The following is a 111937-nucleotide window of genomic DNA, read 5'->3' on the forward strand; positions in this document are numbered from 1 at the left end:
GGCCAAGGCGGTCATCATCGCGGCCGGCGCCGGCGCCTTCGGCCCCAACCGTCCGCCGCTCGAGGGGCTGGCCGGCTACGAATCCAGCGGCGCGGTCCGGTATATGGTCACCCGGCGCGAGGAATTCCGCGGCAAGCGCGTGGTGATCGCCGGCGGCGGCGACAGCGCGGTGGACTGGGCGCTGAGCCTCAAGGACGTGGCCGAGAAGGTCGTCTTCGTCCATCGCCGCCCCAAGTTCCGCGCCGCCCCGGAGACCGTCGCCCAGCTCGAGGCCGCCGCGGCGCGCGGCGAGATCGAGATGGCCATCCCCTATCAGCTGCACGGGCTGGAGGGCGACGGCGCGAAGCTCGACGCCGTGGTGCTCGCCACGCTCAAGGGCGAGGAGAAGCGGGTCGAGGCCGACCACCTGCTGGCCTTCTTCGGCCTTTCGATGGAGCTCGGCCCCATCGCCGACTGGGGGCTGGGGCTGGACCACAGCCACGTCCAGGTGGATCCCTCCACCTGCGCGACCAATATCCCCGGCGTGCATGCGATCGGCGACATGGCGACCTACAAGGGCAAGCTGAAGCTCATCCTGCAGGGCTTCTCGGAGGCCGCGATGGCGGCGCATGCCATCCACCCCCGCGTCTTCCCGGGCGAGGCGCTGCATTTCGAGTATTCGACCAGCAAGGGCGTGCCGGTCTCATGACCCCCGGGGAGCGGAAGGCGCAGTTCGGCGCGACGGGGGCGGATGCGCGACGCCATGCGCCCGCCACCGCCCGCAACCGCGACCCGCTCCTGGATGTGCTGCGCGGCGTGCTGCCGTCCGAGGGCCTGGTCCTCGAGGTGGCCTCCGGCTCCGGCGAGCATGCGATCCACTTCGCCGCCGCGCTGCCCGGCCTGACCTGGCAGCCCACCGATCCCGACGAGGGCGCGAGGGCCAGCATCGACGCCTGGGCGAAGGCATCCGGGATTGGGAACATCCGCCCGGCGCTCCCGCTCGATGCCAGCGCCTGGCCCTGGACGGTCCCGGCCGCCGACGCCCTCCTCTGCGTGAACATGATCCATATCGCGCCCTGGTCGGCCACGACCGGCCTTCTGCGCGGCGCCTGCGAGCTGCTGTCGCCCGGCGCGCCCCTGATCCTCTACGGACCCTTCCTGCGCGCCAGCGTCCAGACCGCGCAGGGCAATCTGGTCTTCGACGCCGACCTCCGCGCCCGCAACCCCCAATGGGGCCTGCGCGCCCTGGAGGAGGTCACGCAGGCGGCCGTGGGGTTCTCGCTGGAGCGGATCGTGGAGATGCCGGCGAACAATCTGACCGTCATCTTCCGGCGGGTGTAGGCCGCGCCGAACCACCCGGTCACCCCGGCATGGCGATGCGCTCCGCCCGCCCGGCGAGCAGCCGCGCGAACGGGCTCTCCGGCTTGGCCGCAAGCCGCTCGGCCGAGAGCGCCCGGGCCAGGGCCGGATGCCCGCCACGCAGCGCCGCCTCGATCAGCGTGAGATCGATGACGTCGCGCTGGGCATGGCTGCCGCCGAAGACGGCCGCGCCGCCGCGCACCGGACGGACAGCGCGAATCGCGGCCTCGTAGCGGCCCTCGTGGAAGGCCGCGAAGCCGCGCATGAGCGGCAGCGAGACCTGCCGCGCGGCGCGCGCCTGGTCGCCAGCCCTCTCAGCGGCCTCGGCCACCGCCTCGATCGCCGCTTGCGCCTTCTCCTCGCGGCCGGCGCCGAGATAGGCCATCAGCGCATGGAGGTCGTTGAAGGCGTAGAAGCCCGGCTCCCAGATCCGGTCGAAGCGGTCGGCCAGGGCCTGCCAGCGGGAGCCCAGCTCGACGCCGCGCAGTTGCAGCCGCCAGAGCATCGCCGCCATGTCCAGGAGTTCCAGCATGACCGGCGTGTCGGCGCCCATGACCGGCCCGTCCACCAGCTCCAGCACGGTGGCCGTGTCGCCCATCTCCAGATGGTAGAGCGCGAGATGCCACCAGTTGTGCACGGCCAGGAAGCTGCCCTCCGACCAGCTCGCGACGTCGCCGCGCAGCCAGCCGATGCCCTCCTCCGTCCGACCCTGCATCTCCAGCACATGCGCGACGGCATGGCGCGCCCAGCCGTCGCGGCGCTCGGCTTCGATGGCGAGGCGGCCGGCGCGCTCGGCGCCCGCATAGTCGCCGGTCTCCTCGAGGCCGAAGGCGAGCATGCCCTGCACCGCATGCCAGCCGGGCATCGACGGGTGCCAGGCCGGTGCCGCGCGCTGGACGCGGTCGCGCAGCATGCGGGAATGGCCGGTGAAGAAGTCGATCTGATGCCCGCCCATGAGCGCGAGCAGGTCGCGCGGATGGTCGATGGCCACGTCCTCCATCACGCGCGAGGCCGCCCACCAGCGGCCCTCCGCGAGATGGTCGAGCGCGGCGAGATGGCCGTCCTCGCGCGCATCGCGCGGCAGGGCGCGGGCCTCGTCCAGCGCGGAGCGGGCGGCGGGCAGCGCCTGGCTCTCCGTGGAGAGCAGCAGCATCCACGCCTTCAGCAGATGCGGCATGACGAAGCGCGGCGCGGCCTGGATCAGGGCGTCGGCGCCGCCGAGCGGATCGCCGGCATAGAGCAGGGTCTCGCCCAGCAGGGCGTCCCAGCCGGCGGCGGTCAGGGAATCGGCGCCGGAGAGCGCCTGGCCCCGGATGTCGGTGACGGTCATGGCTGTTTCTCCTCAACGATGCAGCTGCAGGATGATGTCGACGCGAGAGAGGAGCGGATGCTCCTTCGGGCCCAGGCCGATGTCGCGGAGTATATGCGCTTCGAGATGCTCGAGCGCCTCGCGCGTTGCGTTCAGGTCGCCGCGAAGCCGCGCGCGCGCCAGGGCCCGGAGCCAGAGCTCGCGGAGCTGTGTGAAGAGATCGGGCGCCCGCGGCGCCCCGGTGAGTTGGTCGGTGGTCATGGCACATCCTCGATGAAGAGGCGCGTCCATGCCCCCGATGCGGGGTTCCCAGCTGTTCCTGGGGGAACAGCCCGTCGGGTTACGGGCCCAGCACCTTCGCCAGGAAGGCCGCGTCGAGATCCTTCATGACCGGATGCGGCGAGAAGACCTCTCCCGTCGTCCCTTCCAGGAGCTGCAGCGCGGCGGCGATCATGGGGACGGGGCGCCCCGTCGCCCGCCCCAGCGCCTCCAGGAAGGCGAGGCCCGCGCCGAGCTCGGGCAGGGGCGGCAGCGATTCGGGCAGCCCGCCCTGTTCCATCACCATCTCCGCCATACCCGGCAACGCAGCGCGGCCGCAGGCTACGGCCAGCGCGTCGCGCTCGGCGGAGAGGCCGAGCAGCAGCCGCGCCACGCCATGCGGAATGCCGGCCGGCGCCAGCATGCGGGCGGCGCCGATCAGCGCCGTCGGCTCGGCGAGCCCGGCCGCCAGCACGTCGGCGAGCGGCTCCACCGGCAGGCCGAAGAGGTCCACCAGCGTGTCCGTGAGAAGCCGCCGCGCCGCCGCCGGCAGCCCGCCGGCCCAGATCCGCGGCCGGATCGCCGTGATGTCGATAGCGCCGTCGCCGTCGCGCCGCGCGGCGACCGGCGGCACCGGCAGCGCGCCGACCGGCAGCGACAGGCCGCGCGACTGGGCCAGCCCGTGCAGCAGCAGCGGCGCCAGTGCGCCCGGCGGGGCGAGGAGGACCGCGGGCTCGCCCACCAGGGTGGCGGCCATGCGGTGCAGCAGCTGGGGCAGCACATGGCCGGGCAGGGCCACCAGCACGACCTCGGCCTGGTCGAGCGCACGGCCGAGATCGGCGGCGATGCGCAGCGGCCAGCTGCCCGCGAGCAGGCCCCGTGTCTTGAGCCGGTCCCCGAGATGCCGCGTGCCGCCCCCGCGCGGCGACCAGAGCGTGACCTCGTGCTCGCGGCTGGCAGCCAGCCCCGCCATGGCACTGCCGGCGGCGCCCGCCCCCAGAACGGCGACTCTCAAATGGCGACCTTCATGCCGCGAAAACCCCTTGAATCCATGCCAGACTGCCGACCGGCGCCCCTCCCGTCCATCTCTGTCACAGAGGATTCGCCATGTCGTCATTGCCCTGTTGCCGAAGCGGCGATAGCGAGGCCCCATGAGCACAGACGCCGCCGCCACCCCCGCGATCGCGACCGGCAGGCCAGCGAAGCGCCGCCCGCAGCGCGCCAAGCTGGTCCGCCCCAAGCCGGGCCGCGCGAAGCCGCGGCTGCCCGGGCGTCTCTGGAACGACGTCCTGGGCGATCGCCCGCTGGGCGGCCGCTTCCGCGCCGCGCGCCGGATCCTCTGCGTGGTGGTCTTCACCCTGCTCTGCATCCCGGTCCAGGGGGTGTTGCTGCAGTTCTCCGGCCCGGCCAAGAACCACTTCGCGCGGTTCTACTTCCACACGCTGTGCTGGCTGATCGGGCTGAAGCTGCGCGTGATCGGCAGGCCGCCCGCCGGGCCGCGGACGCTCTACGTCTCCAACCACACCTCCTGGCTCGACATCCTGGTGCTGGGCGCCACGGTGGATGCGCGCTTCGTCTCCAAGTCCGAGGTGGCGGACTGGCCGCTGATCGGCTGGGTCGCGAAGCTCGGCCGCTCGGTCTTCGTCAGCCGGAGCCGCGGCCGCACGGGCACCGAGGCTCAGGAGCTGCGCGCACGGCTCGACGAGGGCGAGAGCCTGATCCTCTTCCCCGAGGGCACCACCAGCGACGGCGCCCGGGTCCTGCCCTTCCGCTCCTCCTTCTTCTCCGTGGCCGGCGCCGCGTCCCGCATCCAGCCCGTAACGGTGGTCTACGACCGGCTGGGCGGCCTGCCGGTCGGCCGGCGGGACCGGCCGCTCTTCGCCTGGTACGGCGACATGGAGACGGGCAGCCACGCCTGGCGGCTGCTGCGCCGGACCGGCACGCGGGTCAGCGTCGTGCTGAATGAGGGCTTCGCTCCGGACGCCGTCCCCGACCGGAAGGCCATGGCGGCCCGGGTGGGGCGCTCTGTGACGGAAACGGCCGCGGCCCTGCGGCAGAACCGCGAGGTGATGCCGCGCGCGGCCTGAGCTCCACGCCGTTATTCCTTGACCGACGCGGCTCCGCTCTGGGACGGTCGGACGATGAGACGCCAACCCGTCACGCAGGAACGGGGCCGCTCTTCTTGACCACGCGGCCAAGTGTCCGCATCTCCTCGCCCTGGACCGTCCTCGCGGCGGGCAGCGAGGGAACTTCATGACGAATTCGACCCCCCTGGCCGAGGTGGCGCCGCCCGCCGGCCCCAGGAAGCGCCTGTTCCTGCGCAGCTGGGGCTGCCAGATGAACGTCTACGACACCGGCCGCATGGCCGACGTCCTGGCGCCGCTGGGTTACGCGCCGGTGGATGCGCCCGAGGGCGCGGACATGATCATCCTCAACACCTGCCACATCCGCGAGAAGGCCACCGACAAGCTCTTCTCCGAGCTCGGCCGCCTGCGCCTGCTGAAGGAGGAGAAGGAGGCGAAGGGCGGCGGGATGGTGCTGGCGGTGGCGGGCTGCGTCGCCCAGGCCGAGGGCGCCGAGATCGTTGCCCGCGCTCCTTATGTGGACATCGTCCTGGGGCCGCAGAGCTACCACAGGCTGCCGGAGATGGTGGCCCGCGCGGGCCGGGCGGCCGGGGCGGTCGTCGAGACCGAGTTTCCCGTGGAGGAGAAGTTCGACCACCTGCCGGATGCCGCGGCGCCGCAGGGCGTGACGGCCTTTCTCACCATCCAGGAGGGCTGCGACAAGTTCTGCTCCTTCTGCGTCGTCCCCTATACGCGGGGCGCCGAGTACAGCCGGCCGGCCGCCGCCGTGCTGGCCGAGGCGCGCCGGATGGTGGCGCAGGGCACGCGGGAGCTCTCGCTGCTCGGGCAGAACGTGAATGCCTATCACGGAGAGGGTCCCGACGGCGCCGAATGGGGCCTCGCACGGCTGCTTTACGCCCTCGCGGAGATCCCCGGCATCGAGCGGCTGCGCTACACCACCTCGCATCCGCGCGACATGGACGATGCCCTGATCGCCGCCCATCGCGACATCCCTGCCGTCATGCCGTTCCTGCACCTGCCCGTGCAGTCCGGCTCGGACCGGGTGCTGGAGGCGATGAACCGCGGCCACACCGCCGAGGACTACCTTCGCCTCGTCGACCGGCTGCGCGAGGCCCGGCCGGACCTTGCCCTCTCCACCGACATCATCGCCGGCCACCCCGGCGAGAAGGAGGAGGACCACGAGGCGACGCTGGCGCTGATCCGTCGCGTCGGCTTCGCCTCGGCCTTTTCCTTCAAGTATTCGGCGCGTCCTGGCACGCCGGCGGCCGGCGCCCCATATCGTGTCGACGAAGCCGCCAAGGACCGCCGGCTGCAGGAGATCCAGGCGCTGCTGATCGAGCAGCAGGCCGCCTTCAACGCCTCGCTGACGGGCCGGACCGTGCCCGCGCTCTTCACCGGTCCGGGCCGCCGTCCCGGTCAGCTCTCGGGCCGCACGCCCTGGCTGCAACCCGTCCATGCCGCGGGGGATTTGTCCCTCGTCGGCCGCGTCGCGCCGGTGCGCATCCTTGCCGGCCAACCCTACTCCCTTCACGGGGAGCTGCTTCACGCCTTGCAACAGGAGAAGAACGCCGCTTGAGCAACGCCCTCGCCCTCCGCACCCGCTCCGGGCCTCCGGGCCCGCCCCCGTCCGAGCAGCGCAGCGTCACGCTGCAATTCGAGGACAATGCCCTTCTGCCCCTGCTCTACGGCGAGCATGACCGGCACCTGGCGCGGATCGAGCAGCGATGCGGCGTGCGATTGGCGAGCCGGGGCAACCGTCTCACCATCAGCGGCACGGGCGAGCGGACGGAGATGGCGGAACAGGTGCTGCGCGGGCTCTGGCGCGGGCTGGAGCGCGGGCAGTCGCTCTCCGCCTCCGAGGTCGAGGCCGCCATCCGCATGGCCGAGGGCGAGGCCGAGCAGGATCCGCGCCTGCCCCTGCAGGACATCCCGCAGATCCGCACGCGGCGCGGCGCCATTGCGCCCCGGACGCCGGCGCAGTCCGCCTACATGGACACGCTGGCCCGCGACGAGATGGTCTTCGGCATCGGCCCGGCCGGCACCGGCAAGACCTACCTCGCCGTGGCCCAGGGCGTTGCGCTGCTCCAGGCCGGACGGGTGGACCGCATCGTGCTCTCGCGACCCGCCGTGGAGGCGGGCGAGCGGCTGGGCTTCCTGCCCGGCGACATGAAGGAGAAGGTCGACCCCTATCTCCGCCCGCTCTACGATGCGCTGCACGACATGCTACCGGCCGAGCAGGTGGCGCGCCGGCTGGCCGCGGGCGAGATCGAGATCGCGCCGCTCGCCTTCATGCGTGGCCGCACCCTGGCCCATTGCTTCGCCATCCTAGACGAGGCGCAGAACACCACTCCCGCCCAGATGAAGATGTTCCTGACCCGCATGGGCGAGGGCACCCGGATGGCCATCACGGGCGATCCGAGCCAGGTGGATCTGCCGCCGGGCCAGAAGTCGGGGCTGGTAGAAGCGATTTCCATCTTGCGCGACGTGCCCGGAATTGGTTTCACGCATTTCGACGAGCGCGATGTGGTAAGGCATCCGCTCGTGGGCCGGATCGTGACGGCCTATGGACGTGCGGAGAGCGGTCGCCCTTCCAGGCCCCAAACGGGGCCAGGGCGCGCCGCTGGGAAGGAGTTGGATGTCGCCGGGAAGTAGTCTGCCCGGCAGTGGTTTTGCCGCTGCCGGGCTTTCGGATGTCGAGATCGTCTTCGCGGCGCCCGGCTGGAGGGGGGCCGTGCCCCGCGCAGAGGCCCTGGCGCGCCGCGCCGTCGAAGCCGCCCTGGCGGACCAGCGCACTTCCGGCCACCTCACCCTCCTCCTCACCGACGACGCCGAGATCCGCCGGCTCAACGGCGGATTCCGCGGCAAGGAGAAGGCGACCAACGTCCTCTCCTTCCCTGCCCCCTATGGCAGCCTGACGCTGGGCGACCTGGCGCTCTCGCTCGGCGTGGTGAAGCGCGAGGCCGCCGCCGAGGGGCGCCGAATCGCCGCGCATTACGCCCATCTCATCGTGCATGGCGTGCTGCACCTGCTGGGCCATGACCACCTCGCCGCCGGCGAGGCCGTGACGATGGAGCGGGCGGAGGCGCGCATCCTGCACCGGCTCGGCCTGCCCAATCCCTGGCGCCCGGGCTGGACCCGGGCCGGGTGGGCCGCCTGATGCCCTCCGACCATCCCCCAAGGAACGACGTGATCCGCCGCCTTCGCACCCTTTTCGGCCGGCGCGAGGAAAGCCTGCGCGACCGCGTCGAAGAGCTCATCGACGCGCCGGACGAGCTGGAGACCGACGCCCGCGCCGATTCACGCACCCTGGGCCCGCACGAGCGCGCGCTGCTCGGCAACGTGCTGAAGCTGCGCGGCGCGACGGCCTACGACGTGATGGTGCCGCGGGCCGACATCATCGCCCTGCCCTCCGAGCTCACGCTGGAGCAGGCGCTGCAGGCCGTGCAGCGCGAGGGCCACAGCCGCTATCCGGTCTATCAGGGCCAGCTCGACGACGTGCTGGGCATGGTCCATATCAAGGACGTCTTCGCGGCGGTCGGACGGCAGGCGCCGTTCAGCCTGCGCGCGATCCTGCGCAAGCCGCTGCTGGTGGTGCCGAGCGTCTCGGTGCTCGACCTGCTGCTGCGCATGCGCGAGGCGCGCATCCATATGGCGCTGGTGGTGGACGAGTATGGCGGCATCGATGGGCTGGTGACCATCGAGGACCTCGTCGAGACCATCGTGGGCGACATCGCCGACGAGCATGACGAGATCATGGGTCCGCAGATCGTCGAGCGCGCCGAGGGCGTGTTCGAGGTGGACGCCCGGACCGAGATCGACGCCTTCGAGGACAAGATGGGCCCGATCCTCACTGAGGAGGAGCGCGGCGCGGACATCGACACGGTGGGGGGGCTGGTGCTGAAGCTCGCCGGCCGCGTGCCGGCCCGGGGCGAGATCTTCACCCACAGCTCGGGGCTGGAGTTCCGGGTGCTCGACGCCGACGCCCGCCGCATCCGGCGGCTGCGCGTGCGGCGGCCGGCGGCGGACGGGGCCCAGGCGGCGGAGTAGTGTCGGGGGTGGTGCGCGGCGGAACGGGCCGGATCGGCGGTTCCGCCGCCTCCCCTGCCCCCATGCCGGCTTCCGGCGATCCGGGCTATAGCCGCGGCATGGCATCGCTCCTCGCCCGACTGTTCGCCCCCCTGGCTACCCGGCCCCCGCTCACCGCCTTTCTGCTGGGCCTGGCCTCCGTGCTGGCGCTGCCGCCGGTCTATGCGGTGCCGGTCCTGCTCTTCACCATTCCCGCATTCCTCACCCTTATCGGCCGGGCGACGAGCTGGCGGCAGGCGGCCTGGCTGGGGCTCCTCTACGGCTTCGGCTATAATCTCGCCGGCTTCTACTGGGTGACCCACGCCATCCTGACGGATGTGGCGAAGTTCTTCTGGCTCGTGCCCATCGCGGCGCCCGGCCTTGCCCTGCCCATGGCCGTCTACACCATCCTTCCCGCCGTCTTCGCCTGGCGGGTCGGGCCGGGCTGGCCGCGCGTGATCGGCTTCGCTGGCGCATGGGTCGTGGCCGAGTTCCTGCGCGGCTGGCTCTTCACCGGCTTTCCCTGGAACCTGATCGGCACGGTCTGGGCCTTCCGGCCGGAGCCCATCCAGCTCGCCAGCGTCATCGGCGTGCACGGCCTGTCCTTGCTGACGATCCTCCTCGCGGGATTGCCCATCCTGCGCAGCCGCAGGGCCAACCTCGGCGGCCTCGTCGTGCTCGCGCTCTGGGTGGGCTTCGGGATCTGGCGTCTGCAGGCGATCCCGCCCGCCGAGATGCCCGTGCGGATCGTGCTGGTCCAGGGCAACGTCGCGCAGGACGTGAAGTGGGACACCTCGCAGCGCCTGCCCATCTTTCAGCGCTACATCTCGCTGACCGGCGAGGCCGCCCGCGCCTCCGGGGCCTCGCATCCCGGCCAGCCCGTGCTGGCCATCTGGCCCGAGACGGCGAGTCCCTTCCTGCTCGCCCAGGATCCCGACGCGATGCGCCTCGCCGCGCAGGCCCTGCCGCCGGGCGGCCTGCTGTTGGCCGGCACCGTGCGTGCGGAGTGGAACGCCGAGGGGCGGCTCTCGCGCCTCTACAACAGCCTCGTGACGCTGAATCCCGAGGGTCAGGTCCTGGGCGTCTTCGACAAGGCGCATCTCGTGCCCTTCGGCGAGTTCATGCCCTTCGGCGGGCTGCTGCCGATCCGCCTCGTGACCGGCGGCGTCGACTTCTCCGCCGGTCCGGGACCGGGCGCGCTGCCGCTGCCGGACGGCCTTCCCTCACCCGGCCCGCTCATCTGCTACGAGGTGATCTTCTCCGGCCAGGTCGTCGGCGCCGAGCGTCCGGCCTGGCTGCTCAACATCACCAACGACGCCTGGTTCGGCCTCTCGGCGGGCCCCTTCCAGCATCTGGCGACGGCGCGGCTGCGCGCGGTCGAGGAGGGGTTGCCCATGGTGCGCGCCGCGCAGACGGGCATTTCCGCCGTCTTCGACGCCACCGGTCGGCAGGTGGCCCGGCTCGGCCTGGGCGCGACGGGCACCCTCGAATCGGCGCTGCCGGCCGCCCTCGCACCCACGTTCTTTGCCGAGGGCGGGCTCTGGATCCCGCTCGGCCTTTCCGCGTTCTCGCTGATAACCTCCGTTCTTTTCGGGAGGTTCCGGCGCTCCACCCCACCTCGCATTCCATGACCAGATAATTTATATATTGAGATTGGGAAAAATATTGACGCTGCGGCGACTTGAGGCTATGGCCGCGATACAGGTCAGGGCCACGATGCAGCCTGCAGGTGTGTTCCAGGCCGTTCACGCATAAAAAATGCAACCCCTATACAGCTCCTGAGCTTAGGGATTTTCAGGTCGGGCCTGAGCCGAGGGGATTCAGGTGGATGGTTTCAGTGAGAGAAGCGATGTCGAGCGGCGGAAGCACCGAACGGGCAGAGAAGGAACATCGTCCGAGCCCGATCGACGTGCATGTCGGGTCGCGCGTCCGCCTTCGCCGCACGCTTCTGGGCATGAGCCAGGAGCGCCTGGGCGAGGCGCTCGGCCTCACCTTCCAGCAGGTGCAGAAATACGAGCGCGGTGTGAACCGGATCGGCGCCTCGCGCCTCTTCGACCTCTCGCGCGTTCTCGACGTGCCGATCAGCTTCTTCTTCGACGACATGCCGGGCACCGTCGGCGGGAGCCAGAGCTTCGCCCGCCGCGTTTCCGGCTTCGCCGAGGCGCAGGATGGCTTCGAGGACGACACGCTGCATCGCCGCGAGACGCTGGAGCTGGTGCGGGCCTATTACCGCATCTCCGATCCCGCCGTGCGCAAGCGGGTCTTCGACCTCATCAAGGCGATGACGCCGGCTGAATAAACCCGCTTCGCGGATTATTCAGGGTCTTTCATGCCCTCATATGCCGGGCGCGCGCTCAGGGCGCCTGGCTTGCCCTCGGTGCGCCCGGCCGGCAGTCGGATTCGTCGGACGCATTGATCCTTCTGCGACACCGGTTCGGGGCCTAGGCCCCCAGCCGGTACCCGCCTTCATCCGTCAGCAGCAGCTTCGCCGCCTGCGGCTCCGGCTCGATCTTCCGCCGCAGCCGGTAGATATGCGTCTCCAGCGTGTGCGTCGTGACCGCGCTGGAATAGCCCCAGACCTCGCCCAGCAGCTCCGCCCGCGGCACCGCCCGCCCGCCCGCGCGATGCAGGTAGAGCAGGATCGCCGCCTCCTTCTCCGTCAGGCGGATCCGCTTCCCGCCGGGGCCGAGCATCAGCTTTCCCGCCGGATGGAAGGCGTAGCCGCCGAGCGGGATCGCCGCGTCCGGCGAGGCCTCGAAGGCCGCCAGCAGGGCATGCAGCCGGGCCACCAGGTCGGGCAGCCGCACCGGCCGCGGCACGCGCTCGCTGATCCCGGGCGGCAGCACGTGCGGAGCCTCCTCCGTCGCGGCCTGGCCGAGCAGCAGCACGGGCCGGCCGCCGCCCGCCTCGCGCAGCAGCGGCCCCCAATGCGAGGGCCCCGGCATCACGGCGGCGTCGAGCAACGTGGCGTCGATGCGCCCGGCCGCCTCGGCCAGCCGCAGCTGCCCGGCCTCCGGCGCCGCGGCCTCCGCGGAGAAGTCGGTGCCCTGGGCAAGCTGAGGGGGCAGCAGCGCGGCGAGCGCGGCGTCCGTGGTCACGAGCAGGAGTTTTCGGCCAGGCATGCGGGCCCATCGGTTACCAGCGTGCCTCGGGCATAGCACCCGCTCTGCCGCCGGGGAAAGGTTCGCCGAAACCGGGCCCGCTTTGACAGGTTGAGAAACTTTGCTGACCACCCCCTGCGAGACTGCATCCGATCGCCACATTTGATTCGTATGTGGAAAGCGCCTCAGGATCACGGCTTCATGAAAAGAAACGCCATTCAACCCTCGGCAAACCAGGCCCCGAAGCCCGCCTCCGCCGAGACCCTGGCGCTGCGCGCGGTCCACCGCGCCGTCTCAGAGCTCCGTCGCGGCACGCCCGTCGTGCTGCGCGGCCTGGCCGGCCAGGCCCTCGCCGTCGCCGCCGCCGAGACGGTGAGCGCCCCCGGCCTCGCGGAGATCTCCTCGCTGTCGGGCACCCCGCCCGTCCTGCTGCTCGCCCCGGTCCGCGCCGCCGCGGTGCTCCAGCGCCCCGTGCCGCTGACGGCACCGGAGGAGGGGGTCGTGGCGCTGCGCCTACCCCCTGCCCTGACCGCGCCCGACCGCCTTCGCAGCTTCGCCGATCCGACGGGCGAGCTGCTGCTCGGCCCCGAGGGACAGGCCATGGAGCTCGCGCCGCAGCCGCCGCTGGCCGTCGCAGCCCTCGCCCTGGGCAAGCTGGGCCGGCTGCTGCCGGCCCTCGTCGCCGCGCCTGTACCCGACCGCGAGGTGCCCGGCCTGCTGAGCGTCACCGCCGCCGAGATCCTCGCCTATCCGGCCACCGCGGCGACCACGCTGCGCGCCGTCGGCGAGGCCCGCGTGCCGCTCGAGGACGCGCCCGAAACCCGCATCACCGCCTTTCGCGCGGCCGATGGCGGGATCGAGCATCTGGCGATGACCGTCGGCGACCCCGCCGCCGTCCTGGCCGCCGGCGGCGCGCCGCTGGTCCGCCTGCATTCCGAATGCTTCACCGGCGACCTGCTGGGCTCGTTGCGCTGCGACTGCGGCCCGCAGCTGCGCGGCGCGCTGCGCCGCATGGCGGAGGATGGCGCGGGCGTGCTGCTCTATCTGGCGCAGGAGGGGCGCGGCATCGGCCTCGTGAACAAGTTGCGCGCCTATGCGCTGCAGGACCAGGGCCTCGACACCCTCGATGCCAACCGCGCCCTCGGCTACGGCGCCGACGAGCGCAATTTCCTGGTGGCCGCGACGATGCTGCGGCTGCTCGAGATCCCGCGCGTGCGGCTGTTGACCAATAATCCCGACAAGATCTCCGCCCTGTCCGCCTGCGGCATCGAGATCGTCAGCCGGGAGCAGCACGCCTTCGCCGGCAACGGCGTGAACGACCGCTATCTCGCAACCAAGGCCGAGCGCTTCGGGCATATGTTTTAGCCCCCGGCCGGCTGGGGCTCAGTCGCCGTCCAGCGCCAGCGTCGCGAAGCTCGCCAGCCAGTGCTCGCCCATGTAGTCGCTCGCGATGGCCGGCAGGCCGGCGGCCAGATGGCGCCCGGCGGTCTCCAGGAGGAGGGGCCGCCGCGGATCCTCCGGCGGCAGGGCGGCCGCCAGCGAGCGCCAGCACCAGGCCCGGCTGAGGTTCAGCCCATCGAGATGCGCGATCTTGCCGTCCGTGCGGTCGCTGACCGTCGCCGTCCGGAACAGGGTGGCGGGCTCGGCCGAGGCGATCCGCGGCAGGAAGCGGTCGAACCAGGGCCCGAACTCCGCGGCCGGCAGGAGGCGCCGCATGCACTCGGCCTCGATGAGGGCGGAGGACAGGAAGTCGTCGCCGCCCGGCTCGCCCCAGGCCGGGCAGTCCGCATCCGCGCCGTACCAGCGCCGCGCCGTCGCCCGCAGCAGCCCCGCCAGCGCCTCGTCCCGCGTCGCGTCGGCATAGTCGGCCGCCATGCGCAGGCCGAAGGCGGTGTTGAAATGCGTGCCGACGCGCACCGCATAGGTCGCCCGCGGCAGGAAATCGCGGAAGCGCTGGGCGAAGACCTCCGCCAGCGGCGCCAAGCTCGCGGCCCAGCGCGGATCCTCGAGCCGAGTCAGTTCCTCGGCCAGCTTCAGCAGCCAGGCCCAGCCATAGGGCCGCTTGAAGCCAGCGGCCGAGGGCGCGGCCAGATAGGCGCATTCGCCCGCGACCTTCTCCGGCGTGAACTGCGAGTCGAACAGCGCGCGGATCGCGGCCGCGGAGGGCAGCCCGGGAAAGTGCCGCAGCAGGCGCGCCAGCATCCAGTGGCCATGGACGCAGGAATGCCAGTCGTAGCTGCCGTGGAAGATGGGATGCAGCGCCCTGGGAGCCCGCAGGTCGGCAGGACCGTCGAGCACATGGTCCGGCTTGTGGGGATACTCGCGCCGGACATGCCCGAGGGCGATGGCGGCGAAGGTCTCCGCGGTGGCGGCGGTGAGGCTCGAAGTCACCGGCATCCCCTTCGCGCATTGGCGCACAGCCACTCGGTCCGGCAGGAGCGCCGGCCGGCAAGGCGGAAGCGCGCCGTCAGGTCACCCGGTCGAGCTCGGCATCGGACATCGTCCCCGGCACCACCGTCATCGGCACCGTCATCTTCGCGGCCAGCCGCCCGGTCAAGGCCTGGATCAGCGGCCCCGGTCCCTTGCTGTCCGCGGCAGAGGCCAGCACCAGGATGGAGATGCGCGGATCCTCGGCCAGCAGCGCCAGGAGCTCGTCCGCCGTCCTGCCCTCGCGCGTGATGAGGATGGGCAGGCCGCCCGTGATCTCCTTCACCTGGGCGGCGAGGCCGGCCAGCATGGTCTCGGCCTCCTCGAGCCGCTCCTGCGCCATCAGCGCGCCGATGCCGGCCCATTCGGCCTGCTCCACCGGCTCCACCACGCGCAGCAGCGCCACCCGTCCGCCGGACTTCGCGGCGCGCAGCGCGGCGTAGCGCAACGCGACCGCGCGCTCCGGGCTGTCGTCCACCACGACCAGAAAGACGCGATCGCGCCTCGCTCGCTCCGCCGCCTCAGGCATCATCCCCTCCGGAAGACCACGCTCCCCGCCCAGCCGGCGAAGCCCGCCGCCAGGATGCAGAGGAGAGCGTAGAGCACCGGCTGCCCATGCGCGACCTTCTCGATCTCGGCCGCCGATCCGGTCCTTTCCACGATGAAGCCGAGCTGCTCCGTCGCCACGATCCGCCGGGCGCGGACCAGCATCACCTCCACGCGGTAGCTGCCCGGCTGCACCGTGGAGGGCAGGAAGAGGCGGAAATTGAACAGCCGCGAGCCGGCGATCTCGATCGGCGAGGGATCCTCCTGCCAGAGGCGGGAGCTGCGCTTGAGCTCCACCAGCGCGCGGCGGAAGCCGGGCGCCCGGGCGCCGGTGAATTCGAGCGGGATGGAGTCGATGCCGATCCCGCGCTCCCGCCGGACCTGCTCGGGCAGGAGCTGCCAGGCCGGGCGCGTGCCGGCGACGGCGTAGAAGACCGGCACGTCCCCGAAGCGCGCCGAAGGCCCGTTGAGCCAGAGCCCGAGCACGTTGACCTTCCGCCGCACGACGAAAGGCCCCTGCGGCCCGCGCGCCATGACGATCACCTCGTCGCCGCCCGGGCCCAGCGGCTGCTCGGTGCTGCCGAAGACCAGGATGCTCTCTCCGATGAAGGCGGTGGTGATGGCGACCCGCTCGGTCGAGAGGCGGGCGACCAGCTCGGCGGGCTGGGCCGAAGCGGGCGCCAGCCAGGAGCCACCAGCCAGGAGCAGCAGCATCGCTCCGAGAATCCGGCCGCACCGCGGACGGCGCGCCAAGACCGGCCTGCCGGCTGGCGCACCCGGGAAGGCGCGAAGCCAAGCACGCGGAGCGCGCGCCCGGCGTTTGAGGGCACAAAAAAAACTCCCGCGCGCACTCACAGCGCGGGACCCACGCTGAAGAGGCTCGCGGGCACGCGCAGCAGATCCCAGAGCAGCGAGGCCGCCACCGCCAGCACCAGCGCACCCAGCAGCGCCCGCGTCTCCTCGCCCCGCAGCCGCGTGCCCATGGAGGCGCCGAACTGCGCGCCCGCCACGCCGCCCAGCAGCAGCAGCAGCGTCAGCACGATGTCCACGCCACCCACCTGGATCGCCTGCAGGAAGGTCACCGAGGCAGTCACGCAGACCACCTGGAACAGCGAGGTGCCGATCACGACCGCCGTCGGCATGCCGAGGATGTAGATCATCGCCGGCACCAGCATGAAGCCGCCGCCCACACCCATCACGGCCGAGAGCACGCCGATCACGAAGCCCACGCCCAACGGCGGGATCACGGAGATGTAGAGGCGGCTCTTGCGGAAGCGGATCTTGAAGGGCAGCCCGTGCGCCCAGCTGTGATTGTGCAGGCGATGCGCGTCGCCATGGCGGCGCCGGCGGAAGATGGCGCGCACGCTCTCCATCACCATCAGCATGCCAACCGAGCCGAGCACCACGACGTAAAAGATGGCGACCGCGGCATCCACCTGGCCGAGCCGCCTCAGCATGGCGAAGAGCTGCACGCCGGCGACGCTGCCGACCAGGCCGCCGGCCACCAGCACGCCGCCCATCTGCCAGTCGACATTGCCGCGCCGCGCCTGCGCCATCAGCCCCGAGACCGAGGCCCCCAGCGTCTGATTGGCGCCCGAGGCGACGGCGACGGTGGAAGGAATCCCGAGAAGGATCAGCACCGGCGTCAGCAGGAATCCGCCGCCCACGCCGAACAATCCCGACAGCCAGCCCACGGCGAAGCCGACGCCCACCAGGAGGAAGGCGTCCACGCTCATCTCGGCAATGGGCAGATAGACCTGCAATGAAACAAACCAAGCGAGGGACGCGGCCACCCTTCACCTGTAAAAATGGCATGGCAAGGGCAGGCCGGATGCGTTGCCGGATCACCTTGCGTAACCGCATCTTTCACGTCCGGCCTGTGGCCAGACAGGCGCAGGAGGCGCAGAACAGGCCCGCCATGATCAGCCGCCGATCGCTCCCCGCGCTGCTCGCCGCCCCCGTCTTGTACGCGCCGGCGTTGCGCGCCTACGCCCAGCCCGCCACCCAGGTCTCGCTGGTCCATCTCAACGACTTCCATTCGCGCCACGAGCCGATCGCCCCGACCTCCGCCGCCTGCCGCGCAGGCGAGGCCTGCTTCGGCGGCTCGGCGCGGATCGCGACCGCCATCGCCGAGGCGCGCGAGGCCGCGCGGGCGGAGGGCCGCGCCTCGCTGCTGCTCGATGCCGGCGACACCTTCCTCGGCAGCCTCTTCTTCACCCAGCACGAGGGCATGGCCGAGGCGGCGGTGCAGAAGGAATGGGGCGTGCAAGCCTTCACCCTGGGCAACCACGAGTTCGATCTCGGGCCCGAGAAGCTTGCCAGATACCTAGCCGCCGTGCCCTTCCCGGTGCTCTGCGCCAATATCGACGTAACGCAGGAGCCGGCGCTGGCCGGAAAGCTGGCGCCCACCATCGCCTTCCGGCGCGAGAACCTGCGCGTGGTCGTCGTGGGCCTGACCACGCCCGAGACGCCGATCCTCTCGGCCCCCGGGCCGAACGTGCGCTTCACCGACCCGCTGGAGGCCGCGAACCGCGCCGTCTGGGAGGCCCGGCGCGAGGGGCCGGCCACCGTCGTGGCGCTGTCCCATCTGGGCGTCGGCGCCGACCGGCGGCTGGCCGCCGAGGTCGCCGGCGTGGACGTGATCCTGGGCGGGCATTCGCACACGCTGGTGGCGCCGCCCATCGTCGTCGAGGGCAAGGACCGGCCGGTGCTGATCGCCCAGGCCCAGGCCTTCGGGAAGTATCTGGACCGCTTCGACCTGGACCTGGCCGCCGATGGCCGCATCGCCGCCTCGCAGCAGCACATGCGCGAGCTGACGGCGGACATCCACGAGGATCCCGGCGTGGCCGCGATCGTCGCGCGCTTCGCCGAGCCGCTGGAGGCGCTGCGCCGGCGCGTCGTGGGCCGGCTGCCCGCGCCGCTGGACAACCGCACCTGCTACCTCGCCCCCTGCGCGCTCGGCGAAACCGTGGCGGAGGCGATGCGCAAGGCCGTCGACGCCGAGATCGGATGGCAGAACGGCGGCGGGCTGCGGGCGGGACTGTCCGCGGGCGAGATCTCGGTGGGCGACCTGCTGACCGTGCTGCCCTTCGGCAACACGGTCTCGCGCGTTCGGCTGCGCGGCACGACGATCAGGGCGGCGCTGGAGAACGGGCTGTCGCGGCTGCCGCAGGCCTCGGGGCGCTTCCCGCAGCTTGCCGGGCTGCGCTTCACCGCGGATGCCGCCCGCCCGTCCGGGGAACGCGTGGCGAGTGCCGAGGCGCGCGAGCCGGACGGAAGCTGGAAGCCGCTCGACCCGGCGCGCGCCTATCTGGTCGCGACCAACGACTTCCTCCGCCGCGGCGGCGACGGCTACGCCATGTTCACCGAGGCGGCGCTGGAAGCGCGGGACGATGGGCCACTGGTCAGCGACGCGGTGGAGCGGGCGCTGGGCGGCTGAGCGGGCGATCCGCCCCCCGGGCCGGTCAGTGGCCGGTGCTCTTCGAGAAGAGGTTCATGACCAGGACCCCGGCGACGATCAGCGCCATGCCGACCATCGCCGGCACGTCCAGCTTCTGCCCCTGCCAGAGCCAGGCGGCGGCCGCGATCAGCACGATGCCCACGCCGGACCAGATGGCATAGGCGATGCCCGTGGGGATCGTTCGCAGCGTCAGGGACAGGCAGAAGAAGGCCAGCAGATAGGCCGCCGCGCAGACCAGGCTCGGCCCCAGCTTCGTGAAGCCGTCGGCCCTCTTCAGAAAGGTCGTGCCGACGACCTCGGCCAGGATGGCGACCGCCAGGTAGAGGTAGTTCACGGACGGGCTCCCGAAAGCCGTTGGGGGACGCGCCAGGCGGGCGAAGGCGTCACGCCCGCGGCAGGAAGCCCACGATCCGCTTCGCCTCGGTGACGATCGGCTGCGCGATCGCCTCGGCCTTCTCCGCCCCCTTCCGCAGCTCGGCGTCGAGCGTCGGCAGGTCCTCCAGATAGCGCAGCATCTCCGCGCGGATCGGCCCGAGATGGGCGATCAGCGCATCCGCCAGGATCTCCTTGAAGGGGCCGAAGCCCTTGCCGCCATGCTCCCGCAGTACGGTCTCGGGGGTGCTCCCGGTGATCGCCGCCAGCATGCCGACGAGGTTGCGCGCCTCCGCCCGCCCCTCGAAGCCCAGCACGTTCTCCGGCAGCGGCTCCGGATCGGTCTTCGCGCGCTTGATCTTGTTGCGGATCGTGTCGGCATCGTCGTTGAGGTTGATGCGCGACTGGTCGGAAGCGTCCGACTTGCTCATCTTCTTCGTGCCGTCGCGCAGCGACATCACCCGCGCGGCTACGCCCAGGATATGCGGCTCGATGCGGGGGAAGAACTCCACGCCGTAATCGTGGTTGAACTTCTGGGCGATGTCGTTGGCGAGCTCGAGATGCTGCTTCTGGTCGTCGCCGACCGGAACCGAGGTCGCCTTGTAGGTCAGGATGTCGGCCGCCATGAGGTTCGGATAGACGTAGAGGCCCGAGGACATTGCCTCCGAGTTCTTGCCGGCCTTGTCCTTGAACTGCGTCATGCGGTTCAGCCAGCCGAGCCGCGCCACGCAGTTGAAGATCCAGGCGAGCTCGGCATGCGCGGGCACATGGCTCTGGACGAAGAGCGTGCACTTGCCGAGGTCAAGGCCGCAGGCCAGCAGCGTCGCCGCCATCTCGCGCGTCTGGGCGAGGAGCTGGGCGGGCTCCTGGAAGACGGTGATGGCGTGCATGTCCACCACGCAAAAGAGGCACTCATGCTCGTCCTGCATGGGCACCCAGTTCCGGATCGCGCCCAGGTAGTTGCCCAGGGTGGGCACGCCGGAGGGTTGGATGCCGGAAAACACGCGCTGCATAGCCGATGACCTGTTCGATGTCGCGGGCCAGTGGTTCGCGCTCCCCGGCGCCCAGGTCAAGCCCGGCGGACCCCCGTGAAGTTCGAGAGGCCGTCGGGGATGTCCACCAGGCTCCGGTGGTGTGCGATGACCCGGTAGTATTCCCCGAGCGGCATATAGGGCACGTCCTGGAAGAACTGGGTCTGCAGCTGCCGCGCGACCGCCTGTTGCGCGGGCTGGTCGGGGGCGGCCATCCACTCCTGCCGCAGGCGCTCCAACGGCTCGCTGGTCGGCCAGCCGAACCAGGCGCGGCTGCCGGTGGCCCGCAGGCCGAGATTGGCCACGGGGTTGATCAGCCCGGCGGCGCTGAAGCCCGTGATGAACACGCTCCAGCCGCCGCGCTCCACCGGCTCGCGCGAGCCGCGGCGCTGGATGACGCTGCCCCAGTCGGCCGAATAGGCCTCGGCGTTCATGCCGGCGCGCTGGAACATGTCCACCGCGACATCGGCCATGGCCTTCAGATAGGCCATGTCCATGGGCTGCAGCACCACGACCTTCTCGCCGCTATAGCCGGCGGCGGCGAGGTCGCGCTTGACCTTGTCCATGTCGCGTGGGCCGCGCAGCACGTCCAGGCCGGCGTCGTTCGCCATGGGCGTGTTGGGCAGGAAAAGGCCCACATCGTTGCGCCAGAGGCTTTTGTCCTCGCTGAAGCCGGCGGTCATATAGGCCGACTGGTCGAGGGCTCCGAGCATCGCGCGGCGGATCGCCGGATTGTCGAAGGGCGCATGCAGGTGGTTGAAGCGCAGCACGCTGATGCTGCTGTCGTCCGTCACCTTCACGACGTTGTTGCGCGAGCGGCGCAGGAGCGGCAGCAGGTCGTTCGGCGCATATTCCAGCCAGTCCACCTCGCCCTGCTGCAAAGCGGCGGCGGCCGTGGCGGGGTCGGGCAGGACGTGCCACTCGACGCGATCCATATGCGCGACCTTGGGCCCGGCCGAGCGGCTGGCGACGCCATCGGGGCGGGGCACATAGCCCTCGAACCGGCGATAGACGACGCGGCTGCCGGAGACGCGCTCCTCGGGAACGAAGCGATAGGGGCCGCTGCCCACCATCTCCGCCACGGCGCGCGAGGGGTCGGTCAGGGCCAGGCGCTCGGGCATGATGGCCGGCATCGCGGCCGTCACCTTGCCCAACGCCTCTGCCAGCAGGGGGAAGGGCCGCTTGAAGCGGAAGCGGATGGTGCGGTCGCTCGGCGCGGTCAGTTCGTCGAGATTGGCGAGCATCTCCTGGCCGAACATGTCGCGCGCGGCCCAGCGGCGGATGCTGGCCACGCAGTCGCGGCCGCGCACCGGCTCGCCGTCGTGGAAGCGCAGGCCCTCGCGCAGGGTGATGACCCAGCTGCGGCCGTCGTCCTCGACGACGTGGCCGGCGGCCATCTGCGGCCGCACGTTGTAGTGGGCATCCAGGCCGTAGAGCGTGTCGAAGACCATGAAGCCGTGGACCAGCGTCACCGTGGCGGTGTTGAACACGGGGTCGAGCACCGTCAGGTCGGCCTGCGGCACGAAGCGGATTATGCGCGAGGCGGCGCCCTGCGCCCCGACGACGCGCGGCGCGGCAATGAGCGCGCCGGAGGCGCCGAGCAGCTGGCGGCGGGTGGTCATGGATCGGTCTCCTGGGAAGTCGGTCCGCAGGATGCCGCAGCGGCGAGGATCCGGGGAGGGGTTCCGTCGCGCTTTCCGGCGACGCATCATCCGGAATTCCTTATCGAGACGGATTTCCATGGCCCTGCGCTGCGACCTCATCATCCGCGATGCCACCCTGATCGACGGCACGGGCGCCCCGCGCCGTCGCGGCGACATCGGCGTGAAGGGCGATCGCATCGCGGCGGTGGGCGACCTCTCGGGCATGAGCGCCGACCGCGAGGTGATGGCCCAGGGCCGCGTCGTCGCGCCCGGCTTCATCGACGCGCATACCCATGACGACCAGGCCGTGCTCTGCGGCCCCGCCTGCATGCTCTGCAAGACCAGCCAGGGCGTCACCACCGTCGTCGTGGGCAATTGCGGCATCAGCCTCGCGCCCTTGACCATGAGCGAGCGCCCGCCCGCCCCGCTCGATTCGGTGGGCGAGCTGGAATGGTGGCGCTTCGGCAGCTTCGCCGAATATGCCGAGCGCCTGCGCGTCGAGCCCTCCTCGGTCAACACGCTCGCGCTCATCGGCCACATGTCCCTGCGCGTCGGCGCCATGGGCCGCGACCTCGACCGTCCCGCGACGGACAAGGAAGCCGAGCGCATGCGCCAGCAGCTCGCCGAGGCGCTGGGCGAGGGCGCGGCGGGCCTGTCCACCGGCCTCTTCTACCCGCCCAGCAAGCATGCGCCGACGGACGAGGTCATCGCGGTGGCCGAGGCGCTGCGCGAGACGGGCGGGCTCTACGTCACCCATATGCGCGACGAGGCTGATCATGTGCTGGAAAGCATCGAGGAGACGCTGAAGATCGGCGCCGCCGTGGGCGCGCCCGTGGTGATCAGCCACCACAAATGCGCCCAGCCGGAAAATCACGGCCGCTCGGTGCAGACCCTGCCGCTGATCGAGCAGCATGCGGAAAGATATCCGGTGGCCTTCGACGTGTATCCTTACGCGGCGGCCTCCACCTCGCTCGCCGCGCGTAAGCCGCGCCCGGACGTGCCCATCACGGTCGCCAATTCCGTGCCGCATCCGGAGATGGCCGGCCGCGCGTTGAAGGACATCGCGGAGGAATGGGGCGTGGGCCTGGAGGAGGCGGCGAACCGCCTGCTGCCGGCCGGCGGCGTCTTCCACAACATGTCCGAGGACGACGTGCGCCGCATCATGGCGCATCGCCTGTCCATGATCGGCAGCGATGGCGGGCCGCTCGCCAAGCACCCGCATCCGCGCCTCTGGGGCACCTTCCCCCGCGTGCTCGGCCATTACAGCCGCGAGCTCGGCCTCTTCGACCTCGAGACCGCCGTGCACAAGATGACAGGCCGCACCGCGAAGGTCTTCGGCATCGTCGATCGCGGGACGCTGACCGAGGGCGCCTATGCCGACCTCGTGATGTTCGACGCAGCGACCGTGAAGGACCGCGCCACCTTCGCCGAGCCACGCCAGGTGGCCGACGGCATCGTCGAGACCTGGGTGAACGGCCAGTCCGTCTACACCCACGCCGAGGGCGCGAGCGACACCCCGGCCGGACGCCTGCTGCAACGCGCGGCGTGACGCTGCGGCCGGGCGCATCGTCGCCCGCCCCGGCCGCTTCAGCGCCTGAGGCTGCGCTTCAGCTCGCGCAGGTTCAGCCCGCCCGAGAGCTGCGCCACGAGGAAGTAGCAGGCGCCGCCCATGGCGCAGACCAAGCCCAGCAGCGCGATGCCGATCAGCCCCGGGCCCGGCGCCAGCGCCCAGCTCAGCCCGGCCAGCACGACGCCCATGACGGCAGCCGCGGCAAGGAGCCGCGGCGCCGCGCGGCGCAGGCGGTGGTCCCAATGCAGCTGGCCCCGGCGCGACAGCAGCCAGGCCAGCAGCCCCGCATTCACCCAGGCCGAGACGACCGTCGAAAGCGCCACGCCCACATGCTGGAGTGGCCCCATCAGCAGCAGGTTCAGCCCGAGGTTCAGCGCCACGCAGCAGATGCCGATCTTCACCGGCGTCGCCGTGTCGCCGCGCGCGAAGAATCCCGGCACGAAGACCTTCACCAGCACGAAGGCCGGCAGGCCGAGGGAATAGGCGACGAGCGCATGCGAGGTGAGCCGCGCCTCCTCCGCGCCGAAGGCGCCGCGCTGGAACAGCGCCGCCAGGATGGGCAGGGCCAGCACCGCCAGCGCGACCGCCGCCGGCACCGCCAGCGCGATGGAGATCTCGATGGCACGGTTGATGCTGCGATGGGCCGAGAGCGGCTGGCCCGCATGGATCTGCTTCGCGAGCAGCGGCAGCAGCGCCGTCGCCACCGCCGCCCCGATCACGCCCAGCGGCAGCTGCGCCACGCGGTCGGCATAGTAGAGGTAGGAGACCGAGCCCGAGGGCAGAAAGGAGGCGATGATCACGTCCACCGCGAGGTTGACCTGGGTCACGCCCGCGCCGATCAGCCCCGGCCCCATTCGCCGCAGCACCATCCTCACCTCGGGCGGCAGGGTGGGCGCGTGGAACAGGTTCAGCGCCATGCCCGCCCGCGCGCAGGCCCACATCACGAGGCCCAGCTGCACCCCGCCGGAGAGGGTGACGCCCCAGGCGAGCGCATGCGCGGGCGTCGCCACGAAGGGCGCCAGCGCGAAGAGCGCGATCATGGAGAGCAGGTTGAAGAAGATCGGCGCTGCCGCCGCCGCCGCGAATTTGCCGAGCCCGTTCAGCACGCCGCTCACCAGCGCCGTCAGGCAGATCAGCAGCAGATAGGGGAAGGTGATGCGCGTCAGCTCGACCGCCAGCTCGAACTTGCCGGGGTCGTCCCGGAAGCCGGGCGCCAGCACCTGCATGACCTGCGGCATGAAGAGGAGCCCCAGCCCGGTCAGGATCGCGAGCCACAGCGTCAGCAGCATCGCCATCCGCTCCGCCAGCGCCTTGGCCGCCGCCGGGCCGCGCTGCGTCAGCGCCTGGGCGAAGGCGGGCACGAAGGCGGCGTTGAAGGCGCCCTCGCCGAAGAGCCGGCGGAACAGGTTGGGAAGCTTGAGCGCGACGAAGAAGGCATCGGCCATGGGGCCCGCGCCCAGCTTCGAGGCGATCAGCATGTCCCGGAGGAAGCCGAGCACGCGGCTCGCCATGGTCCAGGCGCCGACGGTGGCGATGGAGCGGAGCATGCGCCGCCGGCGGCGTCAGGCGGCTTCGCGGTAGGGCGTCGGCCCGCCGCCGCCGGGGGCCGGGGGCGGCGTCAGCGCCTCCAGCAGCGCCGAGCGCAACGGCGCCAGCTTGCGCTCGTTCTCCACCTTCAGGCCGAAGACGTCCTTCACGTAGAACACGTCGACCGCCCGCACCCCGTAGGTGGTGATATGCGCCGAGGCGATCTGCAGCCCCTGCTCGCTGATCGCGGCCGTCACGTCGTGCAGCAGGCCCGGCCGGTCGCGGCCGTTCACCTCGATGACGGTGTGGGTATTGGAGGCGAAGTTGTCGACGACCACGCGCGGGGGCACCGTGACGGCGGCGAGCCGCGCGGGCTCGCGCCGCACCTTGCGGATCTCCGCGGCGAGCTTGAGCCGGCCGGACAGCGCCTGCTCGATCAGGACGGACAGCCGCGCCAGCCGGTGCGGCGCCTCGAAGGCGCCGCCCGCACTGTCCTGCACCCAGAAGGTGTCGAGCGCCATCCCGTTGGTGAGCGTGTGGATGCGCGCATCCACGATGGAGGCGCCCGCCACGGCCAGCGCGCCCGAGATGCGGCTGAACAGGCCCGGATGGTCGCTGCAATAGACGGTCACCTCGGTCACCGCGCGGTCCGGCAGCACGCGGGTGCGCACGGTGAGCGGCGCGCGGTCGGCCTCGGCCTCGCGAATGATGGCGGCATGGCGGGCATGCGTCTCGGAATCGAAGGACAGCCAGTAGCCGGGATAGCCGAGCGACATGAAGAGGTCGGCCTCGGCCTTGCTGAAGCCGGGCAGCATGGCGGCCGCTGCCTCCTTGGCGCGGGCCACGCGCACATCGCGCTCGGGCACGGTCATGCCGCCGGCGAGCACCTCGGAGACGCGCCAATAGACCTCGCGCAGCAGCGTCGCCTTCCAGGCGTTCCAGACACGCGGGCCGACGGCGCGCATGTCGGCCACCGTCAGCACCAGCAGCAGGCGGAGCCGCTCGGGCGACTGCACCTGGTCGGCGATGTCGAGGATGGTCTTGGGGTCCTCGATGTCGCGCTTGAAGGCCGTCTGCGAGACGAGGAGGTGGTGCAGGATCAGCCAGGAGACGGTTTCCGTCTCCTCCGCGCTCATGCCTAGCCGCGGGCAGATCTCCTGGGCGAAGCGGGCGCCGAGCTCGCTGTGGTCGCCGCCGCGGCCCTTGGCGATGTCGTGCAGCAGGGTCGCGACATAGAGCGCGCGGCGCGACTGCAGCTGGGTCATCAGCTCGGTGGCGACGGGCGCCACCTCGTTCAGCTCGCCGCGGTCGATCTGCTGCAGCACGTCGATGGCCTCGATCGTGTGCTCGTCCACGGTGAAGACGTGATAGGTGTCGAACTGCATCAGCCCGACGATGCGCGCCCATTCCGGGATGAAGCGCCCGAGGAAGCCGGCCTCGTTCAGCAGCCGCAGCCACTTCGCCGCATCCTTGCCGGTCAGCAGGTCGAGGAAGAGGGTGCTGGCCTCCGGATCGCCGCGCAGGCGATCGGCCTGCCGCGAATGGCGGATCAGCGCGCGGATGGCCAGCGGATGGATCTCGAGGTTGCGGTCGCGCGCGGCCTTCACCATGCGCAGCATGAGCACCGGCTCGCGCGAGAAGTCGCGATCGGGCGGGGCCGCGACCAGCTTGCCGTCGGCGAAGGCCAGGCCGAGGGCCGCCAGCCCGTCGTCGCCGCCCTTGCGCGTGGCGGGCGGGCCGAGGGCCGCGCGCTCGATCGCCGGCTCCAGCACGCGGGAGAGGCGCACCACCTCGCGCGAGGTGAGGAAGAGATGCTTCATCAGCCGCTCGGCCCCGTCCTGCGGACCGTGGCGGGTGTAGCCCATGCGCGCGGCGACGACCGGCTGGAGGTCGAAGGTCAGGCGTTCCTCCGCGCGGCCGGTGACGTAGTGCAGGTGGAAGCGGAGCGTCCAGAGGAAGTCCCAGGCGCGGGCGATGGCCCGGACCTCGCCCTCGGTGAGCAGCCCGCCGCCGGGGCTGTCGGGGCCGACCAGCTCCTGCATGCGCCGGATTCCGAAGGCGTAGCGGGCCAGCCAGTACAAGGTCTGCAGGTCGCGCAGGCCGCCCCGCCCTTCCTTCACATGCGGCTCGACGAGAAAGGGGCTCTCGCCGTAGCGGGCGTGGCGCGTGGCGCGCTCGGCGCGCTTGGCGGCGAGAAAGGGCGCCAGGCCCTGCGACCGAAGCGCGTTGAAATCGGCCAGGAAGGCGGTGAACAGCGCCTCCTCGCCGGAGAGGAAGCGCGCATCCACCAGGGCGGTGAGGATCGTCGCGTCCTTCAACCCTTCGGTGATGCATTCCTTCACGCTGCGCGTGGCATGGCCGACCTTCAGGCCGAGATCCCACAGCAGGTAGAGCATGAACTCGACCATGCGGCGCGTGCGCGGCCCGGGCTCGCGCTCGGTCAGGAAAAGCAGGTCGATGTCGGAATGCGGGGCGAGGACGCCGCGGCCATAGCCGCCCGTGGCGACGAGCGCGAAGTCCACCCCGCGCGCCCCGGCCGCCGGCGGCACCATCGCGGCGGCGTAGTTCTGGATGTTGTAGAGCATCCCGTCCATGTGCTGGCTGAGCTGCCTTGCGGCGCCGAGCCCATGAATCGCCTGGCTCTCGAAGGATTTCTGAACCTGGGCCTGGAAGCGCCCGAGTTCGCGGCGCAGCAGCCCAAGCGCGACATCGCGCGCGATCGGCACGCCGCCGGGGAGCAACGTGTCCTGCAAGCTCAACTCGGCCCGTGCGGCCGTCGCCATCCTCATGTCAAACAGCCTACAGAGCTTCCGTTCCGGCCGCGAGGGCCTTGAGGTGGTAAAGCGCGTCCTGCGCCTCGCGGGGAGAGAGCTGGTCCGGTTCCAGCTTCGCGAGGGCGTCGAGCACCGGGTTGCCCGGGACGACCGGGGCGCGCGCGAAGAGCGGCATCTCGGCGGTGAGCGGGTCGGCCGCCTCGCGCGAGCGCTCCTCCAGGGAGGCGAGCACGGCGGCCGCGCGCTTCAGCACGGGCGCCGGAACGCCGGCCAGCTTGGCGACATGCACACCCCAGCTCTTCTCGGCGGCGCCGGCGGCGACGCTGTGCTGGAAGATCACCTCGCCGCGCCATTCGCGCACCTGCATGGCGGCCAGCCGCATCTCCGGCAGCCGGTCGGCCATGACGGTGAGCTCGTGGAAATGCGTGGCGAAAAGGGTGCGGCAGCGGATGCGGTCGTGCAGCGCCTCCAGCACGGCGGTGGCGATGGCGAGGCCGTCCCAGGTCGCGGTGCCGCGGCCCACCTCGTCCAGCACGACGAGGCTGCGCGGGCCGGCGAGGTTGAGGATCGCCGCCGTCTCCGTCATCTCGACCATGAAGGTGGAGCGCCCGCCGGCGAGGTCGTCGGCGGCGCCGACGCGGCTGAAGAGCCGGTCGACCAGGCCGATGCGCGCGGCCGTCGCCGGCAGGAAGAGCCCGGCCTGGGCCAGGATCACCATCAGCGCGTTCTGCCGCAGCCAGGTGGACTTGCCGGCCATGTTCGGGCCGGTCAGCAGACAGAGGCGATGGCCGGGCGAGAGGTCGCAGTCGTTGGGCACGAAGCCCGGGCCCTTGGCCTTGCGCAGCGCGGCCTCCACCACGGGATGGCGCCCGGCCTCGATCGCGAAGTCCGGCCGCTCGGTAAGCTCGGGGCGGCACCAGACGCCTTCGGTGGCGAGCTCGGCCGAGGCGGCAAGGACGTCGATGGCGGCCATCTCGCGCGCGGCGGCGGCGATGGGCTCGGCCTCGGTCAGTATGATCTTGCGGAGGTGCGCGACGACGAGGCGCTCGCGCCGGCCGGCCTGATCGCCGGCCTCGGACAGGCGCCGGTCGAGATTCGCCAGCGCCGCGCAGGTGAAGCGATGCGCGCTCGCCATGCTCTGGCGGTGGATGGGGGCGAGGTCGCCCACGGCCTTGGGGGGCGCGCCGCGCAGCAGCTTCTCGCCGGCCGCGGAGGGCACCTCCGCGAGATAGCCGAGCTGCTGGTGGTGGCGGATCTTCAGCGCGGCCACGCCCCAGGCCTGGGCGAGGTCCACCTGCATGGCCGCGATGGCGCCGCGCGCATCGTCGCGCAGCCGGCGCAGGGCATCGAGCTCGCCGTCGTAGCCGGCCGCGATGACGGCGCCGTCGTCGAGCCGCGCGGGCAGCTCGGCGGCCAGCGCGCGCGCGAGCTCCGTCGCCGTGGCCGAGGACGCCGAAAGGGGCGCGATCGCCTGCGCCAACAGGGCGGGCCCGGCCCCTTCCAAGGCGGCGGCGAGCTTGGCCGCGCGCTGCAGCCCGTCGCGGATGGCGCCGAGATCCCGGGGGAAGAAGCGCTCCAGGCTGATGCGGGCCAGCGCGCGCGCCATATCGGGCGCGCCCTTCAGCGCGGCCCGCACGGCGGCACGGCGCGGCTTGTCCTCGCGCAGCGCCGCCACGGCCTCGTGCCGCGCGCGGATGGCGGGCAGGTCGTCCAGCGGGCAGGCCAGCCGCGCGGCCAGCTCGCGCGCGCCGGCGCCGGTCAGGGTGCGGTCCACGGCGCCGAGCAGCGAGGCGCCGCGCGGGCCTTCCAGGATATCGAGGCTGCGACGGGTCGCGGCATCCAGCAGCAGCACGCCCCTGGCCCCCTCGGCGACCGGGGGCGAGAGGCGCGGCAGCGCGCCGTTGTTCACCGAGCGCACATATTCGACGGCCATGGCCGCCGCCGCGACCTCTGCCTCGCCGAAGCTGCCGAAGCCGTCCAGCGCGGCCACGCCCAGCGCGCCCGCCAGACGCGCGGGCGCGTCGCGCGGCGGGATCGCGGAGACCGCGCCCTCGATGCGCAGCGCCTCCTCGGCCAGGATCTCCGAGGGATCGAGGCGGGCGATCAGCGCTGCCGGATCCGCGCCGGACTGGGTGAAGAAGAGCCCCGTGGTCACGTCGAGCCAGGCGGCGCCGCCCTGCACCAGGGCGAGCAGCCAGGCCGGGCGCGCGGCGTCGAGCAGCGCCTCCTCGGTGGCCGTGCCGGGGGTGACGATGCGGACGATCTCGCGGCGGAGGGTCGGCGCGCGGCGGGCCTTGGCCTCCTCCGGCGTCTCCAGCTGATCGCAGATGGCGACCCGGAATCCGCGCCGGATCAGTCGCGCCAGATAGGCCTCGTGGCTATGCGCGGGCACGCCGCACATGCGGATCGGCCGCCCCTGGTGCTCGCCGCGATGCGTGAGCGCGAGGCCGAGGGCCTCGCTCGCCGCCTCCGCATCCTCATGGAACATCTCGAAGAAGTCGCCCATGCGGAAGAAGACGAGCGCCGACCCGGCCGCGGCCTTCGCCGCGAACCACTGGGCCATGGCGGGGGTGGCGCCCTCCGCAGTCATCCTTCGCTCCACTGGGCTTTGCTCCACGAAGCTTGCATAGCCGAGCGTTTCGCACCCGCGAAGGGGCCTCCTTGCGGGGCACCTTGCCAATCGACAAGGTGCGCCTCGGCAACTGGTTTTTCAGGACGAACGACGATGGACGATGTGCGCAAGGACGGGCTGGTGGATACGCGGACGGCGCGCATCACGGGGGAGGAAGCGCTGGCGATGCATGCCGAGGGCCGCCCCGGCAAGCTGGAGATCCGCCTCACCAAGCCGCTGGTCACGGCCCGCGACCTCAGCCTCGCCTACTCGCCCGGCGTCGCCGAGCCCTGCCTGCACATCCACCGCGACCCCGCGCTCGCCTACGACTATACGAGCAAGGGAAACTTCGTCGCCGTGGTCTCCAACGGCACGGCCGTGCTGGGCCTCGGCAATCTCGGCGCGCTCGCCGGCAAGCCGGTGATGGAGGGCAAGGTCGCGCTGTTCAAGCGCTTCGCCGACGTGGACGGCATGGACCTTTGCCTCAACACCGAGGACGTGGACGAGTTCGTGAACTGCGTCCGCTTCCTCGGCCCGAGCTTCGGCGGCATCAATCTCGAGGACATCAAGGCGCCCGAGTGCTTCGTCATCGAGAGCCGCCTGCGCGAGCTGATGGACATCCCCGTCTTCCACGACGACCAGCACGGAACGGCGATCGTCGCGGCGGCGGGCCTCATCAACGCGGCCCATCTGACCGGGCGTGACCTTAAGACGACTAAGCTCGTCATCAACGGCGCCGGCGCGGCGGCCATCGCCTGCGCCGAGCTGGTGAAGGCCATGGGCATGAGCCCGCAGAACGTGATCCTCTGCGACACCAAGGGCGTCGTCTATCGCGGCCGCTCCGAGGGCATGAACCAGTGGAAGTCCGCCCATGCGATCGAGACGGATCGCCGGACGCTGAGCCAGGCGCTGGACGGCGCGGACTGCTTCTTCGGCCTCTCGGTGAAGGGCGCGCTGACGCCCGAGATGCTTCAGGCGATGGCGCCGAACCCCATCATCTTCGCCATGGCCAATCCGGATCCCGAGATCACCCCGGACGAGGCCAAGGCCGCGCGGCCGGACTGCATCATCGCCACGGGCCGCTCGGACTATCCCAACCAGGTCAATAACGTCCTGGGCTTCCCCTTCATCTTCCGTGGCGCGCTGGACGTGCGGGCCTCGACCATCAACGACCCGATGAAGATCGCCGCCGCCAACGCCCTCGCCGAACTGGCGCGCGAGGAGGTGCCGGAGGAGGTGGCGCGCTCAGGGGCGGGCAAGCAGCTCGTCTTCGGGCCGGAATACATCATCCCCAATGCCTTCGACCCGCGGCTGATCGCCCGCGTGCCGGTGGCGGTCGCCGAGGCGGCCGTGCGTTCCGGCGTGGCGCGGAAGCCGCTGATCGACCCGCAGCGGTACGGTCGCGAGCTGGCCAGCCGGCTCGACGTGGCAGTGAACGCGCTGGAGGCCATTCACGAGCGCGTGCGCGAGAATCCCCAGCGCGTGGTCTTCGCCGAGGGAGAGGACGAGACGGTCATCCGGGCGGCGATCAATTTCCGGAACGCGGGCTATGGCTATCCCGTCCTGGTGGGCCGGGAGGAGCGGATCAACGCGACCGTCGCGGCGCTCGGCGTGCGGCTGCCGGACGGGATCGAGATCCACAATGCGCGGCTCTCCTCGCAGAACCGCCGCTATGCCGAATGGCTCTATGCCCGCAAGCAGCGCGACGGCTTCCTCTTCCGCGACTGCCAGCGGCTGGTGAACCTGGACCGCAACGTCTTCGCCGCCTGCATGCTGGCGATGGGCGATGCGGATGCGCTGCTGACCGGCGAGACGCGGAGCTATTCCGTCACGCTCGACGGCCTGAACATGGCGCTGGACCAGGACGGCGTGCTCTTCGGCCTGACCATGATGATCGCGCGGCGCTCCGGCACGGTGCTGGTGGCCGATACGGCGATCCACGAGCGGCCGGACGCGGCGACGCTGGCCGAGATCGCCATCCGCAGCGCCGCCACGGCGCGGCGGCTGGGTCTGACGCCGCGCGTCGCCTTCCTCTCCTTCTCCACCTTCGGCGACCCGAAGGGCAGCATCCCCGGCAGCCTGCGCGACGCGGTGAAGCTGCTGGACGCGAAGGGGGTGGATTTCGAGTATGACGGCGAGATGGGCGCGGACGTGGCCCTGGACGCGAACCTGCGCGCGAACCTCTATCCCTTCTGCCGGCTCACCGGCCCGGCCAATGTGCTGGTGATGCCCGGCCTGCATGCCGCGCACATCCTCACCAAGGCCGTGCCGCATCTGACCTCGGCGACGACGATCGGACCGGTGCTGATGGGGCTGCGCCAGCCGGCGCAGATCGTGCCGACGGGGGCGGGGGTGAACCAGCTGCTCGATATGGCGGCGCTGGCGGCCTATCAGGCCATCGTGAAGTAAGGTGACGGCGAGGGGCTCGGCCCCTCGTTGTCTCCGCTTCGCGGTCAACCCCGCCAGGGCCCAGGGGCCAGTGGCCCCCTGGGCCCGGGTGCCATGGGACGTCGGGAGAGGGGCGAAGCCCCCTCAGTTCGCCTTCGCCGCCACGACCACCATGGCCGGCTTCAGCAGCCGTCCGTTCAGCGTCCAGGCACTCGACCACGCCTGCAGCACCGTCCCCGGCGCCACGCCGTCCGGCGCCGGTGCCTCGCTCATCGCCTGGTGCAGCTCGGGGTCGAAGGCCTGCCCGTCGGCCGGCTTGCGGACGACGCCGTTGGCCTCCATGCGCTGGAGCAGGAAGCGCTCCACGCCCTCGAAGCCCTCGCGCATCTTGCCGATGACCTCGGGCTCGCCCTCGGTCGCCGGCGGCAGCATCGTCACCCCGCGGTGCAGGTTCTCGAAGGCCTCGACCACATCGCCCGCGAACTTCTGGACGGCGTAGTTGCGGGCCTTCTCCACCTCGTCCTTGGCGCGGGTCCGCACGTTCTGGGTCTCCGCCTCGGCGCGGAGCCAGCGGTCCTTCATCTCGGCGAGCTCGGTCTCGAGGGCCGCGATGCGCTCCTCGGGCGTCGTGGCCGGCGAGGCATCGGGCGTCGCATCGGCGTTGTCCGGCGCGAGATCGGCCGGGTTCGGGGTCTGCTGGTCGTTCATGGCTGTTCAGGTAATCGTCCGGTGACGCAGGATCAACCCAGCAGGCGGCCGATCACGCGCGCCGTGTAGTCCACGACGGGGATGACCCGGCTGTAGTTGATCCGCGAGGGGCCGATCACGCCGATCGCGCCCACGATGTTCTGGTTGCTGCCCGCGGGCCCGCTGCGGAAGGGCGCGACCACGACGGAGAGGCCGGCCGAGGAAAACAGCCCGCTCTCGGCGCCGATGAAGATCTGCACGCCCTCCCCGCGCTGGGCGAGTTCCAGCAGCTTCAGCGTGGTCTCCTGCGCCTCCAGCCGCTCGAACAGCGCCTGGATCTCGGAGACGGCGGCGAGGTTCTCCATGTTCTGGAGCAGCCGCGCCTGGCCGCGCAGGATCAGCGAGCCGCTCCCGCCGCCGGCCCAGGTGGCCAGCCCGGCCTCGATGACCTGATGCGTCAGGGCGTCGAGCGCGGTGCGGTTGGCCGCGATCTCCTCGGTGACATTGGCGCGGGTCTCGTCGAGCGTCCGGCCGGCGAGGCGGGCATTGAGGTAATTGCCGGCCTGGACAAGCGCCGAGGGCGGCAGCTCGGCCGGCACCTCGATGACGCGGTTCTCGACCCTTCCGTCGCCCTGGACCAGCACGACCAGCGCCCGGCCGGGCCCGAGGGGCACGAATTCGATGTGGCGCAGCGGCGCCTCGCCCTTGGGGGCGACGACCAGCCCGGCGGCGCCGGCCAGGCCCGAGAGCATCTGGCCCGCCTCGGCCAGGGTGTCCTGCAGGGAGCGGCCATGGGCAGCGCAGCGGGCGGCGATTTCGGTCCGCTCCTCCTCGCCGAGGTCGCCGAATTCCAGCAGCCCGTCCACGAAGAGGCGCAGCCCCTGCTGCGTCGGCAGGCGGCCGGCGCTGGTATGGGGGGCGTAGAGGAGGCCGGCCTCCTCGAGGTCCGCCATGACGTTGCGGATCGAGGCCGGCGAGAGATTCAGCGGCAGGCGGCGCGAAAGGGTGCGGCTGCCCACGGGCTCGCCGGTCGCGACATAGACCTCCACCAGCTCTCGCAGAACGGCCGTGGATCGGGCGTCGAGCGCGCTGGAAGCGATCCCGGGAACGGTGAACAAAGGCGATTTCAGGGGGGTGTGCATCGCTTGTGACAGCTTGGGTACGGGGGGGCGCCGGGTCAACCGTTGATTGACGCACCCCTGGTCACCGCCGCGCGCTGTGGCTATTGCGCGGGCAGAATCACGAGGAATCCAGCCCATGCGCCCATCCGGCCGCGCGTCCGACGCCCTGCGCACCGTCTCGATCGAGACGGGGATCTCCAAGCACGCGGAAGGCTCCTGCCTCATCCGCATGGGCAACACCGAGGTGCTCTGCGCCGCCAGCGTGGAGGGCCGGGTGCCCCCCTTCATGCGCAACCAGGGCCTCGGCTGGGTCACGGCCGAGTACGGCATGCTGCCCCGGGCCACCCACACCCGCGGCGACCGCGAGGCGGCGCGGGGCAAGCAGTCCGGCCGGACCCAGGAGATCCAGCGCCTCATCGGCCGCAGCCTGCGCGCCGTGGTGGACCGCAAGGCGATGGGCGAGATGACGGTCACGCTCGACTGCGACGTGATCAACGCCGATGCCGGCACGCGCTGCGCGGCCATCACCGGCGCCTGGGTCGCGCTGCACCTCGCATTCCGGCACTGCGTCAGCAACAACATCATGAAGGCCATCCCGCTGACGGACCACGTGGCGGCCGTCTCCTGCGGCGTGGCCGGCGGCGAGGCGATCCTCGACCTCGACTATGCCGAGGACAGCGGCGCCGGGGCCGATGCGAACTTCGTGCTGACGGGGGCGGGCAATCTCGTCGAGGTGCAGGCGACCGCCGAGGGCGCGCCCTTCAGCGAGGCGCAGTTCCTGGCGATGCTCGACCTGGCGCGCGACGGCGTGGCGGCGCTGGTGGCGAAGCAGAGGGAAGCCGTCGGGCTGTGAGAAAGCTGCAGCCCGGCAAGCTCGTCCTGGCCAGCCACAACAAGGGGAAGCTGCGCGAGTTCGCCGGGCTGCTGGCACCCCATGGGATGGAGCTGATCTCGGCCGGGGAGTTCGGCCTGCCGGAGCCGGAGGAGACGGGCGACACTTTCCTCGCCAACGCCACCCTCAAGGCGATGGCAGCAGCGCGGGCGACGGGGCTGCCGGCGCTGGCGGACGACAGCGGGCTCGAGGTCGCGGCGCTGGGCGGCCAACCCGGGGTCCGTACGGCCGACTGGGCCATGCGGCCGGACGGGACGCGCGACTATCCCGCGGCGATGGCGCGGATCGCCAGCCTCGACGGCTCCGCGGACCGCCGCTGCGCCTTCGTGGCGGTGCTGGTCCTGGCCTGGCCGGATCGCCACACGGAATCTTTCGAAGGACGGGTGGAGGGCCGATGGGTGGCCCCGCCGCGCGGGCAGAGCGGCTTCGGCTATGACCCCATCTTTGTCCCGGACGGCGAAAGCGCGACCTTCGGCGAGATGACGGCGGAGCAGAAGGCGCGGCACAGCCATCGCGCCCGGGCCTTCGCCGCGCTGGCCGCCGCCAGCCTGGGTTGAGAGACCCGGACGCGGGCCCGAAGACCTGGCTCGCCGCCCGTCACCGTTCGTGATTTGCCGGTGGTCATAACCGTCGATTGCGGCGATTAGGGGCTGTTCCGCCTCTCCCTGCCAGCGTAGCGTTTCCGAAAGATGGCGAGCGCCCCGAACCAAGGGGTCCGCCGTACGGGAAACGATTGCGGGACCAGGAATGACAGAGATCCGATACATCGCCCCCACGACGCTCGACGAGGCCGTGGGCGCCTATGCCGCCGCCGCCGGGGCGGCACGCATCCTGGCCGGCGGGACCGACCTTCTGGTGCAGATGCGCTCCGGCGCGGCCCAGCCCGGCACGATCATCGACATCAAGAAGATCGCCGAGACCACCAGCATCCAGGAGACGCCCGAAGGCGGCTTCGTGATCGGGGCCGCCGTCTCCGGCGCCGTGCTGGCCGAGCATCCGCGCCTCGGCCAGGCCTGGCCGGGGGTGCTGGAGGCGATCAACCTCATCGGCTCCACCCAGGTGCAGGGCCGCGCCTCGGCCGGCGGCAACCTGTGCAACGGCTCGCCGGCCGGCGACAGCGTTCCGGCCATGGTCGCGGCCGGCGCCGTCGTGAACCTCCAGGGTCCGAACGGCCGCCGCACCATGCCGGTCGAGGCCTTCCCGGCCGGGCCGGGCCGCACCAACCTCGCGCCCGGCGAGATCCTGGTCAGCTTCACCCTGCCGCCGCGGCCCAAGGGCTCGGGCGACGCCTATCTGCGCATGATCCCGCGCACCGAGATGGACATCGCGGTGGTGGGCGTCGGCGTCAGCCTGACGCTGGAGAACGGCACCGTCACCGCCGCCCGCGTGGGGCTGGGCGCGGTGGCGCCGACCGTCCTGCTGGTGGAGGATGCGGCGAAGGCGCTGATCGGCTCGAAGCTGGAGGACGCCGCGCTGGAGGCCGCGGCTGCCGCCTGCTCCGCCGCCTGCAAGCCCATCAACGACAAGCGTGGGACCATCGCCTACCGCATCAAGGTGGCCGGGGTGCTGCTGAAGCGCGCCGTCGCCATCGCCGCCGAACGCGCCGGGAGGAACTGATCCATGGCCAAGATGCACGTCACCACCACCATCAACGGCGAGCCGGAGGAATTTCTCTGCGACCCGCATGACAGCATGCTCGACATGCTGCGCGGCGCGCTGGGCCTGACCGGGGCCAAGGAGGGCTGCGGCACCGGCGATTGCGGCGCCTGCTCCATCATGCTGGACGGCCGCCTCGTCTGCTCCTGCCTGATGCTGGCCCCCGAGGCCGAGGGCAAGAAGATCGACACCATCGAGGGCATGGCACGGGGCGAGACGCTGCACCCGCTCCAGCAGAAGTTCCTCGAGATGGCCGCGCTCCAATGCGGCATCTGCACGCCCGGCGTGCTCATGGCCTCGCGCGCGCTGCTGGAGCGTAATCCCGATCCGACCGAGTCCGAGGTGCGCTTCTGGCTCGCCGGCAACCTCTGCCGCTGCACCGGCTACGACAAGATCGTCCGCGCCGTGATGGAAACCGCCGCCGAGATGAGGGGAGCCGCCCGATGAACGTCATCAACAACAAATGGATCGGCCAGAGCACCATCCGTCCGGATGGCGCCGACAAGGTCACGGGCCGCGCCTCCTATTCGGCCGACACCACCATGCCCGGCATGATCTGGGGCAAGGTGCTGCGCAGCCCGCATGCGCATGCCCGGATCGTCTCCATCGACACCTCCAGGGCCGAGGCGCTGCCGGGCGTGAAGGCGGTGGTGACCCACAAGGACATCGTGGACTTCCCCCTCGACAAGTCCGTGATGCTCGGCATCCAGGACATGCGCTGGATGTGCCGCAACGTCATGGCGCGCGAGAAGGCGCTGTTCCACGGCCACCCCATCGCGGCCGTCGCCGCCATGTCGGAGCGGATCGCGGCCGAGGCGTGCAGGCTCATCGAGGTCGAGTACGAGGTGCTGCCGCACGTCATCGAAATCGAGGACGCGATCAAGCCCGACGCGCCCATCCTGCATGATTTCGTAAGCTTCGAGGGCAGGCCCTCGAACATCGCGGGCAAGCTGGAGCACAAGCTGGGCGAGGTCGAGGCCGGCTTCGCCGCCGCCGACGTGGTCATCGAGCGCAGCTTCACCACGCGCCCCGTCCACCAGGGCTATATCGAGCCGCATTCCTGCCTGGTCAGCGTCGTGGACGGCAAGGCCACGATCTGGAGTTCCAGCCAGGGCCAATTCATGGTGCGCGCCATGACCTCGCTGCTGACGGGCATCCCGCAGAGCGACATCCGCGCCATCCCCGCCGAGATCGGCGGCGGCTTCGGCGGCAAGACCATCATCTATCTGGAGCCGGTGGCGACCATCCTCGCCAAGAAGACGGGCCGGCCGGTGAAGATGGTCATGTCGCGCGAGGAGGTGATGCGCGCGACGGGCCCCACCTCCGGCTCGATGAGCACGGTGAAGATCGGCGCGAAGAAGGACGGCACCATCGTGGCCGCCCAGGGCACCTTCTACCTCCAGGCCGGCGGGCTGCCGGGCTCGCCGATCCGTGGCGCGGCGGGCTGCGCCTTCGCGCCCTACAACATCCCGAACGTGCTCTCGACGGGCTTCGACGTGGTGTCCAACCGCTCCAAGGTCGCGGCCTATCGCGCGCCGGGCGCGCCGATCGGCGCCTATGCCGTCGAATGCGTGCTCGACGAGGTGGCCGAGGCGCTGAAGATGGACCCGCTCGCGCTGCGCCTGAAGAATGCGGCCCGGCAGGGCACCAAGGCGGCGCATGGGCCGGTCTATCCCGTCATCGGCTTCGTCGAGACGATCGAGGCCGCGATGGCGCATCCGCACAGCCAGGCGCCGCTCGGCAAGCATCAGGGGCGCGGCGTGGCCAGCGGCTTCTGGTTCAACGCGGGCGGCGAATCCAGCGCGCAGGTGAACGTCACCGAGGACGGCAACGTGGTCGTGACCACCGGCCATCCGGATATCGGCGGCTCGCGCGCCTCGATCGCCAATATCACGGCCGAGCTGCTCGGCATCGACTACAAGCGCGTCTCCGTGCTGATCGGCGACACGGCGACCATCGGCTATTCCAACCTCACGGGAGGCAGCCGCGTGCTCTTCGCCTCGGCGATGGTGGTCACGCAATCGACGGAGAAAGTCATCAAGACCCTCTGCGAGCGGGCGGCGAAGATCTGGAAGATTGATCCCGAGGCCGTGGTCTGGGAGGATGGCGAGGCCAAGCCCGCCGGCGAGAATGCGGGCAAGTTCCCTGGCCTGAGCCTCGCGCAGATCGCCGCCAAGGCGAGCGAGACGGGCGGCCCGATCGGCGCCGGCGTGCAGCAGAACACCCAGGGCGCCGAGGGCGGCTTCGCCACCCATGTCTGCGACGTGGAGGTGGACGTGGACCTCGGGATCGTGCGGGTGCTGCGCTACACCTCCTTCCAGGATGTCGGGCGGGCGGTGCATCCGGCCTATGTCGAGGGGCAGATGCAGGGCGGCGCCGCCCAGGGCATCGGCTGGGCGCTCAGCGAGGAATATCTCTACGACAAGAACGGCAAGGTCGATAACGCCAGCTTCCTGGACTACCGGATGCCGGTCTGCTCCGACCTGCCGATGCTGGACGCGGTGATGATCGAGGTGCCGAACCCCAAGCATCCGCAGGGCGTGCGCGGCGTGGGCGAGGTGCCGCTGGTCCCGCCGCTCGCGGCCGTCGCCAACGCCGTGGCGAATGCCCTGGGCAAGCGCTTCTACAGCCTGCCCATGTCGCCGCCGCGCGTGCTGGAAGTGCTCGACGGGGCCTGACGGCTCCGCCGGGAGCGCGATGCATTTCGGCGGTATCGCCGAAGTGGTGAATCGCCCTCCCGGAAGGCTCAGGCGGCGAGGTCCTCCAGGATCATCGCCGCCGCCTTCTCGCCGATCATGATCGCGGGCGCGTTGGTGTTGCCCGAAGTCAGTGTCGGCATGATCGAGGCATCGGCCACGCGCAGGCCCGCGATGCCATGCACCCGCAGCCGCGCATCCACGACCGCCATCGGGTCCGCGCCCATCCTGCAGGTGCCGACCGGGTGATAGGTGGTCTCCCCCGCCGCGCGCACCCAATCCAGGATCTCGTCATCCGTCTGCCGCGCCGGGCCCGGCGCGATCTCGGTCAGCCGGAGCGGCGCCAAGGCGGGCGCGGCCATCACGGCCCGCGCGATCCGGACGGCGCGCACCGTCAGCTCCGCATCAACGGGCGAGGAGAGGAAGTTGAAGGTGATCGCGGGCGGCTGGCGCGGATCGGCCGAGGTGACGTGAATGTGGCCCTTGCTCTCCGGCCGCATGGGATGCGCGTAGCAGGTCATACCGGACTGGCTCGCGATCCTCGGCCCCGCCGGGCCGGGCTCGGTCAGCATCGGCACCCAGCCGAGCAGCAGGTCCGGCGCCTCCAGCCCCTCGCGGGACCGCACGAAGGCGCGCAGCGGCGCCCCCACCATGGCCAGCAGGCCTTGGCCGAACAGCGCATAGCGCATCGCCTGCTTCACCAGCCCGAGACCGCGTCCCCGGTCGTTGAAGGTCCAGCCTTTCGCGCCGACGGCCCAGCGCGTTCGCGGCGCGTAGTGGTCGCGGAGGTTCTCGCCGACGCCGGGCAGCGCGTAGCGCGGCTCGATGCCGAGGGCGCGCAGCCGCTCGGGCTGGCCGATGCCGGAGAGCTCCAGCAGCTGCGGCGAGTTGATGGAGCCGCCGCAGACCACCACCTCGCGCCCCGCCCGTGCCTCCTGCGATGCGCCCGCCGTGGTGTATCGCACGCCGGTGCAGCGACTCCCCTCGAAGAGCAGCGATTCCGTCAGCGCCCCGGTCTCGATCCGCAGGTTCGGGCGCTTGCGGATGGGCTCCAGATAGCAATGCGCCGTGCTCATCCGCCGGCGCGAGGCGATCGTCGCCTGGCTCATGGCGATGCCGTCCTGCCGGGCGCCGTTGTAATCGGCGTTGTGCGGGATCCCGACCTCGCCGGCGGCCTTGATCACAGCGGCGTAGAGGGGATCGCTCGCCGGCGGGTCGGTGACGCGAAGCGGGCCCTCGCGGCCGCGATAGGCATCGTCCCCGCCGCCCTCGTAGCGCTCCATCCGCTTGAAGAAGGGCAGGACATCGGCATAGCTCCAGCCGGGATTGCCCATCTGCGCCCAGGTGTCGAAGTCCTGGGCCTGGCCGCGCACGAAGGCGAGGCCGTTGATCGCGCTGGAGCCGCCCAGCATCCGCCCGCGGGGAACGGGCAGCCGGCGGCCGTTGGTGCCGGCCTCAGGCTCGCCGCTGTAGAGCCAGTTGACGGCCGGGTTGGCGATCAGCTTGGCGTAGCCGACGGGAATGCGCGACCAGGGGTGGCCGGGCGGCCCGGCCTCCAGCAGCAGCACGCTGCGGCGCGGATCGGCCGAGAGGCGGTTCGCGACGACCGCGCCGGCCGACCCCGCACCCACCACGATGTAGTCGTAGCTCCGCATCCCGCCCCTTCCTCCGCTCGCTGCCGCAAGGCGCGATTCTTGAGGGGTCGATGAACCCACGCCGCGCTCCGCGCCGCAAGACGGGGCGGCCTGCCGCTTGGGGCTTGCCCCGAACCCTGCTACTGCGCCGGAAATGCGCGCCCTCCAGCTTCTGGCCGACCGTGATCTCCGCCTCATGGAGATCGACCCGCCCCCGCCTCCCGGCCCCGGCGAGGTTCAGATCGCCATGCGCGCGGTCGCGCTGAACCACATAGACGTGTGGGGTTGGCGGGGCATGGCCTTCGCCAAGCGAAGCCTGCCGATCAGCGTCGGTGCCGAGGGCGTGGGCGACGTGGCGGCGATCGGGCCCGGCGTCACCGGCTTCGCCCAGGGCCAGATGGTCGTCCCCTATGGCGGGCTGACCTGCGGCCAGTGCAAGGCCTGCCGCGCCGGCCGCGACAATCTCTGCGAAAACGTGGCCGGCGTGCGCGGCTTCCATGTGGACGGCTTCGCGCGCGGCCTCATCAACGTCCCCGCCCGGCAGGTCGTTCGGGTGCCGCCCGGGGTGACGGTGGAGGACGCGGCCTGTGCCGGCATCACCTATTCCACCGTCCAGCACATGCTCTTCGACAATGCCCGGCTGGAGCCGGGCGAGACCGTGCTGGTGCATGCGGCGGGCTCGGGCATCGGCACCATCGCGGTGCGCATGGCCAAGGCGCTGGGCTGCACGGTCATCGGCACGGTCGGCGACCAGGCCAAGGCGGACAAGGCCAAGGCGCTCGGCGTCGACCATGTCGTGAACTACAACACCGACCGCTTCGAGAGCGTCGCCCGCCGCGTCACCGGCAAGCGCGGGGTGGACGTGGTCTTCGAGCATGTGGGCGCCGCCACCTGGGCGGGCTCGCTGCTGTCCATGCGGATGGGCGGGCGGCTGGTGACCTGCGGCAGCACCAGCGGGATGTCGGCCGAGACCAACCTCATGATGATCTTCCAGCGTCAGCTGAAGATTCAGGGCAGCTTCGGCTCGACCATCCAGAACATCGCCGAGGGGCTGGCCAAGATGTCCCAAGGCATCCGCCCGGTGATCGACACGGTGCTGGCCGCGGACCGATTCCAGGAGGGGCTGGCGCGGCTCGAGGCGCGCAACGTCTTCGGGAAGATCGTCATCAAGCTGTGAAGCGGCTTCAGACCTTTGGGCAGTGGGCGGTCGCGCAGCTCGTCCGGCTGATCTTCGCGGCGCTGCGGGCGCTGGGGCCGGACCGCGCCTCGAATCTGGGGGCCTGTGTCGGGCCGCGGGTCGGCGTCTGGACCCGCAACCACGAGCAGATGATGGAGAATCTGCGCCTCGCCTTCCCGGAGAAGACCGAGGCCGAGCGCCTGGCCATCGCCCGGGACGCCTGGGCCAATCTCGGCCGCACGGTCTGCGAGTATCCGCATCTGGAGGCGCTGTTCGACGTCGAGGGCGGCCGCGTGGAGGCCGACGAGGCCACGCATGCCCGCTTCGAGGCGCTGCGCCTCTCCGGCAGGCCGGCGCTGGTCTTCGCCGCGCATATGGGCAATTGGGAGCTGCCGGCGGTCGCGGCCTTCAAGCTCGGCCAGCCGGCGGCCATTCTCTACCGCACGCCCAACAACCCCTTCATCGCCGCCGATATCGTGGCGATGCGCGAGCCCATCATGGGTCGGCTCATCGCGGCCGGGATGACGGCGCCGATCCGCATGGCCGAGGCGCTCGACCAGGGGCTGACGCTCGGCATGCTAGTGGACCAGCGCTTCGGCCGCGGTCCGCGCGTGCCCTTCTTCGGGCACCCCGTGGCAGCGAACCCTTTTCTCGCGCGGCTGGCGAAGCGGTTCGAGGCGCCGGTCCATGGGCTGCGCGCCATCCGCCTGCCGAACAACCGCTTCCGACTGGAGCTCACCGAGGCGCTGGAACTGCCGCGCGACGCGAAAGGGCAGGTCGATGTGGAGGCGGGCACCGCGCTGGTGAACCGCATCATCGAAGGCTGGGTGCGGGAGACGCCGGGGCAGTGGCTCTGGATGCACCGGCGCTGGCGGGCATGAGCCCGCCTCAGAAAATCCAGCCCAGCGCCTGAATGCCCATCCAGGCGAGCGCGCCGAGCACGCAGGTGGCGAAGAGGCACCCTGCGAGGGTGAGCGCCACGCCGATTCCCACCACCCGGCTGTCCGCCTCCACGACGCCCAGGGCCATGACGATGGTGCCGAAGGCCGGTGGGCCATTGGTGCCGGGCCCGGGCAGGATGAGCATCGCCGCGGTATAGACGGTCAGCCAGCCGACCAGCCGGTCACCCATCGGGCTGATGAAGAACCCCTCGCGCGGCTTCACGAAACGCTCGATGCGGTTGAGCCATTTCGAGGAGGCGCCGGCCAGCCGGAGCAGATCCTCCCGCTTGATGGACTGGCGCGCGATGAAGCCAGGCAGCTTCGGCTCGCGCCGGCCCATGCCCATCTGCAGGCCCAGGATCAGCATGGGAATGCCGAAGACGGAGGCCATGCCCGGCAACATCGATGGCAGGCAAAGCAGCAGGATCAGCAGGCCGAAGGCGCGGTCCCCGAAGGCCTCGCCCATTTCGCCGAGCGTGATCCGGGCTCCGGGAAACTGGGCGGCCACCTCGGAGACGATGCGCGAGATGGGCGCCTGATGCTCGTGGTGCAGGTCGGTCGGAGTATGCGCGAGGCCGTCCAAACGATTTTTCCTTGTAGCGACCGACCCGGAAGCGAACGGTCCGCGCGGAAGCTAACGCGGTGCGCGGGTGAATCCAGTGAAATGTTTTGCCGGCGGTGCGTAACCGGCGCGCGAGCACGATTTTTCCCGCGCGGGTTGCTCCGGACCACCGTCGGTTGCATTACGCTCCGGTAAAGATCGGCCTGCGCTTCTCCATGAAGGCGCGGCGGCCTTCGCGGTAGTCGGCGCTGTCGAAGCAGGCGCTCTGCGCCGCTTCGATCGCGGCCGTGTCGCGGGCCCCTGCATCGGCGAGCACGGCGCGGACCGTGCGCTTATTGGCGAGCAGGGAAAGCGGCGCGTTCACGGCGATGGTCGACGTGACCTTCGCCACCTCGGCATCCAGCGCCTCGGCCGGGTGGAGCTTGTTGATGAGGCCCATGCGCTCGGCCTCCTCGGCCGGAAGGCGGCCGCCGGTCATCAGGATGAAATGCGCATGGGCCGGGCCGACCAGATCCACCAGGTTGGTCACCATGTCGAAGCCATAGGCGATGCCGAGCTTCGCCGCCGGGATGCCGAACTCGCTGCCCGCGCCGGCGATGCGCATGTCGCAGGACATGGCGATGCCGAGGCCGCCGCCCATGCAGAAGCCCTGGATCTTCGCGATGACCGGCTTCGAGAACTCGGCCAGCCGCCTCCGGCCGTGGCTGGTCTTCTCGTTGTAGTGCTTCTGCGCCTCGGCATCGGAGCGGTTCTTCTCGAACTGGCTGATATCCGCGCCCGAGACGAAGGCCTTGCCGCCGGCGCCTTCCAGCACGACGCAGCGGATGGCGGGGTCGGCCTCGAAGGCGTCCAGCGCCTCGGCCATGCCGTCCCACATCGCGATGCTCATCGCGTTGCGCTTCTCGGGCTGGTTGAACACGATCGTGCCCACGCCGTCCGCGCTGCGGGCGAGAATCTTGCCGTCGGCGAAACTCATCTCAGTCATCATTCAGCTCCCCAGAACACCTTTCGCGCGCAGCGCGGAAATCTCGTCGCCGGACAGGCCGGCCTCGGTCAGAATCTCGTCGGCATGCTCGCCGAGCCCCGGCACGGAGCGCCGGATGCCGGGCTTCAGGCCCTCGATGTTGATCGGCGTGCGGACCACGCCCGCCTCGCCGAGCTTCGCATGCGGCACCTTCCAGACCATGTCCAGATGCTCCACCTGCGGATCCTCGAAGACCTCCTGGATATTGTTCACCGGGCCGCAGGGGATGCCGACCTCCTCGAGCTTCGCGATCCAATATTCGGAAGCCTGCTGGCTGGTCAGCTCGGCGATGGCGGCGTTGACCTCCGCACGGTGGCGCGTGCGGTCCTCGGAGGTCTTCCACTCCGGCCTCTCCAGCCAGTCCTCCTTGCCGACGGCGCGGCAGAAGACCGCCCAGAGCTTGGGCGAGGAGGCCGCGATGTTGATCGGCTTGTCGGCGCTCGGGAACACGCCCATCGGCGTGTTCACCGGATGGTCGTTGCCCGCCTGCCCCGCGATCTCGCCCTTCTGCAGCCAGCGCGTGGCCTGGAAGTCGAGCATGAAGACCTGCGCCTCCAGCAGGCTGGTATGGACCCAGCGGCCCTTGCCGGTCTTCTCGCGCTCGAACAGCGCCATCATCACGCCGAGCGCCAGCAGGTTGCCCGCCGTCAGGTCGTCGATGGGGATGCCGACGCGCATCGGCCCGCGCCCCTTCTCGCCGGTGATGGACATGAGGCCGCCGAGGCCCTGCGCGATCTGGTCCACGCCGCCGCGCTTGGAGTAGGGGCCGGTCTGGCCGAAGCCCGAGATGCTGGCATAGACCAGCCGCGGGTTGAGGGCGGAGAGCGTCTCGTAATCGACCTTCAGCCGGTACTTCACCTGCATGCGCATGTTCTCGACCACCACGTCGGCGGTCTGCGCCAGCTTCAGGAAGGCGGCGTGGCCCTCCGGCGTCTTGAGATCGAGCGCAATGCAGCGCTTGTTGCGGTGGAGGTTGGTGAAGTCAAAGCCATCGCGCGCGCCGGCCATGCCGTCATTGGCGACCGGCGGCTCGATGCGGATGATGTCGGCGCCCCAGTCGGCCAGGTGGCGCACGCAGGTGGGCCCCGCGCGGGCCAGGGTCAGGTCAAGGACGCGCAGCCCGTTGAGCGGCAGGCTGGTGGCAATCTGGGCGGCGGTCGCGCTGTCGTCCGGCATGGTTCGTTTCCCCTTCGGGTAAAACCTAGGCCGCGGGGCCCGGCGTGAACAGACGCAGCCGGACCAGCAGCCCGAAGATGGGCTCCAACAGGAAGCTGCACAGCAGCGTGCGCGCGAGGTGGAAGCCCAGCACCAGCGGCACCGCGATGCCGAGCGTCTGCGCCGTGACGCCCATCTCCGGCATGCCGCCCGGCGCCATGCCGACCATCACCGCGCCCGCGGGCAGGCCGGCGATCCAGGCGAGGCCCACGGCCATCGCCATGCAGGCCGCGCTGAGCGCGACGGAGGAGAGGATGGACGCCCTCATCAGCCGCTTCGAGCTCAGCAGGAACTCCAGCGTCATGCGCTGGCCGAGCGCCGCGCCCATGCCGATCTGCGCCGCATCCACCATCCAGTGCGGCACGCCGGAGGGCAGCAGGCCGAAGGCCGAGGCGGAGATGGCCAGCAGGCAGGGGCCGATCATCCAGGGATTGGCCAGGCCCGCGCGACGCAGCACCAGCGCCGCGAGGACACCAGCCGCGATCATGCCCGCCAGCCCCAGCGCCTCGACCGCCACATGCGGGGCAAGGAAGGCGCCACTGCCGCCGCGCGGGGCGAAGGCGGTGAGCAGGGGCGGCATGATCAGCACCACCACCAGCACGCGCATGGTCTGGGCGAGGGTGACCGTCTGGATCGGCGCGCCGGCGCGCTGGGCCAGCACCGCCATCACCACCACGCCGCCAGGGATGGTCGAGAAGAAGCCGGCCTTTGCGTCGAGGCCGGCCATGCGGGTGAAGATCGGCACGGTCGCGATACCGGCGCCGATGGAGAGGAAGGCGGCGATGACGATCACGGGCAGCTCGCCGAGCAGCGCCTCCAGCACGGGGCCGGAAAAGGTCTGCCCGAAGGAGAGGCCGATCAGGATGAGCGCGGTCGGCCGCGCCACGGCCGGCACCTGAACCGGGCGCGTCCAGGACAGCGCCGCCGTGCCGAACATGGCGCCGATCATCCAGGCCAGGGGAACGTGCAGCAGGGAGAAGAGGAAACCGCCGGCGATGGCCGCGAGAAGCGTCAGGAGCTGGGTCAGGAGCGGGGCCGGAAGCGTCACGGAGCGAAAGGATCGGCCCAGTTGTGCAGCGCGTCAAACCTGGATAGGGATTCATCGGGCCTTAACCCAGGTCGTGGCTTCCAAGACGGTTCGAGACGGGAACTCCGTATAGGAACTTCACTCTCCCGGTGGGTGCCGCCGCCTGGATCCGGCCTGCGGCTTTCTCCGTCCCCGGCGCGGTCGGCACGATCATGCGAAGAGGCGCCCATGGCCCGGCCGGACATGCTTAACGCCGGCGAGCCGAAACGCATTCCACGCCATGGCGGAGGCCGCCGAGATCACCGGCTTGCCCAGATCGTCCTCCAGGCTCTGAAGGGCCCCGACCGTCGGCATGCCGGTGCCGCTGAGGAAGACCGCATCCGCCTCGGGCCGGTCCACCGCGCGGGCGATGGCATAGGCACGCTCCTCGGTCTCCTCGTAGATGTTGCGCACGTTCGGCAGCATGCCGTGGCTCACCACCTCGATGCCGTGCGCTTCGAGATGCCGCTTGCCCTGCAGGGTCGTGGCTTCGGAATAGGGCGTTCCATAGGCGATCCGCCGGCAGCCCAGATGCTCCAGCGCCGCCAGCGTGCTGCCGAAGGCAGTGATGAAACGCGCGCCCGTCAGCGCCTCCATTTCCGCCACCAGCGCCGCCTCGCGCTCCTGGCCCAGGGTATAGCTGGTCGCCGTATGGGCCAGGACGACGACGCGGGGCGAGACCATGGCCAGCAGCTTCACCGCGGCGGGCAGGCTGGCGACCTGGCTGAGGTTGCGCTCGTCCTGCCCGGCATGCGTGCCGGCCGGGCCCTCCGCATGCAGGCGCGTGAAGTGCACCGAGACCCCGGGCGGGCAGAGCGCGAACATCTCGGGCTCCACGGTCGGGTTGCCGGGCGGCACCAGGAAGCCGATCCGTGCGCGCCAACCCTTCATGCCGAGTTCCTCCCGTCCGCTTCCGCCCGGCGCGCAGCCTGCACCATTGCCGCGACGCGGCCCAGCCCGGATCCGCTCAGGCGCTGAAAGCGCCGGGCCAGCCGAGCAGCGCGAGCGAGCTGGCACCGCTGATGCCGGCCTCGTTCATCGCGACATTCGCGAGGTAACGCTCGGCAAGGCGCTGCACCTCGCGCGGATTGTCCAGCTTGTCGAGCTTGAGCCGCGCCTGCACGGCGCGCGCCTGCGTCTCCACGGGCTGCACCGCGATGGATTCGGGCAGGCCCAGCGCCCCGGTGATGACGCGTCGCAGAACGGGATCGCCCAGCACCGCATAGACATTGCCGTCCACCGCGGCCGCGCGCTCCTGGAAGACGACCGCGTCGCCGAGCCCGGCCTGCTTCGTCTCGAGGTCGTCCTGCCAGCGCGCGCGCTGCAGCCCCTCCTTCAGCGTCGCCTGCACCTTCGGATCGCGCAGCGCGTCGAGGCCCTTGGTGCCGAGCTGCAGGGCCTCCGCCGCCGCCTTCCAGCGCGTATCGGCGAGGCGGTTCACCAGGCTCTTGGTGTCCTTCGGATCGGAGAGCAGCGCCTGGACCGCGAGGCCCGGCCGGGACGCGCCATCCGGGATGCCGAGCGCCGTGGCGACGACCTGCAGCACCCGCTGATCCTTTAGCGCGGTCCGGATGTCGGGCGCCTTCGCCACGGCCTTTTGGAACTGGTCCATGGCGCGCTTCTGCATCGGCTCGGTGGCGATGCGCGCGAGCGCCTTGGCTTCCTCGCCGGGCTGGAGCGCGCGCCGTAGCGCCGCGATGGCGCCGCCTACGTCGCCCATGGGACATCACCCATAGCCGGCCGTGTCCGGCAGATCCCGCCGCGGCGCCGGCAGCGGCGGCAGGCCGAGCACCTCCTCCTCATGGCGCATCACGCGCCGCGCGATCTTCAGCGCGAGGTAGCAGTCATCCGCCTCGGCCGCCTCGAGCGAGCGGGCCAGCATCTCGCGCACCGTGGCCGAGGTGGTCGCCTCCATGAACTCGGCGATGAGCCGGCGGGCGGAGGAGAGGCCGGGCTCGCGCTCGTCGTCGCCGCCGATATAGGCGGTCTGCAGCGCGAAATAGATGCGCCGCGCCGGTGTGTTCGCCGCGTCCGGCGCCATGATCTGCTTGCCGAAGAGGAAGCGGGCCTTGGCCGCCAGCTCGATGCGCGCCCGGTTGCGGAAGCGGATCGGCGCCCCGTTGACCACCATGAGATCGCCCTGACGCAGTTCCAACACGAGCGTGGACATCTTGTTCCCCTTGAGATCCGGACCGGAAGGCGCGCCGCAGCCGCGGCCGGCGAGCGCCCTCCTGGCGTCGTGCCGAGCCTCCGGCGGCGAGATCCTTCCCGCCGCCGCGGCATCTTGGCGCCGCGAGGTTAACGTCGCTTGAAGATCGGCGATCCCCGCGCTCACCGCAGGAAATTCGCCAGGTTGAGGTCGCTCAGCGAGCCGATCGCGCGGTAGCTGGCGTCCAGCGTCGTCTTCGTGGCCTGCAGCAGGGAGAGCGTCTCGGCCATGTCGACATACTGGATGTCCGCGAGCTGGCCCTCCAGCACCGTCGAGAGCTGGCCGTGCCGCTTCTGGGCGGCTTCCATCCGCGCCTCCACATGGCCCAGCGCGCCGGCCTCCTCGCCCAGCGCCGCCTCGGCCGCGCCAAAGCCGTCGCGGATCGTGGTCACCAGCTTGTCGAACTCGAGCGGATCGGCCGCCATCTGCGCCGGCGTCAGCGCGGAGAGGCTCATCAGATTGCGCATCATGTCGCGCACCCAGCTGCCCGTGGTCTCGCCGGAGCTGACCGCCTCCGCATTGGCATTGGCCTTGATGCCGTAGCCGATGATCTCGCCGTCGGCCGAAGGCACGCCGCGCCGGGCCTCCGGGCTGGCCGCCGTCTCGTCGGCCGTCAGGAAGGCCGAGAAGGGCGTGACGCCGGCCGCCGTGCTCTGCGCGATGCCGCGCGTGGCGGCCGAGACCGTGGCCGCGTCGGTGGCGGCCAGGTTGCCGATCGCGGCCGCGACATCCTGCGCCATCTGCCCCGTCGCCAGCCCGTCAGGATCGGGGATGGGCGGATGCGCGAGGTCCGTGCCGCCGAAGAGGTACTCGCCGGCATGCTGCGTGTTCAGCAGATGCGCCATCTCGGTCAGCGCCGCGCGCGCCTGCGCCTGCACCGTGGTCAGCGAGCCCGGATCCTGGCTGGTGATCCGCTGCGTCACGGTGGAATGGAAGTCGCGCGCGATCTGGGTCAGCCGGCCCAGCGCCTCCTGCATGAGGCCGGTGCGGCCCAGTGCCTGGTCCATGGAGCTCGCATAGGCCTCACGCCGCGCCACCTCGCCGCGCAGCGAGACAAGCCGCGAGACCTCCGGCCCGAGATCGCCGAGGTTCTGGGCGCGCAGCCCGTCCGCCGATTGGCGCGTCAGCGTCGCGAGGCGCGTGCGCAGGATCGCCGTCTCCCGCGCCACGCTGCCGAGCAGGTCGATGGTCATGCCCTATGGCCCCCCTGTTGAGCGTGCGATCCCGACCCTGGCCACGCGCTACCGCCCGACGCCCTGCAGCGCGTCCCACATCTGCTGCGCCGTGGTCATGACGCGGGCATTCGCCGCATAGGCGTTCTGCAGCTTGATGAGCGCCGCCACCTCGGCGTCCGGGTCGACGCCGGACTCGTTCTGGAAGCGCGCGTCCAACCCGGCCTTCAGCCCCTCCGCGCGCGCCCTGGCCGCGGTCGCCGCGGCGCGGTCGGCGGTCTGCGCGCCGGTGAGCGTCGCGGCATAGGCCTCGACCGAGCGCGCGGGGATGAAGGGCGAGCTGAGGCTGCCGTCGGGGCCCAGCCCGCCGGACGGGATCGGGGCCCAGCTGGTGCCGTCGCGCACCGCCTCGCCCAGGCTATGATCGATGATGCGGTCGAGCAGCGTGGCGAAGCCGGAGGGCCCGCCGGCAGGGTTGGTCGTGAAGCCGGTGGGCCCGCCCGGCGTGTCCACGACGTCGTGCGTGCCATCGCGCAGCAGGGCGGGGTTGGTGGCGACGGCGGCGCTGATCCGGATCTGGTTGGCGAAGCCGATCTGCCCACCAGTCGGATCGGAATAGCCCAGCGAGACATCCGGCACCGTTCCGGAGCTGCCGGTGAAGAGCGTGAGGCCCTGTGCATTGAAACGGCTCGCGAGCTGGGACGCCGCGACGTCCAGCTCGGCCTGGTAGCGCGGCAGGGTCGAATCCCGCAGGTTGATGTACTCGCCGAGGCGCCCGCCCACGAGCTGCCGTGTGACGTCCACGCCGCCCAGGGTGATGCCGGGGATCGTGCCGCCGGCGCCATGGAAGGAGCTGGGGCCGATCGTGGCCATCTCCGACGAGAGCGCGTCCCCGCGGGGGTCCAGCGCCAGGCCGAGGCCGCCCCTGGTCACCAGCACGAGGCCGCCATCGGACTGGTGCAGCGCCTGGACCGGCAGGCTTTCCGACAGCCGGGACAGCGCCATGTCGCGCTGGTCCTCGAGGTCGCCCGTGGGCAGGCCCCGCACGGTGTCGCCCTTGATGAGGGTGGTGAGGTCGGCGATCTGGCGCAGGCCCGCATTGATCCTCTGCACCTCCTCCAGGATGCCGTCCTGCGCCTGCTGCCGCGCATCGCCCACCGCCTCCGCGACCTCGTTGAAGCGGGTCGCGACCGTCATCGCGGCCTGGGCGGCGTCGCGCTGCAGGCCCGTGTCGCCGGGCGAGCCGCGCAGCCCCGTGAGGCTGCTGCGCAGCGCCGCGATGGTGTCTCCCAGGCTGTCGCCGGCATCGGTGGCGCCGTGCACCGCCTCGATGCCGGCGAGCAGGCGCTCCCGCACGGTGGCGGCGGCCGCCTCGGCGCCGCGGGAGTCGCGCTCGGCGGTCAGGGCGGCGTCCACATGGCGCTGCGCCTCGCCGAGCCGGACGCCGAGCGGCATGCCATTGGTGGTGAGCGCGATCGCCGTCGCGGACTTGCGCGTGTAGCCCGGCGTCTCGGCATTGGTGATGTTCTGCGCGACATTGGCCAGCGCCCGCTGGGTGGCGAGCAGACCATTGCGCGCGATGCCGAAGGCGAGGTCGAGACTCATGGCCGGGCCACCTTATCGAGACGAGGGTTAACGAGAGGTTGCTCGTCACCGCTTCATATTGATCGTGTCCTGCAGCATCTCGTCCGAGGTGGTGACGACGCGCGTATTCGCCGTATAGGCGCGCTGGGCGACGATGAGCTTGGTGAACTCCGTGCCGATATCGACGTTGGATCCCTCCTCCGCGCCCACCACCAGCTTGCCGACGCCGTTGGTCGCGGCATCCATCACCTGGGCCTCGCCGCTCTCGATGGTGCGCATGAAGGCCTGGCCGTCGAGCCGCTGGAGCTTGTCCGGATCGCTGAAGGAGACCAGCGGCACGCGCGCGATCACGCGGGACTCGCCGTTGTCGTAGTTCACCGCGACGTCGCCGTTCTCGCGGATCGCGAGGCCGGAATAGGAGCCCGGCGGCACGCCGTTCTGGTGCAGCGTGCGCAGCGAGAAGTCATTGCCGGCCTGCTGCGTGATCCCCTGCGCGACGTCGAACCGGCCGAGGTTCAGGTTGATGTCCTGGTTGCCCAGGCCGAAATCCATCTGGAAGTTCAGGTCCACCACGGCGTTGGTCGTGCCGGTCACGCCGTCGAAGCTCTCGATGGTGCCATTGGTGCCGAAGACGATCGGGATGCTCACCGCGCCGCCCACCGGGCTGGGCGAGATGCTCATCTGCCAGCTCCGCGCCGGGCCCGCCGTGGGCGGCGGCCCGGCGGTGCCCGGGGTCTGCGCGAAGGTCAGGGTGAGCGCATGGCGGTTGCCGAGCTGGTCGTAGACCGGCACCTGCGTGCTGAAGCTCCTCGCATCGGCCGGCGTCGCCGGCGGGTCGATCGCCGGCAGGTTGGCCGCGATCTCGACGGCGGAGGTGGCGATGGGGTTGAAGACCTGCTGGCTCACGCGGAGCGGCGCGAGCGTGGTCCGGTCGACATTGCCGTTGGAATCCACCGGCCAGCCCTGGAGGAAGTAGTCCGAGCCGTTCACCAGATAGCCGTCCCGATCCATCCGGAAATCGCCGGCGCGGGTGTAGAACTGCCGCTCGTCGAAGGCGGGCAGCCCGTTGGAGCTGCCGCGCGCCTGCGCGACGGAGAAGAAGCCCTGGCCGCCGATGGCCAGCGAGAGCGGGTTGTCGCTCTGCTCGATCGTGCCCTGGATGGAGTTGGTGTAGTCCGGCCGCGCCATCACCGAGCCGGGGGCGTGCATGGTCTGGGTGGATTGCGTGACGAGATTGGTGAAGTTGGTGTCGACGCGCTTGTAGCCGGCGCTCTGGCTGTTCGCGAGGTTGTCGGAGATGTGGCCGAGGGAGCGGGATTGGGCGTTGAGGCCCGAGATCGCCGTGGTCATCGCACCAAACAGGGACATGGGGGCCTCGCGCCAGGGATCGCGTGCCCGGGGCATTCCGGGCCGCGGCGGGGCAAGGCATGCGGCGTGCCAAGGTCGGGGCCGGGATTCGCCCGACCCGGGCGGCAGGGTTTGCCGGTTGGGGGCGGCGATTGCCGGATCTCCGCCCCGCCTTGCCGGGCCGGGCGGGCCATGGGCTGGCCCGGGCCTTGCGGAGGGCGGGGGCCGGGCATGGAGCCAGGCACCGGAGCGGGCCGGAGGCGCCGCGAGGGATCCGCGATGGATGCCGCCTTTCCCCTGGCCACGCCGATGTCCGCCGCGCTTCCGGCCACAGGCTCGGCCGCGGCAGAGCCCGACGGCGAGGCCGGCTTCGCGGCGGCGCTGACGCGGAGCTTGAGCGCGACCGCGGAGGCAGTTCCGGCTACGGCTGCTCCGGCCGTGCCCGTGGTTGCGACGAGCGGTTCCTTTGTGCCCGCTTCCGTTCTGCCCGCGTCCGTCCCGGCCAGCCTTTCCCTGGCGCCGACGCCAGGAACGGCAGCAGCCGCCCCGGCCGCGACGGCCTCGCCGATCCCCGGACCCGCGCCAGCGCCGGTGGAGATGCCGGTGCCGGCCCTGCCAGAGGCGCCCCTGCCAGAGGCCATCGGGCCGGAACCCCCGATCATCCGTGCTCAACTCGCCGCGGAGGAGCCTATCGCAAAGGAGGAACGCGGCGCGGATCGGCCGATCGACTTCCAGGCGCTGCCCGCACTCCTCCTGCCGGCGATCCCGGCGCTGGCCCAGCCGTCGCGACCGCAGCCCACCGCCAAAGCCGCCGCCGCCCCCCTCTTGGAAGAAGGCGGGGACGAGGCGGGCCCGCCCGTCCCGGGTCCGGCGCCGCTGCCCATCCTGCCGCCCATGCCGCTCCCTTCGAATTCGCCGGAGATCGCGTCGGGCGGCGCCTCGAAGGCTGCCGCGCCGGAGGCCGAGGTCGCGGCCACGGCGCCCCTGCCTGATGCACCGGCGCCGTCCGGGCCCGCGCGCGCCGAGTTCCCCTCCGGGACCGCGGAACGTCCTGCATGGTCCCCGGCCGGCCCGGTGCAGACCGGCATGCCGGCTTTCGCGCCCGAGCTGGCGGCGCTCCAGGCCGCGCCCCGCGCCGCCGTCCTCGACAGCCCGGCGCCCAGCGCCTCGCCGTCGCCGTCTCCTGCCCGCCAGGTCTCCTCCGTCGCGATCGCGCTGGCCTTCGCCCCAGGTGGATCCGGCGGCTTCAGCCTATCGCTCGAGCCGGCCGAGCTGGGCCGCATAGAAATCCGCGTGCAGCGCGAGGGCGACGGCCACAACGTCCGCGTGACGGCGGAGCGGCCGGAGACGCTGGCCCTGCTCCAGCGCGACCGGCACGAGCTCGATCGCGGCCTCGCGGAGGCCGGGCTGCGCGTGGATCCGGCCGGAATCGACTTCTCGCTCGACATGCGGGACGGCGGCGGCGGCCAGGAGGCCGGGACGGGCCAGCGCAACGAGCCGCGGGGCCATGCCGGCGCCGCGCGCGCCCTCACCATGCCCGAGCGCGAGGCGCCGCCGCGCGTGCCGCGCAGCCTGCTCGACCTCAACATCTGACGGAAAGGAACGCCCTCCATGAGCGGCACGGTCCAAGGCACGAACGGGACGGGCAGCTCCGCCGCCCCGCGCAGCACCAGCCCCACCACCGGCTTCGGCGCCGACTTCAACACCTTTCTCACGCTGCTAACGACGCAGCTGAGGAACCAGGATCCGACCAATGCCATGGATCCGAACGAGATGACGCAGCAGCTCGTGCAATTCGCCGGGGTGGAGCAGCAGCTGCGGACGAACACGAATCTCGAATCGCTGATCTCGGTGCAGCAGGGCACGCAGCTTGTCGGCGCGGCGCCGCTCATGGGGCGGCTGGTCGAAGTGGAGAGCGACCGCCTCGCGCTGCAGGGCGGCCAGGCCACCCTGCGGCTGCCCGCCGCCGGCGAGGCGCGCCGCGTCGGCATCGGCGTGCTGGATCCGCAGGGCAACCTGATCCGCTCGGCGCAGGTGGATCTTGGTGGCGCGACCCAGGACTGGGTCTGGGACGGCAAGGACGTGGAGGGCGTGCAGCGGCCGGACGGGGCCTACAGCTACGTGCTGGTGGGCGCCGCCTCGGATGGCACCGAGGTGGAAGTGACCGGCACCGTGCTGGCCCGCGCGACCGGCGTGGAGCGGCGCGAGGGCGAGGTGCGGCTGAACCTAGGCGCACTGACGGTGGCGTTCGACAGGTTGCGCGGCCTGCCGGGCGGGAACTGAGGGCCTGAATCGCCGCTTCCGTTAATCCTTCCGCAAGAGGTCCGGCGGCAAGTTCTGCCCAGGGCGCAGGAGGCGCTCCGGGAGAGTTCCATGTTGCCTTGCCATGCGCCACGTCCGGGCGGGCCGTGCAGAAGCTGATCGAGCAGCTCCGCGGCCTCGGGCGCGTGCAGCTCGGCGCGCTGGCGGGCGTGGGCATCGGCGTTCTGGGGCTGATCGCCTGGCTCGTGCTGCGCGCCGGAACGCCGCCCATGGGCCTGCTCTACGGCGAGCTGGAGGCGCGTGACGCGGGCGCCGTGGTGGCCTCGCTGGACCGGCAGCGCGTGACCTACCGCCTGGCCGCGAATGGCACGCAGGTGCTCGTGCCGGCCGAGGACGTGCCGCGCCTGCGGCTTTCCCTGGCGCGCGAGGGGCTTCCGGCGGGCGGCTCCATCGGCAACGAGATCTTCGACCGCGGTGCGAGCCTCACCACCACGCCCTTCCAGCAGGAGATGAACCGCCTCCGCGCGCTGGAGGGCGAGCTGGCGCGCAGCATCCGCGCCTTGCAGGGCGTGCGGGCCGCGCGCGTGCATCTCGTGCTGCCGCGCCGCGAGGCCTTTTCCCGCGAGCGCGCCGAGGCGCAGGCCAGCGTGCTGCTCACCATGCAGGGCGTCCAGCGACTGGACCGCGAGGGCGTGCAGGCGGTGCTGCACCTCGTGGTGACGGCGGTGTCCGGGCTGCGGCCGCAGAACGTCTCGATCGTGGACAGCCGCGGCGAGCTGCTGGCGCGCGGCGGCCAGCCGCTCACGGGGCCGGCGGGTGCGCAGACGCAGGACGAGCTGCGGCGCGGCCAGGAGGCGCGGCTGGCGCGCGGCGTGGAGGAGATGCTGGAGCGCGTGCTCGGCCCCGGCCGCGTCCGGGCCGAGGTGGCGATGGAGATGGATTTCGACCGGGTGGAGACGCGCGAGGAGCGCTTCGACCCGGACAACCAGGTGGCGCGCAGCATCCAGTCCACCACCGAGAACAACCGCACGCAGGAGAATGGCCTGGTCAGCGTCGGCAACAACCTGCCGGGCGCCGAGCCCCCGGGCGGCGGCAATGGCAACACCGAGAGCAAGCAGGAGGAGACGACCAACTACGAGATCGGCCGCTCCACCCGCAACGTGCTGCGCGAGCATCCGGTGGTGCGCCGCCTGACCGTCGCGGTGCTGGTGGACGGCGTCACGGAATCGCAGCCGGAGGGCCCGCCCACGCATCGCGAGCGGACGCCGGAGGAGCTGGCGCGCATTTCCGCGCTCGTCCGCAACGCCGTCGGCTTCAATGAGCAGCGCGGCGACCGGGTGGAGGTGGTCTCCATGCGCTTCGCCGAAGCCGAGGCGACGACGCGCGAGACCGGGCCGCTGGGCCTCGACATCTCCCAGGCCACGCTGGCGCGGCTGATGGAGACGGCGGTGATCGGGCTGCTGATCCTGCTCACGCTGCTGCTGGTGGCCCGGCCGGTCGCGCGGAAGCTGGCGATCTCGATGAATCCCATGCCTGCCCTGGCGGGGACGGGCGGCGGCACCGTCGCGCTCGACGCGAGCGGCCTGCCGGTCGCGATCTCCGGCGACGCGCCGGTCATGCTGCCGCCCGGCGTCGAGCCCGGTTCGGAGGAGGAGCGGATGATCCATCTCGCCCATGTGCAGGGCCAGATGCGCGCCTCGTCGATCGCGCGGATCACCGCGCTGGTGGAGGAGAATCCCGAACAGGCGCTCCTGGTCATCCGCCGCTGGCTCACGCCGGAGGATGGGGAATGAGCGTCACGCGATCCCTGCGCGGACCGCAAAAGGCGGCGGTGCTCATGCTGGCGCTCGGGGAGGAGCATGCGACCCGGCTCTTCGCGCGCATGCATGAGGACGAGATCCGCGATCTCTCCCACGCGATGTCGCAGCTCGGCACCATTCCCGCGCTGACTGTCGAGCAGATCTGCGACGAGTTCGCGACCCATCTCGGCAAGGCGGGCCATCTCGTCGGCTCGTTCGAGAGCACCGAGCGGCTGCTGCTCAAGACGCTGCCGCGCGAGCGCGTGGCCCAGATCATGGAGGAGATCCGCGGGCCCGCGGGCCGCACCATGTGGGACAAGCTCGGCAATGTGAACGAGACGGTGCTCGCGAACTACCTAAAGAACGAGTACCCGCAGACCGTCGCGGTGGTGCTCACCAAGGTGAAGCCCGACCACGCCGCGCGCGTGCTCTCCATCCTGCCGGACGGCTTCGCGATGGAGGTGGTGATGCGCATGCTCCGCATGGAGAACGTGCAGAAGGAGGCGCTGGAAGGCGTCGAGCGCACGCTGAAGATGGAGTTCATGTCGAACCTCGCGCGCTCCACGCGCCGCGATGCGCACGAAATGATGGCCGAGATCTTCAACGGGCTCGACCGCCAGGCCGAGGGCCGCATCATGGCCGCGCTGGAAGAACGCAACCTGGAGGCGGCCGAGCGCATCCGCGCCCTCATGTTCACCTTCGACGACCTCCGCCGCCTCGACGCGCAGGGGCTGCAGGTGCTGCTACGCGCCGTCGAGAAGGACAAGCTGACGCTGGCGCTGAAGGGCGCGGCCGAAGAGATGCGCGAGCTCTTCTTCCGCAACATGACCGAGCGCGCGGCCAAGCTGCTGCGCGACGACATCGCCGCGCTCGGGCCGGTGCGGCTCAAGGATGTGGACGAGGCGCAGGCGGCGGTCGTCGTCGCCGCGAAGGACCTCGCCTCGCAGGGGCAGATTCAGCTCTCGGAGGGCAAGGATGACCAGCTTGTGGAGTAGGCGATGAGCGAGAGCCTGGATTTCGAGCCGACGCCGCCCGGCGCGACGCCCCCCGTGGAGCGCGCGCCGGTGCAGCGGGATCTGGAGGCGGTCTACGACATCCCCGTCCAGGTCAGCGCCGTGCTGGGGCGCGCGACGATGCAGGTGAGCCAGCTCCTCAAGCTCGGCCGCGGCGCGGTGGTGGAGCTGGACCGCAAGCTAGGCGAGGCGGTGGACATCTACGTCAACAACCGCCTCGTCGCGCGCGGCGAGGTGGTGATGGTGGAGGACAATCGCCTCGGCATCACCATGACGGAGATCGTCAAGGCGGATCGCGGCATATGACCCGGCTGCTCCTCATCGGCTCGCTCTCCGGCGAATTGGGGCAGGCGGCGCGGATCGCCAATGCGCGCGGCGCGGCGCTGGCGCAGGCGGATGGCGTGGCCTCGGGCCTCGCGCATCTGCGCGGCGAAGGCGCCGACCTCGTGCTGGCCGATGTCATCCACGATCTGCCCTGGCTGCTGGAGCGCCTCGCCGAGGAGCGCATCGCGACCCCGATCGTCGCCTGCGGCCTGGATGCGGATGCCGAGGCCGTGCTGCGCGCCATCCGCGCCGGCGCGCGCGAGTTTCTGCCCCTGCCGCCGGACGCCGAGCTGATCGCGGCGATGCTGGAGGCCGTGACCGCGAAGGACGGCGCGCCGGTCTGCCGCGATCCGGGGATGCGCGCGCTGCTGGCCCGGGCCGAGCAGCTCGCCCGCTCCGAGGCCTCGGTGCTCATCAGCGGCGAGAGCGGGACGGGCAAGGAGGTGCTGGCGCGCCACATCCACGGCGCCTCGCGCCGGTCGCGCGGCCCCTTCGTCGCGCTGAACTGCGCGGCCCTGCCGGAGAACCTGCTGGAGAGCGAGCTCTTCGGCCACGAGAAGGGTGCCTTCAGCGGCGCCGTCGCCGCGCGGAAGGGCAAGTTCGAGCAGGCCGAGCGCGGCACGCTGCTGCTCGACGAGATCGGCGAGATGGACCCGCGACTCCAGGCCAAGCTGTTGCGCGCCATCCAGGAGCGCGAGGTGGACCGGCTCGGCGGCACGCATGCGGTGAAGGTGGATGTCCGCATCCTCGCCGCGACCAACCGCGACCTGCCGGCCGAGGTGCGGGCCGGACGCTTCCGCGAGGACCTCTATTTCCGGCTGAACGTGGTGCAGCTCCGCATCCCGCCGCTGCGCGAGCGGGTGGAGGACATCCTGCCGCTGGCCACGCATTTCGCCACCCGCTACTCGGCCGCCAACGGCCTGCCGGACAGGGCCATCGCTCCGCCGGCGCTGGCCCGGCTGATGGCACATTCCTGGCCCGGCAACGTTCGCGAGCTGGAGAACGCCATGCACCGCGCGGTCCTGCTCGCCTCCGGCCGCGAGATCGGCGCCGAGGCGATCGAGGTCGCCGCGATGCCCGATGCACCCGCCGTGGAGACCGTCGCTCCCGCCCTCCCCGTTCCGGCGCAGCCCGCCATCGCCGCCCTGGTGGGCCGCCGCATGGAGGAGGTGGAGCGCGAGCTCATCCTCGAGACGCTCGGGCGTTGCCTCGGCAACCGCACGCGGGCCGCCGAGATCCTCGGCATCTCCATCCGCACCTTGCGCAACAAGCTCTCCGAATACCGTGGCCAGGGCCTCGCCGTGCCGCCGGCACCCGGCCAGATGCCCGAAGCCTGGAAAGTGGCGTGAAGGCCATCGCGCTCCCTCCCTGGCTGGCCGGGCTTCGCGTCTCTTCCGAGGCCGCGCTGGTCCTGGGCATCGTGCTGGTCCTCGTCATCCTGATCGTGCCTCTGCCGGGCCCGCTGCTCGACGCGGCCTCGGCGCTGAACATCACCGTCTCGGTGCTGATGCTCATGGTGACGCTGCTGCTGGCCCGGCCGCTCGACTTCCAGTCCTTCCCGCAGCTGCTGCTCATCACCACGCTGTTCCGCCTCGGCCTGAACGTCGGCACCACGCGCGCCATCCTGGCGAGCGGGCACGAGGGGCCGGAGGCGGCGGGCGCGGTCATCGCCACCTTCGGCCGTTACCTGATGGGCGGCGACATCCTGGTCGGCCTGATTGTCTTCGCCATCCTGCTGCTGGTGAACCACGTCGTGGTCTCCAAGGGCGCGGGGCGCGTCGCCGAGGTCGCGGCGCGCTTCCACCTCGACGCCATGCCGGGCAAGCAGATGGCCATCGACGCCGACCTCAATGCCGGCACCATCGACGAGAACCAGGCGCGCGAACGCCGCCGCGAACTCCAGGAGGAGAGCGGCTTCCACGGCGCCATGGACGGCGCCGCGAAATTCGTGAAGGGCGACGCGATCGCGGGGCTGGTCTCCACCTTCATCAACCTGCTGGGCGGTCTCGCGATCGGCGTGGGCCGGCATGGCATGGGTTTCATGGACGCCGTCGAGACCTATTCCATCCTGACCGTCGGCGACGGGCTGGTGGGGCAGATCCCCGCGCTGCTCGTCTCGGTCGCGGCCGCGATCATCGTCACCAAGGCGGCGCGCGAGGAGCAGGCCGACCAGCTCATGGCGCGCGAGCTCGCCGGGTGGAAGCCGCTGGCCATCGCCTCGGCCGCCTCGCTGTTCCTGGGGCTGATGCCGGGCATGCCGCTGGTTCCCTTCGTTGTCGCCGCGGGCGCGACGGGCGCGGCCGCCTGGTTCCAGCGCAAGGCCTCGCTGGTCCCGCCGCCCGAGCCCGACACGCCGCCCCCCGTGCCGACCGAGCCCGCCGTTTCCGAGGCGCTGCGCATGGACCTGCTGCGGCTGGAGCTGGGCTACGGCCTGCTCTCGCTCGCCTCGGGCGACGCGCCGCGGCTCACCGAGCAGATCCGCGGCCTGCGCCGGAGCATCGCGCAGGAGATGGGCTTCGTGCTGCCCTCCGTGCGCATCCAGGACAATCTGGACCTGCCGCCCGACACCTACATCCTGCGCGTGAAGGAGATCGAGGCCGCGCGGGGCGTCTTGCGCCCGCCGCTGCATCTCGCAATCAACCCCGAGGGTGGCACGCCCGACATGCCCGGCGAGAAGACCAGCGAGCCCGCCTTCGGCCTGCCCGCCCTCTGGATAGAGGAGAAGCTGCGCGACGAGGCGCTGATGCGCGGCTGCACGGTGGTGGACTGCGCCGGTGTGCTGGCCACCCATCTCACCGAGGTGGTGCGGGAGAACATGAGCGAGCTGCTCTCCTATGCCGAAACGCAGAAGCTGCTGGACGAGCTGCCGAAGGAGCAGCAGAAGCTCGTCTCGGACCTCATCCCGACGCAGGTGAGCGTGGGCGTGTTGCAGCGGCTGCTCCAGGCGCTCCTGGCCGAGCGCGTCTCCATCCGCGACCTGCCGACCATCCTAGAGGGCTTGCAGGAGGCGGCGACGGCCAATCTCCGCGCGATCCCCCAGATGCTCGGCATCGTGCGCATGCGGCTGGCGCGGCAGCTCTCCGAATCCGCGCGCGGGCCGCAGGGCTACGTGCCCCTGGTCACGCTCTCGCCGGAATGGGAGGTGGCCTTCGCCGAATGCCTCAGCGGCCCCCTTGAGGACCGGCAGCTCGTCATGGATCCCGGCCGCCTCCAGGCCTTCATGCAGCGCCTGCGCGACGTGCTCGACGCCCAGGCCGCGCAGGGCGAGCATGCCATCCTGCTCTGCTCGGGCGCGCTGCGGCCGCATCTGCGCGCCATCGTCGAGCGCTTCCGGCCGAGCACCTCCGTGCTCTCGCAATCCGAGATCCACCCGCGCGCGCGGATCCGCACGCTGGGCAGCGTCTAACGGATGCGCCTGCGCGTCTTTCAGGCCCGAAGCGCCTCCCTCGCCATCGCCGCCGCGCGCGAGGCGATGGGCGAGGAGGCGGTGGTCCTCGGCACGCGGCGCGTGGCGGGCGGGGTGGAGCTCACCGTCGCGCTGGAAGCCGCCGAGCCCGAGCTGATCCCCCCCGTCGCGACGCCGCGCTTCGAGCTTGCGCGGCACAACCTGCCACCGGCGCTGCGCTTCGCCGGCGCCGACCTCCCGGAGGCCCTGGCCGCCCGGCTGGATTTCGCACCGCTGCCCCAGGACCGGCCGATCCTGCTCGTCGGCCCGCCCGGCGCCGGCAAGACGCTGAGCTGCGCCAAGCTGGCCGCGCGCGCGGCCATGGCGGGACGGCCGCCGCTCGTCGTCACGGCTGATGGCGCAAGGGCCGGCGCGGTGGAGCAGCTCGCCGCCTTCACGCGGCTGCTGGGCCTGACCCTCGCGGTGGCCGCGCAGCCGGAGGTGCTGGCCAAGGCGATGCAGGCCCGCAAGACCGGCCAGCCCGCCTTCATCGACGGCATGGGCTGCGACCCCTTCGACGCCGCGCAGGCCGGGCACCTGCACCGTCTCATCCAAGCCGCCGGCGCCGCGCCGGTTCTCGTCCTTCCCGCCGGCCTCGACGCGGAGGAATCGGCCGAGCTGGCACGGGCCTTCCATCTGCTCGGAGCACGGCATCTGCTGCCGACGCGCCTCGACATGGCGCGGCGGCTGGGCGGCGTGCTCGCCGCCGGAGCGGCCGGCCTCGCGCTGACCGAGGCCGGGATCGGCCTGCAGGTCGCGGCCGGGCTCCAACCGCTCACCCCCGCCTGGCTGGCCCATCGCCTCGCCGGCGGAACTCCAAGGGAAACCGCGCCATGCTGATCGCGATCGCCTCCGGAAAGGGCGGCGTGGGCAAGACCTGCCTGGCCATCGGCCTCGCCCAGGCGCTCGCCGAGGCGGGGCGCGACGTCCTGCTGGTGGATGGCGATCTCGGCCTGGCCAATGTGGATGTGCAGCTCGGCCTGCATCCAGGGCGCGACCTCGGCGACGTGCTGTCCGGACGCTGCGGGATCGGTGAGGCGGCGATCCCGCACCCAGCCGGCTTCGGCGTGCTGCCCGGGCGCTCAGGCTCCACGATGCTGGCGGCGCTGGATGGGAGCGCCCTGATCGGCCTGCTGCGGCGCCAGGGACGCGAGGTGGTGCTGGACCTCGGGGCCGGCCTCGGCGCGGCACAGCGGCATCTCGCCGCGCGAGCCGACCTCCTGGTCGTCGTCGCGACAGAGGAGCCGACGAGCCTCACCGATGCCTATGCCGTGCTCAAGCTGCATCGCGGCGACGCGCCGGCCGCGCGGGCGGGCGTGGTGGTGAACATGGTGGCACAGCGCGCCCAGGCCCTGAAGGTGCATGCGGCGCTGGATTCCGCCTGCCGCAATTTCCTGGGGAGCGGCGTGCCGCTGCTGGGGGCCGTCCGGCGCGATCCGAAGGTGCCGGCCGCGATCCGGGCGCAGATCCCGCTGCTCACCCGCCATCCGTCCAGCCCCGCCGCGCAGGATCTGCGGGAGCTCGCCGCGCGCCTCGCGCCGGGCCAGACGGCATTCGCGTGAACAGAATGCGTCCCCTCAGGCCTTTGGGCCTGAGGGTCGGCTCACCCTAATCCTGCCACTTCACCGTGAGGAAGGGCGCCGGGATGAGCAGCTTGCTTTCCTGCGTCGCGATGAAGCTGCGCACCTTGCCCAGATAGTCGAGCCAGCTCTGATCGGCGAAGAGCTTCGTCCTGCGCTCGGCGCGCTCGGCGAGGCTTTCATAGGCCCACATGTGGATCACCTGGTTCAGCGGCCCGAACTCGGTCGTGTAGTAGCCCACGAGACGGCCCAGGATGGGCTTCTGGATCGCGAGCCCCTCGGCCGCATAGGCCTTCACGTAATGGCCGATCTGGCCCGGATGCATGGTGTAGATGCGCTCTTCGACGATCATGGCGTGCCCTCTTTGACGGGGCGACGCTACAGCGCCCGCGCCGATCGCGGAAGGAGGCCCGCCCGGCCGGTCACTTCCACGCGCCCTCGCCGCTCGGGGAGAACTCCGCCCGGTTCAGGCTCGCCAGGAAGTCGCGCGACCAGCCGCTCGCCCCTGCCTCGGCGAGCCGGTCGTAGTCCATCCGCCAGCGCTCACGCCGCTCGGCGATGGGCATGTTGATCGCGAGATCCAGCGCCTCGGCGATCTCGTCCGGATCGTTGGGGTTCACCTTCACCGCGCCCTCCATCTCCCGCGCCGCGCCGGCGAATTGCGAGAGGATGAGCACGCCCGGATCCTCGGGCGGCTGCGCCGCGACGAACTCCTTCGCCACCAGGTTCATGCCGTCGCGCAGCGGGGTCACCAGCGCGATATTCGCCATCCGGAGGAAGCCCGCGAGCGTCCGCCGCTGGATGGGCCGCGTCGTCCAGCGCAGCGGCACCCAGTCGACCTCGGCGTATTCGCCGTTGATGCGGCCGACCAGCTCGTCCATCTCCCGGCGGAGCATGCGGTACTGCGTCACCTCGCCGCGCGAGATCGGCGCCGCCTGCAGGAAGGTCACCTTGCCGCGATGCTGCGGGTAGCGCTTCAGCAGGTCGGCGAAGCCCAGCACGCGCTGCGGCAGGCCCTTGCTGTAGTCCAGCCGGTCCACGCCGAAGATGAGCTCGCGGCCGGCCAGGCTCTCGCGGAAGCGCTGCGCATCCTTTCGGGAGGCCGCCTGTGCCGCGGCGCGGCCGAAGGCCTCCGCGTTGATGCCGACCGGGAAGACCCCGACCTGCGCGCTCACCCCTTCCCTCCGCAGCGCGTCGGAAAGGTGCTCCGCGTCCTCAGCGGTCTGGGTGCCGATCAGGTCGATGGCCTGGAGGTCGCGCAGCAGGGCCGCGGCGCGTGGCAGGGCGGCGAAGAGCGCGGGGGGCGGGAAGGGAACGTGAAGGAAGAAGCCGATCTTCTGCCGCACGCCCAGGTCGCGCAGCGCGGCCGCCAGCGGGAACAGATGGAAATCATGGATCCAGATGGTGTCGTCCTCGCGCAGCAGCGGCGCCAGCTGCTCCGCGAAGCGGCGGTTCACCGCCCGCCAGCCCTCCTCCTCGGCGCGGCGGAACTGCGCCAGCCCGAAGCGGTAGTGCAGCAGCGGCCAGAGCATGCCGTTGCAGAACCCCGCATAGTACAGCTTGTGCTCCTGCGCGGTGAGATCGATCACGGCATGCGTGCGGTTGCCCGTGCTCGCGATGCGCGGCTCGCGCCGGTCGGAGCTCTCGCCGGACCAGCCGAACCACAGCAGTTCCCGCCGCTTCACCGCTTCCTCCAGCGAGACCGTGAGGCCGCCGGCCATCGGGCCGGATTCCTTCAGCGGCGGAACACGGTTCGAGACGATTACAAGGCGCGCCAAGGTCCATCCTCCCGGTTCTGGGACAGCCGCATGGCGAGAATGCCCTCCGGATTGTTCGGTCGCGGAACGGCGCAGACCGGCTCGCCCGCCCGGCGCGGGCGGCCCGTCCGGTCGGCGCGTCCGCCCCTCGTCATGAGGGCGCCGGAATCAGGTGGCTGGGTCATGCGCGCCCGCCAGAAGGGATGTGAGCCAGGCGCGAACGGCCTCCGGCTCGGGGAAGTCGTCAGGGACACGATAGCCCATGCCGCCCAAGGCCTCGGCGGCGGCGATGCCGTCCTCGTCGGTCACGTCGTCGCCGATGAAGATGGGCAGGCGGCCGGCGAAGGGCGGCTCGCGCATCATCTCACGCACGGCCACGCCCTTGTGGATGCCGTGCGGGCGGACCTCCCAGGCCATCGAGGCGCGGAGGATCTCGAAATCGGGCATCGTGTTCACGAGGGACGCCAGGAGGTCGAAGGCCGGATCGCCCAGGTCGGGCGCGAGGCGGTAGTGCAGGACGAAGCCGGCGGGCTTTTCCTCGAAGACGATGCCCTCGTGCCGCGCGGCGAAGGCGAGCGCGGTCCTGCGCCAGGGTTCGGGCGCGGCGGGCAGCACGGCACGGCGGGCCTCGCCGCCCGGCCGCGAGCGCATCACGGCGCCATGCTCGGCGGCGACGGGCAGGCGAAGCGGGGCGAAGAGCTCCTCGACATCGGTCAGCGCGCGCCCGGTGACCAGGGCCAGCGCGCCGTCCATGGCCCCCAGCAGGGCTTCGAGGTCGATGCGCAGCGAGCCGGGGACCACCACCTCGTCCGGCCGCGGCGCCAGGTTGATCAGCGTCCCGTCGACATCGAGGAGAAGCGCACCGCGCGCCAGGACGTCCCGCGGGCTCGGCAGGGCACGCGGGTGATTTGACGGGGTTTCCATAGCGCTACCCTAACCATTGAGGGAAGCCTTGGTTGCTCCGCCGGAGTGATGAATTCCCTGGCAGGTATGCTACTTGGTAACGAAGGCTTTTTCCAGCGCGTAGCTGCCGGGGGCGTGGTTGGTGCCCTCGACGAAGCCGCGGGCCTCGAGCAGCGCCTTCACATCGGCGTTCATGGCCTCGCTGCCGCAGATCATCACGCGGTCGAAGGCCGGGTCGAGCGGTTCGACGCCGGCCTGGCGCTCGGCCTCGCCGGATTCGAGGCGGGCGGTGATGCGGCCCTGGACCGGGAAGGGCTCGCGCGTCACGGCGGGGAGGTAGACCAGCTTCCCGGACACCATCTCGCCCAGCAGCTCGTGCTCGCGCAGCTCGCCGGTGATGTAGTCGCGATAGGCGAGCTCCTTCACCTCGCGCACGGTATGCGCGACGATGACGCGGTCGTAGCGGTCATAGACCTCCGGGTCGCGGATCAGCGACATGAAGGGGGCGAGGCCGGTGCCGGTGGCGAGCATCCAGAGGTTGCGGCCAGGAAGGATGTTGTCGGTGATGAGCGTGCCGACGGGCTTGCGGCCGATCAGCACCCGCTCGCCGACCTGGATGTGCTGGAGGCGCGAGGTCAGCGGCCCATCCTGCACCTTGATGGAGAGGAATTCGAGATGATCCTCCCAGGCCGGGCTCACCATGGAATAGGCGCGGACCAGCGGCTTGCCGCCGACCAGCAGCCCGATCATGGCGAACTGGCCGGAGGTGAAGCGCAGCGCCGGGTCGCGGCCGCATTTGAAGCTGAAGAGGCTTTCGGTCCAATGATGGACCCAGGTGACTTCCTCGGCGAAAAATCCCGGGGGGGCGCTGACGATGGGTTCGACGTCGATGTCCATCCGGCGGTTTTGGGGGCGGTTACGTTGCAGCGCAAGAAGAAGAACGGGAACGCATGAGAGATTTTCAGCCACCGCATGATCCGGCGACCGAGCCGCCAGTCGGCCCCCAGGTCGACCCGACGCCGCGCCCGCTGCCGGCGCGCGTCGCGCACAAGGGCCGCAGCGTCGACCTGGAGCCGCTCCATCTCCGCCACGCTGCCGACCTCTGGATGGCCGCCCAGGCGGACAATGCCCCGGAAAGCTGGGCTTATATGGGCTACGGGCCCTTCTCCGACGAGGCGGCGCTGCGGAGCTTCGTGGGAAGCTTCGCCACGGCGCACGACCCCATGGCCTGGGCGGTGCGGCCGCACCGGACCGGAACGGTCGATGGCTGGCTCTCGCTGATGGAGATCTTCCCGGCCCATGCGCATATCGAGATCGGCAATATCTGGTTCAGCCCGCGCATGCAGCGCACCCGCGCCGCCACCGAGGCCATGTATCTCCTCATGCGCCACGCCATGGACGATCTCGGCTACCGGCGTCTCACCTGGAAGTGCAATGCGCTGAACGCGCCCTCCCGCGGGGCCGCCGCGCGGCTGGGCTTCACCTACGAGGGCACGCTGCGCGCCGTGCTGACCGTCAAGGGCCGCCGGCGCGACACCGCCTGGTTCTCCATCCTGGAGGAGGAGTGGCCCGCCCGCCGCCAGGCCATCGAGTCCTGGCTGGACGATTCGAACTGGGACCAGCAGGGCCGTCCGAAGGCCTCGTTGCGCCGCAAGGATTAACCTGGATTCATTTCAGCTTCAGGATTATTCTGCTCCGACGACAATGCGTCGGGGAGGCTGGCGGTGGAATACATCGAATATGGCGACCTCTTCGCCTGGGCCCTCATCATCGGCGGCGGGGCCTTTGCCCTGTCCTACCGATGGATGCCTGTCGGCGCCGCGATCGGCACCGGCGTCCTGGCGGCGCTGCTGGCCAAGTCGCTGCTGCTCGAACTGGTTTGACGGGACTGACACCGGACTGTCAGCCAGGCGTCACACGGCGCTGTTAGGCCGTCCCCTCCAATAAGAGGGTTTGCCCATGCGCCGTGTCCTGCTGCTCGCCACCATCGCCTCCCTGGGGGCCGCGAGCCTCACGCTTCCGGCCGCCGCGGAACAGCGCTTCGAGGCACGTCTCGCCGGCCACGCCATCCTGCCTGCCGCCACCTTCGTGCCCCCGCCCGAGGGCGCGCCGCCGGGCTTCTCCGTCTCCGGCCGCTTCGCCGGCGCCAATGGCCTGCGCCTCCAGCAGCCCGGCAGCCTGATGGGCAATACCGGCGCCGCCTATGGCAGCCGCGAGACAGGCATCGCCCTCCCCTTCCAGGGCCAGCCGGTCCAGGGCTTCTCCGGCATCAAGCCGGCCGGCGACGGCAGCTACTGGGTGGTGACGGACAACGGCTTCGGCGCCCGCGCCAACAGCCCGGACGCCATGCTGATGTTCCACCGGGTCCGCCCCGACTTCGCGACCGGCCGCGTGGAGATGATGCGCACCATCTTCCTCAGCGATCCCAATGGCGTGGTCCCCTTCCGCATCACCACCGAGGGCAGCCGCGAGCGCTACCTGACCGGCGCCGACTTCGACCCGGAGAGCATCCAGCCCCTGCCCGACGGCACCTTCTACATCGGCGAGGAGTTCGGCCCCTACCTGATCCAGGTGGATGCCGAGGGCCGCGTGATGCGCGTGGTCGAGACCCGGATCGACAACGAGGCGATCCGCTCCCCCGATCATCCCGCCTTTACCACGCCCGCCACGCCGGCCGGGACCGTGAATTTCCGCGCCCGTCGCTCGGGCGGCTACGAGGGCATGGCCCTGACGCCGGATGGCCAGACGCTCTGGGCCCTGCTGGAGCAGCCGCTCTTCGTGGCGGGGACCGATCGCCCGGAGGGCAGTTTCCTCCGCGTCCTGGAGTTCAGCCTGGCCCGCAACGAGTGGACGGGCCGCAACCTCCGCTTCCAGCTCGCCGAGGGGGCGACCGCCATCGGCGACTTCAACTTCATCGATGCCACCCGCGCCCTGGTCATCGAGCGCGACAACGGCCAGGGCGACCCGGGCCTCGAATGCCGCGAGGGGCAGCGTCCTCCCGCGTGCTTCGTCCAGCCCGCCCGCGTGAAGCGCGTCACCCTGGTCGACTTCAGTCAGGTGGACGCCGACGGCTTTGTCCGGAAGATCGGCCATATCGACCTGATGACCATGCAGGACCCGGACAACCGCGCCCGCCTGCGCGGCGACCTGCCGCAGGGCGCGGCTGCCGGCCGCTTCACCTTCCCGTTCTTCACCATCGAGAACGTGGCCATGGTCGACGGCGACCACATCATCGTGGCCAACGACAACAACCTGCCCTTCAGCGCCGGCCGCCACCTGACGCGCGCGGACGACAACGAGTTCATCCTGCTGCGCGTGCCGGAGTTCCTCCGCGCGCGCTGAGGGCGGCTCGGCGGGCGGGCGCATCCCCGGGTGGGATGCGCCCGCTTCGATTCTAGGACCGCGCGCAGATCTCCGGACCGTCAGGCCGCTTGCGTGCGACCAGGACCGCCCTAGCATGCACATGGCCGACTCCGAGGTGAGGTCCGATGCCGCAGAACGATGACGTGAAGGCCTTCATGCCCGGCGAGCGCGTAACGCTCGCGCCGCTCGGCACGGGCGCGCTCGACGGGCTGCATTTCGCAGTGAAGGATCTCTTCGACGTCGCCGGGGCGCCGACCACCTATGGCAATCCCGACTGGGCGCGGACCCACCCCGTCGCGGCCGCGACCGCGCCCGTGGTGCTGGACCTGCTGGAGGCGGGCGCCGCCCTGGCGGGCAAGACCAAGACCGTCGAGCTCGCCTACGGCCTCACCGGCGAGAACGTCTGGTACGAGACGCCGGTCAACCCCCATGCGCCGGACCGCTTCCCGGGCGGCTCTTCCTGCGGCTCGGCCGCGGCGGTGGCGGCCGGGCTGGTGGATTTCGCGCTCGGCTCGGACACCGGCGGCAGCGTGCGGATTCCGGCCAGCTATTGCGGCGTCTTCGGCATCCGGCCGAGCTGGGGGGCGGTCAGCCTCGCCGGGGCCTGCGGGCTCGGGCCCAGCTTCGACACCTGCGGCTGGTTCGCCCGCTCCGCCGCGGTGATGGAGAAGGTCGGCTCCGTGCTGCTGCCGGCCGAGGGCCCAGGCCTGCCCGGCCCGATCCTCAAGGCCGAGGAGGCCTGGATCAACGCCGAGCCCGCCACCGCCCGCGCCCTGGGGCCGGCGATGAGCGCCCTGGAGGCGATCGCCGGCGCGCCCATGCGGGTGGAAGTCGCGCCCGAGGGGCTGCCGGCGCTCTACGAGCACTTCCGCTGCGTCCAGGCGCAGGAGGCCTGGGCCACCCTGGGGAGCTGGGTCGCCGCCACCGCGCCGCGCTTCGGGCCGGGCGTCGCCGAGCGCTTCGCCGCGGCGCGCGAGATGGACCCGGCCAAGGCCGCCGCCGGCCGGGCCTTCCGCCGCGCCTTCCGGCTGCGCATCGCGACCATGCTCGCCGGCGGCGCGGTGATGGCATACCCGACCAGCCCCTGCGCCGCGCCGAAGCTGAGCGTAAGCCTCGCCGGCCAGAATACCGTGCGCGAGGCGACCATGGGCGTCACCGCGATCGCCGGGCTGGGCGGGCTCTGCGAGGTCAGCCTGCCGGTCGCGAAGGTGGACGGGGCGCCGGTCGGGCTTTCGCTGGTCGCCGCCGCGGGGCGTGACCGCGCCTTGCTACGGCTGGCGGCCGCCCTCGCCTCGGAGCTCAGCCTGCCGTGATCATCCGCGACGCCGCCGCCGGCGACCTGCCGGCGATCACCGCCATCTATGCTCACCACGTGCTGCACGGGACGGGCACCTTCGAGGAAGCGCCGCCAGGCGAGGCCGAGATCGCCGCGCGGGTGAGGAAGGTGCAGGAGGCCGGCTGCGCCTGGCTGGTGGCCGAGAACGAGGGCGAGATCGTCGGCTACGGGTATTTCGCCCAGATCCGCGACCGCAGCGCCTATCGCTTCACGGCCGAGGACAGCATCTATGTCCGGGACGACGTGCGCGGCATGGGCGTGGGCAAGGCGCTGGTGCAGGAGCTTCTGAATCGCGCGACGGAGCGCGGCTTCCGCCAGATGATCGCGGTGATCGGCGACAGCGACAATGTGGGTTCCATCGGCCTGCACGCCTCGCTGGGCTTCCGCAACGTGGGCGTGATGAAGGCCGTCGGCCTGAAGTTCGGCCAATGGGTGGATGTCGTCACCATGCAGCGCCCCCTGGGCGAGGCCGAGCGCACCCTTCCCAACTGAGCCGAGACCGCGAGCGCCGCCGCACCGGACGGCGAGAGACGCGGGCTGGCCCCGTTGACTCTTCGGGCCGTCGAGGCGATGGCGGGTTCCAAGAATCTATCACGGAACCGCCATGTCACTCGCTTTTGTGTTTCCCGGCCAGGGCAGCCAGGCCCCGGGCATGGGCCGCGACCTCGCGGATGCCTTTCCGATTGCCCGCGAGACCTTTCAGGAAGTCGATGACGCGCTGGGGCAGAAGCTCTCGAAGCTGATGTTCGAGGGGCCCGCCGAGGAGCTGACGCTGACGGCCAATGCGCAGCCCGCGCTGATGGCCGTCTCTGTGGCGGTGTGCCGCGCCCTGGCGAAGGAGGGCGGGTTCGAGCTCTCGCGGGTCGTCTCGCTGGTGGCGGGGCATTCGCTCGGCGAGTACAGCGCGCTGACGGCGGCCGGCACCTTCGATCTCGCGACGGCGGCGCGGCTGCTGCGGCTGCGCGGCGATTCCATGCAGAAAGCGGTGCCGGCCGGGCAAGGCGCCATGGCGGCGCTGCTGGGGGCGGAGGCCGATCTGGCCGCCGCGATCTGCGCCGAGGCCGAGACGGGCGAGAAGGGCAAGGAGGTCGTCCAGGTGGCCAACGACAATGGCGGCGGCCAGGTGGTGATCTCGGGCGCCAAGGCGGCCGTCGAGCGCGGGGTCGAGATCGCGAAGGCCAGGGGCGTGAAGCGGGCGATGCTGCTGCCGGTCTCCGCGCCCTTCCACTGCGCGATGATGGCCCCGGCGGCCGGCGCCATGCGCGAGGCGCTGGAGAAGGCGGCGATGGCGCATCCGGCCGTGCCGGTGGTGGCGAACGTCACCGCCGCGCCGGTCAGCGAGCCCGCGGTGATCCGCGACCTGCTGGTCAAGCAGGTGACCGGCACGGTGCGCTGGCGCGAATGCATCGCGGCCATGGTCGCGTCCGGCTGCACGCGCTTCGTCGAGGTCGGCTCGGGCAAGGTGCTGACGGGGCTGATGAAGCGCAACGCGCCGGAGGCGACGGCATCGGCGATCAACACGCCAGCCGACGTCGAAGCCTTCCTGAAGAGCCTGTGAGGACCAGCATCCTCATCACCGATTCCCCCTCCCGGGCGGAGACCGACGTCATTCTCCGGGGGCTGATCGGCTTCAACGAGGCGGCGACCCGCACCCCCGGCGACGAGCAGAAGCACTTCGCCGCGCTGGTGCGCGACGAGGGCCGCAACACCATCGGCGGGGCCATCGGCAGCTCCTACTACGGCTGGCTGGTGATCGACCTGCTCTGGCTGCCGGAATCGCTGCGCGGGACCGGGCTCGGCACGCAGGTGATGCGAATGGCCGAGCAGGAGGCCCGGGCGCGGGGCTGCGTCGGGATTCGGCTCGACACCTTCTCCTTCCAGGCCCGCGGCTTCTACGAGAAGCTCGGATTCAGCGTGTTCGGCACCTTGCCGGAGCATCCACCGGGCCATACGCGCTACTGGCTTGCCAAGCGCTTCGGATAACGCTTCCTGGCCCGCGTCTCCACGCCCTTGGCGGATCGCCTCGAAGGTGTTCCGCTCCTCAAGAGGAACCCAGCACCATGTTCGACCTGACCGGCAAGATTGCCCTCGTCACCGGCGCCTCCTCCGGGATCGGCATCGGCATCGCCGAGGCGCTGCACGCCCAGGGCGCCACGGTGGTGCTCACCGGCCGGCGCGAGGGGGAGCTGCAGGCCGTCGCCGGGAAGCTCGGCGAGCGGGTGGCCGTCATCCCGGCCGACCTGAACGATCCGGCTGCCCCCGCCGCGCTGGTGGAGAAGGTCGAGGCCGATCACGGCAAGCTCGACATCCTGGTCAACAATGCCGGCTTCACCCGCGACATGCTGGCGCTGCGCATGGCCGACGAGGACTGGAACGCCGTCCTCGAGGTGGACCTGAACGCGCCCTTCCGCCTGGCGCGCGCCGCGCTGCGCGGGATGATGAAGCGCCGCGCGGGGCGGATCGTCTCCATCGCCTCCATCGTGGGCGTGACCGGCAATGCGGGGCAGGCGAATTACGCCGCCGCCAAGGCCGGGCTGATCGGCATGAGCAAGGCGCTGGCCCAGGAGGTCGCGCCGCGCGGCGTGACGATCAACGTGGTGGCGCCCGGCTTCATCGCGACGCCGATGACCGACAAGCTGAACGAGCAGCAGAAGGCGGGCATCATGTCGCGCATCCCGCTGAACCGGATGGGCTCCGCGCAGGACGTGGCCTCGGCCGTGGCCTATCTCGCCTCCGACGAGGCGGCCTGGGTGACGGGCACCACCATTCACGTCAACGGCGGCATGCTGATGGTGTGAGGTTCCGCGCTCCCGCCCGCCGGGCGGACGCCTCCGCCGGCCTCGGCTTGGCCGGCGGGATCGGCCAGTCGGGAGCAGATCCAGGCATGGCCTCGCGCCAGGACCTTCGAGGCCATGCCGGTGTTGAAGTGAATGAAGCCGTGAGGCGCCTCCGGCAGCAGGTGCAGCTCGACCTCGGCCGCCTCGCGCCAGCGTTCCGCCATGCGGAGCGTGTCGTCCTGAAAGGGATCGAGCTCGCCCACGAACATCAGGGCCGGTGGAAGTCCGCGGAGATCGCCGTAGAGCGGCGACAGGGGCGGTTCGCGGCGCTGGTCGTCGCTCATTCCCGGCGTCAGCCGTTGCAGGCCGGTGATCAGCCTGGGCCCTTTCAGGACCAGGGTCGCCGGCCCCGCCCGTCGGGCGCTGTCCGTGCCCGCAAGGTCATAGACGCCGTAGTAGAGCACGGCGCCGGCCACGCGACCGAGCAGGTCCGGCCATCGCTTCAGCTCCAGCAGGGTCGCGGCCGCCAGATGCGCGCCCGCGGACTCGCCGACCAGGACGACAGGCAGGCCGCGATATTCCGGCAAGCCGCCGCCCAGCACCCAGCGCGCGGCGACAAGGCAATCCTCGATCAGTCCGGAGATGGGCGTGGCGCTGGCCAGCCGATAGTCCACGGACACGACGGCCACGCCGCAGGCCTCGGCCAGGGCGGCATTGAGCGCGTCGTTCATCCGCGCATTGCCGATGGCCCAGCCGCCGCCATGGATGTCGAGAACGACTCCGCGCACCGGGGTCGAGGGGCGCAGCAGGCGCAGGGAGACCGTCGCGCCATCCGCCGCCGCGGTACGCGCTTCCACGCGGATGCCGGCGCGACGGAGCTTCCGGTCCGCGCCGGACTGCGACAGGACCAGCAGGGACTGCATCAGCCAGGCGCCCAGCCGGTGGGGAACCGGGAAGCGGGGGCTCCAGGCCAGCCTCCTGTTGAGGCGCCTCGCCTCCGACAGGTCATTCTGGTCGATGTTGATCATGTCGCCGCAGTCCGGAATCACGCCGGCCGGGGACACCCCGCGCGCGGTCCGCTCATCAACGGAGCCGTGCGGGAAAGGTTACGCAGCGCGGGGCCGTAGGGAGCGGAGTCCCTTCAGGGCCAAACGAAAGGGCGCGCATCCCGTCCGGGATGCGCGCCCCCTCTTCCGCCGCGACGGCTCAGTAGCGGTAGGCTTCAGCCTTGAACGGACCCGCCTCCGGCACGCCGATGTAGCTCGCCTGGTCCGGACGCAGCTTCGTCAGCTTCGCGCCCACCTTGTCGAGGTGCAGCATCGCCACCTTCTCGTCGAGGTGCTTCGGCAGCACGAACACGTCGTTCTTGTACTTGCCGGGGTTGGTCCAGAGGTCGATCTGCGCGAGCGTCTGGTTCGTGAAGCTCGCGGACATCACGAAGGACGGATGGCCCGTCGCATTGCCCAGGTTCACCAGACGGCCCTCGGAGAGCAGGATGATGCGCTTGCCGTCAGGGAACTCGATCTCGTCCACCTGGGGCTTCACGTTGTCCCACTTCAGGTTGCGCAGCGCCGCGACCTGAATCTCGCTGTCGAAGTGGCCGATGTTGCAGACGATGGCGCGATGCTTCATCGCGCGCATGTGATCGGCGGTGATGACGTCGACATTGCCGGTGGCGGTGACGAAGATGTCGGCCTTGCCGGCCATGTCGTCGAGGGTGACGACCTCATAGCCTTCCATCGCGGCCTGGAGCGCGCAGATCGGGTCGATCTCCGTCACCATCACGCGGCAGCCGGCATTGCGCAGCGAGGCGGCCGAGCCCTTGCCCACGTCGCCATAGCCGGCGACCAGCGCGACCTTGCCGGACATCATCACGTCCGTGCCGCGGCGGATGGCGTCCACCAGCGACTCGCGGCAGCCATAGAGGTTGTCGAACTTCGACTTGGTGACGCTGTCGTTCACGTTGATCGCGGGGAAGAGCAGCTTGCCCTCCTTCGCCATCACGTAGAGGCGGTGCACGCCCGTCGTCGTCTCTTCCGAAACGCCCTTGATCGAGGCGGCGAGCTTGGCGAACCAGCCCGGCTTCTCCGTCAGCAGCTTCTTGATGAGCGCGAAGAACACCGTCTCCTCGTCATTGGTCGCGCCGTCGAGGAAGGCCGTGTCGCCCTTCTCGGCGCGCAGGCCGTAATGGACGAGCAGGGTCATGTCGCCGCCGTCGTCGAGCAGCATGTTCGGCTCGCCGCCATCGGCCCATTCGAGGGTCTTGCGCACGTATTCCCAGTACTCGGGAAGCGTCTCGCCCTTCACGGCGAAGACCGGCGTGCCGGTCGCAGCGATGGCGGCCGCGGCGTGATCCTGCGTCGAGAAGATGTTGCACGACGACCAGCGCACGTCGGCGCCGAGCGCCTTCAGCGTCTCGATGAGAACGGCGGTCTGGATGGTCATGTGCAGGCAGCCGGCGATGCGCGCGCCCTTGAGCGGCTGCGAAGAGCCGTATTCCGCGCGGGTGGCCATCAGGCCGGGCATCTCGTCCTCGGCCATATTGATCTCCTTGCGGCCCCAATCGGCGAGCGAGAGATCCTTGACGATGTAGTCGGCCATGCGCGTGTCCTTATGCAGGTCCTGGTGCGGCGACGCCGTAGCATGCCCCACCAGGCCTGCCTAGAGGCATAAGCATGTCTTTATATGACGCGACGGACATGACAATTCCAGCCTTGGTGGATCCGAGCCGCCAGCAGCTAGCCCGCCTGCTTCCAGGCCGTCAGCTTGCGGTAGATCGTGCTCGGATTGATCTCCAGCAGCGCCGCCGCGCGCGGCACGTCCTGGCCGGTGTGTTCCAGCGCCTGCAGGATCAGCCGCTTTTCCGCGACCGCCAGCGGCTCGATGCGCGAGGCCGGCGCCTCCGTCCCCGGGCGCTGGGGCGCCGCGCGCGCCGTCGCGGGAGCCGCCTCATGCAGCAGCGGCACCGGCAGCATCTCCCGCGTGACGAGCGCGCCGTCATGCAGCACCACGGCATTGCGCAGCACGTTCTGCAGCTGCCGGACATTGCCTGGCCAGGGATAGGCGCGGATCGCCGCCTCGGCCTGGGCGTCGAAGTCCGAGAAAGCCTTGCCCTCCTCGCTCGCATAGAGGCCGAGCAGGTGGCGCGACACCAGCACCACATCCTCGCCGCGCAGGCGCAGCGGCGGCAGCTCGATCGGCACCACGTAGATCCGGTAGTAGAGGTCCTCGCGGAAGCGGCCCGCCTGGACCTCGGACAGGATGTCGCGATGGGTGGCGCAGACCAGCCGGACATCCACCTTCTCGGACCTGGTGCCGCCCAGCGGCGTCACCTCGCCAGTCTGCACGAAGCGCAGCAGCTTGACCTGCATCTCGGCCGGCATCTCGCCGATCTCGTCGAGGAAGAGCGTGCCGCCATCGGCCGCCCGCGCGGCACCGAGGCGGTTGTCGGTGGCGCCGGTAAAGGCGCCCTTCACATGGCCGAAGAGCTCGCTCTCCAGCAGGTCGCGCGGGATGGCGCCGCAGTTCAGCGCTACGAAGGGCTTTTCCGCCCGCGGCGAGACCCGGTGCAGCGCCTCGGCGGCCAGCTCCTTGCCGGTGCCGCTCTCGCCCGTGACGAAGACGGTGGCGCGCGAGGCGGCGACGCTCTCGATGGTCCGGTAGATCGCCTGCATGAGCGGCGAGGCGCCGACGAAGCCATGAAACCGCCCGCGCCCGAGCTGCGACTGCGCGACGTCGAGCTGCTGCCGCAGTTCGCGCTTCTCCAGGGCATTGTCGAGCGTCACGCGAAGTCGCGCGGCGCTGTAGGGCTTCAGGACGAAGTCGGAGGCGCCTTCCTGCATCGCCTCGACCGCCGTCTTCACCGAGCCATGCGCGGTCAGCATGATCATCGCCGCCGCGACCTGCGCCGCCTTGAGCCGGCGCATGAGCTCGATGCCGGAGAAGTCGGGCAGCATCAGGTCGACCAGGATCGCGTCGGGCTTCCATTCCATCGCCAGGGCCAGCGCGGCGCCGGCGGTCTCGGCATGGCGGATCTCGTGGCCGTCGGCCCGGAGCATGGCCATGGCGATCTCAGCCTGGGTGGGCGTATCCTCGACGAGAAGGATGCGCGCCTTCATCTCAATGGATGAGGGCGTGCAGGGCCTCCAAGGCGCCCTCCGCCTCGGCCACGAGCCGCGGCAGGACGGTGATCGCGGCTTCGGGCTGCCGGTGATCCATGGCGAGGCGCGCCTCGCGTTCCAGCCCCACCGCGCCGACCGCGGCGGCGGCGCCGGCCAGGCTATGGGCCGCCCGCTCATAGCCGTCCTGGTCGCCGGAATCGTAGGCGGCCCGCAGCTCCTGCACCAGCCGCGTCAGGTCCTCCTCGAAGGTCGCGATGATGGTGCGGAACACATCCGGCGGCAGGTCCTCGGCCAATTGGCCGGCGACAGTGGGATCGAGGGCGCTCATGACGCAGCATGACTTGCATTCCGCAAAACCTGCGTCAACCGCCATGGTTGACGACCGACCGTGGACGGGATTACGCATGGACGGTCCTCGCGATTTGTCCGGCCAGCTTGCGGCGAGGTCCCAACCGGGTCGCGTTCCTGATCGGGATGCGGAAAACAAGCGCGCTAAACGGCCCGGGACCGGCTCTTTCGGGGCGGTCTCACGCCCCGTGTCAGGGTGCCGGACGCCTGTGTTCGAAGGGTGTCATCGATGTCGAAAAAGTTCCGTCCGGCCACGCAGCTCGTTCGCGGCGGCCTCACCCGCTCCCAGCACGGCGAGACGGCCGAGGCGCTCTTCCTCACCTCCGGCTTCGTCTACGACAGCGCCGAGCAGGCCGAGGCCACCTTCAAGAACGAGATCGAGCACTACCAGTACTCCCGCTTCGCCAACCCCACGCTGACCATGCTGGAGGAGCGGCTGGCCGCGCTGGAAGGGGCGGACCTTTGCCGGCTCATGTCCACCGGCATGGCGGCGGTGCACTCCACGCTGCTGTCGACGCTGAAGACGGGCGACCGGCTGGTGGCCTCCCGCGCGCTGTTCGGCTCCTGCCACTGGATCATCAGCACCCTGCTGCCGCGCTACGGCATCGTCGGCGAGTTCGTGGACGGCGCGGACCTAGACCAGTGGAAGGCGGCGCTGAGCAGGCCGGCCACGATGGTGCTGCTGGAGAGCCCCTCCAACCCCATGCTGGAGCTGGTGGACCTGCCGGCCGTGGCGAAGCTGGCGCATGCGGCCGGCGCCCTGGTCGCGGTGGACAACGTCTTCGCCACGCCGCTGCTGCAGCGGCCGATCGACCTCGGCGCCGACATCGTCATCTACTCCACCACCAAGCACATGGACGGCCAGGGCCGCACCCTGGGCGGCGCCGTGCTCGGCCCGAAGCAGTGGGTCACCGAGACCCTGATGCCCTTCATCCGCAACACCGGCCCAGCCCTCTCGCCCTTCAACGCCTGGGTGATCCTGAAGGGGCTGGAGACGCTGAAGCTGCGGGTCGACCAGATGTGCCGCAACGCCGCCGCGGTCGCCGACTTCCTCTCCGAGCGCGCCGAGATCGCCAAGGTCCTCTACCCCTTCCGCCCCGACCATCCCCAGCACGCGCTGGCGGTGAAGCAGATGTCGGGCGGCGGCACGCTGGTCACCTTCGACATCCAGGGCGGGAAGGAGGAGACCTTCCGCTTCATGAACGCGCTGCGGCTGGTCGATATTTCCAACAATCTCGGGGATTCCAAGTCGCTCGCCACCCACCCGGCCACCACGACGCACAGCCGCATCGGGCCGGAGGAGCGCGCGCGCCTCGGCATCGGTGACGGCACCGTGCGCCTCTCGGTGGGGCTCGAGGACGTGGCCGATCTCATCGAGGACCTGGCCGAAGCGCTCGACGCGATCGGCGGCGCGGCCAGCGCGCGCGCGGCGGAGTAGCGGCGCATGGCCCCGGAGACCTGGCTGGCCTTCCTGCTCGCCTCGGCGGCCCTGCTGGCGATTCCGGGGCCCACCATCCTGCTGGTGATCGGCCAGTCGCTCGGCGCGGGGCGCGGACGCGCCCTGCCGCTGGTGGCGGGCGTTGCGCTGGGCGACCTGACAGCCATGACGCTCTCGCTGGCGGGTCTCGGCGCCCTGCTGGCGGCCTCCAGCCTGGCCTTCACGATCCTGAAATGGGGCGGCGCGGCCTATCTCGTCTGGCTCGGCGTGCAGCTCTGGCGCGCGCCGGTCCCGGCCGCCGCGGGGCCGCCACTCTGCGCCCGCCGCGCCTTTCGCGACTCCTATGTGGTCACGGCGCTGAACCCGAAGAGCATCGCCTTCTTCGTGGCCTTCGTGCCGCAGTTCCTGGACGGCAGCCGCGCCTTCCTGCCGCAGGCCGCGATCCTGGTCGCGAGCTTCGTCACCCTCGCCGCCGGCAACGCCCTGCTCTACGCGCTGCTGGCCGGCCGGATGTCGGGCCTCGTCACGAGGCCGGCCTTGCGGCGCGGCTTCAACCGGCTGGGCGGCGGCATGCTGGTCGGCGCCGGCCTGGCCACCGCCGCGATGCGCCGCACATGAAGCCCTATACCGCCACCACGCGGGGCGTTCGCGTCACCGTCCGGGCCTTCTACCTGGAGGACCAGTCGGAGCCCGACCAGGGGCAGTTTGTCTGGGCCTACAAGGTCGAGATCGCGAACGAGAGCGAGGCGACGGTCCAGCTCCTCAAGCGCACCTGGCTCATCACCGACGGACAGGGGCGGACCATGCGCGTGCATGGCGAAGGGGTGGTGGGCGAGCAGCCGGTGCTCGAGCCGGGCGAGAGCTTCGACTACACCTCCGGCACGCCGCTGCCGACGCCCTCGGGCTTCATGCGCGGCACCTATCACATGATCGTCCCCGGCACGGGCGAGGCCTTCGACGCGGAGGTGCCGGCCTTCTCGCTCGACAGCCCCCATCAGGCGGGCGGGGTTCACTGAAAACTTGCTTCGGGCTTTGCTGGCCCCATCTCTTTCAGACTCGCGAATACGAAAGTCGAAGGCCATGAACATCCAGGCGCCGCCCGAACGAAAGGCGGAAGAGGGCCAGAGCCCCGTCAAACCGACCCGCGAGGAGGCCGAGGCCGCCGTCCGCGTGCTACTGCGCTGGGCGGGCGACGACCCGGACCGCGAGGGGCTGCTCGACACGCCGGCCCGCGTGGTCCGCTCCTACGAGGAGTTCTTCGCCGGCTACGACACCGACCCCGTCGAGCTCCTCGCCCGCTCCTTCGAGGAGACGGACGGCTATGACGAGATGGTCGTGCTGCGCGACATCCGGCTGGAGAGCTATTGCGAGCACCACATGGTGCCCATCATCGGCAAGGCGCATGTCGCCTATCTGCCGGACGGCAAGGTCGTCGGCATCTCCAAGCTCGCGCGGGTGATCGACGCCTATTCGAAGCGCCTGCAGATCCAGGAGAAGCTGACGGCGCAGATCGCCAATACCATCGAGAGCGTGCTGCACCCCAAGGGCGTGGCCGTGGTGATCGAGGCCGGCCACCAGTGTATGACCACGCGCGGCGTCCACAAGACGGGCGTCTCCATGGTCACCTCGCGCATGCTGGGCGCCTTCCGGCACAATGACGCGACGCGGCGGGAGTTCCTGTCCATGATCACCGGCCCGCGCGGTTCCGGCGAGGCCTGACGCGGCGGTGGCGGCGGGCTCCTGGGGGCGCTCGGCGCTGCTGTCCTCGCTGTCGGGCGCCGCCCTGGCGATCCTGGGGGTGATGCTCGGCCTGGGGCTGCCCGGGGCGCTGGCGCTGTCGATCGCGGCCCCGGCGATCAGCGCGATCCATGGCGTCGGCAGCGCCGGCATGTTCCCGCAGGACAGCGCCTGGCCCCTGGCCATCCTCGTGACCTTCCTGATGGGGCCGCTGGTGCCGGCGGTCTGGCTCGGAACACGGGCGCTGCGGCTGTCGCGCTGGCGGCGCACCCTGGCCGTCACGGCCGGCATGGTGCTGGGCAGCGGGATGATGGCGTTGCTGACCTATGCGCTGAGCGTCGCGCCCCTGCTGGCGAGCGCAGGCTGACCGAGCCAGGACCTTACGCACTGGCCGAGGGCGGCCCGCCGGGCTCTCAATCCGGCCCCTGATACTTCTCGCTCGCCAGCCGCCCGGGCAGTTCCAGCCGAGCGGCCAGGCCGCCCAGCCGCGTGCTCCGCTCCAGCGTCAGCGTCCCGTCATACAGCGAGGCCAGATCCCCCACGATCGCCAGCCCGAGCCCCGAGCCTGGCTTGGCCTCGTCCAGCCGCACCCCGCGCAGCAGGACCGCGCCGTCGTCGCCCTCGGCCAGCCCCGGCCCGTCATCCTCCACGAGGATCGCGATCCGGCCCGCATTCACCAGCGAGACCCGCACCGCCACCCGTCCGCTGCCATACTTGCAGGCGTTCTCCATCAGGTTGCCGAGCATCTCGGTCAGGTCCTGGCTGTCGGCCCGCACCCGGGCCTCGGCCTCGCCCGCCACCCGGATCTGGATGCCGCGCGCCGCCGTGAGCCGGCGCAGCGCCGTGCCGAGCGCCTCGGCCACCGCCAGCGGCGCACTCTCCGCTCCCGCCGAGCCCGCCAGCGCCCCCGCCCGGGCCCGCCGCAGATGGTGCTGGACCAGCCGCTCCAGCGTCGCCGACTGGACCCGCGCGCCGGCCATGTCGCCGGCCTCCAGGGCGTTGCGCAGCACGGCGATGGGCGTCTTCAGCGCATGGGCGAGGTTTCCTACGTGGTTGCGCGCGCGCTCGACCGTCGCGCGGTTCTGCTCGATCAGCGCCTCGATCTCCGTGACCAACGGCGCGATTTCGATCGGCGCCACCACGTCGATGTGCAGGCGGCGGCCCTGACGCACCTCGGCCAGCTCCTGCTGCGTGCGGCGCAGCGGCCGCAGGCCCCAGATCACCAGCAGCGCCACCACCGCCACCAGCCCCGTTCCCAGCAGCGCGAAGGCCAGGATGACGTTGCTGCGCAGATCGGCGATCTCGTCTGCCGTGCCCTCGCGCGCGAAGGCGACCTGGACGGAGATGGGCACCCGGCCGAAACGGCTGTCGATCTGCACGTCGCGCTCCAGCACGCGCAGATCCTCGCCGCGGGGGCCCTGCATGCTGCGCGCCCGCACGCCCTCCGCGGGCTCCCGCAGCGGCGGGCCGAGCCGGGAGTCCCAGAGGGAGCGCGACGTCACCTGTATCCCGCCCGGGCCGGTGAGCTGCCAGTAGTGGCCCGAGAGCGGCCGCTCGAATTCCGGATCGGCGACCGGGCGGGTCAGGACGGGGCCGGTGGCGGGATCGAAGCTGGTCGCGGCCACCACGGCGTCGAGCAGGCTGGCGAGCCGGGCGTCGGCGGTGGACTGGATCTGCTGTTCGTCGGTGCGGACCACGAACCAGGCGATCATCCCGAGACCGAGCGAGACCCAGAGGGTGGTCAGGATCACCAGCCGGCGGGTCAGCGAATTCATGGCCCAGAGCCCGGCCAGCGCAGGCCGGAGGCGCATCATCCGATGTCCATCAGATGGGGCTCTGCAGGCGGTAGCCCTGGCCGCGCACGGTCTCGATCAGCCCATCGCCGAGCTTGCGGCGGAGCCTTGCCACAATGACCTCCAGCGTATTGGAGTCGCGGTCGAAATCCTGGGCATAGAGATGCTCGGTCAGTTCCGTCTTGGAGACGGGCCGGCCGGCATGCAGCGCCAGATAGGAGAAGAGCCCGTATTCCAGCGCCGTGAGCCGCACCGCCTGGCCCGCCCGCGAGACCCCGCGCGTGGCGGTGTCCAGCCGCACGTCGCCGAAGGTGAGCTCCGGCCGGGCCACGCCGTTGGACCGCCGGATCAGCGCGTTCAGCCGGGCCACGAGCTCGCCCATGGCGAAGGGCTTGGCCAGGTAGTCGTCCGCGCCGGCGTTCAGCCCCTCGACCTTCTCGCTCCAGGAGTCGCGGGCGGTAAGAATGAGGACGGGCATGGTCCGCTCGGCCGCGCGCCAGCGTCGCAGCACGGTGAGGCCGTCCACCCGCGGCAGGCCAAGGTCGAGCACGACGGCGTCGTAGGGCTCGGTCTCGCCCAGATGCAGCGCTTCCTCGCCGTCCAGGGCGCCGTCCACGGCGAAGCCCGCCTCGGTCAGGCTGGTACGGAGCTGCTGGTGCAGCTCGGGTGTGTCCTCGACGATGAGCAGGCGCATCCGGCCATCATGCACGCGTTGGGCCGGTGCGGTCCATCAGCGGGGGGAGCTACCGCTTGCCGGCGGAGGTCCGCGGCACCGGATGGGCCTCGTGGGAGTTTCGCTCCTGCACCGGGCCGCGCGAGCGGATCATCGCGCCGGTGGCGGCATCGAGCTCGACGGTGAAGAGCTGGCCGTTCGGTGGGAGAATCTTGATCTCGTAGAGCCACTGGCCGTCGTCCAGCTCCAGCTCGGCCTCGATGACACGGCCGCGATAGCGGCGCTCCACCTCGGAGAGCAGCTCGGAGAGGGGACGGATCTGCCCGGCCTCCAGCGCGGCCCGGGCCCGTTCATGGTCCCGCCGCTCCTGCGCCGCGGCCGGGGCGGCCAGGAAAAGGGTGAGGGCCAGGAGCGGCAGGAAACGGCGGCGCATGCGCTGGTGATTTGATCCTGAAGGGCTGAACCAAGGCTGAATCGGGCGCTCAGTCCAGTTCAGGGATGCGAGCCTTAGAAGGGGCATCGCGGGGGCTTTGGCCGGCTTCGCGCCCGAATGGCTGAACGAAGGCTGAATCGGCCGCTCAGTCCATGTTCAGGAAAGCTTCTATAAGGGGAAAGTCACGGTCGCCATGTGTCCTGCCCGTCGAGCGGGGGCGTCGCCGGGACAGGAGCTTTGGGTCATGCTGGTCGGTCTGGAAGATCTGGCGCCGCATATGCTGGGCGTGTTCATGATCGCGCTGGCCTGCATCCCGCTCGTCTTCGTCTGGCAGGATCGAGGCCGCAAGCAGGCCGACCGGGACCGGATGGCGAAGCTGCAAGGCGAGGCCCGCCTGGCCGCGCGGCTGCGGGCCCGCGAAACGGCCAAGGTAGCGCCGCGCCTCGCCGCGGGCTGGATGGGCGAAGCCCGGCGCTAGGGCCGGGCTCCACAAGGCCGTTGCCAGCTCGGATTTTCCCAAGGACCGGCAACGGCGCCGGCCGCGCGAGCGGCCGGTGCCTTGCGTTCGGGCTCAGACGATCTTCGCGACCTCGTCGAAATCGAAGCGCGGCAGCCGCTCCATGACGCCGGACGGGTCGCCGTGGCCCAGGTTGATGAGGAAATTCGTCTTGAAGCCCGAATCCGCGAAGAACTGCTCGTCGACCTTGGCATTGTCGAAGCCGCTCATGGGGCCGGTGTCCAAGCCGAGCGCGCGGGCCGCCAGGATCAGGTAGGCTCCCTGCAGCGTGCCGTTGCGGAAGGCCGTGGTGTCCGCCAGCGACCAGTTGCCCGAAAACCAGCTCTTGGCATCCGCATGCGGGAAGAGGCGGGGCAGATGGTCATAGAATTTCGGGTCATGCGCCACGATGACGGTGACGGGCGCGGTCATCGTCTTCTCGGTGTTGCCGGCCGAAAGGGCCTGCTTCAGCTTGGCCTTGGCCTCGGGCGAGCGGACGAAGACGAAGCGCGCGGGCGAGGCGTTGGCGCTGGTGGGGCCGAACTTCAGCAGATCGTAGAGCGCGTGCAGCTCCTCGTCGGTGACGGGAGCGTCCGTCCACTTGTTCTGCGTGCGCGCGCTGCGGAACAGCGTATCGAGGGCGGCGGCGTCGAGCTTGGTCATCGGGAGGCTCCGATCGGGTTGATGCGCCGACTATGCCGGCGCCCGCCCTGCCCGGCCATCCCGCCCAAGGCATGAAGGTCATTCACGGGGCTGATGGTCGAGCCCTCGGACGCCGGACGCGCTTGGCTTCGCCGCGCCACGGCTGCGTCGGCGGAAGGTCAGCGTGGCGGCGCCTGCCGCTGTGCGGCCAGGTTCCGAGAGGCTAGCCCTCGACCTGCTCCACCGCCACGACCTCGGGAATGTAGTGGCGCAGCATGTTCTCAACGCCGTGCTTGAGCGTGGCGCGCGAGGAGGGGCAGCCGCTGCAGGCGCCCTGCATGGTCAGCTTCACCATGCCGTCGCGATACCCGCGGAAGACGATGTCGCCGCCGTCGCCGGCCACCGCCGGGCGGACGCGCTGGTCCAGCAGTTCCTTGATCTGTTCGACGATCTCGGCGTCGGCGGGGTCGAAATCCTCGTCCGCCTCGGCGCCGACGCCCTCGATCACGGGCTGGCCTGAGAGGAAATGCTCCATCACGGCCCCGAGCACCTGCGGGCGGAGCGCCTGCCAGTCCGTGGCGTCCGTCTTGGTGACGGTGATGAAGTCTGTGCCCAGGAAGACGCGCGCCACGCCGTCCAGCGCGAAGAGGCGGCTGGCCAGCGGCGCGCGGCCCGCATCGTCGCCGGCGACGAAATCGGCCGTTCCGGCCTCGCCCATCACGCTCCGGCCGGGCAGGAACTTCAGGGTGGCAGGGTTGGGCGTGCTCTCGGTCTCGATGAACATGTTTTGGTGTCCTTCAATCCGGGCTGATGTGGTCCGGTTTAGGCAGGGACGCAAGGTGGCACGGGGGTTGCTGCCTCGCCGGTCCGACCCGACCCAGGAGCATGTCATGCTGGCCGATCCCATCCGCCTCGCCTTCCGCCCGCCCGGCCGGCTCGACGTGCCGGAGCCGCCGGATGGCGGGCCGGCGCTGGGCCCGGACGAGGCGCTCCCCATCCCGGGCGAGATCACCTTCGACGACGTGCTGCAGGGGCTGAACCCGCTGCATCATCTGCCGGGCGTCGGCATCGCCTACCGGGCGGTGACCGGCGCGGACATCCATCCGGCGATGCGCGTCCTCGGCGCGGGCATCCTGGGCGGGCCGCTGGGCATGGCGCTGGCGGGCGTCGCTTCCGCCGTCGAGATGACGATGCCCGGCGCCCGGTTGCGGGCCGCGCTGAACGGCGAGCCGGATCCGCTGCCGGCCGCGCGCCCCGCCACGGCAGGCGTCGCCGCGCAGGACGTGGCGGGCGCCTATCGCCGCTGGGCAGAGCTGGCCTCGCCGGCCCGGACCATGGCGGCGCTGGCCGAGGCCACGCGGCTGCCCGGACCGGCGACACAGAGCACCGACCGGAGGACCGATCAGGCCCCGGCGGGGTAGGGCCGCGCGCCGAAGATCGCCGAGCCGACTCGGATCAGGGTGGCGCCCTCCTCGATCGCCGTCTCGAAATCGCCGCTCATGCCCATGGAGAGCTTGGCCAGCCCGTGCTCCTTCGCCATTGCGGCCAGGGCGGCGAAATGCGGGCGCGGATCGCCCTCGGCCGGCGGGATGCACATGAGGCCGGTGACCGGCAGACCCCATTCCTCGCGGCAGGCGCGGAGGAAGCCTGGCGCCTCGGCGCGCGAGATGCCGGACTTCTGGGGCTCGTCGCCGATATTCACCTGGATCATCAGCTCCGGCCGGTGGTTCTCCTTCGCCATGGCCTCGGCGATCGCCTGGGCGAGCTTCGGGCGGTCCAGGCTCTCGATGACATCGGCCAGCCGCACGGCGTCGCGCGCCTTGTTGGTCTGCAGCCCGCCAATGATGTGAAGCCGCAAGGACGGATGGCGCTCCCGCAACGGCGGGAATTTCTGCGCCGCCTCCTGGACGCGGTTCTCGCCGAAGACGGCCTGGCCCGCGGCAAGCGCGGCCGCCACGGCCTCGGCCGGATGCGTCTTGGAGACGGCCACCAGCGTGACCGCCGCGGGGTCGCGGCCGGCCCTGCGGGCCGCCGTCTCGATTCGCGCGAGGATTCGGGCGAGGCTCTGGGGGATGTCGTCTGGCATGCACCATAGAATACGGAGAGGGGCGCGCGGCGCCAGGGGCGCAACGGCCCCGGTGCCGGCGCTGTGGCTCCTGAGCGACCCGGCGCGGCTGCCGGATCCGACGCCGCTGCTCGACGGGCTGCCCCGCGGCGCGGCGGTCCTGCTGCGCGGCGCGGCGCCGGAGGTGGCGCGCCGCGTGGCCCGGATCTGCCGGGCCAAAGGCCTCCTCCTGCTGGTCAGCGGCGATGGGCGGGCCGCACTCCGCCTCGGCGCCGGGCTGCACGTCCCCGACCGGGCAGCCTGCCGCAACCTGCTGCCCTTCCTGTTGAATCGGCGATCGCGGCTGCTTTCCACGGCGATCCATGGCCGCATCGGCGTGGCGCGGGCACGGCGGCTCGGAGCTGATGCGGCCCTGGTATCGCCAGCCTTCCCCACGGAGAGCCACCCCGGCGCAACGGCGCTGGGCCCGCTTCGCTGGGCCGTGCTGGCGGGCGCCGCCCGTCGGCCCGCGGTGGCGCTGGGAGGCATGACGGCCCTCCGGATGCGCCGTCTGCCCGGGCGGAGAGCCGCCGGCTGGGCCGCCATCGGGGCCTGGCAGCAGTCTGTGGCGCATCAGCCACAGTGTCTCAGGGAAGTCGCGCTCCCATGATGATGTCGGTTGCCCGGTCGTAAGGCGTCGACGCATAGTCCGTCGCGGACCCAAGTGATCGTTGGTTTGTACGGACCGGTTATGCCCGGGACGCAGCAGACCGGGGGGTCACGGCCTCGCCCAGGGATGGGGGGGGAGGGTCAAGGGGAACAAAGCCGGCCGAGGCCGGCGCGTGAGGAGAGTTTGAACATGCGCAAGATTTTGCTGGGCACGACGGCAGTCGTCTCGGCGGTCGTGGGCAGCGCCGTCATGGCGCCCCAGGCCTCCGCTCAGGAAGCGCCGACCGTTCGTATCGGCGGCTTCTTCCGGGCTTACTATGGCTACACGCAGCAGAGCAGCCGTAACTCGGTGACCTCGACGGGCCTGCCGCAGAACGTCGGCGGCGGTACCGAGTCCATTCCTGGCATCGGCACCAGCACGACCTCGACCAACAACATCGCTCGCCTCGGCAAGCACGACATCTCGACCGACGCCGGCATCGACGTCATCGTGTCCGGCAAGCTGGCCAATGGCCTGACCTACGGCGCGCAGATCTCGCTGAACAGCAGCGGCCTCGAAGGCCGTCAGCTCGTCCAGGGCCGCGCCAGCGCCGGCAAGACCACGGTCGCCGTGGACGAGATGTACGCCTACATCGCGCATCCGCGCTTCGGCCAGGTCCGCTTCGGTGACGAAGACGGCGTCATGGGCGGCCTGATGAACTCGGGCTGGGTCCAGGGCTTCGGCACGGGCGGCGTGCACGGTTCGTGGGAGAGCTTCGTGACCCGCCAGGCCGGCGGTCGTACGACGACGGCGCCGGGCGGCCTCGGCGACGCCTCGAAGATCATCTACATGTCGCCGCAGTTCTTCGGCTTCGACTTCGGCGCGAGCTTCGCCCCGAACGCGAACGTCGGCGAGGACACGGGCTGCCCCAACAACGCAAGCTCGGGCTACTGCGACACCGCCTATGCCTTCTCCGGCGCCCGCAACTTCGGCATCTACGCCGCGGGTCCCGAGCAGAACGTGAAGCGCAACGAGGTCCAGGCCGCTCTTCGCTGGCGTGGCAACCTGGCCGGCGTCGGCCTCGCCGCGACGGTCGGCTACATCGGGGCCGGCGCGGCCCGCGACATCTCGACCGCTGGCGCGCAGTCCCGCGTGTTCAACGGCCTGAACATCTGGCAGGTCGGCGCCCAGGCGAGCGCCTACGGCTTCACCGTGGGTGCGAACTACACCTTCGGCGACTACAACTTCTTCTGGGGCAGCACCATGCGTGGTGACCGCCAGGCGGAGCAGCTGACGGTCGGTGCCCAGTACACCGTCGGGCCCTTCACGATCGGTTCGAACTTCGTGACCGGCCTCTTCGAGGGCGGTAGCCGCTCGAGCTTCACCGACAGCACCACCGGCCCGCTCGTTCAGGGCACCTGCCGCCCGACGGTGGCTGGCGCGTCGAACTCCTGCGCCGGCATGCGCCGCTGGGGCGTTGCCGTCGGTGGCAACTACCGCCTTGCCCCCGGCATGGACCTGATCGCCGAGTGGGTTCACTACTCGGTGCGTGAGCAGGGCCGTGATCTCGATCCGAACCGCCCCGGCGTCCAGAGCCGCGCGTTCTCGGACGTGTTCATCCTCGGCACGCGTATCGCCTTCTGAGGCTCGTCACTCTTCGTGACGGGACGGGGCGGCAGGGCAACCTGCCGCCCCTTTTCTTTTGCAAGCCCCTCCCCTAGAAGCGCATTCATGACACACGCCAGCCGTCCGATTCTCGCACTGGGCCTCGCCCTGGTCGTCCTTGCGGCCTGCCAGAGCGGCCGCCAGGTGCGCAACGACGAGTACGGCACCGACAACGCCCGCGAACTGGCGCTGCGCCAGACGGGCGCCAATCCGACGAGCTCCGGCATCGTGGTCTTCGGCGTGGACCGCTCGCGCGAGGCGCAGGGTGGCGGGACCGGCGCCAATGCCGGCGGCGGCGGGATGACGGTGAACGCCTATCTCTGGCGCGCCACGCTCGACACCCTCTCCTTCATGCCCCTGGCCAGTGCCGATCCCTTTGGCGGCGTGATCATCACCGACTGGTACTCGCCGCCCCAGGCGGAAGGCGAGCGCTTTAAGGCGACCGCCTATGTGATCGGCCGCCAGCTTCGCTCCGATGGCGTGCGCGTGCAGGTCTTCCGCCAGGTGAACCGCAACGGCGCCTGGGTGGATGCCGCCGCCTCCACCGCCACGAATTCCGAGATGGAGGACCGCGTCCTCGCCCGCGCCCGCGAGCTGCGGAGCCAGTCGGCGGGCCGCTGACCGCCGCTCCAGGCGCGGCCTGCCCTCCTCGGGCCGCCATTCGAGAGGACGATCCGGCGACGGAGCCCGCCTTCCCCTGGGAAGATGAGACGGCCGCGGCACGGTCGCGCCCGCCAGTGCCGCGGGGCGGCCGACGCAGGAGCGCCGCGCGCGATCCCCGGCCAACGATCGCCCTCCGCCGCACCTCCCCCCAATGAAATCGACACGCGGGCGGAGATCCCGGTCAAGCCGCCTTGAGGTGGCGGCGGGGCGGCTCTATTCAGGACCGTCATGCCCGATACACCCCAGAACGCCATCGCCGCGAACGCGGCCGCCGATCGCTACGATTTTGCCGCCGCCGAGCCGCGCTGGCAAAAGGCCTGGGAGGCCGCCTCCTGCTTCTCGGTCCCGGACGTGCCGCCGGCCGGGGCCAGGAAGTACTACGTGCTCGAGATGTTCCCCTACCCCTCGGGCAAGATCCACATGGGGCACGTGCGCAACTACACGCTCGGCGACGTGGTCGCGCGCTACAAGCGCGCCCGCGGCCATCTGGTGATGCATCCGATGGGCTGGGACGCCTTCGGGCTGCCGGCCGAGAACGCGGCGCGCGAGCGCGGCACGCATCCGGCCGCCTGGACCTACGCGAACATCGCGAACATGCGCACCGAGTTGAAGCGCATGGGGCTTTCGCTGGAATGGGCGCGCGAATTCGCGACCTGCGATCCCGAATATTACGGCCAGCAGCAGAAGCTGTTCCTGGATTTCCTCCAGGCCGGCCTGGTCGAGCGGAAGGAGAGCTGGGTCAACTGGGACCCGGTGGACGGCACCGTGCTCGCCAATGAGCAGGTGATCGACGGCAAGGGCTGGCGCTCCGGCGCGCCCGTCGAGAAGAAGCTGCTGAGCCAGTGGTTCTTCTCCATCACCAAATTCGCGCCCGACCTGCTGGCGGCACTGGACGGTCTGGACCGCTGGCCCGAGCGCGTGCGGCTGATGCAGGCCAACTGGATCGGCCGCAGCGAGGGCGCGCGCGTGCGGTTCCGGATGGCCGAGCCGGTGGACGCCACCACCGAAGTGGAGGTCTTCACCACGCGGCCGGACACGCTCTTCGGCATGTCCTTCCTGGCCGTCGCGGCCGAGCACCCGCTGGCCGCCGCCGCCGCCGCGCGCGACCCGGCCGCCGCCGCCTTCGTCGCCGAATGCCGCAGCCAGGGCACCAGCGAGGCCGTCATCGAGCAGGCCGAGAAGCGCGGCTTCGACACGGGCTTCCGCGTCGCGCACCCCTTCATCGAGGGCGCGACCTACCCCGTCTGGATCGCGAACTTCGTGCTGATGGAATACGGCACGGGCGCGATCTTCGGCTGCCCCAGCGGCGACCAGCGCGACCTCGACTTCGCGCGGAAATACGGCCTGGCCGTGCCGCCCGTGGTGCTGCCGAACGGTGCCGATCCCGCCACCTTCACCATCGCCGACCAGGCCTTCACCGAGGACGGCACGCTCTTCAACTCCGGCTTCCTGGACGGCCTCCCGGTCGCCGAGGCCAAGCGGGCCGCCATCGCCCGCATCGAGGAGCTGGGCCGCGGCCAGGGCGTCACCAACTGGCGCCTGCGCGACTGGGGCGTCTCGCGCCAGCGCTACTGGGGCTGCCCGATCCCGGTCATCCATTGCGACGATTGCGGCGCGGTGCCCGTCCCGCAGGAGCAGCTCCCGGTCATCCTGCCGGAGGATGTGGACTTTTCCCGCCCCGGCAATCCGCTGGACCATCACCCGACCTGGAAGCACGTCGCCTGCCCGTCCTGCGGCAAGGCGGCGCGGCGGGAAACGGATACCTTCGACACCTTCGTCGACAGCTCCTGGTACTTCGCGCGCTTCTGCTCGCCGCGCGCGGAACGGCCCGTGACGCAGGCCGCGGTCGATGCCTGGCTGCCGGTGGACCAGTATATCGGCGGCATCGAGCACGCGATCCTGCACCTGCTCTACAGCCGCTTCTTCACCCGGGCGATGCGCGCGACGGGGCATGTGTCGGTCGACGAGCCCTTCGCCGGCCTCTTCACCCAGGGCATGGTCCAGCACGAGAGCTACAAGGGCGCGGACGGCCGCTGGCTCTATCCGGAGGAAGTCGAGAAGCGCCCGGACGGCACCGCCGTCCTAAGGGGCGGGGACGAGCCGGTGACGGTCGGCCGGGTCGAATCCATGTCCAAGTCCAAGCGCAACACCGTGGATCCGGGGGCCATCATCGGCCGCTACGGTGCCGATACGGCGCGCTGGTTCATCCTGAGCGACAACCCGCCGGATCGGGACATGGAATGGTCCGAATCGGGCGTGGCGGGGGCAAGCCGCTTTATCGGCCGCGTCTGGCGCCTCGCCCAAAGCCTGCGTGATGAGAACCTGCGCGAGGCCGACGCCCCGGACGAGGCGGCGGGCAAGAAGCTGCTGCAGGCCACGCACCGCACGATCGCCGCGATCACCGAGGCGCTGGAGAGCTTCGCCTTCAACGTCGCCGTGGCCCGCATCCACGAGCTGGCCAATGCCATTGCCGAAGCCCCCGCCGCGCCGCTGACCATCCGCCAGGAGGCGCTGGAGGCGCTGATCCGGCTGGCCTCGCCGATGATGCCGCATCTCGCCGAGGAGCTGTGGTCCACGCTGCGTCCGGGCGCCGCGCTGGTGGCGCAGCTGCCCTGGCTGGAAGCCGATCCTGCCCTGCTGAAGGCCGAGACGGTGACGCTGGCCGTCCAGGTGCTCGGCAAGCTGCGCGGGACCATCGAGGTGGCGGTGGACGCGCCCGACGAGGTGGTCTTCGCCGCGGCCGAGGCCGAGGAGAACGTGCAGCGGGCCTTGGGCGGCAAGCCCATCCGGAAGCGGATCCATGTGAAGGGCCGGGTGGTCAACCTTGTCGTCTAGGGTGATCGTCGGCGGCGGCTCCCGGTCGGCGGAGCCTGGGCCGGAGGAGTGTCGGAAGGTGAGCGGATCAGGCCCCGGGCGTCGCGGCCTTCTCCTGTCCTCGCTGGGGCTGGCCTCGGCCGGGCTGGCGGGCTGCGGCTTCCGCCCGGTCTACGGGCCGGAGGGGGGGCGCAACGTCGCCGCCGCCAACGAGCCGGCCCTGCAGGAGCAGCTGGCATCGGTGCGCGTGGCCCCGATCGGTGAGCGTACGGGCCAGGTCCTGCGCCGGTCGCTGCAGCGGCAGTTCGAGGGGCTCAGGCCTGGCACCCAGGCCCGCTACGACCTCGTCGTCGGCCTCAGCTTCCAGGCCGAGGGGTTGGGCTACCGGCGCGACGGCACGCTCACGCGGGTGCGCTACGTCGCCACCGGCACCTGGATCCTGGCCACCGCCGCGGTTCCGCCGGTGGTCGTCGACCGCGGCACGGTCCGCACGTTCGACGATTTCAACACGCCCGACCTGCAGTTCTTCGCCGCCGATGCCTCGCGCGACGAGATGGAACGCCGGCTGCTCACCGAGGTGAGCGACCGGATCGTGATCGGCGTGGCGGTGGCGCTGCGCCGGCGCATGCAGGCCTGAGCACGGCTTGGCCGCGAAGCTCGATCCGCGGCGGCTGACCGCCTTCCTCGCCGATCCGCCGGAGGATTGCCGGGTGGTGCTGCTGGTCGGCGACGATGCCGGGCTGGTGAACGAGCGCGCGGGACAGCTGGTGCGCGCCGTCGCAGGCGAGGACCCGATCCGCGTGGTGGAGCCCGGGCGCGAGGCTGCCAGGGATGCCGGTTCGCTGGCCGGCGAGGCGGCCTCGGTGCCATTGACCGGCGGGCGTGTCGCGATCCGCCTGCGCGAGGCGCGGGACAGCTGGGCCGAGGCGGTGCGCGGGGCGCTGGCGGGGCCGGGGCCAGGGCTGGTCGTCATCGAGGGGACGGGGCTCACCGGCAAATCGAAGCTGCGGACGCTGGTGGCCGCGGATGCGCGCGGCCAGGTCATCGAATGCTACGCCGAGCGCGGACGGGACCTGGTGGGCTCGATCCAGCGCATCCTGGGCGAGCTGGGCGCGCAGGCCGAGCCGGCCGCCCTGGACTGGCTGGCGGAGCGTGCCGGCGAGGACCGGCTGGCCATGCGCCGCTCGCTGGAGATCCTCGCGCTGCATGCCGCGCCGGCCGCGCGCATCACGGCCGAGGAGGCCATGGAGCTGCTCGGCGAGGGCAGCATGCTGGGCCTGGACGAGGCGCTTCTGGCGGCCTCGCTGGGTGAGGTGGCGGTGGCGGACCGCGCGATCGCCAGGGCCTTCGCCGAGGGGGCGAACCCGGTGCAGGTGCTGCGCGCGGCGCTGCGCCACGTGCAGCGGCTGCACGTGGCGGCGCTGGCGGTGGCCGACGGCAGCGCGCCGGCCGAGGCGATCGCTGCGCTGCGCCCGCCCGTCTTCTGGAAGTCCAAGGGGCCCATGGAGCGCGCCTTGCAGCGCTGGTCGCCGGCGCGGCTGGAGGCGCTGGGCGCAGCCCTGCTGCGCGCCGAGCGCCAGACGAAGTCCACGGGCCTGCCGGACGAGGTGATCGCGCGGCAGGTGGTGTTGGGGATGGCCAGAAGCGCGGCCAGATAGCGGAGCCCGCAAGGCCCGGGAATCGCTTCGGGAATCCGGCGCAGGGGCGGCCGACGCCGCGCGCTTCACCTCCCGGCCCGCGCTCGGGCCGCGCGGCGAGGCCGAACCGCCGGAGACGGCGCCTGGCGCCGGAGGGCAAAAACGATATTGACCGGCGAGGCCGGCCATGGTCTCTGCGCGCCACCCTGCCGTTGGCGTTGGCACGCCCGCGGCTATGCCCGTTTGCGCGCTCCGATGTCCGGTGGCCGCCCGGGCTGAGCAGCCATAGGGAGCTCCCATGCCACTTTACGAATGCGTGTTCATCGCGCGCAACGACGTGACCCAGCAACAGGTCGAGACGATCGCCGACAATGTCGCGACGACGCTCGGCGAGCAGGGCGGCCACGTCCAGAAGCGCGAATACTGGGGCCTCCGCGGCCTCGCCTACAAGGTGAAGAAAAACCGCAAGGGGCACTACATGCTCCTCGGCATCGACGCCCCCGCCGCCGCGATGCAGGAAGTCGTCCGTCAGCTCGGCCTGAACGAGGACGTCCTGCGCGAGATGACCATCCGCGTCGAGGCCATCGACCCCGAGACGCCCTCCGCCATCCTGGCGAAGCGCGCCGACGATCGCGACCGTGAGCGCGGCTTCCGTGGGCCCAAGCCCGCCGGCCGCTTCAGCTCGGGCCGCACCGGTGGCGGCCGCGACGACCGCGAGGAATTCCGTGCCCGTCCGCGCGACGAGATGGACCTCAACCTGAACGACGAGATGTGATCCGATGAGCGAGACCGCAGAACCCAACATCGCCAATCGCCGCGCCGCCGTCGGCGCCCGCCGCCCCTTCTACCGTCGCCGCAAGTCCTGCCCCTTCTCCGGCCCGAACGCGCCGAAGATCGACTACAAGGACGTGCGGCTCCTGTCCCGCTTCCTCTCGGAGCGCGGCAAGATCGTGCCGAGCCGCATCACGGCCGTCAGCGGCAAGAAGCAGCGCGAGCTGGCGAATGCCATCAAGCGCGCCCGCTTCCTGGCCCTGCTGCCCTATGTGATCAACGACTGATTCAGGAGTGCACGGGGTGAGCCAGACATCGGGCCAAGGGGGGCTGTTCAGCCAGCCCGCCGCCCTCGCGGCGGGCGCCGCGGGGGTGGGCTCGGCGCTGCTCGCCCTTTGGGCGATGCGCGGGATGCCGCTGGGCGGGCTGTTGATGTGGCTCTCGCCCCTGCCGGTCTTCGCGGCGGGCTTCGGCTTCGGGGCGCGCGCGGCGGTTTCCGCCGTGGGAATCGCGGCGGTGCTGGTCCTCCTGAGCACCAGCTCGCTCGGGCTGCTGGTCTATCTGGCGGTCTTTGGCCTTCCGGCCGCGATGATCGTCGCGACCGCGATGCAGCCGGGCCGGATGGACCTCACCCTGCCGCTCGCGCTGCTCGGCCTCTGGCCGGTGGTGGTGCTGGCGGTGCTGGCGCTGGCCATCCCCGACCTCGAGGCGGAGATGCGGTCGGCCGTGGAGCTGGGCATGCGCCGCATGGGCGTCTCGCTGCCCGACGGCATGGTGGACCAGATCGCGCAGGTGAAGGCGGCCGCGGCCGGCTTCTGGGTGGCGCTGCTGATGGTGGGCAACGGGCTGGCGGCGCAGGCGCTGCTGGCGCGGAAGGCCCTCGCGATCCATCGCACGCCCCCGGCCGACGCGCTGCACCTGCCGGGCTGGTACCTGCTGCTCCCGGCGATCGCGCTGGCGGCCTGGCTGGCCTTCGGCGGCGCCGTGGCGCTGTCGTCGCTGCTGATCCTGCTGGTGCCGGTCTTCCTGCTGGGCGTCGTCGGCGTGCATCGCCGGCTGCGCGGGCGGGCGGGGCGGGTGGCGTTCCTGGCCGGCTTCTACGTGCTGATGCTCCTGTTTCTCCAGATCATGGCCCCGCTGATGGTCGGCGTGGGCCTTCTCGACCAATATCGGCGGCCCTCGATGCCGCCCCAAACCTGAGATCCGAGGCCAATCATGATTGAACTCATCCTGATGCAGCGCGTGGACAAGCTCGGCCAGATGGGCGAGCTCGTTAAGGTCAAGCCCGGCTACGCGCGCAACTTCCTGCTTCCCGGCGGCAAGGCGATCCGCGCCACCAAGTCCAACCTCGAGAAGTTCGAGCAGGACCGGGTGCAGCTGGAAGCCCAGAACCTCAAGCGACGCGCGGAGGCCGAGCGCGTGGCCGAGCGCATGGAGGGGCTCTCCGTGGTCCTGATCCGCTCCGCGGGTGAGAGCGGCGGGCTTTATGGCTCGGTGTCCGCACGCGACATCGCCGATGGCTGCACCGAGGCGGGCCTGACGGTGAACCGCTCGCAGGTGCTGCTGGACCAGCCGATCAAGACACTGGGCCTCACCACGGTGCGCGTGGAGCTGCACCCGGAGGTGATGCTGCCCGTGATCGTGAACGTGGCCCGCAGCCCGGAAGAGGCCGAGAGGCAGGCCCGCGGCGAGGAGATCGCCCGCGAGGAGGACATCACCCTCGAGGATGAGCTGGTGGCCGAGCTGGGCGCCGCGACGCGGGAGTAGTCCTCCCCGATCCGCGGACGGTGAGAGAGGGGGCCGCGAGGCCCCCTTTTTCGTGGGCGGCTGCGCGGCTTCGGGCGGGTCGGTGCCCGCCTGCCATCCTCACTCCTGGGCCTCACCCCTTGGCCGCTGCTCCGATGAAGGCGGCCCCGATCCGGCGCGCCATCTCCTCGCGCCGCGCGATCACCCCGGCCATGGCCGTCCGCGTGGCCTGCACGATCTCCGGCGGCGCGGTCTCCGGCGTGCCGGCGTCGAAGGGCGGCGTCGGGTCATATTGCATATAGAGCTGGATGGCCTCCGCCGCGGCCTGCCCGCGCAGCTTCGCCGCGAGGTGAAGCGCGCCGTCGAAGCCGGAGGTCACGCCCGCCGCCGTCACGAACTTTCCGTCCTCCACCACCCGCGCCTGCACGGGGACGGCGCCGAAGGAGGGCAGGATGTGGTGGCTCGCCCAATGCGTCGTGGCGCGGCGGCCGCGCAGCAGCCCGGTCGCGCCCAGCAGCAGCGCGCCCGTGCAGACGGTGAAGACGGCCTGCGCGCCCTCGGCCTGCCGACGGATCCAGTCGAGGACGACCGGATCGGCCATCTGCGCGTCCACGCCGAAGCCGCCGGGGATGTGCAGCACATCGAGCGGCGGCGCCTCGTCCAGCGTGGCGTCCGGCAGGATGCGCAGCCCCTTCATGTCGCGTGCCGGCGCCATGGTCTTTCCATAGATGGCGTAGCTGGAATCCGGCAGGCGCGAGAGCACCTCGTGCGGCCCCGTCAGGTCCACCTGGTCGAGTTCGTCGAAGATCAGGCTGCCTATGGTGAGATGGGCCATGTCGCGCTCCCGCTTGCACGCGGATGGTGGCGGTGGTGCAACTCCGGGGCAAGGGCCCAGGTTGAACATGCGGGCCCTCGGCCATAGCGTCGCCCGATCGGAAGGAACCGCCCCATGCTGCGCCGCCTGCTCGCCCTCACGCTTCTCGCGGCGCTCGCCGCCTGCGCCACCGGCCCGGACGTGCGGGTGGACTACGACCGCAACGCCGATTTCGCCCGTTATCGCACCTTCGGCTGGGCCAGCCCCCTGGGCACCGACCGCTCCGGCTACACCACACTCACCACCGACCGCATGAAGGCCGCGGTCGAGCGCGAGATGACGGCGCGCGGCTACACCTACGCGCCGAACGCCCCGGACCTGCTGGTGAACTTCCACGGCCGATTCCAGGAGCGCATCCAGGTCTCGGGCGGCCCGGCCTTCGCGCCGCCGATGGCCTATTACGGCTATCGCGGCTACGGCGTCTGGCCGGGCTACGCCTTCGGGAGCGGGCCCTTCGTGGACCAGTACACCGAGGGCACGATCAACGTGGACCTCGTCGATCGTCGGCGCGACGCGATGGTCTGGGAGGGCGTGGCGGTGGCGACCGTCACCGATCGCGACCGCACCTTTCCGCAGGAGCGGATCGACACCTCGATCGCGGCGATCTTCGCCCGGTATCCGTATCGCGCGGGCATCGGCACGCCGGTCCCGCCGCCGGCCCGCTGAAAGCGGCTATTCCGGCGGGAAGAGCTGGGTGGCCTGGCCGGCGCCGATCACCTGCCCCGCGGCGTCCCTGGCCTCGACGGTGAAGCGGAAGGAATGCCGCTCCCCGGCGGGCGGGCAGGGCCCGGCGTAATTGGGCAGGGTGCCGGGCGGCACCCGGCCGCCCGGCGGCACGAAGATCTCGCCGCCCTGGTTGAACATCGGCATGTTCAGGTCGGTCAGCCGGACCGCGACACGGGCGGTGCCGGGCGGCAGGTTCTGGATCGTCAGCGCCGGCGACCGCGGCGAGCAGCGGTCCGCCGCCGTCCATTGGAAGGCGACGCCGACCACCGGCAGGTTGGCGTTCCGCGCCGGTTCCAGCGCGCAGCCCGCGAGGAGCAGCGCGACGGCAAGCCCGGCGGCGAAGCGCATCCCCGTCACATCAGGCGGCCTTGGCCATCCCGCGCAGCACGTAATGCAGGATGCCGCCATTCTTGTAGTACTCGACCTCGTCGGCCGTATCGACGCGGCACAGCACCTCGGTCTTCACCACCTGGCCGTCGGCCCGGGTGATGACGAGCTCCAGCTTCATGCGCGCCCTCAGCTCCTCGACGCCGAGGATGTCCACCGTCTCGTCGCCGCGGAGCGAGAGCGTGGCGCGGCTCTCGCCTTCCTTGAAGACCAGCGGCAGCACGCCCATGCCCACGAGATTCGAACGGTGGATGCGCTCGAAGCTCTCGGCGATGACGGCCTTCACGCCCAGCAGGAAGGTGCCCTTGGCTGCCCAGTCGCGCGAGGAGCCGGTGCCGTATTCCTTGCCGCCGAAGACGACCAGCGGCACGCCCTCTTCCTTGTAGCGCATCGCGACGTCGTAGATCGGCGCCACGTCGCCCGAGGGGTAGTGCTTGCTGATGCCGCCCTCGATGCCGGGGACCATCTCGTTCTTGATGCGGATATTGGCGAAGGTGCCCCGCATCATGACCTGGTGGTTGCCGCGGCGGGCGCCATAGCTGTTGAAGTCCAGCGGACGGACCTGGTGCTCGAGCAAATATTCGCCGGCCGGGCTCGTCTTGCGGATATTGCCCGCGGGCGAGATGTGGTCGGTGGTGATGCTGTCGCCCAGCAGGCCGAGCAGGCGCGCGCCCTTGATGGAGGCGAGGGGCTTCACGTCCATGGTCATGCCCTCGAAATAGGGCGGATTCTGGACATAGGTGGAGCCGCCGTTCCAGCGGTAGGTGTCGCTGCCGGCATCGACCTTGATGGCCTGCCACTGTTGCGGGCCCTTGAAGACGTCCGAGTAGCGCGACATGAACATCTGGCGCGTCAGCACGGCCTGGACGGTCCGGTCGACCTCCTCCTGCGTCGGCCAGATGTCGGCCAGCATGACGGGCTTGCCGTCGCTGCCCGTGCCGATGGGGTCGTTCTGCAGGTCGATCTTCACCGTGCCGGCCAGCGCATAGGCGACGACCAGCGGCGGCGAGGCCAGGTAGTTGGCGCGGACATTGGCATGGACGCGGCCCTCGAAGTTGCGGTTGCCCGAGAGCACGCCGGCGACGACCAGCTTGTTCTGCTCGATCGCCTCGACCATCGGGTCCGGCAGCGGGCCGGAATTGCCGATGCAGGTGGTGCAGCCGTAGCCGACCGTCTGGAAGCCGATCGCGTCGAGGTCCTCGGTGAGGCCGGAAGCGTTCAGGTAGTCCGTCACGACCTGGGATCCGGGCGCCAGCGAGGTCTTCACCCAGGCCTTCGGCGCCAGGCCCTTGGCGCGCGCCTTGCGGGCCACGAGGCCGGCGGCCACGAGCACATAGGGGTTGGAGGTGTTGGTGCAGGAGGTGATGGCGGCGATCACGACGTCGCCATGGCCGAGGTCGAAGCCGGCGCCCTCGACCCCGACGCGCTTGTTCGCCTCGTCACCGGGAACGCCCATGGTGCCGGCGGCGAGGTCCTTGCCGAAGGAGGTGCCGACGGAGCCGAGCGCCACGCGGTCCTGCGGGCGCTTCGGGCCGGCCATGGAGGGCTCGACGGTCGAGAGGTCAAGCTCGAGCGTGTCGCTGAAGACGGGCTCAGGCGAGCTCTCGTCGCGCCACATGCCCTGCGCCTTGCAGTATTCGCGCACGAGGTTGATGCGGTGCTCGTCGCGGCCGGAGAGGGTGAGGTAGCCGAGCGTGACCTCATCCACCGGGAAGAAGCCGCAGGTGGCGCCGTATTCGGGGGCCATGTTGGCGATGGTCGCGCGGTCGGCCAGCGCCATGCCTCCCAAGCCGGGGCCGAAGAACTCGACGAACTTGCCGACCACGCCCTTCTTGCGGAGCATCTGCGTGACGGTGAGCACCATGTCGGTGGCGGTCACGCCCTCGCGCAGCTTGCCGCTGAGCTTGAAGCCGATGACGTCGGGGATGAGCATGGCGATGGGCTGGCCGAGCATCGCGGCCTCGGCCTCGATGCCGCCAACGCCCCAGCCGAGCACGCCCAGGCCGTTGATCATCGTCGTGTGGCTGTCGGTGCCGTAGCAGCTGTCCGGATAGACGTAGGTGTTGCCCACGTCGGTCGCGGTCCAGACGACCTGGCCGAGATATTCCAGGTTCACCTGGTGGCAGATGCCCGTGCCCGGCGGGACGACGCGGAAGTTGTTGAAGGCTTCCTGGCCCCAGCGGAGGAACTCATAGCGCTCGCCGTTGCGCTCGAACTCGATGTCGACGTTCTTCTGCAACGCGCTCGGCGTGCCGGAGACGTCCACCATCACCGAGTGGTCGATCACGAGATCGACGGGGACGAGCGGGTTCACCTTGCGCGGATCGCCGCCGAGGTTGAGCAGCGCGTCGCGCATGGCGGCGAGGTCGACCACGGCGGGCACGCCCGTGAAGTCCTGCAGCAGGATGCGCGAGGGCTTGAAGGGAACTTCCTTCTCGCTGTGGCCTTCCTTCGCCCAATCGGCGATGGCCCTGGCGTCGTTGACGGTGTAGCTGCGGCCGTCCTCGAAGCGCAGGACGTTTTCGAGGAGCACCTTGAGCGAGTAGGGCAGGCGGGAGATGTCGCCGATCTGCTTCGCCGCCTCGGGCAGGGAGAAGTAGTGGTAGGTCTTGCCGTCGACGGAAAGCTGGCGTGCGACCTTGAGACTGTCCTGCCCGATCATGCGCATCTCGAAAACGTCCTCTAATCTGTCGGTGCGGGTTTAAGCATGACGACGGTTCACGGTCCATGGAGGCGAGGCTGATCGAGGCGCAGGAATTGGCGTGCTGGCGGGCGGAACGCCTTGTTTTTGATTGCGTCTCATTCGCAATTGAGCCGGGCGATGCGGTGCTTCTCACCGGCGCCAACGGCGCGGGCAAGTCCTCGCTGCTGCGGCTGCTTGCGGGTCTGCTGCCGGCGGCAGCGGGACGACTTTCCTGGGATGGCGTGGATGCCTTCGCGGACCTGCCGGCGCATGGCGCGCGGCTTCGCTACCTTGGCCACCAGGACGCGCTGAAGCCGGGGCTGAGCGCCGCGGAGAACCTGCAATTCCACGCGGGCCTCCATGGCGGCGACGTCATGGGCGCGCTGGCCGCGCTGGACCTCGCGCCGCTGGCCGAGCTGCCGGTGCGGGTGCTTTCCTCCGGCCAGAAGCGGCGGCTGGCGCTGGCCCGGCTGGCGCTGGGGCATGCGCCCCTGTGGCTGCTGGACGAGCCCTCGGTCGGGCTGGACGCGGCATCGCTGGAGAAGCTCGCGCCGCTCTTCGCCCGGCATCGCGCGGCCGGCGGCATGGTGGTCGCCGCCACCCACCTGCCGCTGCCGCTGCCGGATGCGCGGGAGCTGCGGCTTTGATCCCAGTTCTGCTGCGGGAGCTGCGGCTGGCCATCCGCCACCCCGCCGACACGCTTGCCGCGGTGATGTTCTTCGTGCTGGTCGCCGCCCTGTTTCCCTTCGGCGTCGGCCCCTCGCCCGAGTTGCTGGCGCGGCTCGCCCCCGGCGCGCTGCTGGCCTCGGCGCTGCTGGCGGCGCTGCTGCCGCTGGACCGGCTCTTCGGCGCGGAGGCGGAGGACGGCTCGCTCGACCAGCTCCTGCTGAGCGGCCTCGCTCCGGCGGCCATCGCGGGGATGAAGGCGCTCGCGCACTGGATCACGACGGGCGTGCCCCTGGTGATCGCGACGCCCCTCGCCGCCGCGCTCCTGAACCTGCCGGTCGAGGCGATGCCGGTGGCGATGGCCGCCCTGGCGCTGGGCTCGGCGATCCTGTCCCTCTTGGGCGCGGCCGGCGCCGCGCTGACGCTCGGCGCCCGGCGCGGCGGCGTGCTGCTACCGCTGCTGGTGCTCCCGCTGGCCATCCCAGTGATGATTTTCGGCGCGGCGGCGATCGAGGCGGCGGCCTCCGGGCTGGAGGCGCGGCCCTACCTGCTGCTGGAGGCGGCGATGCTGGCGCTCGCCGTGCCCCTGGCGCCGCTGGCCGCCGGAGCCGCGCTCCGGGGCGATTAGGCCTTGCCCGGCTCAGCCCGCCCTAGCTCAGCCCCCCGGCTCAACCCGCATTGATCAGCTCGAGCGCGGCGCCGCGCAGCTCTTCCAGCGAGGAGCGCGCCGCATCGGCCACACCAGGGCGCAGCTGGGCCTGCATGGCGTTCTGCGCCTCCTGCCAGGCGGGCAGCGCCTCGGCGAGCCTGGCCCGGCCGGTGGCCGTCAAACGATAGGTGATGCGCCGCCCCTTGCCGGGCACGCCGACCAGCAGCCCGGCGTCGAGCAGCCGCGTCAGGTTGCGTGTCAGCGTCGAGCGCTCGATGCCCAGCCTGTCGGCGAGTTCGCGGGCCGAATCCGCCTCGCCCGTGGCGACCACGATGAGCACGCCGAATTGGGACGGCTCCAGCCCGAACGGCGCCAGCCGGGCCGCATAGGCGCGCGAGATCAGGTTCGCGGTGCGCCGCGCCGCGAAGGCGAGACACTCCATCCGGATCGCGGTGCAGGCATCTGCGGCATTGTCGGCGGTGAGAGGTTTCCGGGCCATATGGTGCATATGCACATCCATTCGCCCGATTTGAAGCGATCTTTGCCGCGCGCGCGATGGAGGGGTCCCCGGCGGGACCTGGTCTGGGGGGGGAGTGTCGCCCCGCCGGGGATGTCGCCGCGCCCGGGGGGAGAGTCGGCGCGACGGCAGAGGGTCGACCCTACCGGCAGGTCACGCGGGTGGCCGGCGGCAGGTCGTTCGTGGTGCTTAACGCACCAGTCCCGGATGAGTTGTTCAGACTTTCGATGCCCAGCAGGATCGACCGGGAGGTTCCCCAGGGGGTTCCCCGATCGGCCGTGCCTATCGGGCGGAACCCGCTTGCGCGACCGACATGTTCTAGTTATGTTCCAATCTGATGGCCAAGGAACGCACCCGCTTCGTCTGTCAGTCCTGCGGGGCCGACCACCCGAAATGGCAGGGGCGCTGCGACGGCTGCGGCGAATGGAACACCCTCGTCGAGGAATCGGCGGCGCCGCGCGGTCCCGGTCCGGCCGGCAAGGCGCCCCTCGGCCGCGGCATCGAACTCGTGGGCCTGGCCGGCGAGAGCGCCCCGCCGCCCCGGCACCTGACAGGCATCGCCGAGCTGGACCGCGTGCTGGGCGGCGGCTTCGTGCCCGCCTCGGCCGTGCTGGTGGGCGGCGATCCGGGCATCGGCAAGTCCACCATCCTGCTGCAGGCCGCGGCGCGCATGTCGAGCGCCGGCAAGCGCGTCCTCTACATCTCGGGCGAGGAGGCGGTGGCCCAGGTGCGGCTGCGCGCGCGGCGGCTCGGCCTCCAGGAAGCGCCGATGGTGCTGGCGGCCGCCTCCGCCCTGCGGGACATCCTGGCGAGCCTGGAGGCCGAGAAGGACGCCACGCTCGTCGTCATCGATTCGATCCAGACCATGTGGCTCGACGCGCTGGATTCGGCGCCGGGCACCGTGGCCCAGGTCCGCACCTGCGCCTTCGAGCTCATCCGCTGCGCCAAGGCGCGCGGCTTCGCGCTGGTGCTGGTGGGCCACGTGACCAAGGAGGGCACCCTCGCCGGCCCTCGCGTGCTGGAGCACATGGTCGACGCCACGCTCTACTTCGAGGGTGATCGCGGCCACCAGTTCCGCATCCTCCGCGCGACCAAGAACCGCTTCGGCGCCACCGACGAGATCGGCGTCTTCGAGATGACGGAAGGCGGGCTGATGGAGGTCACCAACCCCTCCGCCCTCTTCCTGGCCGAGCGCCGCGGCAATATCTCCGGCAGCGCCGTCTTCGCCGGGCTGGAGGGCACGCGGCCCGTGCTGGTGGAGGTGCAGGCGCTGCTCTCGCCCAGCAACGGCGGCAGCCCGCGCCGCCAGGTGGTGGGCTGGGAGGGCGGGCGGCTCTCCATGCTGCTGGCGGTGCTGGAGGCGCGCTGCAACCTCACCTTCGCCCAGGCGGACGTCTACCTGAACATCGCCGGCGGCCTGCGGATCAACGAGCCGGCGGCGGATATGGCGGTGGCGGCCGCGCTGGTCTCGGCCATCACGGACCGGCCGACCGACCCGGACGCGGTCTATTTCGGCGAGGTGGGGCTTTCGGGCGAGATCCGGCAGGTCTCCCAGGCCGAGCAGCGGCTGCGCGAGGCGCAGAAGCTCGGCTTCTCGGCCGCCGTCCTGCCGCGCCGCGTCGCCCGCGGCAACAAGGCGCCCGCGCCAATCGAGGGCCTCCGGCTGACCGAGGTCGGCCATCTGGCGGATCTGGTGGCGCCCTTCGCGGCGGGCACGCTGAAACGGGAAAAGGCGCGGGCATGACCCGCCTCCTCGTGGACCGGCTGGAGACGCCGATCGGCGAGGCGCTCCTGGTCACGGACGGGGAAGGCCGTCTGCGAGGCCTGGACTGGGCGGATCACGAGGCCCGGCTGAGCCGGCTGCTTCGCCTGAACCACCGCCCCTTCGCGCCGGAAGCGGGTGCGGCGCCGGAGGCGATGCGGCGGGCGCTGACGGCCTATTTCGAGGGCGATCTCGGCAGCCTCGCCGTGATTTCCTGGCGAGCCACGGGCACGCCCTTCCAGCAGGCGCTCTGGGCGGCGCTGACCACGATTCCGGCGGGGCAGACGCTCAGCTACGGCGCCCTGGCGGCGAAGCTCGGCTCGCCGCGCGCGGTCCGCGCGGTGGGGGCGGCGAACGGCGCCAATCCGATCAGCCTCGTGCTGCCCTGCCATCGCGTCATCGGCAGCGACGGCGCGCTGACCGGCTATGGCGGCGGGCTGGACCGCAAGCGCTGGCTCCTGCGCCACGAGGGCGCGGCCTTCCGGGAAACGCGCGCGGCCTGACGCCGCCCCCGATTCGCCGGGGGACTCACGCGAATCACGCCGCCCCGCTATACGCGGCGCAGCATGACCTGGGCCGATGGCATTCTCCTGATCGTGATGGTGGCCTCGGCCATCCTCTCCTTCATGCGCGGATTCGTCCGCGAGACGCTCGGCGTCGCCGCCTGGATCGGCGCGGCCGTGGCCGCCTTCACCTTCCGCGATCCCCTCGTCGCGCTCCTCGACGGCGCCATCGAGCCGGATTGGCTGGCCGACGGCGTGGCGGTCGGCATGGTCTTCCTGGTGGTGCTGGTCGTCCTCAAGCTTGTCATCCACGCATTGGCGGGGCGCGTGCAACGCAGCCCCCTGGGGGGTGTGGATCGCTCGCTCGGGGCCATATTCGGCCTAGCGCGCGGCGCCTTCATCGCTGCCTTGGCCTATGTTCTCGCCGGGCTCTTCGTGCCCGCCGTCGAGCGCTGGCCCGAGGCGGTGCGGGAGGCCCGGGCGCTTCCCCTCGTCGTCGATGTCGCGAGATGGGTTGTCGGCCTGATGCCGGAGGAGTATCGCCCCCGCATCGCCGCGCCCCCCGAGCGACGTGAGCCGACGCAGGAGGACCTGATGCGCCCGCCTGCCCGCAACCGAACCTAGAGGCCGCCGCCATGCCCCTGCCGCTTTCGGAAGACGACAAGTTCCACGAGGAATGCGGCGTCTTCGGCGTCTGGCGCCACAAGGACGCGGCGGCCCTGACCGCGCTGGGCCTGCACGCCCTGCAGCATCGCGGCCAGGAAGCCTCGGGCATCGTCACGCTGGACGACGCCGGCAGCTTCCACACGCATAAGGGCCTCGGCCTCGTCGGCGACATCTTCGGCGATGCGAAGGTCATGGCCAGCCTGCCCGGCAGCGCGGCCATCGGCCACAACCGCTACGCCACCACGGGCGAGACGGCGCTGCGCAACGTCCAGCCGCTCTACGCCGACTTCGAGTTCGGCGGCTTCGCCGTGGGCCACAACGGCAACCTCACCAATGCGGGCGTGCTGAAGCGGGCGCTGGTGCGCCGCGGCTGCCTCTTCCAGTCCTCGACGGACAGCGAGGTCTTCGTCCATCTCATCGCCATCAGCCTCTACTCCACGGTGCTGGACCGGCTGATCGACGCACTGAAGCAGGTGCAGGGCGCCTATTCCCTGGTGGCGCTGCACAATGGCGGCCTCATCGGCGCGCGCGATCCTCTCGGCGTGCGGCCGCTGGTGCTGGGCCGGCTCAGCGACGGCTGGGTGCTGGCCAGCGAGACCTGCGCGCTCGACATCGTCAGCGCCGAGTTCGTGCGCGACATCGAGCCGGGCGAGATCGTCGTCATCGACGACAGCGGCATCCGCTCGGTGAAGCCCTTCTCGAACACCCAGAACCGCTTCTGCATCTTCGAGTACATCTACTTCGCCCGGCCGGACTCCGTGATGGAGGGCACGCCGGTCTACGACACCCGCAAGCGCATCGGCGCCGAGCTGGCGCGCGAGAGCGCCGTCGGCGCGGATGTGGTCGTGCCCGTGCCGGACAGCGGCGTGCCGGCGGCGATGGGCTATGCGGTGGAATCCGGCATTCCCTTCGAGCTCGGCATCATCCGCAATCATTATGTGGGCCGCACCTTCATCGAGCCGACCGACCAGATCCGCCACCTCGGCGTGAAGCTGAAGCACAGCGCCAACCGGGCGGTGCTGGAGGGCAAGCGCGTCATCCTGGTCGACGATTCGATCGTGCGCGGCACCACCTCGAAGAAGATCGTGGAGATGGTCCGCCAGGCCGGCGCCGCGGAGGTCCATATGAGGATCTCCTCCCCGCCCACCACGCACAGTTGCTTCTACGGCATCGACACGCCGGAGCGCAGCGCGCTGCTCGCCGCCAAGCACGATGTCGAGGAGATGGCGAAGCTGATCGGCGCCGACAGCCTCGCCTTCATCTCGCTCGACGGCCTCTACCGCGCGCTCGGCAAAACCGGCCGCGATAGCCGCAACCCGGCTTTTTGCGACGCCTGCTTCACCGGCGACTACGCCATCCCGCTCACGGACTGGACCGACAATGCCGAGCGCCGCGAGAGCCTGCTGAAGGCCAGCGCGTGATTTCCGAAGAGCTGAAGGATCAGGTCGCGCTGGTCACGGGCGCGAGCCGGGGGATCGGCCGGGACACGGCGCTGGCGCTGGCCGGGATGGGCGCGCATCTCGTGCTGACGGCGCGCAGCCAGGGCGGCCTCGAGGAGACGGACGACCTGATCCGCGCCTCCGGCGGCAGCGCGACCCTGCTGCCGCTGGACATGATGCGCGAGGCCGAGCAGCTCGACATGCTGGGCCCTTCGATCGTCGAGCGCTTCGGGCGTCTGGACGTGCTGGTCCATGCGGCCGGGGTGCTGTCGAAACTGACGCCCGCCGCGCACATCATGCCCCGCGACTGGGAGGAGAGCCTCGCGGTCAATGTCAGCGCCACCTGGCGGCTGATCCGCACCTGCGATCCCGCGCTGCGCGCGGCGCCGGCGGGCCGCGCGGTGGTGCTGACGGACAGCTATGCCGACCGGCCGACCGCCTATTTCGGCCTCTACTCGGCAGCCAAGGCGGCGCAGGCGCATCTCGTGCGGTGCTGGGCGGCGGAACTGGAGCAGACGCCGGTGCGCGTCGCCCTGGCCGATCCCGGGCCGGTCGCCAGCCACCTGCGCCGCGCGGCCTTCCCGGGCGAGGACCAGGCGAAGCTCCGCCAGCCGGCGGAAGCGGGCGCGGCCATCGCGGCGCTCGTGGCCGGGAGCCCGGAGCGTGGCGCCACCATCCGGCTCTGAGCCCACGGCCGGCGCGGCGAGCGGCAGAATGCGGCCCGCGTTTCCAGCCGACCGCGCGCACGGCGCGCGGCGCGCCCAGGCGAGCCGCCCCGCCGGCACGACCGCCGCGGCGCGAAGGCAAGCGCGCGGAGCGCGCGCCCGCCGTTCGAGGGCTTCCGAATGCAGTCGCAGGATTGCCGCGTTTCCCGACCGCGCGCACGGCGCGCGGCGCGCCCAGGCGAGCCGCCCCGCCGGCACGACCGCGGCGGCGCGAAGGCAAGCGCGCGGAGCGCGCGCCCGCCGTTTGAGGGCTTCCGAATGCAGCCGTAGGATTGCCGCGTTTCCCGACCGCGCGCACGGCGCGCGGCGCGCCCAGGCGAGCCGCCCCGCCGGCACGACCGCGGCGGCGCGAAGGCAAGCGCGCGAAGCGCGCGCCCGCCGTTTGAGGGCGTAAACATGAACTACCGCCACGCCTACCACGCCGGCAATTTCGCCGACTGCATGAAGCACGCGCTGCTGGTCTGGCTGCTGCGTGCCCTGGCGCGCAAGCCGGCGGCCTTCCGCGTGCTCGACACCCATGCCGGCATCGGCCGCTACGATCTCGGCGGCGAGGAGGCGCAGCGCACGGGCGAGTGGCGCGAGGGCATCGGCCGGCTGCAAGGCGTCACCGATGGCCCGCTCGCGGATTATGTCGCGCTGGCGAGCGAAAGCGGCTCCTATCCCGGCTCGCCGGCGATCGCCGCCGCGCTGCTGCGTGAGCAGGACCGCCTTGCTCTCGTCGAGCTGCACGAGGAGGACCACGCCACGCTGCGCGCCCTCTTCCGCCGCGACCACCGTGTCGCCGTGCACCGGCGGGATGCCTTCGAATCGCTGCGCGCCCTGACGCCCTTTCCGGAGAAGCGCGGCCTCGTCCTCATGGACCCGCCCTTCGAGCAGCCCGGCGAATACGAGCGGCTGACCGCCGGCATCGCCGAGGTCGGGCGCCGGGCGCGCGGGCTGGTGCAGGCGGCCTGGTACCCGATCAAGGGCCGCGCGCCGGTGCGCGCCTTCCACACGGCGCTTACGGAATCCGGCGTGAAGGACATCCTGGCCGCCGAGCTGCACCTGCGCGAGCCGATCGATGCCGCCCGGCTGAACGGCTGCGGCCTCGCCGTGGTCAACGCGCCCTATGGGTTCGAGGAGGCCGTCCGCGCCATTCTGTCGGAGCTAGCGGACCTGTTGGCAACCGGGGAGGCGGGCGGCGGATGGACGCTGACGCGGATCGCCGATGAGTGAGATCGCGGTGATCGGCGCCGGCGCCTGGGGCACAGCGCTGGCGATCCACGCCACGCGGCTCGGGCATCGGGTGGTGCTCTGGGCACGCGACCCGCTGCGCGCCGAGGCCATGGAGGCCACGCGCGAGAACGCCCGCCTGTCCGGCGTCAGGCTGCCGGAGGCGCTGCGGGTGACGGGCGACGCTCGCGAGGTCCTGGGCGCGAAGCTCGGCATCCTGGCGGTGCCCATGCAGCCCTTGCGCGCGACCCTCGCCACCCTGCCGGCCGGGCTGCCGCCACTGCTGCTGGCTTGCAAGGGGCTGGAGACGGGCAGCCTGCGCCTGCCGCTGGAGGTGCTGGCCGAGGCCCGGCCGGACCTCGCGGCCGGCGTGCTCTCCGGCCCGAATTTCGCGCATGAGGTCGCGGCCGGGCTGCCGGCGGCGAGCGTCGTCGCGGCGGCCGAGATGGGTCTGTGCGAGCAGGCGCAATCGCTGCTCTCGGGCGGCGGGCTCAGGCTCTATGCGAGCGAGGACGCGCTGGGCGTGCAGCTCGGCGGCGCCGCGAAAAACGTGCTGGCCATCGCCTCCGGCATCGCGACGGGAGCGGGGCTGGGCGAGAACGCACGGGCGGCGCTGGTCACGCGCGGGCTGGCGGAGCTGTCGCGGCTGGTGGTGGGCATGGGCGGCCGGGCGGAGACGGCGTCTGGGCTGTCAGGCCTCGGGGATCTCCTGCTGACGGCGACGGGCCCCTCGAGCCGGAACACCTCGCTCGGCATGGCGTTGGGCCAGGGCAAGGGCCTCGCCGAGATCCTGGCCGGCCGCGCCGCCGTGACCGAGGGCGTGACCACGGCCCCCGCCCTGCTGGCCCGCGCGGCTGAGGCCGGCGTGGAGTTGCCGGTCTGCGCGGCGGTGGTCGAGGTGCTGGAGGGGCGCCTGGATGTGCAGGGTGCCATCAGGGCGCTGCTGGAGCGGCCGGTGCGGCAGGAGTAGCGCGCCGCGCGTCACGCTCACCCGCCAGGGATCTCTTGCGGCGCGTGACCAGTTCGACGACGCCCTCGATCATCACGCCTCTACCTGCCCACCCCGCTCCAGCTGATCGCGCCCGCCGTGTTACAGGCCTCACAGAGGGGCTTCCACGTCCGGTGCTCGGTGCCGCAATGGCCGCAGCGCCAGACCGGCTCCAGGGGCGCCTCGGCCGCCTCGCGCAGCCAGGCGGCCTCCTTCTCGCGCGCCGCGTCGGGGCTGTGCTCGGCGCGCTCCAGTTCGACCAGCAGGTCGTAGCAGCGGCGGTCGGCATGGCCGCCGTCGCGCAGCGCCGCCAGCTCCTGCCGCGCGCGGCCGGTGAGCCCCGCGTCCAGCGCCGCCCGCGCGCGCAGGAGGCGGCTCTCCGGATGGTCCTGGGTCCGGTGGGTCAGCTCCTCGGCGAGCTTCA

General features: G+C 71.2%; 110 protein-coding genes (2 of these 110 only partly in view). 64 read left to right on the forward strand and 46 right to left on the reverse strand.

The features are described 5' to 3' along the window. On the forward strand, window positions 1-688 hold the 3' portion of the coding sequence (locus EJV46_RS08525) for an NAD(P)/FAD-dependent oxidoreductase (RefSeq protein WP_131548193.1). The gene continues 329 nt to the left of window position 1, outside the view; only the last 688 of its 1017 coding nucleotides appear in the window; its start codon lies off the left edge, out of view; its stop codon occupies window positions 686-688. Further along, window positions 685-1320, forward strand: coding sequence for a DUF938 domain-containing protein (locus tag EJV46_RS08530; RefSeq protein ID WP_131548194.1), 636 nt, complete (start codon window positions 685-687; stop codon window positions 1318-1320). The genes EJV46_RS08525 and EJV46_RS08530 overlap by 4 nt, the downstream gene beginning before the upstream one ends. Window positions 1321-1339: 19 nt before the next feature. On the opposite strand, the gene EJV46_RS08535 is transcribed toward EJV46_RS08530, so the two are convergent. The 3 genes from EJV46_RS08535 to EJV46_RS08545 form a co-directional block, all read right to left on the reverse strand. Further along, window positions 1340-2668: a tetratricopeptide repeat protein gene (locus tag EJV46_RS08535; protein WP_131548195.1), complete on the reverse strand. Its 1329-nt coding sequence runs from the start codon at window positions 2666-2668 to the stop codon at window positions 1340-1342. Between the two features lie 12 nt (window positions 2669-2680). Further along, window positions 2681-2908: a hypothetical protein gene (locus EJV46_RS08540; RefSeq protein ID WP_131548196.1), complete on the reverse strand. Its 228-nt coding sequence runs from the start codon at window positions 2906-2908 to the stop codon at window positions 2681-2683. Window positions 2909-2987: 79 nt separating this feature from the next. After that, complete coding sequence (locus EJV46_RS08545) at window positions 2988-3920, reverse strand: NAD(P)-binding domain-containing protein (protein ID WP_165585422.1); 933 nt, start codon at window positions 3918-3920, stop codon at window positions 2988-2990. Window positions 3921-4056: 136 nt separating this feature from the next. Here EJV46_RS08545 and EJV46_RS08550 point away from each other — a divergent pair, with 136 nt between their 5' ends. The 7 genes from EJV46_RS08550 to EJV46_RS08580 all read left to right on the forward strand — a co-directional run bounded on the left by EJV46_RS08550 (window position 4057) and on the right by EJV46_RS08580 (window position 11353). After that, complete coding sequence (locus EJV46_RS08550) at window positions 4057-4992, forward strand: 1-acyl-sn-glycerol-3-phosphate acyltransferase (RefSeq protein ID WP_131548198.1); 936 nt, start codon at window positions 4057-4059, stop codon at window positions 4990-4992. A 166-nt stretch (window positions 4993-5158) separates the two neighbouring features. Then, the gene (gene miaB / locus EJV46_RS08555; RefSeq protein WP_131548199.1) at window positions 5159-6565 is read left to right on the forward strand and encodes a tRNA (N6-isopentenyl adenosine(37)-C2)-methylthiotransferase MiaB; all 1407 of its coding nucleotides are present in this window, start codon (window positions 5159-5161) and stop codon (window positions 6563-6565) included. Then, on the forward strand, window positions 6562-7641 hold the full coding sequence (locus EJV46_RS08560; protein ID WP_131548200.1) for a PhoH family protein: 1080 nt from the start codon (window positions 6562-6564) through the stop codon (window positions 7639-7641). Before miaB ends, EJV46_RS08560 begins: the two co-directional genes overlap by 4 nt. A gap of 79 nt (window positions 7642-7720) precedes the next feature. Beyond that, window positions 7721-8146, forward strand: coding sequence for an rRNA maturation RNase YbeY (gene ybeY, locus EJV46_RS08565; protein ID WP_240782471.1), 426 nt, complete (start codon window positions 7721-7723; stop codon window positions 8144-8146). Beyond that, window positions 8146-9036, forward strand: coding sequence for a hemolysin family protein (locus EJV46_RS08570; RefSeq protein ID WP_131548202.1), 891 nt, complete (start codon window positions 8146-8148; stop codon window positions 9034-9036). Before ybeY ends, EJV46_RS08570 begins: the two co-directional genes overlap by 1 nt. Before the next feature lie 98 nt (window positions 9037-9134). Beyond that, a complete protein-coding gene (gene lnt / locus EJV46_RS08575) occupies window positions 9135-10685 on the forward strand; it encodes an apolipoprotein N-acyltransferase (protein ID WP_131548203.1) in 1551 nt (516 codons plus the stop codon). A gap of 218 nt (window positions 10686-10903) precedes the next feature. Then, on the forward strand, window positions 10904-11353 hold the full coding sequence (locus EJV46_RS08580) for a helix-turn-helix transcriptional regulator (protein ID WP_131548204.1): 450 nt from the start codon (window positions 10904-10906) through the stop codon (window positions 11351-11353). A gap of 142 nt (window positions 11354-11495) precedes the next feature. On the opposite strand, the gene EJV46_RS08585 is transcribed toward EJV46_RS08580, so the two are convergent. Continuing rightward, a complete protein-coding gene (locus EJV46_RS08585; protein WP_131548205.1) occupies window positions 11496-12176 on the reverse strand; it encodes a response regulator transcription factor in 681 nt (226 codons plus the stop codon). Window positions 12177-12356: 180 nt separating this feature from the next. Between EJV46_RS08585 and ribA the strand changes: the two genes are divergently transcribed. Beyond that, window positions 12357-13520: a GTP cyclohydrolase II gene (gene ribA, locus EJV46_RS08590; RefSeq protein WP_131548206.1), complete on the forward strand. Its 1164-nt coding sequence runs from the start codon at window positions 12357-12359 to the stop codon at window positions 13518-13520. An 18-nt stretch (window positions 13521-13538) separates the two neighbouring features. On the opposite strand, the gene EJV46_RS08595 is transcribed toward ribA, so the two are convergent. The 4 genes from EJV46_RS08595 to EJV46_RS08610 form a co-directional block, all read right to left on the reverse strand. Continuing rightward, the gene (locus tag EJV46_RS08595) at window positions 13539-14552 is read right to left on the reverse strand and encodes a DUF2891 domain-containing protein (protein ID WP_131548207.1); all 1014 of its coding nucleotides are present in this window, start codon (window positions 14550-14552) and stop codon (window positions 13539-13541) included. A gap of 70 nt (window positions 14553-14622) precedes the next feature. Then, entirely contained in the window at window positions 14623-15111 is a 489-nt protein-coding gene (locus tag EJV46_RS08600) for a universal stress protein (RefSeq protein WP_131548208.1), read from the reverse strand. Next, window positions 15111-15842 carry a TIGR02186 family protein gene (locus EJV46_RS08605; protein WP_131548209.1) on the reverse strand — a complete coding sequence of 244 codons (732 nt, stop codon included), beginning with the start codon at window positions 15840-15842 and terminating at the stop codon, window positions 15111-15113. Before EJV46_RS08605 ends, EJV46_RS08600 begins: the two co-directional genes overlap by 1 nt. A 137-nt stretch (window positions 15843-15979) precedes the next feature. After that, on the reverse strand, window positions 15980-16891 hold the full coding sequence (locus tag EJV46_RS08610; RefSeq protein ID WP_131548210.1) for a sulfite exporter TauE/SafE family protein: 912 nt from the start codon (window positions 16889-16891) through the stop codon (window positions 15980-15982). A 155-nt stretch (window positions 16892-17046) separates the two neighbouring features. Here EJV46_RS08610 and EJV46_RS08615 point away from each other — a divergent pair, with 155 nt between their 5' ends. Beyond that, entirely contained in the window at window positions 17047-18567 is a 1521-nt protein-coding gene (locus tag EJV46_RS08615) for a bifunctional UDP-sugar hydrolase/5'-nucleotidase (protein ID WP_240782473.1), read from the forward strand. Window positions 18568-18592: 25 nt separating this feature from the next. Here the strand turns inward: EJV46_RS08615 and EJV46_RS08620 are convergent, their stop codons facing one another. Genes EJV46_RS08620 through EJV46_RS08630 form a run of 3 tightly spaced genes read right to left on the reverse strand, consistent with a single transcriptional unit; the run spans window position 18593 to window position 21613 of the window. Then, window positions 18593-18922: an SMR family transporter gene (locus EJV46_RS08620; RefSeq protein ID WP_131548212.1), complete on the reverse strand. Its 330-nt coding sequence runs from the start codon at window positions 18920-18922 to the stop codon at window positions 18593-18595. Window positions 18923-18971: 49 nt separating this feature from the next. After that, entirely contained in the window at window positions 18972-19973 is a 1002-nt protein-coding gene (trpS, locus tag EJV46_RS08625) for a tryptophan--tRNA ligase (RefSeq protein ID WP_131548213.1), read from the reverse strand. A 56-nt stretch (window positions 19974-20029) separates the two neighbouring features. After that, window positions 20030-21613 (reverse strand): ABC transporter substrate-binding protein, encoded by a 1584-nt coding sequence (locus EJV46_RS08630; RefSeq protein WP_131548214.1) that lies wholly within the window; start codon window positions 21611-21613, stop codon window positions 20030-20032. Between the two features lie 118 nt (window positions 21614-21731). Between EJV46_RS08630 and EJV46_RS08635 the strand changes: the two genes are divergently transcribed. Beyond that, entirely contained in the window at window positions 21732-23183 is a 1452-nt protein-coding gene (locus tag EJV46_RS08635) for an amidohydrolase family protein (protein ID WP_131548215.1), read from the forward strand. 38 nt (window positions 23184-23221) lie between these two features. On the opposite strand, the gene murJ is transcribed toward EJV46_RS08635, so the two are convergent. Genes murJ through mutS form a run of 3 tightly spaced genes read right to left on the reverse strand, consistent with a single transcriptional unit; the run spans window position 23222 to window position 30095 of the window. Beyond that, window positions 23222-24751 carry a murein biosynthesis integral membrane protein MurJ gene (gene murJ, locus EJV46_RS08640; RefSeq protein ID WP_131548216.1) on the reverse strand — a complete coding sequence of 510 codons (1530 nt, stop codon included), beginning with the start codon at window positions 24749-24751 and terminating at the stop codon, window positions 23222-23224. Between the two features lie 15 nt (window positions 24752-24766). Further along, window positions 24767-27514 (reverse strand): [protein-PII] uridylyltransferase, encoded by a 2748-nt coding sequence (locus EJV46_RS08645; RefSeq protein WP_240782513.1) that lies wholly within the window; start codon window positions 27512-27514, stop codon window positions 24767-24769. Window positions 27515-27530: 16 nt separating this feature from the next. Next, entirely contained in the window at window positions 27531-30095 is a 2565-nt protein-coding gene (gene mutS, locus EJV46_RS08650; RefSeq protein WP_131548218.1) for a DNA mismatch repair protein MutS, read from the reverse strand. A gap of 135 nt (window positions 30096-30230) precedes the next feature. Here mutS and EJV46_RS08655 point away from each other — a divergent pair, with 135 nt between their 5' ends. Then, on the forward strand, window positions 30231-32525 hold the full coding sequence (locus EJV46_RS08655) for an NADP-dependent malic enzyme (protein ID WP_131548219.1): 2295 nt from the start codon (window positions 30231-30233) through the stop codon (window positions 32523-32525). 123 nt (window positions 32526-32648) lie between these two features. Here EJV46_RS08655 and EJV46_RS08660 read toward each other — a convergent pair whose 3' ends face one another. Beyond that, on the reverse strand, window positions 32649-33212 hold the full coding sequence (locus EJV46_RS08660) for a nucleotide exchange factor GrpE (protein WP_131548220.1): 564 nt from the start codon (window positions 33210-33212) through the stop codon (window positions 32649-32651). Window positions 33213-33244: 32 nt separating this feature from the next. Beyond that, window positions 33245-34333 (reverse strand): heat-inducible transcriptional repressor HrcA, encoded by a 1089-nt coding sequence (gene hrcA, locus EJV46_RS08665; protein ID WP_131548221.1) that lies wholly within the window; start codon window positions 34331-34333, stop codon window positions 33245-33247. A gap of 115 nt (window positions 34334-34448) precedes the next feature. On the opposite strand from hrcA, the gene rph reads away from it, so the two are divergent. The 5 genes from rph to EJV46_RS08690 all read left to right on the forward strand — a co-directional run bounded on the left by rph (window position 34449) and on the right by EJV46_RS08690 (window position 39538). Further along, window positions 34449-35165 (forward strand): ribonuclease PH, encoded by a 717-nt coding sequence (rph, locus tag EJV46_RS08670; protein ID WP_131548222.1) that lies wholly within the window; start codon window positions 34449-34451, stop codon window positions 35163-35165. Next, entirely contained in the window at window positions 35162-35761 is a 600-nt protein-coding gene (gene rdgB, locus EJV46_RS08675; protein ID WP_131548223.1) for an RdgB/HAM1 family non-canonical purine NTP pyrophosphatase, read from the forward strand. Before rph ends, rdgB begins: the two co-directional genes overlap by 4 nt. Window positions 35762-35951: 190 nt before the next feature. Beyond that, a complete protein-coding gene (locus EJV46_RS08680; RefSeq protein WP_240782475.1) occupies window positions 35952-36821 on the forward strand; it encodes a xanthine dehydrogenase family protein subunit M in 870 nt (289 codons plus the stop codon). A 3-nt stretch (window positions 36822-36824) separates the two neighbouring features. Beyond that, window positions 36825-37307 (forward strand): (2Fe-2S)-binding protein, encoded by a 483-nt coding sequence (locus EJV46_RS08685; RefSeq protein ID WP_131548224.1) that lies wholly within the window; start codon window positions 36825-36827, stop codon window positions 37305-37307. After that, a complete protein-coding gene (locus EJV46_RS08690; RefSeq protein WP_131548225.1) occupies window positions 37304-39538 on the forward strand; it encodes a xanthine dehydrogenase family protein molybdopterin-binding subunit in 2235 nt (744 codons plus the stop codon). Before EJV46_RS08685 ends, EJV46_RS08690 begins: the two co-directional genes overlap by 4 nt. A gap of 68 nt (window positions 39539-39606) precedes the next feature. Here EJV46_RS08690 and EJV46_RS08695 read toward each other — a convergent pair whose 3' ends face one another. Further along, window positions 39607-41211, reverse strand: coding sequence for a GMC family oxidoreductase (locus EJV46_RS08695; protein WP_131548226.1), 1605 nt, complete (start codon window positions 41209-41211; stop codon window positions 39607-39609). A gap of 133 nt (window positions 41212-41344) precedes the next feature. On the opposite strand from EJV46_RS08695, the gene EJV46_RS08700 reads away from it, so the two are divergent. Together EJV46_RS08700 and EJV46_RS08705 are read left to right on the forward strand one after the other, a co-directional pair. Then, window positions 41345-42367: a zinc-binding dehydrogenase gene (locus tag EJV46_RS08700; RefSeq protein WP_131548227.1), complete on the forward strand. Its 1023-nt coding sequence runs from the start codon at window positions 41345-41347 to the stop codon at window positions 42365-42367. Continuing rightward, the gene (locus tag EJV46_RS08705; RefSeq protein WP_165585423.1) at window positions 42364-43248 is read left to right on the forward strand and encodes a lipid A biosynthesis lauroyl acyltransferase; all 885 of its coding nucleotides are present in this window, start codon (window positions 42364-42366) and stop codon (window positions 43246-43248) included. The genes EJV46_RS08700 and EJV46_RS08705 overlap by 4 nt, the downstream gene beginning before the upstream one ends. Before the next feature lie 7 nt (window positions 43249-43255). Here the strand turns inward: EJV46_RS08705 and EJV46_RS08710 are convergent, their stop codons facing one another. From EJV46_RS08710 to flgE, 10 genes are all read right to left on the reverse strand, one after another. Next, a complete protein-coding gene (locus EJV46_RS08710) occupies window positions 43256-43891 on the reverse strand; it encodes an exopolysaccharide biosynthesis protein (RefSeq protein WP_131548228.1) in 636 nt (211 codons plus the stop codon). Window positions 43892-44051: 160 nt separating this feature from the next. Beyond that, complete coding sequence (locus EJV46_RS08715) at window positions 44052-44846, reverse strand: enoyl-CoA hydratase (RefSeq protein ID WP_240782476.1); 795 nt, start codon at window positions 44844-44846, stop codon at window positions 44052-44054. Between the two features lie 12 nt (window positions 44847-44858). Continuing rightward, complete coding sequence (locus EJV46_RS08720; protein WP_131548230.1) at window positions 44859-46070, reverse strand: CaiB/BaiF CoA-transferase family protein; 1212 nt, start codon at window positions 46068-46070, stop codon at window positions 44859-44861. A gap of 25 nt (window positions 46071-46095) precedes the next feature. Continuing rightward, a complete protein-coding gene (locus EJV46_RS08725) occupies window positions 46096-47157 on the reverse strand; it encodes an AbrB family transcriptional regulator (RefSeq protein WP_165585425.1) in 1062 nt (353 codons plus the stop codon). Window positions 47158-47346: 189 nt separating this feature from the next. Then, on the reverse strand, window positions 47347-48066 hold the full coding sequence (locus tag EJV46_RS08730) for a hypothetical protein (RefSeq protein ID WP_131548232.1): 720 nt from the start codon (window positions 48064-48066) through the stop codon (window positions 47347-47349). Window positions 48067-48142: 76 nt separating this feature from the next. Then, a complete protein-coding gene (locus tag EJV46_RS08735; protein WP_131548233.1) occupies window positions 48143-48895 on the reverse strand; it encodes a DUF1217 domain-containing protein in 753 nt (250 codons plus the stop codon). Between the two features lie 6 nt (window positions 48896-48901). Beyond that, window positions 48902-49345, reverse strand: coding sequence for a flagellar biosynthesis repressor FlbT (locus EJV46_RS08740; protein WP_131548234.1), 444 nt, complete (start codon window positions 49343-49345; stop codon window positions 48902-48904). A 161-nt stretch (window positions 49346-49506) separates the two neighbouring features. Further along, window positions 49507-50577 carry a flagellin gene (locus EJV46_RS08745; RefSeq protein ID WP_131548235.1) on the reverse strand — a complete coding sequence of 357 codons (1071 nt, stop codon included), beginning with the start codon at window positions 50575-50577 and terminating at the stop codon, window positions 49507-49509. Between the two features lie 48 nt (window positions 50578-50625). Then, entirely contained in the window at window positions 50626-52161 is a 1536-nt protein-coding gene (locus EJV46_RS08750; protein ID WP_131548236.1) for a flagellar hook-associated protein FlgK, read from the reverse strand. A gap of 45 nt (window positions 52162-52206) precedes the next feature. Continuing rightward, window positions 52207-53508: a flagellar hook protein FlgE gene (flgE, locus tag EJV46_RS08755; protein ID WP_165585426.1), complete on the reverse strand. Its 1302-nt coding sequence runs from the start codon at window positions 53506-53508 to the stop codon at window positions 52207-52209. Window positions 53509-54573: 1065 nt separating this feature from the next. Here flgE and EJV46_RS22725 point away from each other — a divergent pair. From EJV46_RS22725 to EJV46_RS08800, 9 genes are all read left to right on the forward strand, one after another. Continuing rightward, window positions 54574-55080 carry a flagellar hook-length control protein FliK gene (locus EJV46_RS22725; protein WP_165585427.1) on the forward strand — a complete coding sequence of 169 codons (507 nt, stop codon included), beginning with the start codon at window positions 54574-54576 and terminating at the stop codon, window positions 55078-55080. An 18-nt stretch (window positions 55081-55098) separates the two neighbouring features. Further along, the gene (locus tag EJV46_RS22730; protein ID WP_165585428.1) at window positions 55099-55770 is read left to right on the forward strand and encodes a flagellar hook assembly protein FlgD; all 672 of its coding nucleotides are present in this window, start codon (window positions 55099-55101) and stop codon (window positions 55768-55770) included. A 125-nt stretch (window positions 55771-55895) separates the two neighbouring features. Next, window positions 55896-57542: a flagellar basal-body MS-ring/collar protein FliF gene (fliF, locus tag EJV46_RS08770; RefSeq protein WP_240782477.1), complete on the forward strand. Its 1647-nt coding sequence runs from the start codon at window positions 55896-55898 to the stop codon at window positions 57540-57542. Beyond that, entirely contained in the window at window positions 57539-58543 is a 1005-nt protein-coding gene (gene fliG / locus EJV46_RS08775; protein ID WP_131548240.1) for a flagellar motor switch protein FliG, read from the forward strand. The genes fliF and fliG overlap by 4 nt, the downstream gene beginning before the upstream one ends. Before the next feature lie 3 nt (window positions 58544-58546). After that, window positions 58547-58867: a flagellar motor switch protein FliN gene (fliN, locus tag EJV46_RS08780; RefSeq protein ID WP_131548241.1), complete on the forward strand. Its 321-nt coding sequence runs from the start codon at window positions 58547-58549 to the stop codon at window positions 58865-58867. Continuing rightward, window positions 58864-60234 carry a sigma-54 dependent transcriptional regulator gene (locus EJV46_RS08785; RefSeq protein ID WP_131548242.1) on the forward strand — a complete coding sequence of 457 codons (1371 nt, stop codon included), beginning with the start codon at window positions 58864-58866 and terminating at the stop codon, window positions 60232-60234. The genes fliN and EJV46_RS08785 overlap by 4 nt, the downstream gene beginning before the upstream one ends. Beyond that, window positions 60231-62291 carry a flagellar biosynthesis protein FlhA gene (flhA, locus tag EJV46_RS08790; protein WP_131548243.1) on the forward strand — a complete coding sequence of 687 codons (2061 nt, stop codon included), beginning with the start codon at window positions 60231-60233 and terminating at the stop codon, window positions 62289-62291. Before EJV46_RS08785 ends, flhA begins: the two co-directional genes overlap by 4 nt. 3 nt (window positions 62292-62294) lie before the next feature. Next, the gene (locus tag EJV46_RS08795) at window positions 62295-63170 is read left to right on the forward strand and encodes a hypothetical protein (protein WP_131548244.1); all 876 of its coding nucleotides are present in this window, start codon (window positions 62295-62297) and stop codon (window positions 63168-63170) included. Next, window positions 63164-63892 carry a P-loop NTPase gene (locus tag EJV46_RS08800; RefSeq protein ID WP_131548245.1) on the forward strand — a complete coding sequence of 243 codons (729 nt, stop codon included), beginning with the start codon at window positions 63164-63166 and terminating at the stop codon, window positions 63890-63892. Before EJV46_RS08795 ends, EJV46_RS08800 begins: the two co-directional genes overlap by 7 nt. A 46-nt stretch (window positions 63893-63938) precedes the next feature. Here EJV46_RS08800 and EJV46_RS08805 read toward each other — a convergent pair whose 3' ends face one another. From EJV46_RS08805 to EJV46_RS08820, 4 genes are all read right to left on the reverse strand, one after another. After that, the gene (locus EJV46_RS08805) at window positions 63939-64262 is read right to left on the reverse strand and encodes an NIPSNAP family protein (RefSeq protein WP_131548246.1); all 324 of its coding nucleotides are present in this window, start codon (window positions 64260-64262) and stop codon (window positions 63939-63941) included. A 70-nt stretch (window positions 64263-64332) separates the two neighbouring features. Next, a complete protein-coding gene (locus tag EJV46_RS08810; RefSeq protein WP_131548247.1) occupies window positions 64333-65688 on the reverse strand; it encodes a trehalose-6-phosphate synthase in 1356 nt (451 codons plus the stop codon). 147 nt (window positions 65689-65835) lie between these two features. Beyond that, window positions 65836-66591 carry a trehalose-phosphatase gene (gene otsB / locus EJV46_RS08815; RefSeq protein ID WP_131548248.1) on the reverse strand — a complete coding sequence of 252 codons (756 nt, stop codon included), beginning with the start codon at window positions 66589-66591 and terminating at the stop codon, window positions 65836-65838. 69 nt (window positions 66592-66660) lie between these two features. Then, complete coding sequence (locus EJV46_RS08820; protein ID WP_131548249.1) at window positions 66661-67467, reverse strand: ferredoxin--NADP reductase; 807 nt, start codon at window positions 67465-67467, stop codon at window positions 66661-66663. A 53-nt stretch (window positions 67468-67520) separates the two neighbouring features. On the opposite strand from EJV46_RS08820, the gene EJV46_RS08825 reads away from it, so the two are divergent. The 8 genes from EJV46_RS08825 (at window position 67521) to fabG (ending at window position 74067) form a co-directional block, all read left to right on the forward strand. Next, entirely contained in the window at window positions 67521-68231 is a 711-nt protein-coding gene (locus tag EJV46_RS08825) for a GNAT family N-acetyltransferase (RefSeq protein WP_131548250.1), read from the forward strand. 63 nt (window positions 68232-68294) lie between these two features. After that, the gene (locus EJV46_RS22735) at window positions 68295-68453 is read left to right on the forward strand and encodes a hypothetical protein (RefSeq protein WP_165585429.1); all 159 of its coding nucleotides are present in this window, start codon (window positions 68295-68297) and stop codon (window positions 68451-68453) included. A gap of 76 nt (window positions 68454-68529) precedes the next feature. Further along, a complete protein-coding gene (locus EJV46_RS08830; RefSeq protein WP_131548251.1) occupies window positions 68530-69912 on the forward strand; it encodes an esterase-like activity of phytase family protein in 1383 nt (460 codons plus the stop codon). A gap of 146 nt (window positions 69913-70058) precedes the next feature. Then, entirely contained in the window at window positions 70059-71246 is a 1188-nt protein-coding gene (locus EJV46_RS08835) for an amidase (RefSeq protein WP_131548252.1), read from the forward strand. After that, complete coding sequence (locus tag EJV46_RS08840) at window positions 71243-71761, forward strand: GNAT family N-acetyltransferase (protein ID WP_131548253.1); 519 nt, start codon at window positions 71243-71245, stop codon at window positions 71759-71761. Before EJV46_RS08835 ends, EJV46_RS08840 begins: the two co-directional genes overlap by 4 nt. Before the next feature lie 112 nt (window positions 71762-71873). Continuing rightward, complete coding sequence (gene fabD, locus EJV46_RS08845; RefSeq protein WP_131548254.1) at window positions 71874-72827, forward strand: ACP S-malonyltransferase; 954 nt, start codon at window positions 71874-71876, stop codon at window positions 72825-72827. Then, window positions 72824-73252 (forward strand): GNAT family N-acetyltransferase, encoded by a 429-nt coding sequence (locus tag EJV46_RS08850; RefSeq protein ID WP_131548255.1) that lies wholly within the window; start codon window positions 72824-72826, stop codon window positions 73250-73252. Before fabD ends, EJV46_RS08850 begins: the two co-directional genes overlap by 4 nt. Before the next feature lie 77 nt (window positions 73253-73329). Further along, on the forward strand, window positions 73330-74067 hold the full coding sequence (gene fabG / locus EJV46_RS08855) for a 3-oxoacyl-[acyl-carrier-protein] reductase (protein WP_131548256.1): 738 nt from the start codon (window positions 73330-73332) through the stop codon (window positions 74065-74067). Here the strand turns inward: fabG and EJV46_RS08860 are convergent. From EJV46_RS08860 to EJV46_RS08875, 4 genes are all read right to left on the reverse strand, one after another. Further along, window positions 74037-75074 (reverse strand): alpha/beta hydrolase, encoded by a 1038-nt coding sequence (locus EJV46_RS08860; RefSeq protein ID WP_131548257.1) that lies wholly within the window; start codon window positions 75072-75074, stop codon window positions 74037-74039. The two genes, fabG and EJV46_RS08860, sit on opposite strands and share 31 nt — an antisense overlap. Before the next feature lie 178 nt (window positions 75075-75252). After that, window positions 75253-76647: an adenosylhomocysteinase gene (gene ahcY, locus EJV46_RS08865; RefSeq protein WP_131548258.1), complete on the reverse strand. Its 1395-nt coding sequence runs from the start codon at window positions 76645-76647 to the stop codon at window positions 75253-75255. Window positions 76648-76784: 137 nt separating this feature from the next. Continuing rightward, window positions 76785-78164 carry a sigma-54 dependent transcriptional regulator gene (locus EJV46_RS08870; RefSeq protein WP_131548259.1) on the reverse strand — a complete coding sequence of 460 codons (1380 nt, stop codon included), beginning with the start codon at window positions 78162-78164 and terminating at the stop codon, window positions 76785-76787. A gap of 1 nt (window position 78165) precedes the next feature. Then, window positions 78166-78495, reverse strand: coding sequence for an Hpt domain-containing protein (locus EJV46_RS08875; RefSeq protein WP_165585430.1), 330 nt, complete (start codon window positions 78493-78495; stop codon window positions 78166-78168). Window positions 78496-78744: 249 nt separating this feature from the next. Between EJV46_RS08875 and metZ the strand changes: the two genes are divergently transcribed. The 5 genes from metZ (at window position 78745) to EJV46_RS08900 (ending at window position 82057) form a co-directional block, all read left to right on the forward strand. After that, entirely contained in the window at window positions 78745-79953 is a 1209-nt protein-coding gene (gene metZ, locus EJV46_RS08880; protein ID WP_131548261.1) for an O-succinylhomoserine sulfhydrylase, read from the forward strand. Window positions 79954-79959: 6 nt separating this feature from the next. Beyond that, window positions 79960-80571, forward strand: a complete 612-nt coding sequence (locus EJV46_RS08885) for a LysE family translocator (protein WP_131548262.1) — start codon at window positions 79960-79962, stop codon at window positions 80569-80571. Next, the gene (gene apaG / locus EJV46_RS08890; protein ID WP_131548263.1) at window positions 80568-80969 is read left to right on the forward strand and encodes a Co2+/Mg2+ efflux protein ApaG; all 402 of its coding nucleotides are present in this window, start codon (window positions 80568-80570) and stop codon (window positions 80967-80969) included. The genes EJV46_RS08885 and apaG overlap by 4 nt, the downstream gene beginning before the upstream one ends. A 64-nt stretch (window positions 80970-81033) precedes the next feature. Beyond that, a complete protein-coding gene (folE, locus tag EJV46_RS08895; protein WP_131548264.1) occupies window positions 81034-81672 on the forward strand; it encodes a GTP cyclohydrolase I FolE in 639 nt (212 codons plus the stop codon). Between the two features lie 7 nt (window positions 81673-81679). Then, a complete protein-coding gene (locus tag EJV46_RS08900) occupies window positions 81680-82057 on the forward strand; it encodes a hypothetical protein (RefSeq protein WP_131548265.1) in 378 nt (125 codons plus the stop codon). Between the two features lie 46 nt (window positions 82058-82103). On the opposite strand, the gene EJV46_RS08905 is transcribed toward EJV46_RS08900, so the two are convergent. Genes EJV46_RS08905 through EJV46_RS08915 form a run of 3 tightly spaced genes read right to left on the reverse strand, consistent with a single transcriptional unit; the run spans window position 82104 to window position 84589 of the window. Continuing rightward, window positions 82104-83501, reverse strand: coding sequence for a sensor histidine kinase (locus EJV46_RS08905; protein ID WP_131548266.1), 1398 nt, complete (start codon window positions 83499-83501; stop codon window positions 82104-82106). 13 nt (window positions 83502-83514) lie between these two features. Then, a complete protein-coding gene (locus EJV46_RS08910; RefSeq protein ID WP_131548267.1) occupies window positions 83515-84177 on the reverse strand; it encodes a response regulator transcription factor in 663 nt (220 codons plus the stop codon). Between the two features lie 49 nt (window positions 84178-84226). Further along, entirely contained in the window at window positions 84227-84589 is a 363-nt protein-coding gene (locus tag EJV46_RS08915; RefSeq protein ID WP_131548268.1) for a PepSY domain-containing protein, read from the reverse strand. 244 nt (window positions 84590-84833) lie between these two features. Here EJV46_RS08915 and EJV46_RS08920 point away from each other — a divergent pair, with 244 nt between their 5' ends. After that, window positions 84834-85067 carry a hypothetical protein gene (locus EJV46_RS08920; RefSeq protein WP_131548269.1) on the forward strand — a complete coding sequence of 78 codons (234 nt, stop codon included), beginning with the start codon at window positions 84834-84836 and terminating at the stop codon, window positions 85065-85067. Between the two features lie 93 nt (window positions 85068-85160). On the opposite strand, the gene EJV46_RS08925 is transcribed toward EJV46_RS08920, so the two are convergent. Together EJV46_RS08925 and EJV46_RS08930 are read right to left on the reverse strand one after the other, a co-directional pair. Continuing rightward, entirely contained in the window at window positions 85161-85748 is a 588-nt protein-coding gene (locus EJV46_RS08925) for a malonic semialdehyde reductase (RefSeq protein ID WP_131548270.1), read from the reverse strand. Between the two features lie 202 nt (window positions 85749-85950). Continuing rightward, window positions 85951-86511, reverse strand: coding sequence for a NifU family protein (locus tag EJV46_RS08930; protein WP_131548271.1), 561 nt, complete (start codon window positions 86509-86511; stop codon window positions 85951-85953). 106 nt (window positions 86512-86617) lie between these two features. Here EJV46_RS08930 and EJV46_RS08935 point away from each other — a divergent pair, with 106 nt between their 5' ends. Next, window positions 86618-87148, forward strand: a complete 531-nt coding sequence (locus EJV46_RS08935) for a hypothetical protein (protein ID WP_131548272.1) — start codon at window positions 86618-86620, stop codon at window positions 87146-87148. Here the strand turns inward: EJV46_RS08935 and EJV46_RS08940 are convergent. Continuing rightward, the gene (locus EJV46_RS08940; protein ID WP_131548273.1) at window positions 87130-87813 is read right to left on the reverse strand and encodes a YggS family pyridoxal phosphate-dependent enzyme; all 684 of its coding nucleotides are present in this window, start codon (window positions 87811-87813) and stop codon (window positions 87130-87132) included. The genes EJV46_RS08935 and EJV46_RS08940 overlap by 19 nt on opposite strands. Before the next feature lie 52 nt (window positions 87814-87865). Here EJV46_RS08940 and EJV46_RS08945 point away from each other — a divergent pair, with 52 nt between their 5' ends. From EJV46_RS08945 to rplI, 10 genes are all read left to right on the forward strand, one after another. After that, window positions 87866-88441 (forward strand): thiamine phosphate synthase, encoded by a 576-nt coding sequence (locus tag EJV46_RS08945; RefSeq protein ID WP_240782478.1) that lies wholly within the window; start codon window positions 87866-87868, stop codon window positions 88439-88441. A gap of 189 nt (window positions 88442-88630) precedes the next feature. Beyond that, on the forward strand, window positions 88631-90064 hold the full coding sequence (locus tag EJV46_RS08950) for a porin (protein ID WP_165585431.1): 1434 nt from the start codon (window positions 88631-88633) through the stop codon (window positions 90062-90064). Window positions 90065-90151: 87 nt separating this feature from the next. Then, entirely contained in the window at window positions 90152-90706 is a 555-nt protein-coding gene (locus EJV46_RS08955; protein WP_131548276.1) for a DUF3576 domain-containing protein, read from the forward strand. A gap of 270 nt (window positions 90707-90976) precedes the next feature. Beyond that, window positions 90977-93583 carry a leucine--tRNA ligase gene (gene leuS, locus EJV46_RS08960; protein ID WP_131548277.1) on the forward strand — a complete coding sequence of 869 codons (2607 nt, stop codon included), beginning with the start codon at window positions 90977-90979 and terminating at the stop codon, window positions 93581-93583. Window positions 93584-93641: 58 nt separating this feature from the next. Beyond that, window positions 93642-94199, forward strand: a complete 558-nt coding sequence (gene lptE, locus EJV46_RS08965) for an LPS assembly lipoprotein LptE (RefSeq protein ID WP_165585432.1) — start codon at window positions 93642-93644, stop codon at window positions 94197-94199. A 7-nt stretch (window positions 94200-94206) separates the two neighbouring features. Next, a complete protein-coding gene (gene holA, locus EJV46_RS08970) occupies window positions 94207-95220 on the forward strand; it encodes a DNA polymerase III subunit delta (RefSeq protein WP_131548279.1) in 1014 nt (337 codons plus the stop codon). A gap of 277 nt (window positions 95221-95497) precedes the next feature. Beyond that, window positions 95498-95974, forward strand: coding sequence for a 30S ribosomal protein S6 (gene rpsF / locus EJV46_RS08975; protein WP_131548280.1), 477 nt, complete (start codon window positions 95498-95500; stop codon window positions 95972-95974). Window positions 95975-95978: 4 nt separating this feature from the next. Beyond that, a complete protein-coding gene (rpsR, locus tag EJV46_RS08980) occupies window positions 95979-96257 on the forward strand; it encodes a 30S ribosomal protein S18 (RefSeq protein WP_131548281.1) in 279 nt (92 codons plus the stop codon). Window positions 96258-96273: 16 nt separating this feature from the next. Further along, on the forward strand, window positions 96274-97170 hold the full coding sequence (locus EJV46_RS08985) for a hypothetical protein (protein WP_131548282.1): 897 nt from the start codon (window positions 96274-96276) through the stop codon (window positions 97168-97170). A 15-nt stretch (window positions 97171-97185) separates the two neighbouring features. Beyond that, the gene (rplI, locus tag EJV46_RS08990) at window positions 97186-97737 is read left to right on the forward strand and encodes a 50S ribosomal protein L9 (protein WP_131548283.1); all 552 of its coding nucleotides are present in this window, start codon (window positions 97186-97188) and stop codon (window positions 97735-97737) included. A 112-nt stretch (window positions 97738-97849) separates the two neighbouring features. Here rplI and EJV46_RS08995 read toward each other — a convergent pair whose 3' ends face one another. Continuing rightward, window positions 97850-98551 carry a DJ-1/PfpI family protein gene (locus EJV46_RS08995; protein ID WP_131548284.1) on the reverse strand — a complete coding sequence of 234 codons (702 nt, stop codon included), beginning with the start codon at window positions 98549-98551 and terminating at the stop codon, window positions 97850-97852. Window positions 98552-98665: 114 nt separating this feature from the next. Here EJV46_RS08995 and EJV46_RS09000 point away from each other — a divergent pair, with 114 nt between their 5' ends. Then, a complete protein-coding gene (locus EJV46_RS09000; RefSeq protein WP_131548285.1) occupies window positions 98666-99256 on the forward strand; it encodes a DUF4136 domain-containing protein in 591 nt (196 codons plus the stop codon). A 6-nt stretch (window positions 99257-99262) separates the two neighbouring features. Here the strand turns inward: EJV46_RS09000 and EJV46_RS09005 are convergent, their stop codons facing one another. Together EJV46_RS09005 and acnA are read right to left on the reverse strand one after the other, a co-directional pair. Next, a complete protein-coding gene (locus tag EJV46_RS09005; protein WP_165585433.1) occupies window positions 99263-99664 on the reverse strand; it encodes a hypothetical protein in 402 nt (133 codons plus the stop codon). Window positions 99665-99674: 10 nt separating this feature from the next. Further along, complete coding sequence (gene acnA, locus EJV46_RS09010; RefSeq protein WP_131548287.1) at window positions 99675-102371, reverse strand: aconitate hydratase AcnA; 2697 nt, start codon at window positions 102369-102371, stop codon at window positions 99675-99677. A gap of 59 nt (window positions 102372-102430) precedes the next feature. Here acnA and ccmA point away from each other — a divergent pair, with 59 nt between their 5' ends. Together ccmA and ccmB are read left to right on the forward strand one after the other, a co-directional pair. Then, window positions 102431-103033, forward strand: coding sequence for a heme ABC exporter ATP-binding protein CcmA (gene ccmA, locus EJV46_RS09015; protein ID WP_240782479.1), 603 nt, complete (start codon window positions 102431-102433; stop codon window positions 103031-103033). Beyond that, on the forward strand, window positions 103030-103680 hold the full coding sequence (ccmB, locus tag EJV46_RS09020; protein WP_131548288.1) for a heme exporter protein CcmB: 651 nt from the start codon (window positions 103030-103032) through the stop codon (window positions 103678-103680). Before ccmA ends, ccmB begins: the two co-directional genes overlap by 4 nt. Before the next feature lie 40 nt (window positions 103681-103720). On the opposite strand, the gene EJV46_RS09025 is transcribed toward ccmB, so the two are convergent. After that, window positions 103721-104200, reverse strand: a complete 480-nt coding sequence (locus EJV46_RS09025; RefSeq protein WP_165585434.1) for a MarR family winged helix-turn-helix transcriptional regulator — start codon at window positions 104198-104200, stop codon at window positions 103721-103723. Window positions 104201-104555: 355 nt separating this feature from the next. Here EJV46_RS09025 and radA point away from each other — a divergent pair, with 355 nt between their 5' ends. The 7 genes from radA to EJV46_RS09060 all read left to right on the forward strand — a co-directional run bounded on the left by radA (window position 104556) and on the right by EJV46_RS09060 (window position 111495). Further along, a complete protein-coding gene (gene radA / locus EJV46_RS09030; RefSeq protein WP_131548290.1) occupies window positions 104556-105962 on the forward strand; it encodes a DNA repair protein RadA in 1407 nt (468 codons plus the stop codon). Continuing rightward, window positions 105959-106483, forward strand: coding sequence for a methylated-DNA--[protein]-cysteine S-methyltransferase (locus EJV46_RS09035; protein ID WP_131548292.1), 525 nt, complete (start codon window positions 105959-105961; stop codon window positions 106481-106483). The genes radA and EJV46_RS09035 overlap by 4 nt, the downstream gene beginning before the upstream one ends. 63 nt (window positions 106484-106546) lie before the next feature. Beyond that, on the forward strand, window positions 106547-107107 hold the full coding sequence (locus EJV46_RS09040) for a CvpA family protein (RefSeq protein WP_131548293.1): 561 nt from the start codon (window positions 106547-106549) through the stop codon (window positions 107105-107107). Window positions 107108-107118: 11 nt separating this feature from the next. Next, the gene (gene purF / locus EJV46_RS09045) at window positions 107119-108570 is read left to right on the forward strand and encodes an amidophosphoribosyltransferase (protein WP_131548294.1); all 1452 of its coding nucleotides are present in this window, start codon (window positions 107119-107121) and stop codon (window positions 108568-108570) included. Continuing rightward, window positions 108567-109274: an SDR family NAD(P)-dependent oxidoreductase gene (locus EJV46_RS09050; RefSeq protein ID WP_131548295.1), complete on the forward strand. Its 708-nt coding sequence runs from the start codon at window positions 108567-108569 to the stop codon at window positions 109272-109274. The genes purF and EJV46_RS09050 overlap by 4 nt, the downstream gene beginning before the upstream one ends. A 435-nt stretch (window positions 109275-109709) precedes the next feature. Continuing rightward, window positions 109710-110528: a 23S rRNA (adenine(2030)-N(6))-methyltransferase RlmJ gene (locus tag EJV46_RS09055; protein ID WP_131548296.1), complete on the forward strand. Its 819-nt coding sequence runs from the start codon at window positions 109710-109712 to the stop codon at window positions 110526-110528. Next, on the forward strand, window positions 110521-111495 hold the full coding sequence (locus EJV46_RS09060; protein ID WP_131548297.1) for an NAD(P)H-dependent glycerol-3-phosphate dehydrogenase: 975 nt from the start codon (window positions 110521-110523) through the stop codon (window positions 111493-111495). Before EJV46_RS09055 ends, EJV46_RS09060 begins: the two co-directional genes overlap by 8 nt. Before the next feature lie 80 nt (window positions 111496-111575). Here the strand turns inward: EJV46_RS09060 and EJV46_RS09065 are convergent, their stop codons facing one another. Then, window positions 111576-111937, reverse strand: partial view of a heme biosynthesis HemY N-terminal domain-containing protein gene (locus tag EJV46_RS09065; RefSeq protein ID WP_131548298.1) — the 3' end only. Its footprint extends 889 nt past the window's final position; the window shows 362 of its 1251 coding nt (coding positions 890-1251); the start codon falls outside the window, past its right edge — the gene reads right to left on this strand; its stop codon occupies window positions 111576-111578.

This window comes from Roseococcus sp. SYP-B2431 (assembly GCF_004336745.1).
In the GTDB taxonomy this organism is placed as follows: domain Bacteria; phylum Pseudomonadota; class Alphaproteobacteria; order Acetobacterales; family Acetobacteraceae; genus Roseococcus.

Coding starts and splice junctions, on each gene's coding strand:
- EJV46_RS08530 (WP_131548194.1), top strand. CDS start 685: ATGACCCCCGGGGAGCGGAAGGCGCAGTTCGGCGCGACGGGGGCGGAT.
- EJV46_RS08535 (WP_131548195.1), bottom strand. CDS start 2,668: ATGACCGTCACCGACATCCGGGGCCAGGCGCTCTCCGGCGCCGATTCC.
- EJV46_RS08540 (WP_131548196.1), bottom strand. CDS start 2,908: ATGACCACCGACCAACTCACCGGGGCGCCGCGGGCGCCCGATCTCTTC.
- EJV46_RS08550 (WP_131548198.1), top strand. CDS start 4,057: ATGAGCACAGACGCCGCCGCCACCCCCGCGATCGCGACCGGCAGGCCA.
- miaB (WP_131548199.1), top strand. CDS start 5,159: ATGACGAATTCGACCCCCCTGGCCGAGGTGGCGCCGCCCGCCGGCCCC.
- EJV46_RS08570 (WP_131548202.1), top strand. CDS start 8,146: ATGCCCTCCGACCATCCCCCAAGGAACGACGTGATCCGCCGCCTTCGC.
- lnt (WP_131548203.1), top strand. CDS start 9,135: ATGGCATCGCTCCTCGCCCGACTGTTCGCCCCCCTGGCTACCCGGCCC.
- EJV46_RS08580 (WP_131548204.1), top strand. CDS start 10,904: ATGTCGAGCGGCGGAAGCACCGAACGGGCAGAGAAGGAACATCGTCCG.
- EJV46_RS08585 (WP_131548205.1), bottom strand. CDS start 12,176: ATGCCTGGCCGAAAACTCCTGCTCGTGACCACGGACGCCGCGCTCGCC.
- ribA (WP_131548206.1), top strand. CDS start 12,357: ATGAAAAGAAACGCCATTCAACCCTCGGCAAACCAGGCCCCGAAGCCC.
- EJV46_RS08595 (WP_131548207.1), bottom strand. CDS start 14,552: ATGCCGGTGACTTCGAGCCTCACCGCCGCCACCGCGGAGACCTTCGCC.
- EJV46_RS08600 (WP_131548208.1), bottom strand. CDS start 15,111: ATGCCTGAGGCGGCGGAGCGAGCGAGGCGCGATCGCGTCTTTCTGGTC.
- EJV46_RS08605 (WP_131548209.1), bottom strand. CDS start 15,842: ATGCTGCTGCTCCTGGCTGGTGGCTCCTGGCTGGCGCCCGCTTCGGCC.
- EJV46_RS08615 (WP_240782473.1), top strand. CDS start 17,047: ATGATCAGCCGCCGATCGCTCCCCGCGCTGCTCGCCGCCCCCGTCTTG.
- trpS (WP_131548213.1), bottom strand. CDS start 19,973: ATGCAGCGCGTGTTTTCCGGCATCCAACCCTCCGGCGTGCCCACCCTG.
- EJV46_RS08630 (WP_131548214.1), bottom strand. CDS start 21,613: ATGACCACCCGCCGCCAGCTGCTCGGCGCCTCCGGCGCGCTCATTGCC.
- EJV46_RS08635 (WP_131548215.1), top strand. CDS start 21,732: ATGGCCCTGCGCTGCGACCTCATCATCCGCGATGCCACCCTGATCGAC.
- murJ (WP_131548216.1), bottom strand. CDS start 24,751: ATGCTCCGCTCCATCGCCACCGTCGGCGCCTGGACCATGGCGAGCCGC.
- EJV46_RS08645 (WP_240782513.1), bottom strand. CDS start 27,514: ATGGCGACGGCCGCACGGGCCGAGTTGAGCTTGCAGGACACGTTGCTC.
- mutS (WP_131548218.1), bottom strand. CDS start 30,095: ATGACTGCGGAGGGCGCCACCCCCGCCATGGCCCAGTGGTTCGCGGCG.
- EJV46_RS08655 (WP_131548219.1), top strand. CDS start 30,231: ATGGACGATGTGCGCAAGGACGGGCTGGTGGATACGCGGACGGCGCGC.
- EJV46_RS08660 (WP_131548220.1), bottom strand. CDS start 33,212: ATGAACGACCAGCAGACCCCGAACCCGGCCGATCTCGCGCCGGACAAC.
- hrcA (WP_131548221.1), bottom strand. CDS start 34,333: ATGCACACCCCCCTGAAATCGCCTTTGTTCACCGTTCCCGGGATCGCT.
- rph (WP_131548222.1), top strand. CDS start 34,449: ATGCGCCCATCCGGCCGCGCGTCCGACGCCCTGCGCACCGTCTCGATC.
- EJV46_RS08680 (WP_240782475.1), top strand. CDS start 35,952: ATGACAGAGATCCGATACATCGCCCCCACGACGCTCGACGAGGCCGTG.
- EJV46_RS08685 (WP_131548224.1), top strand. CDS start 36,825: ATGGCCAAGATGCACGTCACCACCACCATCAACGGCGAGCCGGAGGAA.
- EJV46_RS08690 (WP_131548225.1), top strand. CDS start 37,304: ATGAACGTCATCAACAACAAATGGATCGGCCAGAGCACCATCCGTCCG.
- EJV46_RS08695 (WP_131548226.1), bottom strand. CDS start 41,211: ATGCGGAGCTACGACTACATCGTGGTGGGTGCGGGGTCGGCCGGCGCG.
- EJV46_RS08700 (WP_131548227.1), top strand. CDS start 41,345: ATGCGCGCCCTCCAGCTTCTGGCCGACCGTGATCTCCGCCTCATGGAG.
- EJV46_RS08715 (WP_240782476.1), bottom strand. CDS start 44,846: ATGAGTTTCGCCGACGGCAAGATTCTCGCCCGCAGCGCGGACGGCGTG.
- EJV46_RS08720 (WP_131548230.1), bottom strand. CDS start 46,070: ATGCCGGACGACAGCGCGACCGCCGCCCAGATTGCCACCAGCCTGCCG.
- EJV46_RS08730 (WP_131548232.1), bottom strand. CDS start 48,066: ATGAAGGGTTGGCGCGCACGGATCGGCTTCCTGGTGCCGCCCGGCAAC.
- EJV46_RS08735 (WP_131548233.1), bottom strand. CDS start 48,895: ATGGGCGACGTAGGCGGCGCCATCGCGGCGCTACGGCGCGCGCTCCAG.
- EJV46_RS08740 (WP_131548234.1), bottom strand. CDS start 49,345: ATGTCCACGCTCGTGTTGGAACTGCGTCAGGGCGATCTCATGGTGGTC.
- EJV46_RS08745 (WP_131548235.1), bottom strand. CDS start 50,577: ATGACCATCGACCTGCTCGGCAGCGTGGCGCGGGAGACGGCGATCCTG.
- EJV46_RS08750 (WP_131548236.1), bottom strand. CDS start 52,161: ATGAGTCTCGACCTCGCCTTCGGCATCGCGCGCAATGGTCTGCTCGCC.
- flgE (WP_165585426.1), bottom strand. CDS start 53,508: ATGTCCCTGTTTGGTGCGATGACCACGGCGATCTCGGGCCTCAACGCC.
- EJV46_RS22725 (WP_165585427.1), top strand. CDS start 54,574: ATGCCGGCTTTCGCGCCCGAGCTGGCGGCGCTCCAGGCCGCGCCCCGC.
- EJV46_RS22730 (WP_165585428.1), top strand. CDS start 55,099: ATGAGCGGCACGGTCCAAGGCACGAACGGGACGGGCAGCTCCGCCGCC.
- fliG (WP_131548240.1), top strand. CDS start 57,539: ATGAGCGTCACGCGATCCCTGCGCGGACCGCAAAAGGCGGCGGTGCTC.
- fliN (WP_131548241.1), top strand. CDS start 58,547: ATGAGCGAGAGCCTGGATTTCGAGCCGACGCCGCCCGGCGCGACGCCC.
- EJV46_RS08785 (WP_131548242.1), top strand. CDS start 58,864: ATGACCCGGCTGCTCCTCATCGGCTCGCTCTCCGGCGAATTGGGGCAG.
- EJV46_RS08795 (WP_131548244.1), top strand. CDS start 62,295: ATGCGCCTGCGCGTCTTTCAGGCCCGAAGCGCCTCCCTCGCCATCGCC.
- EJV46_RS08800 (WP_131548245.1), top strand. CDS start 63,164: ATGCTGATCGCGATCGCCTCCGGAAAGGGCGGCGTGGGCAAGACCTGC.
- EJV46_RS08805 (WP_131548246.1), bottom strand. CDS start 64,262: ATGATCGTCGAAGAGCGCATCTACACCATGCATCCGGGCCAGATCGGC.
- otsB (WP_131548248.1), bottom strand. CDS start 66,591: ATGGAAACCCCGTCAAATCACCCGCGTGCCCTGCCGAGCCCGCGGGAC.
- EJV46_RS08820 (WP_131548249.1), bottom strand. CDS start 67,467: ATGGACATCGACGTCGAACCCATCGTCAGCGCCCCCCCGGGATTTTTC.
- EJV46_RS08825 (WP_131548250.1), top strand. CDS start 67,521: ATGAGAGATTTTCAGCCACCGCATGATCCGGCGACCGAGCCGCCAGTC.
- EJV46_RS08830 (WP_131548251.1), top strand. CDS start 68,530: ATGCGCCGTGTCCTGCTGCTCGCCACCATCGCCTCCCTGGGGGCCGCG.
- EJV46_RS08835 (WP_131548252.1), top strand. CDS start 70,059: ATGCCGCAGAACGATGACGTGAAGGCCTTCATGCCCGGCGAGCGCGTA.
- fabD (WP_131548254.1), top strand. CDS start 71,874: ATGTCACTCGCTTTTGTGTTTCCCGGCCAGGGCAGCCAGGCCCCGGGC.
- fabG (WP_131548256.1), top strand. CDS start 73,330: ATGTTCGACCTGACCGGCAAGATTGCCCTCGTCACCGGCGCCTCCTCC.
- EJV46_RS08860 (WP_131548257.1), bottom strand. CDS start 75,074: ATGATCAACATCGACCAGAATGACCTGTCGGAGGCGAGGCGCCTCAAC.
- ahcY (WP_131548258.1), bottom strand. CDS start 76,647: ATGGCCGACTACATCGTCAAGGATCTCTCGCTCGCCGATTGGGGCCGC.
- EJV46_RS08870 (WP_131548259.1), bottom strand. CDS start 78,164: ATGAAGGCGCGCATCCTTCTCGTCGAGGATACGCCCACCCAGGCTGAG.
- EJV46_RS08875 (WP_165585430.1), bottom strand. CDS start 78,495: ATGAGCGCCCTCGATCCCACTGTCGCCGGCCAATTGGCCGAGGACCTG.
- metZ (WP_131548261.1), top strand. CDS start 78,745: ATGTCGAAAAAGTTCCGTCCGGCCACGCAGCTCGTTCGCGGCGGCCTC.
- EJV46_RS08885 (WP_131548262.1), top strand. CDS start 79,960: ATGGCCCCGGAGACCTGGCTGGCCTTCCTGCTCGCCTCGGCGGCCCTG.
- apaG (WP_131548263.1), top strand. CDS start 80,568: ATGAAGCCCTATACCGCCACCACGCGGGGCGTTCGCGTCACCGTCCGG.
- folE (WP_131548264.1), top strand. CDS start 81,034: ATGAACATCCAGGCGCCGCCCGAACGAAAGGCGGAAGAGGGCCAGAGC.
- EJV46_RS08905 (WP_131548266.1), bottom strand. CDS start 83,501: ATGCGCCTCCGGCCTGCGCTGGCCGGGCTCTGGGCCATGAATTCGCTG.
- EJV46_RS08910 (WP_131548267.1), bottom strand. CDS start 84,177: ATGCGCCTGCTCATCGTCGAGGACACACCCGAGCTGCACCAGCAGCTC.
- EJV46_RS08915 (WP_131548268.1), bottom strand. CDS start 84,589: ATGCGCCGCCGTTTCCTGCCGCTCCTGGCCCTCACCCTTTTCCTGGCC.
- EJV46_RS08920 (WP_131548269.1), top strand. CDS start 84,834: ATGCTGGTCGGTCTGGAAGATCTGGCGCCGCATATGCTGGGCGTGTTC.
- EJV46_RS08925 (WP_131548270.1), bottom strand. CDS start 85,748: ATGACCAAGCTCGACGCCGCCGCCCTCGATACGCTGTTCCGCAGCGCG.
- EJV46_RS08930 (WP_131548271.1), bottom strand. CDS start 86,511: ATGTTCATCGAGACCGAGAGCACGCCCAACCCTGCCACCCTGAAGTTC.
- EJV46_RS08935 (WP_131548272.1), top strand. CDS start 86,618: ATGCTGGCCGATCCCATCCGCCTCGCCTTCCGCCCGCCCGGCCGGCTC.
- EJV46_RS08940 (WP_131548273.1), bottom strand. CDS start 87,813: ATGCCAGACGACATCCCCCAGAGCCTCGCCCGAATCCTCGCGCGAATC.
- EJV46_RS08950 (WP_165585431.1), top strand. CDS start 88,631: ATGCGCAAGATTTTGCTGGGCACGACGGCAGTCGTCTCGGCGGTCGTG.
- EJV46_RS08955 (WP_131548276.1), top strand. CDS start 90,152: ATGACACACGCCAGCCGTCCGATTCTCGCACTGGGCCTCGCCCTGGTC.
- leuS (WP_131548277.1), top strand. CDS start 90,977: ATGCCCGATACACCCCAGAACGCCATCGCCGCGAACGCGGCCGCCGAT.
- rpsF (WP_131548280.1), top strand. CDS start 95,498: ATGCCACTTTACGAATGCGTGTTCATCGCGCGCAACGACGTGACCCAG.
- rpsR (WP_131548281.1), top strand. CDS start 95,979: ATGAGCGAGACCGCAGAACCCAACATCGCCAATCGCCGCGCCGCCGTC.
- rplI (WP_131548283.1), top strand. CDS start 97,186: ATGATTGAACTCATCCTGATGCAGCGCGTGGACAAGCTCGGCCAGATG.
- EJV46_RS08995 (WP_131548284.1), bottom strand. CDS start 98,551: ATGGCCCATCTCACCATAGGCAGCCTGATCTTCGACGAACTCGACCAG.
- EJV46_RS09000 (WP_131548285.1), top strand. CDS start 98,666: ATGCTGCGCCGCCTGCTCGCCCTCACGCTTCTCGCGGCGCTCGCCGCC.
- EJV46_RS09005 (WP_165585433.1), bottom strand. CDS start 99,664: ATGCGCTTCGCCGCCGGGCTTGCCGTCGCGCTGCTCCTCGCGGGCTGC.
- acnA (WP_131548287.1), bottom strand. CDS start 102,371: ATGCGCATGATCGGGCAGGACAGTCTCAAGGTCGCACGCCAGCTTTCC.
- ccmA (WP_240782479.1), top strand. CDS start 102,431: ATGGAGGCGAGGCTGATCGAGGCGCAGGAATTGGCGTGCTGGCGGGCG.
- EJV46_RS09025 (WP_165585434.1), bottom strand. CDS start 104,200: ATGGCCCGGAAACCTCTCACCGCCGACAATGCCGCAGATGCCTGCACC.
- radA (WP_131548290.1), top strand. CDS start 104,556: ATGGCCAAGGAACGCACCCGCTTCGTCTGTCAGTCCTGCGGGGCCGAC.
- EJV46_RS09035 (WP_131548292.1), top strand. CDS start 105,959: ATGACCCGCCTCCTCGTGGACCGGCTGGAGACGCCGATCGGCGAGGCG.
- EJV46_RS09040 (WP_131548293.1), top strand. CDS start 106,547: ATGACCTGGGCCGATGGCATTCTCCTGATCGTGATGGTGGCCTCGGCC.
- purF (WP_131548294.1), top strand. CDS start 107,119: ATGCCCCTGCCGCTTTCGGAAGACGACAAGTTCCACGAGGAATGCGGC.
- EJV46_RS09055 (WP_131548296.1), top strand. CDS start 109,710: ATGAACTACCGCCACGCCTACCACGCCGGCAATTTCGCCGACTGCATG.
- EJV46_RS09060 (WP_131548297.1), top strand. CDS start 110,521: ATGAGTGAGATCGCGGTGATCGGCGCCGGCGCCTGGGGCACAGCGCTG.